The 110,662-nt window shown below is 65.3% G+C and carries 111 protein-coding genes, 1 other RNA gene and 3 pseudogenes (1 of these 115 running past the window's edge); 62 read left to right on the plus strand and 53 right to left on the minus strand.

What is annotated here, in order from left to right; genetic code table 11:
* Positions 1–95 precede the first annotated feature (95 nt).
* Complete coding sequence (locus BVG12_RS24535) at positions 96–1,616, plus strand: carbohydrate porin (protein ID WP_229503705.1); 1,521 nt, start codon at positions 96–98, stop codon at positions 1,614–1,616.
* Between the two features lie 112 nt (positions 1,617–1,728).
* Here the strand turns inward: BVG12_RS24535 and BVG12_RS24540 are convergent, their stop codons facing one another.
* Genes BVG12_RS24540 through BVG12_RS24550 form a run of 3 tightly spaced genes read right to left on the minus strand, consistent with a single transcriptional unit; the run spans position 1,729 to position 6,310 of the window.
* Positions 1,729–4,812 carry an efflux RND transporter permease subunit gene (locus BVG12_RS24540; RefSeq protein ID WP_075794670.1) on the minus strand — a complete coding sequence of 1,028 codons (3,084 nt, stop codon included), beginning with the start codon at positions 4,810–4,812 and terminating at the stop codon, positions 1,729–1,731.
* A gap of 17 nt (positions 4,813–4,829) precedes the next feature.
* The gene (locus BVG12_RS24545; protein ID WP_083685378.1) at positions 4,830–5,657 is read right to left on the minus strand and encodes an efflux RND transporter periplasmic adaptor subunit; all 828 of its coding nucleotides are present in this window, start codon (positions 5,655–5,657) and stop codon (positions 4,830–4,832) included.
* On the minus strand, positions 5,621–6,310 hold the full coding sequence (locus tag BVG12_RS24550) for an IS6 family transposase (RefSeq protein WP_075794672.1): 690 nt from the start codon (positions 6,308–6,310) through the stop codon (positions 5,621–5,623). Before BVG12_RS24550 ends, BVG12_RS24545 begins: the two co-directional genes overlap by 37 nt.
* Before the next feature lie 17 nt (positions 6,311–6,327).
* Between BVG12_RS24550 and BVG12_RS24555 the strand changes: the two genes are divergently transcribed.
* Together BVG12_RS24555 and BVG12_RS24560 are read left to right on the plus strand one after the other, a co-directional pair.
* Positions 6,328–6,594 carry a type III secretion system chaperone family protein gene (locus BVG12_RS24555; protein WP_229503706.1) on the plus strand — a complete coding sequence of 89 codons (267 nt, stop codon included), beginning with the start codon at positions 6,328–6,330 and terminating at the stop codon, positions 6,592–6,594.
* Positions 6,587–7,186: a nucleotidyl transferase AbiEii/AbiGii toxin family protein gene (locus tag BVG12_RS24560; RefSeq protein ID WP_229503707.1), complete on the plus strand. Its 600-nt coding sequence runs from the start codon at positions 6,587–6,589 to the stop codon at positions 7,184–7,186. The genes BVG12_RS24555 and BVG12_RS24560 overlap by 8 nt, the downstream gene beginning before the upstream one ends.
* Before the next feature lie 404 nt (positions 7,187–7,590).
* Here BVG12_RS24560 and BVG12_RS34250 read toward each other — a convergent pair whose 3' ends face one another.
* The 6 genes and pseudogenes from BVG12_RS34250 to BVG12_RS24580 all read right to left on the minus strand — a co-directional run bounded on the left by BVG12_RS34250 (position 7,591) and on the right by BVG12_RS24580 (position 12,534).
* Positions 7,591–8,250, minus strand: a complete 660-nt coding sequence (locus BVG12_RS34250; RefSeq protein WP_156895726.1) for a hypothetical protein — start codon at positions 8,248–8,250, stop codon at positions 7,591–7,593.
* 220 nt (positions 8,251–8,470) lie between these two features.
* Positions 8,471–8,644: pseudogene (locus BVG12_RS35685) on the minus strand (DNA translocase FtsK); the annotation flags it as partial.
* Positions 8,645–9,782: 1,138 nt separating this feature from the next.
* A complete protein-coding gene (locus BVG12_RS34255; protein ID WP_156895727.1) occupies positions 9,783–10,694 on the minus strand; it encodes a hypothetical protein in 912 nt (303 codons plus the stop codon).
* A 140-nt stretch (positions 10,695–10,834) separates the two neighbouring features.
* On the minus strand, positions 10,835–11,137 hold the full coding sequence (locus BVG12_RS24570; RefSeq protein ID WP_075794674.1) for a hypothetical protein: 303 nt from the start codon (positions 11,135–11,137) through the stop codon (positions 10,835–10,837).
* An 87-nt stretch (positions 11,138–11,224) separates the two neighbouring features.
* On the minus strand, positions 11,225–11,509 hold the full coding sequence (locus BVG12_RS24575; RefSeq protein WP_075796543.1) for a hypothetical protein: 285 nt from the start codon (positions 11,507–11,509) through the stop codon (positions 11,225–11,227).
* 236 nt (positions 11,510–11,745) lie between these two features.
* Positions 11,746–12,534, minus strand: a complete 789-nt coding sequence (locus BVG12_RS24580; protein ID WP_075794675.1) for a glutamate racemase — start codon at positions 12,532–12,534, stop codon at positions 11,746–11,748.
* 337 nt (positions 12,535–12,871) lie between these two features.
* On the opposite strand from BVG12_RS24580, the gene BVG12_RS24585 reads away from it, so the two are divergent.
* The gene (locus BVG12_RS24585; protein ID WP_179966240.1) at positions 12,872–13,156 is read left to right on the plus strand and encodes a hypothetical protein; all 285 of its coding nucleotides are present in this window, start codon (positions 12,872–12,874) and stop codon (positions 13,154–13,156) included.
* Positions 13,157–13,207: 51 nt separating this feature from the next.
* Here the strand turns inward: BVG12_RS24585 and BVG12_RS24590 are convergent, their stop codons facing one another.
* On the minus strand, positions 13,208–13,582 hold the full coding sequence (locus BVG12_RS24590; RefSeq protein ID WP_307189084.1) for a DeoR/GlpR family DNA-binding transcription regulator: 375 nt from the start codon (positions 13,580–13,582) through the stop codon (positions 13,208–13,210).
* An 84-nt stretch (positions 13,583–13,666) separates the two neighbouring features.
* Between BVG12_RS24590 and BVG12_RS34260 the strand changes: the two are divergent.
* Together BVG12_RS34260 and BVG12_RS24600 are read left to right on the plus strand one after the other, a co-directional pair.
* Positions 13,667–13,801 (plus strand): annotated as a pseudogene (locus BVG12_RS34260) (alkaline phosphatase family protein); the annotation flags it as partial.
* Positions 13,802–14,021: 220 nt separating this feature from the next.
* Entirely contained in the window at positions 14,022–14,429 is a 408-nt protein-coding gene (locus BVG12_RS24600; protein WP_156895728.1) for a DnaJ-like protein C-terminal domain-containing protein, read from the plus strand.
* Positions 14,430–14,466: 37 nt separating this feature from the next.
* Here the strand turns inward: BVG12_RS24600 and BVG12_RS24605 are convergent, their stop codons facing one another.
* From BVG12_RS24605 to BVG12_RS24630, 6 genes are all read right to left on the minus strand, one after another.
* A complete protein-coding gene (locus BVG12_RS24605; RefSeq protein ID WP_075794679.1) occupies positions 14,467–15,945 on the minus strand; it encodes an ATP-binding protein in 1,479 nt (492 codons plus the stop codon).
* A complete protein-coding gene (locus BVG12_RS24610) occupies positions 15,938–16,651 on the minus strand; it encodes a response regulator (protein WP_075794680.1) in 714 nt (237 codons plus the stop codon). The genes BVG12_RS24605 and BVG12_RS24610 overlap by 8 nt, the downstream gene beginning before the upstream one ends.
* A gap of 3 nt (positions 16,652–16,654) precedes the next feature.
* On the minus strand, positions 16,655–17,956 hold the full coding sequence (locus BVG12_RS24615; protein ID WP_083685385.1) for an ABC transporter substrate-binding protein: 1,302 nt from the start codon (positions 17,954–17,956) through the stop codon (positions 16,655–16,657).
* A gap of 56 nt (positions 17,957–18,012) precedes the next feature.
* The gene (gene gluP, locus BVG12_RS24620; protein ID WP_075794681.1) at positions 18,013–19,374 is read right to left on the minus strand and encodes a glucose/galactose MFS transporter; all 1,362 of its coding nucleotides are present in this window, start codon (positions 19,372–19,374) and stop codon (positions 18,013–18,015) included.
* A gap of 62 nt (positions 19,375–19,436) precedes the next feature.
* Complete coding sequence (locus tag BVG12_RS24625; protein ID WP_075794682.1) at positions 19,437–22,049, minus strand: TonB-dependent receptor; 2,613 nt, start codon at positions 22,047–22,049, stop codon at positions 19,437–19,439.
* Between the two features lie 97 nt (positions 22,050–22,146).
* Complete coding sequence (locus BVG12_RS24630; protein ID WP_075794683.1) at positions 22,147–23,406, minus strand: ABC transporter substrate-binding protein; 1,260 nt, start codon at positions 23,404–23,406, stop codon at positions 22,147–22,149.
* 572 nt (positions 23,407–23,978) lie between these two features.
* On the opposite strand from BVG12_RS24630, the pseudogene BVG12_RS35890 reads away from it, so the two are divergent.
* Positions 23,979–24,158, plus strand: a pseudogene (locus tag BVG12_RS35890) (EAL domain-containing protein); the annotation flags it as partial.
* A gap of 60 nt (positions 24,159–24,218) precedes the next feature.
* Here BVG12_RS35890 and BVG12_RS34600 read toward each other — a convergent pair.
* From BVG12_RS34600 to ubiA, 4 genes are all read right to left on the minus strand, one after another.
* Entirely contained in the window at positions 24,219–24,512 is a 294-nt protein-coding gene (locus BVG12_RS34600) for a hypothetical protein (protein ID WP_075794684.1), read from the minus strand.
* Positions 24,505–24,909 carry a phage holin family protein gene (locus tag BVG12_RS24645; protein WP_075794685.1) on the minus strand — a complete coding sequence of 135 codons (405 nt, stop codon included), beginning with the start codon at positions 24,907–24,909 and terminating at the stop codon, positions 24,505–24,507. Before BVG12_RS24645 ends, BVG12_RS34600 begins: the two co-directional genes overlap by 8 nt.
* Positions 24,909–25,229 (minus strand): ElaB/YgaM/YqjD family protein, encoded by a 321-nt coding sequence (locus tag BVG12_RS24650; RefSeq protein ID WP_075794686.1) that lies wholly within the window; start codon positions 25,227–25,229, stop codon positions 24,909–24,911. The genes BVG12_RS24645 and BVG12_RS24650 overlap by 1 nt, the downstream gene beginning before the upstream one ends.
* A gap of 161 nt (positions 25,230–25,390) precedes the next feature.
* Positions 25,391–26,245 (minus strand): 4-hydroxybenzoate octaprenyltransferase, encoded by an 855-nt coding sequence (gene ubiA / locus BVG12_RS24655; RefSeq protein WP_075794687.1) that lies wholly within the window; start codon positions 26,243–26,245, stop codon positions 25,391–25,393.
* A 166-nt stretch (positions 26,246–26,411) separates the two neighbouring features.
* Here ubiA and BVG12_RS24660 point away from each other — a divergent pair, with 166 nt between their 5' ends.
* Positions 26,412–26,924 (plus strand): hypothetical protein, encoded by a 513-nt coding sequence (locus tag BVG12_RS24660; RefSeq protein WP_075794688.1) that lies wholly within the window; start codon positions 26,412–26,414, stop codon positions 26,922–26,924.
* On the opposite strand, the gene BVG12_RS24665 is transcribed toward BVG12_RS24660, so the two are convergent.
* Positions 26,902–27,846: a hydrogen peroxide-inducible genes activator gene (locus BVG12_RS24665; RefSeq protein WP_075794689.1), complete on the minus strand. Its 945-nt coding sequence runs from the start codon at positions 27,844–27,846 to the stop codon at positions 26,902–26,904. The genes BVG12_RS24660 and BVG12_RS24665 overlap by 23 nt on opposite strands.
* A gap of 144 nt (positions 27,847–27,990) precedes the next feature.
* On the opposite strand from BVG12_RS24665, the gene BVG12_RS24670 reads away from it, so the two are divergent.
* Together BVG12_RS24670 and rfaE2 are read left to right on the plus strand one after the other, a co-directional pair.
* Positions 27,991–29,181, plus strand: coding sequence for a PilT/PilU family type 4a pilus ATPase (locus BVG12_RS24670; protein WP_075794690.1), 1,191 nt, complete (start codon positions 27,991–27,993; stop codon positions 29,179–29,181).
* 9 nt (positions 29,182–29,190) lie between these two features.
* Positions 29,191–29,670 (plus strand): D-glycero-beta-D-manno-heptose 1-phosphate adenylyltransferase, encoded by a 480-nt coding sequence (gene rfaE2 / locus BVG12_RS24675; RefSeq protein ID WP_075794691.1) that lies wholly within the window; start codon positions 29,191–29,193, stop codon positions 29,668–29,670.
* Positions 29,671–29,679: 9 nt separating this feature from the next.
* Here the strand turns inward: rfaE2 and trmL are convergent, their stop codons facing one another.
* Positions 29,680–30,150 carry a tRNA (uridine(34)/cytosine(34)/5-carboxymethylaminomethyluridine(34)-2'-O)-methyltransferase TrmL gene (trmL, locus tag BVG12_RS24680; protein WP_075794692.1) on the minus strand — a complete coding sequence of 157 codons (471 nt, stop codon included), beginning with the start codon at positions 30,148–30,150 and terminating at the stop codon, positions 29,680–29,682.
* Positions 30,151–30,222: 72 nt separating this feature from the next.
* Entirely contained in the window at positions 30,223–31,095 is an 873-nt protein-coding gene (locus tag BVG12_RS35295) for a ComF family protein (RefSeq protein ID WP_229503708.1), read from the minus strand.
* Positions 31,096–31,153: 58 nt separating this feature from the next.
* On the opposite strand from BVG12_RS35295, the gene BVG12_RS24690 reads away from it, so the two are divergent.
* From BVG12_RS24690 to BVG12_RS24715, 7 genes are all read left to right on the plus strand, one after another.
* Positions 31,154–32,065 (plus strand): methyltransferase domain-containing protein, encoded by a 912-nt coding sequence (locus BVG12_RS24690; RefSeq protein ID WP_229503709.1) that lies wholly within the window; start codon positions 31,154–31,156, stop codon positions 32,063–32,065.
* Positions 32,066–32,690: 625 nt separating this feature from the next.
* Positions 32,691–33,818 (plus strand): cytochrome c oxidase subunit II, encoded by a 1,128-nt coding sequence (coxB, locus tag BVG12_RS24695; protein WP_370662850.1) that lies wholly within the window; start codon positions 32,691–32,693, stop codon positions 33,816–33,818.
* Between the two features lie 94 nt (positions 33,819–33,912).
* Positions 33,913–35,508, plus strand: coding sequence for a cytochrome c oxidase subunit I (gene ctaD / locus BVG12_RS24700; protein WP_075794695.1), 1,596 nt, complete (start codon positions 33,913–33,915; stop codon positions 35,506–35,508).
* A gap of 7 nt (positions 35,509–35,515) precedes the next feature.
* The gene (locus BVG12_RS34865; RefSeq protein WP_218921029.1) at positions 35,516–35,635 is read left to right on the plus strand and encodes a cytochrome oxidase small assembly protein; all 120 of its coding nucleotides are present in this window, start codon (positions 35,516–35,518) and stop codon (positions 35,633–35,635) included.
* A 7-nt stretch (positions 35,636–35,642) separates the two neighbouring features.
* Positions 35,643–36,221, plus strand: coding sequence for a cytochrome c oxidase assembly protein (locus BVG12_RS24705; protein WP_075794696.1), 579 nt, complete (start codon positions 35,643–35,645; stop codon positions 36,219–36,221).
* A 2-nt stretch (positions 36,222–36,223) separates the two neighbouring features.
* On the plus strand, positions 36,224–36,442 hold the full coding sequence (locus BVG12_RS24710; protein WP_075794697.1) for a DUF2970 domain-containing protein: 219 nt from the start codon (positions 36,224–36,226) through the stop codon (positions 36,440–36,442).
* Between the two features lie 74 nt (positions 36,443–36,516).
* A complete protein-coding gene (locus BVG12_RS24715; protein WP_075794698.1) occupies positions 36,517–37,374 on the plus strand; it encodes a cytochrome c oxidase subunit 3 in 858 nt (285 codons plus the stop codon).
* Positions 37,375–37,550: 176 nt separating this feature from the next.
* Here the strand turns inward: BVG12_RS24715 and BVG12_RS24720 are convergent, their stop codons facing one another.
* On the minus strand, positions 37,551–37,751 hold the full coding sequence (locus BVG12_RS24720; RefSeq protein ID WP_075794699.1) for a twin transmembrane helix small protein: 201 nt from the start codon (positions 37,749–37,751) through the stop codon (positions 37,551–37,553).
* Positions 37,752–37,793: 42 nt separating this feature from the next.
* On the opposite strand from BVG12_RS24720, the gene BVG12_RS24725 reads away from it, so the two are divergent.
* From BVG12_RS24725 to BVG12_RS24750, 6 genes are read left to right on the plus strand one after another with little or no spacing between them, the layout of a single operon-like run.
* On the plus strand, positions 37,794–38,516 hold the full coding sequence (locus BVG12_RS24725; protein ID WP_075794700.1) for an SURF1 family protein: 723 nt from the start codon (positions 37,794–37,796) through the stop codon (positions 38,514–38,516).
* Positions 38,494–39,123 carry an SCO family protein gene (locus BVG12_RS24730; protein WP_370662813.1) on the plus strand — a complete coding sequence of 210 codons (630 nt, stop codon included), beginning with the start codon at positions 38,494–38,496 and terminating at the stop codon, positions 39,121–39,123. The genes BVG12_RS24725 and BVG12_RS24730 overlap by 23 nt, the downstream gene beginning before the upstream one ends.
* Positions 39,124–39,128: 5 nt before the next feature.
* Positions 39,129–40,289, plus strand: coding sequence for a COX15/CtaA family protein (locus tag BVG12_RS24735; RefSeq protein ID WP_075794701.1), 1,161 nt, complete (start codon positions 39,129–39,131; stop codon positions 40,287–40,289).
* Entirely contained in the window at positions 40,286–41,191 is a 906-nt protein-coding gene (cyoE, locus tag BVG12_RS24740) for a heme o synthase (RefSeq protein WP_075794702.1), read from the plus strand. The genes BVG12_RS24735 and cyoE overlap by 4 nt, the downstream gene beginning before the upstream one ends.
* A 2-nt stretch (positions 41,192–41,193) precedes the next feature.
* Complete coding sequence (locus BVG12_RS24745; protein ID WP_075796546.1) at positions 41,194–41,793, plus strand: SCO family protein; 600 nt, start codon at positions 41,194–41,196, stop codon at positions 41,791–41,793.
* Positions 41,793–42,863, plus strand: a complete 1,071-nt coding sequence (locus BVG12_RS24750) for an AI-2E family transporter (protein WP_075794703.1) — start codon at positions 41,793–41,795, stop codon at positions 42,861–42,863. Before BVG12_RS24745 ends, BVG12_RS24750 begins: the two co-directional genes overlap by 1 nt.
* Here the strand turns inward: BVG12_RS24750 and BVG12_RS24755 are convergent.
* The 7 genes from BVG12_RS24755 to BVG12_RS24785 all read right to left on the minus strand — a co-directional run bounded on the left by BVG12_RS24755 (position 42,860) and on the right by BVG12_RS24785 (position 49,506).
* Positions 42,860–44,416: a hypothetical protein gene (locus BVG12_RS24755; RefSeq protein ID WP_075794704.1), complete on the minus strand. Its 1,557-nt coding sequence runs from the start codon at positions 44,414–44,416 to the stop codon at positions 42,860–42,862. The genes BVG12_RS24750 and BVG12_RS24755 overlap by 4 nt on opposite strands.
* A complete protein-coding gene (locus tag BVG12_RS24760) occupies positions 44,413–45,279 on the minus strand; it encodes an ABC transporter ATP-binding protein (RefSeq protein ID WP_075794705.1) in 867 nt (288 codons plus the stop codon). Before BVG12_RS24760 ends, BVG12_RS24755 begins: the two co-directional genes overlap by 4 nt.
* Positions 45,280–45,327: 48 nt before the next feature.
* Positions 45,328–46,476, minus strand: a complete 1,149-nt coding sequence (locus tag BVG12_RS24765) for an acyltransferase family protein (protein WP_075794706.1) — start codon at positions 46,474–46,476, stop codon at positions 45,328–45,330.
* Positions 46,473–47,228, minus strand: a complete 756-nt coding sequence (locus BVG12_RS24770; protein ID WP_075794707.1) for a LytR/AlgR family response regulator transcription factor — start codon at positions 47,226–47,228, stop codon at positions 46,473–46,475. The genes BVG12_RS24765 and BVG12_RS24770 overlap by 4 nt, the downstream gene beginning before the upstream one ends.
* The gene (locus tag BVG12_RS24775; protein ID WP_229503710.1) at positions 47,225–48,250 is read right to left on the minus strand and encodes a sensor histidine kinase; all 1,026 of its coding nucleotides are present in this window, start codon (positions 48,248–48,250) and stop codon (positions 47,225–47,227) included. Before BVG12_RS24775 ends, BVG12_RS24770 begins: the two co-directional genes overlap by 4 nt.
* Positions 48,251–48,290: 40 nt before the next feature.
* On the minus strand, positions 48,291–48,767 hold the full coding sequence (locus BVG12_RS24780; protein ID WP_075794708.1) for a nuclear transport factor 2 family protein: 477 nt from the start codon (positions 48,765–48,767) through the stop codon (positions 48,291–48,293).
* A gap of 121 nt (positions 48,768–48,888) precedes the next feature.
* Positions 48,889–49,506, minus strand: a complete 618-nt coding sequence (locus tag BVG12_RS24785; protein ID WP_075794709.1) for a glutathione S-transferase family protein — start codon at positions 49,504–49,506, stop codon at positions 48,889–48,891.
* Positions 49,507–49,589: 83 nt separating this feature from the next.
* On the opposite strand from BVG12_RS24785, the gene BVG12_RS24790 reads away from it, so the two are divergent.
* A complete protein-coding gene (locus tag BVG12_RS24790; RefSeq protein ID WP_075794710.1) occupies positions 49,590–50,414 on the plus strand; it encodes a helix-turn-helix domain-containing protein in 825 nt (274 codons plus the stop codon).
* On the opposite strand, the gene BVG12_RS24795 is transcribed toward BVG12_RS24790, so the two are convergent.
* Together BVG12_RS24795 and BVG12_RS24800 are read right to left on the minus strand one after the other, a co-directional pair.
* Positions 50,411–51,757 (minus strand): hemolysin family protein, encoded by a 1,347-nt coding sequence (locus BVG12_RS24795; RefSeq protein WP_075794711.1) that lies wholly within the window; start codon positions 51,755–51,757, stop codon positions 50,411–50,413. The genes BVG12_RS24790 and BVG12_RS24795 overlap by 4 nt on opposite strands.
* A 48-nt stretch (positions 51,758–51,805) precedes the next feature.
* A complete protein-coding gene (locus tag BVG12_RS24800) occupies positions 51,806–52,717 on the minus strand; it encodes a LysR family transcriptional regulator (protein WP_075794712.1) in 912 nt (303 codons plus the stop codon).
* A gap of 120 nt (positions 52,718–52,837) precedes the next feature.
* Between BVG12_RS24800 and BVG12_RS24805 the strand changes: the two genes are divergently transcribed.
* From BVG12_RS24805 to BVG12_RS24820, 4 genes are all read left to right on the plus strand, one after another.
* Positions 52,838–53,905, plus strand: a complete 1,068-nt coding sequence (locus tag BVG12_RS24805) for a DUF475 domain-containing protein (RefSeq protein WP_075794713.1) — start codon at positions 52,838–52,840, stop codon at positions 53,903–53,905.
* A 38-nt stretch (positions 53,906–53,943) separates the two neighbouring features.
* The gene (locus BVG12_RS24810; RefSeq protein ID WP_075794714.1) at positions 53,944–54,519 is read left to right on the plus strand and encodes a TerD family protein; all 576 of its coding nucleotides are present in this window, start codon (positions 53,944–53,946) and stop codon (positions 54,517–54,519) included.
* A gap of 29 nt (positions 54,520–54,548) precedes the next feature.
* Positions 54,549–55,244 carry a TIGR00266 family protein gene (locus tag BVG12_RS24815; protein ID WP_075794715.1) on the plus strand — a complete coding sequence of 232 codons (696 nt, stop codon included), beginning with the start codon at positions 54,549–54,551 and terminating at the stop codon, positions 55,242–55,244.
* Between the two features lie 65 nt (positions 55,245–55,309).
* Complete coding sequence (locus BVG12_RS24820; RefSeq protein ID WP_075794716.1) at positions 55,310–55,891, plus strand: TerD family protein; 582 nt, start codon at positions 55,310–55,312, stop codon at positions 55,889–55,891.
* 236 nt (positions 55,892–56,127) lie between these two features.
* On the opposite strand, the gene ggt is transcribed toward BVG12_RS24820, so the two are convergent.
* The 3 genes from ggt to BVG12_RS24835 form a co-directional block, all read right to left on the minus strand.
* Positions 56,128–57,882, minus strand: coding sequence for a gamma-glutamyltransferase (gene ggt, locus BVG12_RS24825; RefSeq protein ID WP_075794717.1), 1,755 nt, complete (start codon positions 57,880–57,882; stop codon positions 56,128–56,130).
* A complete protein-coding gene (locus BVG12_RS24830; RefSeq protein WP_075794718.1) occupies positions 57,879–58,274 on the minus strand; it encodes a hypothetical protein in 396 nt (131 codons plus the stop codon). Before BVG12_RS24830 ends, ggt begins: the two co-directional genes overlap by 4 nt.
* A gap of 83 nt (positions 58,275–58,357) precedes the next feature.
* Positions 58,358–58,954, minus strand: a complete 597-nt coding sequence (locus BVG12_RS24835; RefSeq protein ID WP_075794719.1) for a glutathione S-transferase — start codon at positions 58,952–58,954, stop codon at positions 58,358–58,360.
* Between the two features lie 133 nt (positions 58,955–59,087).
* On the opposite strand from BVG12_RS24835, the gene BVG12_RS24840 reads away from it, so the two are divergent.
* The 3 genes from BVG12_RS24840 to BVG12_RS24850 are packed head-to-tail and all read left to right on the plus strand — an operon-like array spanning position 59,088 to position 61,786.
* Entirely contained in the window at positions 59,088–60,293 is a 1,206-nt protein-coding gene (locus tag BVG12_RS24840; protein WP_083685389.1) for an acyltransferase family protein, read from the plus strand.
* A gap of 48 nt (positions 60,294–60,341) precedes the next feature.
* The gene (locus BVG12_RS24845; RefSeq protein WP_075794720.1) at positions 60,342–61,226 is read left to right on the plus strand and encodes a dienelactone hydrolase family protein; all 885 of its coding nucleotides are present in this window, start codon (positions 60,342–60,344) and stop codon (positions 61,224–61,226) included.
* On the plus strand, positions 61,226–61,786 hold the full coding sequence (locus BVG12_RS24850; protein ID WP_218921030.1) for a nucleotidyltransferase family protein: 561 nt from the start codon (positions 61,226–61,228) through the stop codon (positions 61,784–61,786). Before BVG12_RS24845 ends, BVG12_RS24850 begins: the two co-directional genes overlap by 1 nt.
* A 56-nt stretch (positions 61,787–61,842) precedes the next feature.
* On the opposite strand, the gene rpoH is transcribed toward BVG12_RS24850, so the two are convergent.
* The 4 genes from rpoH to ftsY form a co-directional block, all read right to left on the minus strand.
* On the minus strand, positions 61,843–62,733 hold the full coding sequence (gene rpoH / locus BVG12_RS24855) for an RNA polymerase sigma factor RpoH (RefSeq protein WP_075794721.1): 891 nt from the start codon (positions 62,731–62,733) through the stop codon (positions 61,843–61,845).
* A gap of 446 nt (positions 62,734–63,179) precedes the next feature.
* Positions 63,180–64,100: a permease-like cell division protein FtsX gene (ftsX, locus tag BVG12_RS24860; RefSeq protein WP_075794722.1), complete on the minus strand. Its 921-nt coding sequence runs from the start codon at positions 64,098–64,100 to the stop codon at positions 63,180–63,182.
* A complete protein-coding gene (locus BVG12_RS24865; protein WP_075794723.1) occupies positions 64,097–64,762 on the minus strand; it encodes a cell division ATP-binding protein FtsE in 666 nt (221 codons plus the stop codon). Before BVG12_RS24865 ends, ftsX begins: the two co-directional genes overlap by 4 nt.
* Positions 64,763–64,770: 8 nt before the next feature.
* A complete protein-coding gene (gene ftsY, locus BVG12_RS24870; protein WP_075794724.1) occupies positions 64,771–65,916 on the minus strand; it encodes a signal recognition particle-docking protein FtsY in 1,146 nt (381 codons plus the stop codon).
* Between the two features lie 168 nt (positions 65,917–66,084).
* Between ftsY and BVG12_RS24875 the strand changes: the two genes are divergently transcribed.
* Positions 66,085–66,330, plus strand: coding sequence for a hypothetical protein (locus BVG12_RS24875; protein ID WP_156895730.1), 246 nt, complete (start codon positions 66,085–66,087; stop codon positions 66,328–66,330).
* A 62-nt stretch (positions 66,331–66,392) separates the two neighbouring features.
* Positions 66,393–67,094, plus strand: coding sequence for a YjjG family noncanonical pyrimidine nucleotidase (locus BVG12_RS24880; RefSeq protein WP_075794726.1), 702 nt, complete (start codon positions 66,393–66,395; stop codon positions 67,092–67,094).
* On the opposite strand, the gene BVG12_RS24885 is transcribed toward BVG12_RS24880, so the two are convergent.
* Positions 67,095–68,795 carry a thiamine pyrophosphate-binding protein gene (locus BVG12_RS24885; protein ID WP_075794727.1) on the minus strand — a complete coding sequence of 567 codons (1,701 nt, stop codon included), beginning with the start codon at positions 68,793–68,795 and terminating at the stop codon, positions 67,095–67,097.
* 123 nt (positions 68,796–68,918) lie between these two features.
* A complete protein-coding gene (locus tag BVG12_RS24890; protein WP_156895731.1) occupies positions 68,919–69,431 on the minus strand; it encodes a hypothetical protein in 513 nt (170 codons plus the stop codon).
* A 172-nt stretch (positions 69,432–69,603) separates the two neighbouring features.
* Between BVG12_RS24890 and rnpB the strand changes: the two genes are divergently transcribed.
* From rnpB to BVG12_RS24905, 3 genes are all read left to right on the plus strand, one after another.
* An RNA gene (gene rnpB / locus BVG12_RS24895) (RNase P RNA component class A) lies at positions 69,604–69,943 on the plus strand.
* Positions 69,944–69,973: 30 nt separating this feature from the next.
* Positions 69,974–71,467: a glycerol kinase GlpK gene (glpK, locus tag BVG12_RS24900; protein WP_075794729.1), complete on the plus strand. Its 1,494-nt coding sequence runs from the start codon at positions 69,974–69,976 to the stop codon at positions 71,465–71,467.
* 77 nt (positions 71,468–71,544) lie between these two features.
* Positions 71,545–72,048 (plus strand): hypothetical protein, encoded by a 504-nt coding sequence (locus BVG12_RS24905; protein WP_075794730.1) that lies wholly within the window; start codon positions 71,545–71,547, stop codon positions 72,046–72,048.
* A 10-nt stretch (positions 72,049–72,058) separates the two neighbouring features.
* Here BVG12_RS24905 and BVG12_RS24910 read toward each other — a convergent pair whose 3' ends face one another.
* Positions 72,059–72,604 carry a YcxB family protein gene (locus BVG12_RS24910; RefSeq protein ID WP_075794731.1) on the minus strand — a complete coding sequence of 182 codons (546 nt, stop codon included), beginning with the start codon at positions 72,602–72,604 and terminating at the stop codon, positions 72,059–72,061.
* A gap of 237 nt (positions 72,605–72,841) precedes the next feature.
* On the opposite strand from BVG12_RS24910, the gene BVG12_RS24915 reads away from it, so the two are divergent.
* The gene (locus BVG12_RS24915) at positions 72,842–73,231 is read left to right on the plus strand and encodes a hypothetical protein (protein ID WP_075794732.1); all 390 of its coding nucleotides are present in this window, start codon (positions 72,842–72,844) and stop codon (positions 73,229–73,231) included.
* A gap of 182 nt (positions 73,232–73,413) precedes the next feature.
* Entirely contained in the window at positions 73,414–75,117 is a 1,704-nt protein-coding gene (locus BVG12_RS35690; RefSeq protein WP_075794733.1) for a methyl-accepting chemotaxis protein, read from the plus strand.
* Positions 75,118–75,190: 73 nt separating this feature from the next.
* Here the strand turns inward: BVG12_RS35690 and BVG12_RS24925 are convergent, their stop codons facing one another.
* Positions 75,191–76,141, minus strand: a complete 951-nt coding sequence (locus BVG12_RS24925; RefSeq protein ID WP_075794734.1) for an AAA family ATPase — start codon at positions 76,139–76,141, stop codon at positions 75,191–75,193.
* A gap of 473 nt (positions 76,142–76,614) precedes the next feature.
* Here BVG12_RS24925 and mraZ point away from each other — a divergent pair, with 473 nt between their 5' ends.
* The 19 genes from mraZ to lpxC all read left to right on the plus strand — a co-directional run bounded on the left by mraZ (position 76,615) and on the right by lpxC (position 96,874).
* Positions 76,615–77,043: a division/cell wall cluster transcriptional repressor MraZ gene (gene mraZ, locus BVG12_RS24930; protein ID WP_036229930.1), complete on the plus strand. Its 429-nt coding sequence runs from the start codon at positions 76,615–76,617 to the stop codon at positions 77,041–77,043.
* A gap of 8 nt (positions 77,044–77,051) precedes the next feature.
* Positions 77,052–78,026, plus strand: coding sequence for a 16S rRNA (cytosine(1402)-N(4))-methyltransferase RsmH (rsmH, locus tag BVG12_RS24935; RefSeq protein ID WP_075794735.1), 975 nt, complete (start codon positions 77,052–77,054; stop codon positions 78,024–78,026).
* Entirely contained in the window at positions 78,023–78,295 is a 273-nt protein-coding gene (gene ftsL, locus BVG12_RS24940; RefSeq protein WP_075794736.1) for a cell division protein FtsL, read from the plus strand. Before rsmH ends, ftsL begins: the two co-directional genes overlap by 4 nt.
* Positions 78,292–80,061 (plus strand): peptidoglycan D,D-transpeptidase FtsI family protein, encoded by a 1,770-nt coding sequence (locus BVG12_RS24945; RefSeq protein WP_075794737.1) that lies wholly within the window; start codon positions 78,292–78,294, stop codon positions 80,059–80,061. The genes ftsL and BVG12_RS24945 overlap by 4 nt, the downstream gene beginning before the upstream one ends.
* The gene (locus tag BVG12_RS24950) at positions 80,061–81,593 is read left to right on the plus strand and encodes a UDP-N-acetylmuramoyl-L-alanyl-D-glutamate--2,6-diaminopimelate ligase (RefSeq protein WP_075794738.1); all 1,533 of its coding nucleotides are present in this window, start codon (positions 80,061–80,063) and stop codon (positions 81,591–81,593) included. Before BVG12_RS24945 ends, BVG12_RS24950 begins: the two co-directional genes overlap by 1 nt.
* Before the next feature lie 2 nt (positions 81,594–81,595).
* Positions 81,596–82,966: a UDP-N-acetylmuramoyl-tripeptide--D-alanyl-D-alanine ligase gene (locus BVG12_RS24955; protein ID WP_075796550.1), complete on the plus strand. Its 1,371-nt coding sequence runs from the start codon at positions 81,596–81,598 to the stop codon at positions 82,964–82,966.
* A gap of 4 nt (positions 82,967–82,970) precedes the next feature.
* Positions 82,971–84,140 (plus strand): phospho-N-acetylmuramoyl-pentapeptide-transferase, encoded by a 1,170-nt coding sequence (gene mraY / locus BVG12_RS24960; RefSeq protein WP_075794739.1) that lies wholly within the window; start codon positions 82,971–82,973, stop codon positions 84,138–84,140.
* A 1-nt stretch (position 84,141) separates the two neighbouring features.
* Entirely contained in the window at positions 84,142–85,650 is a 1,509-nt protein-coding gene (gene murD, locus BVG12_RS24965) for a UDP-N-acetylmuramoyl-L-alanine--D-glutamate ligase (protein WP_075794740.1), read from the plus strand.
* Positions 85,650–86,867 (plus strand): putative lipid II flippase FtsW, encoded by a 1,218-nt coding sequence (gene ftsW, locus BVG12_RS24970; RefSeq protein WP_075794741.1) that lies wholly within the window; start codon positions 85,650–85,652, stop codon positions 86,865–86,867. The genes murD and ftsW overlap by 1 nt, the downstream gene beginning before the upstream one ends.
* 11 nt (positions 86,868–86,878) lie before the next feature.
* Positions 86,879–87,946, plus strand: coding sequence for an undecaprenyldiphospho-muramoylpentapeptide beta-N-acetylglucosaminyltransferase (gene murG, locus BVG12_RS24975; RefSeq protein WP_075796551.1), 1,068 nt, complete (start codon positions 86,879–86,881; stop codon positions 87,944–87,946).
* The gene (gene murC, locus BVG12_RS24980; RefSeq protein WP_075794742.1) at positions 87,943–89,340 is read left to right on the plus strand and encodes a UDP-N-acetylmuramate--L-alanine ligase; all 1,398 of its coding nucleotides are present in this window, start codon (positions 87,943–87,945) and stop codon (positions 89,338–89,340) included. The genes murG and murC overlap by 4 nt, the downstream gene beginning before the upstream one ends.
* A gap of 2 nt (positions 89,341–89,342) precedes the next feature.
* Positions 89,343–90,311 (plus strand): D-alanine--D-alanine ligase, encoded by a 969-nt coding sequence (locus BVG12_RS24985; protein WP_075794743.1) that lies wholly within the window; start codon positions 89,343–89,345, stop codon positions 90,309–90,311.
* A 10-nt stretch (positions 90,312–90,321) separates the two neighbouring features.
* Positions 90,322–91,143, plus strand: coding sequence for a cell division protein FtsQ/DivIB (locus BVG12_RS24990; protein WP_075794744.1), 822 nt, complete (start codon positions 90,322–90,324; stop codon positions 91,141–91,143).
* A gap of 21 nt (positions 91,144–91,164) precedes the next feature.
* Entirely contained in the window at positions 91,165–92,397 is a 1,233-nt protein-coding gene (gene ftsA, locus BVG12_RS24995) for a cell division protein FtsA (protein ID WP_052233471.1), read from the plus strand.
* Between the two features lie 217 nt (positions 92,398–92,614).
* Positions 92,615–93,817 carry a cell division protein FtsZ gene (gene ftsZ, locus BVG12_RS25000; protein WP_075794745.1) on the plus strand — a complete coding sequence of 401 codons (1,203 nt, stop codon included), beginning with the start codon at positions 92,615–92,617 and terminating at the stop codon, positions 93,815–93,817.
* A 209-nt stretch (positions 93,818–94,026) separates the two neighbouring features.
* Entirely contained in the window at positions 94,027–94,530 is a 504-nt protein-coding gene (locus tag BVG12_RS25005; RefSeq protein ID WP_075794746.1) for a peroxiredoxin, read from the plus strand.
* A gap of 7 nt (positions 94,531–94,537) precedes the next feature.
* Positions 94,538–94,987, plus strand: a complete 450-nt coding sequence (locus tag BVG12_RS25010) for a GNAT family N-acetyltransferase (RefSeq protein ID WP_075794747.1) — start codon at positions 94,538–94,540, stop codon at positions 94,985–94,987.
* Between the two features lie 35 nt (positions 94,988–95,022).
* Positions 95,023–95,865 carry a DMT family transporter gene (locus BVG12_RS25015; protein ID WP_075796552.1) on the plus strand — a complete coding sequence of 281 codons (843 nt, stop codon included), beginning with the start codon at positions 95,023–95,025 and terminating at the stop codon, positions 95,863–95,865.
* Positions 95,866–95,938: 73 nt separating this feature from the next.
* Positions 95,939–96,874, plus strand: coding sequence for a UDP-3-O-acyl-N-acetylglucosamine deacetylase (gene lpxC / locus BVG12_RS25020; protein ID WP_075794748.1), 936 nt, complete (start codon positions 95,939–95,941; stop codon positions 96,872–96,874).
* Between the two features lie 169 nt (positions 96,875–97,043).
* Here lpxC and BVG12_RS25025 read toward each other — a convergent pair whose 3' ends face one another.
* Positions 97,044–97,538, minus strand: coding sequence for a DciA family protein (locus BVG12_RS25025; protein ID WP_075794749.1), 495 nt, complete (start codon positions 97,536–97,538; stop codon positions 97,044–97,046).
* Positions 97,539–97,784: 246 nt separating this feature from the next.
* Between BVG12_RS25025 and secA the strand changes: the two genes are divergently transcribed.
* The gene (gene secA / locus BVG12_RS25030; protein WP_075794750.1) at positions 97,785–100,568 is read left to right on the plus strand and encodes a preprotein translocase subunit SecA; all 2,784 of its coding nucleotides are present in this window, start codon (positions 97,785–97,787) and stop codon (positions 100,566–100,568) included.
* Positions 100,569–100,666: 98 nt separating this feature from the next.
* Here the strand turns inward: secA and BVG12_RS25035 are convergent, their stop codons facing one another.
* The gene (locus tag BVG12_RS25035) at positions 100,667–101,677 is read right to left on the minus strand and encodes a MerR family transcriptional regulator (RefSeq protein ID WP_075794751.1); all 1,011 of its coding nucleotides are present in this window, start codon (positions 101,675–101,677) and stop codon (positions 100,667–100,669) included.
* Between the two features lie 56 nt (positions 101,678–101,733).
* Entirely contained in the window at positions 101,734–102,795 is a 1,062-nt protein-coding gene (locus tag BVG12_RS25040) for an AI-2E family transporter (RefSeq protein ID WP_075794752.1), read from the minus strand.
* Positions 102,796–103,129: 334 nt separating this feature from the next.
* Here BVG12_RS25040 and argJ point away from each other — a divergent pair, with 334 nt between their 5' ends.
* The 3 genes from argJ to BVG12_RS25055 are packed head-to-tail and all read left to right on the plus strand — an operon-like array spanning position 103,130 to position 105,692.
* Positions 103,130–104,368 carry a bifunctional glutamate N-acetyltransferase/amino-acid acetyltransferase ArgJ gene (argJ, locus tag BVG12_RS25045; protein WP_075794753.1) on the plus strand — a complete coding sequence of 413 codons (1,239 nt, stop codon included), beginning with the start codon at positions 103,130–103,132 and terminating at the stop codon, positions 104,366–104,368.
* A gap of 6 nt (positions 104,369–104,374) precedes the next feature.
* Positions 104,375–105,280: an ATP-binding protein gene (locus BVG12_RS25050; RefSeq protein ID WP_075794754.1), complete on the plus strand. Its 906-nt coding sequence runs from the start codon at positions 104,375–104,377 to the stop codon at positions 105,278–105,280.
* Complete coding sequence (locus BVG12_RS25055; protein ID WP_075794755.1) at positions 105,273–105,692, plus strand: NUDIX domain-containing protein; 420 nt, start codon at positions 105,273–105,275, stop codon at positions 105,690–105,692. The genes BVG12_RS25050 and BVG12_RS25055 overlap by 8 nt, the downstream gene beginning before the upstream one ends.
* A 42-nt stretch (positions 105,693–105,734) precedes the next feature.
* Here the strand turns inward: BVG12_RS25055 and BVG12_RS25060 are convergent, their stop codons facing one another.
* From BVG12_RS25060 to BVG12_RS25080, 5 genes are read right to left on the minus strand one after another with little or no spacing between them, the layout of a single operon-like run.
* Positions 105,735–106,115, minus strand: coding sequence for a tautomerase family protein (locus BVG12_RS25060; protein ID WP_075794756.1), 381 nt, complete (start codon positions 106,113–106,115; stop codon positions 105,735–105,737).
* 20 nt (positions 106,116–106,135) lie between these two features.
* Complete coding sequence (yacG, locus tag BVG12_RS25065; protein ID WP_075794757.1) at positions 106,136–106,318, minus strand: DNA gyrase inhibitor YacG; 183 nt, start codon at positions 106,316–106,318, stop codon at positions 106,136–106,138.
* A gap of 22 nt (positions 106,319–106,340) precedes the next feature.
* Positions 106,341–107,096, minus strand: coding sequence for a cell division protein ZapD (gene zapD, locus BVG12_RS25070; protein ID WP_075794758.1), 756 nt, complete (start codon positions 107,094–107,096; stop codon positions 106,341–106,343).
* Between the two features lie 60 nt (positions 107,097–107,156).
* Entirely contained in the window at positions 107,157–107,837 is a 681-nt protein-coding gene (gene coaE, locus BVG12_RS25075; protein WP_075794759.1) for a dephospho-CoA kinase, read from the minus strand.
* 25 nt (positions 107,838–107,862) lie between these two features.
* The gene (locus tag BVG12_RS25080; protein WP_075794760.1) at positions 107,863–108,732 is read right to left on the minus strand and encodes a prepilin peptidase; all 870 of its coding nucleotides are present in this window, start codon (positions 108,730–108,732) and stop codon (positions 107,863–107,865) included.
* 192 nt (positions 108,733–108,924) lie between these two features.
* On the opposite strand from BVG12_RS25080, the gene BVG12_RS25085 reads away from it, so the two are divergent.
* Entirely contained in the window at positions 108,925–109,383 is a 459-nt protein-coding gene (locus BVG12_RS25085; protein WP_307189085.1) for a RidA family protein, read from the plus strand.
* Positions 109,384–109,399: 16 nt separating this feature from the next.
* On the opposite strand, the gene BVG12_RS25090 is transcribed toward BVG12_RS25085, so the two are convergent.
* A protein-coding gene (locus BVG12_RS25090; protein ID WP_075794761.1) for a putative bifunctional diguanylate cyclase/phosphodiesterase crosses the window boundary here: on the minus strand, positions 109,400–110,662 show its 3' portion. The gene runs 957 nt beyond the window's last position; only the last 1,263 of its 2,220 coding nucleotides appear in the window; the start codon falls outside the window, past its right edge — the gene reads right to left on this strand; it ends in the stop codon at positions 109,400–109,402.

Genomic DNA, 110,662 nt, shown 5'->3' on the forward strand with positions numbered 1-110,662 from the left:
AACGGTGGAACTGATGCGACGTCATTGGCGCGCTGGCAGGATGTGCAGTTGTCATTTTCCGATAGGAAGAAAAAGCCGCGGCTGCGGTTGCGTTCTTGAACAACATTGCGCCAAGGCGCAGCACGGCAGCAACTACAAATACTTATTTAGGAAACGCTTTGTTTTTACCGATCGCTTACGGACACCGGCGCACGCTGCGCCTCTGCGGCTTGCCCCGCCAGCTGCTATCTGGCAGAGTGCATCATCGCGTCGACACCGTTGTATGCGATTGGTCACGTCTGGTGGCCGGCACTTTTCTGTTTTTTGGGGCAGTTTGCGGGTCGAACACAGCTCGGGCGCAGGAGTCCGAGGCGGCAGCAGGCTCCGGCCCCGCGCCCTCCGTGGAGCAGTGGAGGCTCGACGGACAGTTCACGAACGTTGCGCAGCGTCATCAAAATTTTCGAGCGCTTTATTCAGGCACCAACAGCATGCGGCCGGACGAAGGCATTCGGGAGACAACGGACGCGACGCTGTTCGCCGGATTACGTTTGGGAAAAGCTACGGAACTTTGGGTCAATCCCGAAATCGACCAGGGATATGGCTTGAGTGACACGTTAGGCGCGGCTGGTTTTCCAAGCGGTGAAGCATACAAGATTGGCGCCCACAGGCCTTATATAAGGATCCAGAGGGCTTTCGTGCGCCACGTGTATGCAGTCGGCGGGCAACAACAAAAGATTGAGCCCGCGCCCAACCAATTGGGCGGAACGGCAACTTCGGACAACCTTACATTGACTGTCGGGAAGTTTTCCGTTGTCGACGTGTTTGATACCAACACGTATGCCCACGATCCACGCGCGGACTTCCTGAACTGGTCGGTCATCGACGCCGGTGCCTTCGATTATGCCGCGGACGCGTGGGGTTATACGTTCGGTGCCGCTGTCGAGTGGACCCACGATTGGTGGACCCTGCGCGGTGGCGCGTTTCAAATGTCCGAAGTGCCGAACGCAAAGATCGCGGGCCTTCACCCACGCCAACATATGTTTGTAACGGAATTTGAAGGCCGCTACACGTGGCGAAACCATCCCGGTAAGGCAAAGCTGCTGGTTTTTGCCAATCAAGCCGAGATGGCGAATTATGCCGACGCCGTGCGGTTGGCACATAATATTGGAGGGATACCGGACGTTTCACAGGTCCGGCATTATCAAAGTCGTGTCGGCGTCGTAGCAAATCTCGAGCAGGAATTGAGCCCGGACTTGGGCATGTTCGCGCGCGTGAGTGCAAACGATGGCAGCAAGGAGGCCTACGAATTTACAGAAATCAACCGGTCCTTTGCTGGCGGTCTGTCTCTGAAGGGGAAATCGTGGGGTAGAGGCGACGACAGCCTGGGTGTCGCGGCCGTCGTGAACGCGCTCTCTACGGACGCACGAGCTTATTTCGCCGCCGGAGGCATCGGCATTTTGATTGGGGACGGTGCGCTCAATTATGGACCCGAAAAAATACTGGAAAGCTATTATTCACTGCAAGTGGATAAGAATTTAGCGCTTACCATCAATTTTCAGCACCTGTGTAACCCTGCATATAATCGGGACCGCGGGCCGATCAATATCGGTGCGGTTCGTCTGCACATGCTGTTTTGATAGGATCTCAGCACCGGTTATTTGCACCAGAGCCCTTACTCGGACGGTTACGCATACTGGGCAAAGTCTGACATTTTAGCCGAGCTGCACGTTTGCACCAGAGCCCGCCGCGCTACGCTTCCGGCGCGGCCGCGTCCAGCGCGGCCTGCGGCGCCATGCTGGACGCAAGCGGCGCCATGCTGCGCCGCTTGCGCACCTGCCGCACCGTCCAGGCAATCAGGTCGTCGACGTAGGTGAACACGACCGGGATGATCAGGAGGCTTAGGAAGGTCGACGTGATCAGGCCCCCGATCACGGCGATCGCAAGCGGGCCGCGGAAGCTGGCGTCGGCCCCGAGTCCGAGGGCGTTCGGCAGCATGCCGGCGCCCATGGCGATCGTCGTCATGACGATCGGACGCGAACGCTTGCGGCACGCGTCGAGCAAGGCCTGGATGCGGCTCGTGCCGTGGTCGCGCCGCGCCACGATCGTGTACTCGACCAGCAGGATCGAGTTCTTGACCGCGATCCCCATCAGCATCAAGAGGCCGATCAGGGACGGCATCGAAAACGCATTGTGCGTCAGCAGCAGGGCGATGAAGGCGCCGCCGATCGACAGCGGCAGCGCGGCCAGGATCGTGACCGGGTGCATGAACCCGCGGAACAGCAACACCAGCACCATGTACACGCACAGCACGCCGGTCAGCATGGCGAGCGCGAAGCCCTGGAACAGCTCCTGCATGACCTCGGCATCGCCCAGCGAGCCGCGCTTGACGCTCGGCGGCAGGTTCTTCAGGCTGGCGAACCGGTTGATCTGCGCCTGCACCCGGCTCAATGGCTGGCCGTTCAGTTCCACGTGGATGATGACGCGGCGGCTGCGGTCGAGACGATCGATGCGGGCCGGCCCGCTGTCCAAGCGCAGCGTCGCCACGTTACCCAGCCGGACGTTGCCCTTGCGGCCTGGTACCGTCAACTGTTCGAGCGTGGCCAGGTCGGCGCGCGTCGCCTGCGGCAGCCGCACCCGAATCGGCAGCTGGCGGTCCGGCAAGTTCAGTTTGGGGAGCAGCTGCGCATAGTCGCCGTTGGTCGCGACGCGTAGCGTTTCGCCGATGGCCGCGGCGGTGACGCCCAGGTCGGCCGCCCTGGCGAAGTCTGGCGTGACGATGACTTCCGGACGTACCAGGCTGATGCTCGAGGTGATGTTGCCGAGGCCCGGGATCGTGCGGATGTCGCGCTGCACGGCTTGCGCCGCATCGGCCAGCGCCTGCGGGTCGTCGCTGAACAGCAGCAGCAGTAATTCCTCTCCGTTGCCGCCGCTGCCGACGGTGACCCGGGTACCGGGCAGGTGGCGCAGCGTGTCGCGGATGCCGCTTTCGATCCGGCCCTGGCTGCGGTCGCGCTGCGCGCGCGGCTTCAAGGTGACGGTCAGCGTCGCCATGCGCATGTCGTCCCCGCCGATGGCGCTGAACACCTGCAACACGTCCCGGTCCTGCCGCAGGAGCCGGCGGGCTTGTTCCGCGCTCGCGCGCGTTTCGTCGAGCGTGCTTCCCGGCGGCAGTTCGATCGTGACGCGCGTCTGGGCGCGGTCGGCGGCCGGGATGAAGCCGGACGGCAGCAGCGGCACCAGCGCCATCGACGCGCCGAAGAACACGAGCGCCACCACCGCCGTCTGCCAGCGGTGGTTCAGGCACCAGCTCACGAGCGCTAGGTAGCGCTTCATCGTCCGGCCGAGCGTCTCACCGTGTGCCAGGGGCTTGAGCAGGTAGGCGGCCATCAGCGGCGTGAGCAGCCGCGCGACCACCAGCGACATGGCGACGGCCACGGAGGCCGTCCAGCCGAACTGGCGGAAGAACTTGCCGACCACGCCGCTCATGAATGCCGTCGGCAGGAATACCGCGACCAGCGTGAGCGTCGTGGCGACCACAGCGAGTCCGATCTCGTCGGCCGCTTCCAGCGCTGCTTGGTACGGGGTCTTGCCCATCCTCAGGTGCCGCACGATGTTCTCGATCTCGACGATGGCGTCGTCGACCAGGATGCCGACCACCAGCGCAAGCGACAGCAGCGTGACCGTGTTGAGCGTGAAGCCGAACAGGACCATCGCGAAGAACGTCGGGATCAGCGACAGCGGCAGCGCCGCCGCCGAGATGAACGTGGCGCGCCAGTCGCGCAGGAACGCCCACACGACCAGCACGGCGAGTAGGGCGCCTTCGTACAACAGGCTCATCGAACCGGCATAGTTGTCCGCCACCGCATCGACGCCGTTGAAGGCTTCTTCGATGCGCACCTGCGGATTCTTGTTCTGCAGGTCGGCGACGGCCGCGCGCACGGCCTGCGCGACGGCGAGCTCGCCCGCACCCTTGCTGCGCGTGATCTCGAAGCCGACGACCGGGCGGCCGTCCAGCAGCGTGATGGCGGCGCGCTCGGCATGGGTGTCCTTGACGGTGGCCACGCGGTCGAGTCGGATGGTGGCACCGTCCGGAAGCGGAATCTCGAGCGCGGCAATGCGGGCCACGCTCCCCACGCTGCCGATGGTGCGCACCGACTGGCGCGTGCCGCCGACGTCGGCCCGTCCGCCCGACGCTTCCTGCTGCACCTGCTGCAGCAGGCGCGAGACCGCGGCAGCCGACACGTTCAGCGCCGCCATGCGCGTGGGGTCCAGTTCGACCAGGACTTCGTGCTCGACCCCGCCGATGCGCGCGAATTTGCCGACGCCTTTCACGGCCACCATAGCTTTCGAGACTGTATTGTCGACGAACCAGGACAGGTCTTCTTCGGCGGACTGCGCCGAGGCCACCGTGTAGGTCAGGATGGGCTGGCCCGCGGTGGTCTGCTTGCTGAACACCGGATCGCGTACCTCGGGCGGCAGGTCGCTGCGCACGCGGTTGAGCGCATCGCGCACTTCGTTCATCGCCTCCGCCATATCCTTCTCGATGCGGAACTCGATGTTGGTCTGGACCACGCCGTCGCTGATCGTCGTGTACGTGTGGCGGATGCCGCTGATCGCGGCGAGCGAGCCCTCGATCTTGCGCGCCACTTCCGTTTCCAGCTGCGGCGGCGAGGCGCCCGGCAGCGCTGTCGTCACGCCGATGGAGGGAGCCTCGATGTCGGGGGCGTCCTGCACCAGCAGCTCGCGAAAGCCGAGCAGCCCGGCCATCGTCAACAGGATGAACAGCAGGATCGCCGGTACCGGATGCTTGATCGAGAGTGCGGAAATGTTCATAACGTGGCCGTCCCGTTTCATTTGGCGGCCAGCGCGGCCGGTGCAGCGGCCACGTCAACCAGGTCGCCGTCGGCGAGGAAGCCGGCACCGCGGCCGACCAGCCGTGCCGAGTCCTGCAGGCCGCCCAGCACTTCGACACGCGTTCCCGCACGACGGCCGAGGTCCACGCGCGTCTGTCTGACCCGGTTGCCGGACGCGATCTGATAGACGTAGTCGTGGCCGTCGCGCGTCACGACGGCGCTTTCCGGCACGCTCAGCGCCGCAATGCGTCCCAGTTCGAATTCGCCGCTCACGAACATCCCGCCGTGCACCCGGTCCGTGGGCGGCAGATCGACGTAGACCAGGGCGTTGCGCGACACGACGTCCGCGAGCGGCGCGACGGTGCGCACGCGTCCTTCCACGACCTTGCCGTCGGTGCCCGCCACGCGCACCGTCTGGCCAGGCTTGATCCGCTGCAGGTCGCCCGATGGCACCTCGGCGCGCCATTCCAGCCGGCCCTTGCGGATCAGCCGGAACAGTTCCGAGCCCTGCTGCGCCACCGCGCCGACCGTGGCGCTCCTCGCCGAGACGATGCCGTCGTCGGGAGCGGCGATGCGCGTCTGGCGCAGCCGCAGGCGCTGCTGGGCGAGGCGCGCTTCGGCGGAACGCAGGCGCGCTTCGGCGCTGCGTTCCACGGTCAGGTATTGCGTCGTCTGCTGCTTGCTCAGCAAGCCGCTCGACCCCAGCGTGCGGGCGCGGTCGGCATTCGCCGGTTCTGTCGCGTTGTTGAACGCAAAGAGGATTGTTCCAGGCCGAGCATGACTTTGGCTTATGCAGGACGGACCAGTCCTGCCAGCGCATAAAATTGGTCAGCAACCGATGTGGCGACGCCATCGATCGCGAATTGTCCCTTGCGGATCATGTGCATGAGCTCGACGCCCGCGAGCACATTGGTGGCAGCGCAAAATGACTTGAAGCCCAGCATCGGCCTGGTCAAGCGTTTGATCGCACGATGGTCCTGTTCGACTATGTTGTTGAGGTACTTGACCTGACGTACAGTGATTGGCACCGCCGTGCCGCCATTGATTTCATCCATCGCTGCCTTGTTAGCGCCGCTTTTGTCCATCGCGATCTTGTTTGGCACGCCGTTCTCACGGATGGCTTTGGCGAAGAACCGCTTAGCGGCTGAGACGTCACGATGCGCCGTCAGGAGGAAGTCGACCGTCTTGCCTTCCTTGTCGACAGCACGGTAGAGATAGCACCAAGTCCCCTTGACCTTGATATAGGTCTTGTCCATCCGCCAGCTGGTGCCGATGTGGCGCTTGTGCTGGCGTGACAGCTTTTCGATCACTGGCAGGAAACGGATGGCCCAGCGATTGATCGTCGAATGATCCACCGACACGCCGCGCTCTCCCATCATTTCTTCGATGTGCCGGTAGCTCAGCGGGTAAGCCGCGTACCAGCGGATACAGACCAGGATGACGTCGACCGGAAAGCGCATTCCTTTGAAGCTGAGCATGTCAAATCACGGAGCGTATGGGCGCCACAGTCTACCCGATGAGCGCGGGCATGCCGTCAACGCGACAAAACCCGCCGCCCGCCACCCTCAAGATCGGACAGTATCCGCAGCTGTCCCTCATCGCCTGGAGCCGGCAACCGGGTGACGAAATCACGGCCGAGGAGGCGTTCGGGCTCTACGAGAGCAACTGGCGCTTCGTCGAGCAGGACCGTCTCGACCAGGATGAGCGTGAACTGATCGACTGTTTGACCGCAACCTACGGTAACGGGCTCATGAATGTATAAGCGCGAGCACCACAAGCGCATCCAGGCGTTGCTGGCTTCCCTCAATACCGATTTCCTCAAGCAGAACCAGTGCTTTTTCGGCGGCGGGACGGCGATCGTTCTCGCGCTGGACGAATATCGTGAATCGGTCGACATCGACTTCCTGTGCGCGTCCCAGGACGGCTACCGGGAGCTGCGCAACACGATCGACAACGGATCGCTCGGGGCGATCTTCGCCCGGCCCGTGGAGCTCGCGCGCGAGGTGCGTGCGGACCGCTACGGCATCCGTACCTTCCTGCGCGTCGACGACGTGCCGGTCAAATTCGAGATCGTCAGCGAAGGGCGTATCCAGATCGACGGCGCGGTCGACCCGGCCACGGGCGTGCCCACGCTGGCGCGAGCCGACATGTACGCCGAGAAGCTGCTCGCGAACGCCGACCGGTACCGCGACAAGGCCGTGGCCAGCCGCGACATCATCGACCTGGCCATGAGATCGGGCACTGGGGTCAGGTGCCGGAGGGGGCCTGGGAGAAGGTGCGCAAGGCTTATGGAACGTCGGCCGAGCGCGCTTACCAGGGCGCCATCGAAATGGTCAGCGATCGCGCGTACCTGAGCCAGTGCCTGGCCAAGATGCACATGGCGCCAGCCCTGGCCGACCAGATCCCTGCGGTGCTGCGTGGAGAGTCTTCATTTGCGCCGGCAGCGCGCTAGGACGGGGGCAGGGCGCCAGCCACGCTTGCGGCCGCCGTGCGCGACGTGTACGCCCGCGCGCTTTCGACGCCGCCAGCTGCAGAACCGGCCGACGAAGAGCGGCAACCGGACAGTGGCCCGAGGCCTCCCGGCAGCTGATCCCCCGCCCGTGTGTTGCGCTCAACCGGCCTTGCGCGGCTAGGCTGGAGCCTGTCTTTCGGCGTCCACTGCAGGCGCCGGATCGAAGTTCGGGTCACTCCTGACTGCAGATCCCGTTATACGTGAGGGCAGGCGCCCAGAGTGATGACAGGGGCATTTTCGCAAAGCCTATTTCCACCGTCGAGCATGTCGTCGCTCCCGGAAACGAGCGTCATGAATGTGAACTGCTTGATAAGATTCTTTTAACAATGGCAAAGCGGTCGAACGCCAGCTGAGCTGGCCGCACGATGATGAACCTACAGCAGCCTCCCACACCTGCAGGGTCTTGATTATTGACGACAACGCTGACGCGGCTACCGTACTCGCGATGTTCATCAATTTCCACGGGCATGAGTTCATTCTGGCGATTTTCTTGTATTGATCGGTCATTTTGACTCGTAGAGGAAGGTTGCTGGAGGGAAGGTAGCCGCGAACCGCTGACCTGTAGAGGCCGCGGAGGAGGTCAGCAGCCCGGCGCGTCGAAGTCGAACGCGTCGTCGATGATGTCGGCTTCTTCAGCCATTTGCGCTTCACGCGCGCGGGCGACGGCGGCAGTAGGGGCAACGGCGAGCGCGATGCCGGCGCCAGGGCTACTGCAGGTCGTGTTGGGGCAGCTCGTTGCGGCACCGGGGTACCTCGTCGCATCGCGCGTGGGGCCGAGGCGACGGACACTTTACCGGCCTTCCCGGCAAAGAAGGCTTGGGCTTGCTCGGCCAGCGGGGACATTGGCTTGGCCGGCGCCGCCTCGGCCGTATCGGGGCTGGCCGGATCGCGGACATTACCGAACATGTGGTTCTCCTCAAGTGTTGATGCTTCGCCAGGGCGGCGCGCGGTGTAGCGAGGAGTCTGACGGATGTGCCGCCACGTGGTTGCAAGCGCCTTCGCGATGGGCTTGCGCGGGGTGTTATCCCAGTATCTTCGCCCACCAGGGTCGCTTCTTCGGGGCCGGCCCATCATCGGAGAGTGTGGGGGCCGAGACTGGTGATGGCTCAACCACGATTTCCGAACTCATTATCCGTCGCGTGCCGTTCGATTGCATCGGAGACACAAATCCGGCCTTTTCCATTTGTTCCATAAGTCGAGCTGCCCGAGGATACTTTATCATCAGGTGTCTTTGCAGAAGCAAAATGCTGGGGTTTTGAGTTTTCAGAACAATCGCAACTGCTTGGTAGTACAAGGGGTCGTCCGACTTGAACTCAACGTTTCTTTTTTCCCGGATCCTTGAGCGTCTGATTTGATGTTTCGTCGCCCGCGCCCAACGCTGACGCCGCTCCACATCAAGGGCCTCATCCTAGCGTTAGTTGTAAACTCGACAATACTTATTGTAATGTCGAGTTATTGGCACGGCGTTGTGAGACATCGTCCAAACGCATTACAGGTATCACAAACCGTCATTGGACAGCTATTGTGCGTTGCAGCATAATGAAAATGTCTCCTCTATCTTCCTTCAAGAAGTTAGATTCAGCCCGCTTCCCAGCGGGCATTTTTTTTCTGTTCCGCTCCGGCTCGCAAAGCCGTGGTGTTCGGCAATCCCCGTCTAATCTGGCGCAGAGCTGTGCCGGGTCCGAGCTACCAAACGGAGGCCTGCTCTTGGCCCCGATGAACCCGGTTATTCGCGCTTCTCCAAGCCTCCTTCGTCGATCTCTCGGCAATTACCAACGACCCATCCGGTCCGCACGGCTCCTGTTTTTTCATTGGCCACTCCAAGGAGAGCCGGGAACACCAGCATCGTACCTGACCACTGCCCCTGAAGGGGGCGCTTTGCGCCAGGACCTGTGACGTGCCACGAAAAATCCGCCAGCTCGGATGACGATGCTGAGTGCGCACCGCACTGATCCGTATTCATTATCCGGATACCCACAATGTCCCAGGTTGCCTGAGCCCGAGCATCCGATGAGCCTCGGGTCGATCCCTCGGCAGCTCCCGTTACCTAACTAACGCCCTTCGTTACGCGGCATTCTTGTTGCAATTTGCAACTTTATGGCTACGCCACGGCGTGCCAGTGGACCGTTTCAGGCCCAAATACCCGTGCGTGAAACGCCCAAACCCGTCGGCAAATCTATTCAACTTAGCTTTCATCAAATGACTTTGTGAACGATTCTTTTACCAACTGTCGCTGTGTCTTTTTCATTTCCTCGCTCTTCTTTTGACCGTCCGCTGCTGGCCGAGCCCGGCTGTTCAACCCAGCATAGCATGTTGCCAAGCCGTAAAAGTCACGGACTGTCACCACCGGCCGGAACCGACCCGAACCAGACGTTGCCATTATTTCGTCGGCGATGTTCAGTATCGGTTACTCCGAAGAGCGTCTTATCACGCAGTCCTCACTGGGTCCTTGCTGCCTCGTCCTGCGCAGCGATTAGCAGCCGATGTGCAACGACGTCGAACACGACGCGACGGCCCGAAAAAAACGAGGCCCCTAACAGCCCGTCGAAAGGTGCACCGCCTAGTGATACAGGATGTGCGTGAAGCGCACCAAGTTGATGACCGCTGCTATCGCGCACGTCAGTTAGCAGGTCGGGGTCGCAGTTCTTAGCATCGACTCCTGTGTCACAACGACCGCTCGTGACACTTCGTAAAGTTTCGATTTTCACAATTGTGGAAGGAGTCCCAGTGTCGAGTACGAACTTCAACGGCTTGCCGGCAACGAAGAGTATGACGTATGGCCCCTCTTTACCGAACTCGAGGTGTAGGGCATGCCAATGAGCATCGCTTGGTTGCGGACCTTGGCCGGCTGGATAAATGGTCATTGTGGCGTGCGCGTAGTCAAGCATGATAGGTCGTTCCCCGAACGCTGCAAGACCGAATGCGCCTGATTTTCGAGCACGCGTCAGCGCGTCGTCCGCGTCGTCGGGAGTGCCTCCCCATTGGACGTGAACCCTTCCCTTGATTGGCGGAAGAATCGTGTTGCCGATTACTACATCCTTAGCCATCAACATGGGTACTTCGTAGACTTTACCGTGGATATCACGGAATTTTGCTGTTTCCGGAAGAAGAGTGACCGAGCCTGACCTTGCGATGGTTGATTCGGGGACCGAAATGCCTAACGGACCGCCCGAATCAAACATCATTTCCGTACGAACTGTACCGATGTTCACTGCGAAAAAAGGCAGGCCATTGATGAAGTGGATCGGTATGTTGTCCTGTTCCGCTGCGCCTGTCGGGAAAGCTAGCAGCGTCAGCGTAGCAAGCAAACCAAGTCGGGTTAACACGTTCGTTTTGTATTTGTGTTTCATTTCATTTGAACAATAGTGAAACGTTCGATTGTCCGTTGACCTGATCTCACGTTATCCCGCCGTGGCCGTCCGGTTATGCAGGCTGCTGTCTGTCGCGACAGGCCGGTCCCGACCCGAAGCGGACACTTCGCAAGTCGCGGTTACACATCTTCAAGATCGAACGACCAGGCGGGATAGGCGTCCCAAGAGGCGTAGTAACACACGAACTCGACCTTGGTCTCCCTCGAGCTGCGCTTTTTTCCGATCATTTCTAACAGCTCATTCACGCCGCTGGTCTCAAGGAAGTAAACGTAGCCCTCTGCCTTGACCTGCTCAGGAATGGAACGATCCTCTTCCGTTCGAATAATCACAGCCTCACTGGTTTGATGGAACGGCGCCCGCGCACAAATCACTGAGTCATCCGGCATCTGCACCGCAAGGAAGATAGCGTCGAAAAGTTGCATAGGGAAGAAATAAAGACCGATTCTTTCTGGGTATCAAAGTCTGCTCTTGGCCGGTCTCGGCCGTTCAGTGTACGGCAACTGTCGACCCTAAGCGGCCGTTAACGCCGCTTTCCAGTCCTGGAGTACAGCAACAACATGCAGCGTGGCGTCTGCGTTTTCACGAAGTCCCATCCGTTTGGTAACGACCTCGTTGAGGTAACCAGCAAGTCGCTTCGTGTTCGCATTTTCGTTCAGGAGCGCAACCACTTGGGGTACGTACGATTGATATTCTTCCCTCGCCAATGGTATGCCTGAGACGCCGATTGGATCCCAAAGGTAGTGCAGGACCTCATCAACTCGCCGGTACAATTCTTTCTCGTCCTGGGTGCTCATCTTTGGTCTCCAGAGAAATTCGCTCGACTGCAACGTCTGCTTCTGGCCGATCTCGGCCATTCAGCGCAGCACAGCAGCCGCCAATGCGAAAAGGCGCGAACCGTCACGACCGGCAGGATTTGCCCCGATCCGGCCACTCGGCCTTCCCCAAGCAGCCCGTCGGGACACCCCAAAGTCAGTCGGTCCGGGATGTGGCACGACGACGAGTAACGGGCGTTATCGATTGTCGTGCGCGCTCAATCTCTGAGACTTGCCCGGTGGGGTGTTCCCAGTGCTTGTAGCGCGTGATTGAATGCTTCCAGCGTCAGGTCCGGGGTTTCGGTTGCGATACAGCGGGTTAGCCCTCGTCCGTTCGAAGTAAACGGATCGAGCTCGCCCAACACCGTGTCTGCTGGATCGATAAACAAAACGTCCGGCGCAGCCGACATGAAGAAGGATTTCAGCCACGGCAAATGCGTAGAGGACATCGTCATGACATCAATGTCCGGGTGTGAACTGCGGAGATCAGCAATAAATCTTGTGACCAGATCTTGCGTCCGCTGTGGATCGTTAATGAACGTAAAGCTCTCGACGAGATCTACGAGTGCCGACGCGTTCACAAGGAACACTTGGCTGCCAGCTTCACGGTTTTGCTCTGCATACCTTTGCATAGCTTCACTGGTGACCATTGAGCGAACACCGAGAACGGCAATCTTCTTGGTGTTCGAGTGATTGACCGCTTCGCGTACGGGAGGAAAGATTCCAACCACCGGCATCGAAACTGCGGCTCTCAAGGGTTCGAGGACTACGACACTTGGCGCATTCGACGCGAGAACGACTGCAACGCATCCCTCTTTTTGTAGATATTGCGTCGCACTTTGCACGCACAACAAAAGTTCACTGTGCGTCTTCGTCCCATATGGGAAGCTCGCACGGTCGGCGAAGTAAAGAATATCTTGTCTCGGAAATCGCGCACGTACGCGCTCGACAATTGCATAGCTTCCGATTCCGGCATCAAAGATGCCGATTGGACGATGAAGTTCCATGTCTCGATCTGATCTGTAAGTCGACGCATTCTACGTGAGCCGGAGACCGGCGTCCCGGTTTTATAGCGTCCTCGGACGTTTCCTTTTCGCCGAACTCGGCCGTTCGGTCCGGCATCGCATCTTGCCAAATTGAAAGTGAAAGAACCATGAACCGTCGCGAGCGGCAGCGGTGGATCGATTGCGGATATCCAATAACGCGACCGGCTGGCCCCAGCTACACGCAAGTCTGGCCGGGAGCGCCGTCTGATCGCGTCGACTTTCTTCAATTATCCATTGCGTTCAGGCCTGGAAGACCCATCTAGGGGGCATCGAAACGTCCCAAGCCATGGAGGGAGCCTTGAAACGCATCTTTGCATTGTGGCGCGTGGTCGCCGGCCAGGATCTGCGCCTGCTGTGGTTCGCACTCCGGCATGAGGAACGCCCTGCCTGGCTGTTGCCCGGGCTGGCTGGCCTGGGGTTGTTAGCTGTCGAGCCGTTGAATTTCGCCGTGCCCGTGCTTGGGGCGGTCGATGAGTTCGTGCTCGTGCCGCTGGTCCTGCATGGCATGCTGAAAATGCTGCCGGCGCACGTCCTCGACGGTTTTGCGCAGGCCTGCGCCGGACGCCGGCGCCGCCGGGCATAGATACCATCGTGACCGGCAGCGTTTAGCCGACTTCTGCCTGTTCGTGAATCCCTACCCGGCCAGTGTCGGCACGATCCCGAGATCGCGATAAGGCCGCAGCAGTTCCTCGGCCGTCCGCTCCGGCACCACGATCCCGCTGATCGCGGCACGACCCACGATCCGATACGGCGACGCCGTCGCCAGCTTCTCCGACGAGGCGAGCACGACGGTCTCGGCCGCCGCATGACACAGCGCGCGCTTGATGCACGCTTTCTCGTAATCTCCGGTCGACAGCCCGCTGTCCGGATGCACGCTCGTCACGCCCATGAAATACGTGTCGGCGCGCACGCGTGCAATCGCTTCCAGCGTCGCCGCGCCCACGCCCACGGCCGAGTGCCGGAACAGGCGGCCGCCGAGCATGATGACCTCGCTGTCCGGATGGTCCATCAACTCCATCGCGTACAGCCCGCGCTCGATCTGCCGCACACGTGGCCGGACGCGCAGGCCGCCTGGGACGACGGCCGCCTGAAGAGCAAGGGCGGCCGGGTGAACGCGCAGGTGTTCGACCACACGTCGATCCTGCGCTTCCTCGAGCGCCGCTTCGGCGTGATGGAACCGAACATCAGCGCATGGCGTCGCGCCGTCCGCGGCGACCTGGCGGACGCAGACGTCGTCGACGATCCGCTGATCCGCTGCCTGTTCAGCGACAGCTCCGGCGCTTACCGGCGGGCGCAGTCGCGGCGCCTGCGCGGCCTTACAGACTGAAACGTCTCTTACAGCGGCCTCCACAGCTTTTCCTGATGGGCGCTGACACACTGTGGTCATGCGTACAGATCGCGCCGGCACGGCGCGATAGCATCGATCATTATTTGATCAGGAGAAAAAAATGAAAATCAACATACCTGGCATGCGTCTTGCCGCCATCCTCGTGTTGACCGCCGCGTCGGCATCCGCGTTCGCCCAGAGCGCCGAATACCGCCGTGGCTATGACGACGGCTACGCGGCCGGCCAGCGCGATGCGCGCGGCGACCGCGGTCCGCATCGTGGCTGGCCCCGCGTGTTCATCGAAGACGCGGAATACGGTTCGCACGGCGCGACGTGCGACGCGCGCCGGGCGGTGCGCGATGAAATGGAGCGTAATAACGGGAATGTGCGGGTCGGCAACCAGCTGTGCGGCGATCCGGCGCATGGCGAGCCCAAGCGGTTGCGGATCGTCTATCGTTGCGGCGACAGCGAGGCGGTGCGCGTGGTTGCGCGCGAGAACGAAACGTTGCGGTTGAGCTGCCGCGACTGATCGCACGCGGCGCGTATCGGGGACAACCGTCCTGCGGTCATGCCGGCAGATCCGCGTCGCCGGCCTGCCGTTCGTCCGGCAACAGGATCGTGGCGACCAGTCCACCCTCGGGATGGTTGTCCAGCACGAGCTGGCCCCGGTGCGCCTCGACGATGCTGCGCGCGATGCCCAGGCCCAGACCGAGTCCCGTGTCGTTGCGCGTGCGCCCGTGGGCGAGACGGACATACGGTTCGAACAGGCTCGCGATCGCATCCTGCGGCACGCCTGGGCCGTGGTCGCGCACGACGATCTCGACCCGGCCGTCGCGCCGGCGCACGGCGATGTCGGCGCGGCCGCCGTAGTACAGGGCGTTGTCGAGCAGGTTGCCGATCGCGCGCTTGAGGGCAAGCGGCTTGCCGTGCACGGTCACGCCGCTGTCCTCGAAGCCGACCGTGTGGCCGGCCAGGCACGCGCTCTTGACCAGCCGGCGCAGCAGCGGATCGAGCCGGATCGCGGTCGGATTCTCGTGGATGTCGCTGTCCTTCACGCATTGCAGCGCGCCCTTGACCATCATGTCCAGCTCGTCCAGGTCCTCCTCGAAGTCGTTGCGCAGCGCATCGTCGTCGAGCAGTTCGGCGCGCAGCTTCAGGCGCGTGATCGGCGTGCGCAGGTCGTGCGAGATCGAGACGAACAGCCGGTCGCGGTCGGCGATGTAGCGGGCGATCCGCTCGCGCATCGCGGCGAAGGCGCGCGCCGTGTTGACGAATTCGCGGCTGCCGGTTTCGGGCAGGGCGGGCGCCTGTTCTTCCTTGCCGAACGCCTCGGCGGCATCGGACAGCGCGGCGAGCGGCCGCGTGATCGAACGCACCACGACGATCGACAACAACAGCACGGCCAGCAGCGACAGGGCTTGCGGCACCAGCCGGTCCATCGACAGCGGATCGTAGCCGTTCAGGAAATACGGGTTCGGCATCAAGGTGGCCAGGTACAGCCAGTTGCCCGGCTCGAGCTGGGTCTGGATCACGAGGATGGGCGCGGGATCCGGCTTGAGCAGCAACACGTGGCGTATCCACGTGTCCGGCAGGTCGGCCAGGCGCAGGCCGTCGGGCGTGACGGCCAGCTGGTCCGGCCAGGCGAATGCGAGCCGGAACTTGCCTTCGCCCGGCAGGTCGGCGCGCAGCGTGGCGCCGAGCGTGGCCAGCACCTGGTCGGCGAGCGGGTTCAGCGCGATCGGCTGCACCGGCACCGCGGCGTGGTTGAGCGCCACATAGAAGCGTGTGCCGCCCATCTCGCGGAATTGCTGGATCAGGAGGCTGCGGTAGCGCGGCGGTAGGCTGCGGAAGAAGCGGATCGAACTGGCCGCTCCCTGGCCCACGTACTGCGCCGCGACCCGCGCGTCGGCCTCGGCGCGCGTGCGCAGCTGGGCGCCCCAGATCAGGCCGGTGGCGGCCTGGGTGAGCAGCAGGCCGGCCACCATCACCAGCGTCAGCCGGCCCGACAGCGATTGCGGCCAGAAGCGCCGGCGCCGCTCAGCCATGCGACACGCCGACTTCCGCCGCGAACACATAGCCGACGCCGCGCACGGTCTTGATCAGCATCGGCTGCTTGCCGTCGTCCTTCAGGCGCAGCCGCAGGCGGCTGATCTGCACGTCGAGCGAGCGGTCGAGCGGACCCGCGTCGCGCCCGCGGGTCTCTTCGCACAGCGCGCCGCGGTCGAGGATGTCGCCCGGGTGTTCGGCGAAGTATTTCAGGAGCTGGAAGTCCAGCCCCGTCAGCGGCACCAGCTGGCCGTCGCTGTCGGTCACGGTGCGTTCGACCGCGTCCAGCGTGAAGCCGTTGAAGCGGTAGTAGCGCGGCGCGGCATGGGTGTCGGCGCCGGTGCGGCGCAGGATGGCCTTGATGCGTGCCAGCAGCTCGCGCGGACTGTACGGCTTGGCGATGTAGTCGTCCGCGCCCAGCTCGAGGCCGACCACGCGGTCCGTCTCGTCCGAGCTGGCGGTCAGCATGATGATCGGGACGTTGGAGCGGCGCCGCACGATGCGGCACAGCGCGAAACCGTCCGTGTCCGGCAGCATGACGTCGAGGATGACGAGCGAGAGCTGGTCGGCGTAGGTGTTCAGCTCCGCCAGGAAGCTTTCGCCGTTGTGGGACAGCAGCACCTGATACTGGTTCCTTTCCAGGTAGGTCTTGAGCAGGGTGCGGGTCTTCTGGTCGTCATCGACGATGAGGATCTTGCGGGTCATGGCTTATCTGTGGAGTCGCGATGTGAAAGTCCGGAATACGGTGGCGAGGCGCTTCTGCACCTGCCCGGCGGGCACGGTGTCGTCGACGAAGTAGCGCCTGACTTCCGCGATGATGACGTCGCGGCTTTCGTCGCCCGTCGCCATGCGGTGCACGAGGCTCGGCACCTGCACTGCGGCGCCGCGCGCGAACGTGGTCCAGGAGGCGCGCGCGCAGCTGTCCATGCCGGTCGTGGCGGCGTCTCGCCGGACCGGCACCGAGCCCTTGGCGGCGTTGTACTGCTGCTGCGCCTGGGGCGTCATCACCATGCGCGCCAGCTTTTCCTGGGCGGCCGAGTGCGCGTAGTCGTTGGCGAACATGGCGAGCGTGTCGACGCTGTACAGGTGCAGCTGGCCGGTGCCGGCCATGGCCACGCAGGCGAAATCGTCGTCGACGTTGAAGCCCAGCGTATTCAGTTCGGCCTTCGCCCAGTCGCCCATCACCAGCATGGCGCCTTCGCCGTGCGCGAAGCGGCGGACGACGTCCGTCCACGGTTGTTCTTGCACCGGCGCCATCCACGACTTCATCTGGCGCAGGCGCACGAGCGCGGTGAACAGGCGCGGATCGGCCGCCGCCTCCGCGCTCTGGCGCACGAACAGGTCGCGATAGAAATCGGGGCCGCCGACCGAGAGCACGAGGTTCTCGAACAACGAAGCCACCTGCCACGGTTCGCTGCTCTGCACGAACGGAGCCACGCCGGCGGCGCGCAGCTTCGGCGCCAGCGCTTCCAGGCCGGCCCAGGTCGAGGGTGGCGCCAGTCCGAGGTGGGCGAACAGCTTGCGGTTGTACAGCACGGTGTTGATGCGGTGGATGCCGAGCGGCGCGGCGACCGTGTGCCCGCGTTCCCGCACCAGGTTCCAGACGGTCGGGAACATCACCTTGTCCCAGTTGCCCGCTGCGGCCGGGGCGTCGAGTTCCAGCAACAGGCCCAGTTCCGCCCATTCTCCGATCGCGACCCCGATGATCTGGGTGACGTCGGGCGCAGTGCCCGCGAGGACCCGGCTCTTGAGGACCTTGCCGGCCGCCAGCCCGGCGCCGCCGGGCACCGCGCCGTCGCTCCACACGATGCCTTCCCTGGCCAGGCGCGTGGCCAGCACCTCGACGGCATTGCGCTCGCTGGCCGAGGTCCACCAGTGCAGCACCTGGAGCGACTCCGGGCCCGGCGAGGCGTTGGCCGCGAGACTGCAGGCGAGCAGCGTCCAGGCCGGAACGCGCCGGCGCCACGTGCCGGACCAGCCGGTTGCCGCATGCCGCCAAACTCCTGCCATTGCGCCTCGTGTCGTCGAACGGTGATCGATTCATTATAGCGAAGAAAGACCGGCCTTCATCCGCACCGCGGGCCGCCCGTTGCGTCCCGGCGCCAGGCGCGCAAGGCGTGGCCCTTGAACGCGTAGAACAGGATCCAGACGTAGCAGGGGAGCAGCAGCCAGTAGCCGGCCTGGACGCCCGTGTGGTCGGACAGTGCGCCGTACAGGATCGGCAGCAGCGCCCCGCCGGCGATGCCCATGATGAGCAGGGCCGAGCCGCTGGCCGTGTACGGGCCGAGGCCGTCCAGGGCCAGCGGCCAGATCGCGGGCCAGACCAGGGCGTTGGCGAAGCCCAGCATGGCCAGGCACAGGACCGTGTCCGGCAGCTGCGGCAGCGCCGTCCAGCCGAGCAGGAGCCGGGACAGCGTCGTGTCGCTGGACGAGCCGAGCGTGACGCCCAGCGTCAGCAGCATGCCGGCGGCGGCCGAGAGCTGCAGCGCGCGCTTCTGCGACAGCCAGCGGGGGATGGCGACGACGCCGCACACGTAGCCCACCGCCATGAACGCCATCGTGAACGACGTCAGCGATGCGAAGCCGGGGACACCCAGGTGGCGGCCGTACAGGCCGATGGTGTCGCCGGCGATCACTTCCACGCCCACGTACGCGAACAGCGCCAGTGCGCCCAGCACGAGCTGGGGAAAGCGCAGTACGCCGAAGCGCGTCGGTTTGAGCGTGCCGGCGCCTTCCGGCGCGATCTCGCGCAGCGGCACCAGCGCCACCACCACGGTGACCGCGAGCAGGATGCCGGCCATCAGCGCATACGGCCGCACGAGGCGCTCGGCGAGCGCGGCGCGCAGCGCGGCGCGGCCCGCCTCGTCCAGCGCGAGGAAGCCCTGTTCCGAGTAGCCCTCCATCCCGGACAGCACGACGGAACTGAACAGGATCGGCACGAGCACGCCGGCCGTCTTGTTGAACAGGCCCATGATGCTGATCCGCATGGCGGCGCTGTCGCGCGCGCCGATGCAGACGATGTAGGGATTGACGGCCGTCTGCATCAGCGTCGTGCCGGTCGCCAGGGTGAACAGGGCCAGCAGGAACAGGGCGTACAGGCCGGACCGCGCGGCCGGGATGAACAGCAGCGCGCCCAGGCTCATGATGCCCAGGCCCAGCGCCATGCCGCGCCGGTAGCCGGTACGCGCCAGCACGGCCGCCGCCGGCAGCGCCATCACCGTGTAGGCGATGTAGAAGGCGAACGTGACCCACAGCGCCTGGAAGTTGTTGAGGTTGCAGACGATCTTGAGGAAGGGGATCAGCGAGCCGTTGATCCAGGTGGCGCAGCCGACGATGAAGAACAGCATGCCGATGAACAGCATCGCCAGCACGACCTGGAGCGTGGAGTCCGCCCGGGCCGGCGCGGGACGCGCATTGTCAGAAACCATAGTGATCCGAAGTGATGTAACGGTGGCGGCGCGGGCCGCTGCCCGCGCCGGGAGGGGACCGCTCAGAACTTGGCGCGCACGCCGAGACTGTAGCGCGAACCGTTTTCGTACACGCCGACCGGCAGGCCGTCCGTCGTGTTGGTGCGGATGACGGCGTTCGCGATGTTGACGGCGTTGGCGTACAGGCTCCACTGTGGCGTGATGTCCCAGCTCGCGCTGGCGTCCCACTGGCCGTATGCGCTCGTCACGTCCTGGCCACCCTCGTCCAGGCCACCGTACGATTTCGACCGGTAGTTATAAGTGATCCGCACCGAGAAGCCGTTGCGTTCGAAGTATGGGCCGACATTGAGCTGGTTGCGCGAATTGCCCACGACGTTGAGCTTGCGGCCGCCGGCCAGGGCACCGGTCTTCGCATCGGTGAACGTGTAGTTGACGATCGTGCCGAAGCCGTTGCCGAACGCCTGCTGCCACTGCAGTTCGAGGCCGTTCACGGTCTCGCCGTTGTCGGCGTTGTGCGGCCGGGTGACCGGGCGCATCACGCCGGCCACGTTTTCCATCGCCGTCGACGTGTAGATGAAGGTGTCGAGCTTCTTGCCGAACACGGTTCCCGAGATCATGGAGGCATCGGCGAAATACCATTCGGCGCCCAGTTCCCACTGGTCGGCATGGTAGGGCTTGAGCAGCGGGTTGCCGGCGGTGGCGGCGTTGGTCGTGCCGCTGACTTCCGTGCTGGCCGACAGGTCGCTGTAGGTGTTGCGCGCCATGACGCGCGCGATGGCGCCGCGCAGCAGCAGATTCTTGCGCAGCTCGTAGACCGCGTTCAGGCTCGGCAGCACGTCGGTATAGGTGCGGCCGATGCTGACCGGCGAGTAGACGCCGGTGCCGGCCAGGTCCTGGTTCGCCTCCGACGTCTGGCGCGTGCGCACCACGCGCACGCCGAAGTCGCCGCGCCACGGCCCGGTGGCATAGTTGGCCTTGACGTAGGCGGCCGAGATGCGTTCCTTGATGCGGTAGTACTCGCCCATCGCCTCAGCATACGTCATGCCCTTGTCGTACATGGCGAAGCCCTTGCTGGCGGCAAGGCCGTCGTCGACCCAGGCGAACTGCGTCAGCGAACCGGCGGTGGCGGCCCGCTGGCTGATCGGCGGCGACGCGCCGGTCGACAGGTCCGCCAGCGAGTACGATTGCCAGCCCGGGTGGCCCGGCCCGTCGGTGCCGATGATGCGGTGGTTGCGCACCTCGTTGTCGCGGAACTTGGCCCCCACCTTGACCGACTTGATGAAGCTGTTGTCGACGTCCATCTCGAGGTCGGCCTGGGCATAGCTTTCCTTGCCGTCCATGCGGCGGATCCAGTCGCGTGCGCTCTGCAGGGTGAGCTTGGTCGGGTCGAGCGGATTCATGTCGAGGTAGTGCACCTCGTACGTGTCCGGCGCGATGTTGATGGTGGCGCGCGTGTTCCCGGTGAACCAGAAGTTGCGGTCATGGTTGCTGCCGCCCGCTGCCGAGGTGGTGCCGGCTTGTCCATGCAGGCGCCAGGTATCGCCGTCCAGGTTGCCCTCCAGGTCGAGCACGCGCGACTTCACGAACGCGTCGCGGTAGATCGGCTCGAACGATACGCCCGTGGTCGGGCCGACGGTGCCGCCCACGACGGCCTTGGTGCCGTCGGACGTGGTGATGAAGCGCGGGTTGGTGATGTGGATGGTGTTGGTCGCATCCGCCAGGCCGCCGATCTGCCACAGGTAGTTCTGGTTGCTGTTGTCCATGTCCATGTACGAATGCAGGTAGTTCAGGGACACGTCGGAATTGGCGGTCGGGCGCAGTTGCAGGGTCAGGTTGCCGGTCTGGCGCTCGCGGTTCTGGCGGAAGATCGGTGTGCCGCCGCCCCAGGACGCGTAGGCGTTCGGCGTGACGGCGCCGTTCTGGTCGACGATGGTGTACTTGGTCGCGTCGGTGAAGTTTTCCAGGCCGTCGCGGCGCATCGTGCGCTTCTGCTGGCTGACGGCGATCAGCATGCCGGCCGTGCGTTCCGGGTTGCGCCAGTTGAACAGCCCGGAGAGCTGCGGGTCGGTCTTCTTCGGCAGCTTGCTGTAGGTGGCTTCGGCCGAGAACTGGCCCGTCACCGTTTCCTTGAACTGCAGCGGCTTGCGCGTCTTGACGATCACCAGGCCGCCGATGCTGCCTTCGTCGAGGTCGGACGAGGGGCTCTTGTAGACGTCCAGGCTGCCCACCAGTTCCGACGGCAGGATGTCGTAGTTGAAGCCGCGGCTCTGCGAATCGTTCTTCCACCAGTAGGCGGACGCCACCGATTGCCCGTTCAGTTGCGTCATGTTCAGGTTCTTGTCGGTGCCGCGCACGAAGATGTCGCGGCCCTCGCCCCAGGTGCGGTCGACCGAGATGCCGGGCAGGCGCTGCAGGGAGTCCGCTACGTTCTTGTCCGGGAACTTGCCCACGTCTTCCGCGCTCACGGTATCGACGATATTGGTCGCGTCGCGCTTCTCCAGGAGGTTGCGTTTCTGTGTGGCGCGCAGGCCGTGAACCTCGACCTGCTGCATGGAGTCGGCGGCGGGCGCGGCGGGCGCGTCGGCCTGGGCCCAGGCGCCCTGCCAGGCGACGGCTCCCAGTGCGAAGGTGATCAGCTGCGGCAGGCGTTTCTTGCGTGGCACGTTGTACGTCATCTCTGCTTCCTGTTCTTGTTGGTTATTGGACTGTCTCTAAAAAATCCCGGCGCGCACCGCACGCCGGGCCATCCACACATCTGAGGAGGGTGTGAAATCATCGGACCGGCGGCCGGTGCCACTGGTCCATGTTCTGCTGCAGGCGCTGCGCGGCCGTGCGCGCCGACATGTTGCCGTTCAGGACGGCGGCGTTGACGTCCCAGAGCACCTGCTCCAGCGGTACGGCGCCGCGGTTCAGGAACTGCGCATTCAGGCGGAAGCTCGTGCCGCACCGGTCGCGCCATCCCGCCATTTGCTTGGCCAGCGGATCGGTGATCGCGATCAGGTGGGTGGACAGCGAGAAGAAGCCGACGGCGCCGTTCGTGTACAGGTCGGCGAATTCCTGCGTGGCCATCCAGGCCAGCAGCTTCCAGCCGTCTTCCCGGTTGCGTGCATGGCGGTTCAGGCCGACGCCGATATCCATGTGGTCCGTCACCTGGCAGCGCTCGCCGGGATGGACGACGGGCGGCCGGAACACGCCCAGTTCCAGGCCGGGCACCTTGTTGAAATAGGCGATGTCCCAGGAACCGGCCGGATAGACGGCCGCCTGGCCATCGGCGAACTGGCGCCGGCTGTCGGCGTAGCCCTGGCCCGCGACCCCATGGCCGAGATAGGGCGCGAGACGGCTTTCGAACGCCAGGGCCGCCATGAAGCGGGCATCGGTGAAGCGGGCCTTCCCCGTCGCCAGCGCCCGGCGGCCGTCTTCGCCGCCCCACCAGGCAGGACCGACGTTGGTGAACAGCGTCTGCGTGGCTTCCCAGCGATCGGCCGTGCCGAGGGCGAGCGGCACGGTGCCCGTGCGGCGCACCGCCTCGAGGACGGCGATGAATTCCTCGGCCGTCTCCGGCACCTGCAGCCCGAGGCGCGCGAAGATCCGTTTGTTGTAGAAGAAGCCGTGCAGCACGGAGGCCACCGGCAGGCAGAATACATCGCGCCCATCGTCGGTCTGCCAGGCCAGGCGGGCACGCGCATTGAAATGTTCCATCCCGGGCAGGCCGTTCAGCCGCTCGAGGTAGCCTTTGCGGTACAAGGCCAGCGACACGTCGAACGGCCGGCACGCGACGACGTCACCTGCCGTCCCGGCGGCGAGGCGGTCGGCCAGGGCGGCATCGTACTGCGTCGGCGCCGTACCCGCGAACCGCACGCTGATACCGGGGTGCTTGCGCTCGAATGCCGGAATCAGCACCGATTCCCACAGGTCGCGGTCGTCCGTGCGCCAGCTCTCGAGCACGATCGTGCCGGCGTGCGCGGACAGCCACAGGGGCGCCAGTGCAAGCAGGAGAAAGCGTCGAAGGGCGCGCAGGCGCAGGCCGGACATGGGTTCCTCTCATCGGCATGAATACAGTGGACCCATGCTAGCAGCCGATGTTACGTAACACCATGGCGGAGAAGGCGCCTTCCGGGAATTGATAAGTAGTTGATTTTATTGAGGATAAAATCGAGCGAAATGCATGAGCCTTACTTATTGTTACGTTGGGCGCTTGTCCAAGAGCGGGACTGCGCTCCGCCCGCGGTGGCCTGTGCAAGCTTGCGCAAGATTCGCTTACAAAACTTTACAAAACTTCCTGCTTGCTTACCGACAGTCACCGGCCATGAACATCGACGGTGCAGGTCGGGCGTGTCGATTCGTCTTGCTTCGAACCATCAATGTACCAACCACGCGACGTTGTGGTGGCCGGGCGTGCCATAGATCGGTCTCCTTGTTCCGGATTTCATCCCGTCGTTGCGCGACTGCTGCATTCTTGACGATTCCGCACCCGACAAGTGTGCCATCCATGTGAAATCAAATGAACTACCCACAGCGCTGTCGCACGCATGGCTTATGTCGATGACGCCGGATGGACCGAGCAGGCCGAGCTTATCGTGCACATCATGATTGCGGAGACGCCAATGCCTACGTTTAGCGAGGCCGGGATCGCTCGGGGATTGCGTGACAAGGAGCTCATCCTCTATTACCGGCCCAAGGCATCGCTGATCACGAACCGTGTCGTTGGCGCCGAAGCGCCGGCGCGCGGGTGGCGTCGGGACGGCGGCATCGCGACGCCGGCGTCCTTTCTCCCGGCGATTCAGGACGCCAGGCTGCCGAGTGACTCCGGTTGGGTGTTCCGCCCGCATGACACGGGCGGGGGATCAGCGCCGCAGCTGCGCCAGGATGCCCAGCGCGCCCCGGGCCATCTTCCATGCGGACAGGGCCGACGTGGCGACGCCGGCCAGGCGCTTGCGGCGCATGAGGACGAGCCCCAGCGCGGCACCGGCCGCACCCAGCGCGAGCTTGCGGTTGGCCGCGACGTAGCCTGCCAGCGGCAGCCCGGCCATCACCTTGGACGGCCGCAGCGCGTTCAGTTCGAAGGCCAGGCCCACGCGCTGTTCGGCGCATTGTTCGATCAGCGCGGCGCGGCGCGCGGCGAGGTTGTCTTTATTCATCGCCCGCTCCCGCATGCTGCGCCGCGTGGTGGGCTACGCCCTGGCGCAGGTAATCGATGTCGTCGCGCAGCTCGGCCAGCGTGGCGGACAGCAGCGGCGCCTCCGCGTTCATGCTGGCACGCACCTTCAGCAAGATGATGCCGGCAACAAAGCCGAACAGCACGGCCATGCCGCCGACGGCTTGCAGGCGGTAGGTGTCCCAGAAGATGGCGATGACGAATAGCGCCGCCAGCAGCAGGGCGCCGGCCGCCAGGAACACGGCCAGCAGGGTCCACGCGAGGTGGCCCAGCAGGCGTCGTGCGTCTTCCTGGAATTCGACGGCGGCCAGCTCCAGGCGCGTGCTCGCCATGGCGACGAGAGTCGCCCCGATGCGGCCGGCCGTCGCGAAGAATGCCATTATTTACGGGCGATCAGCATGCCGATCACGACGCCGACTGCGGTGCCGAGGCCGACGGCCTTCCACGGGTTTTCCTTGACGTATTCGTCGGTGGCCTTGGCGGCGACCTTGGCCTTTTCGACGGCAACCTCTTCCAGGCGGATGATGTCTTCCTTGGCCTTGACGAGGGTGCGCTCGAACTTGGCCTTGGCGACCTTGAACTCTTCGCCCGTCAGGTGGCCGCTGTGGCGCAGCCACGCTTCCGCGTCCTGGATGACGGTCTTCAGGTCGGACAGCAACTGGTCGCGGGCGCCGGTCTGGGTCGGGATTTTTTCCATCATGTGAACCTCTCGTTATCGGTTAGGGACCTCGAAAGACCGTCGCGAACGGCAGCAGATTCGACCGCGAAGCGCTGCTGTACGAGGAGTACGGCGGGCATCGCAAGTCAAAGCCGCAACACGCAGCCGGTTTTTCGGCGTCCCTGGTTGTGTTACGGACAATATTATCCTAAAGCATAGTCTAGCGCGACACCAGCGAACACGGCCGCACCCAACCAGTTGTTATGGTTGAAGGCGGCGAAGCACTTCATGCGGTCGCGTCCGCGGATCAGCGTATAGTGGTAGACGGCCATCCCGGCCGCCACCGCGATACCCGCCACGAACCACCAGCGCAGGCCCAGCATCCAGCCGCAGGCGAGGTCGATGCCGAGCGCGGCCGCGTAGCACACCATGATGGCGAAGACGTCGTAGCGGCCGAACGTGATGGCGGACGTGCGGATGCCGATGATCAGGTCGTCGTCGCGGTCGACCATCGCATATTCCGTGTCGTACGCGACCGACCAGAACACGTTCGCGGCCAGCAGCCACCACGCCACGGCCGGCACGTGGTTCTGCACGGCGGCGAAGGCCATCGGGATGCCGAAGCCGAACGCGATGCCGAGATAGGCCTGCGGGATCGCGAAGAAGCGCTTGAAATACGGATAGCTGCCGGCCACGATCACGGCCACGACGGACAGTTCTTTCGTCAGCGTGTTCAAGGGCAGGATCAGCAGGAACGAGACGATCGCGAGCACGGCCGCCACCATCAGCGCTTCCCAGCCCTTGATGCGGCCGCTGGTCAGCGGGCGGTCGACCGTACGCTTGACGTGGCGGTCGAAGTCACGGTCGGCGTAATCGTTGATCGCGCAGCCGCTGGATCGCATCAGCGCGGTGCCGACGATGAAGATCACGAGATACAACGGATCGGGATGCCCGCCGGATGCCATCCACAAGGCCCACAGTGTCGGCCACAACAGCAGCAGGATGCCGATCGGCTTGTGAGCACGGACCAGGCGGAAATAGAGCGCCAGCTTGTTCATCATTCGTGTTGATTGAATATCTGCAAGGTCAGGATTGTAGCCTGTCGGGGCGCGCCCGGCGGTACGGCGTCGATCGCGGGAACCGATCGCGCGCACGTCGACGATGCACAAGGCATGCAATCTGCGCAGGATTTACGCTGCCGCTTTCGACTAAGGAGACATTCGTATGCGGTTCGCAACCATGGTGATGCTGGCCGGAATTGGGCTCGGCTGTTGTACGCTCGCGCACGCCGGCGGACAGGCGGAGCGGGGAGGCTGGACGGAAGCGCAGTCGCTGCGCGAACTGCCGGCCGGCATCCAGGCGCTGCTCGGCGTGGGACTCGGCGCGGACGGGATCGCCGACCGCGGCGAGGATTTCAACGAAGGCGACGTCCGCGCCGACAACATGCCGACGCGCCGCTTCGCGCTCGGCATCGTGAACGGCGACACCGCCATGGTGGCCGTGGAACAGGGCGGGCGCGCCTATGCGGTGAGCGCCGTGGAATTCAAGCAGGCCGGCTCGACGTGGGACGTGGTGCGCTGCGCGCCGATGAGCGAATTGCCGCGCCGCGGCGCGGAACTGGCCGACGCCTTCAGCGGGCGCCGTGCCGGTCCGTGCCGCGACCCGGGCAGTCGGACGGCGCAACCGGTCGTGCCGGCGGCCCTGCAGACGCGCGTCAGGCCGCGGCCTGGAGCGTGACCATCTCGACGCCGGGCAGGCCGCAATCGGCGACGGCCTTCACGACGGCATCGATGGCGGCGCGGCGCGTAAAACTCTTGCGCCACACGATCACGACGCGGCGCGACGGCGCCGGGTCCTGGAACGGGACGAAGGTCAGCATGCCGTTCGGGTCTTTCATGTCCGGCACGGACGCGCGTGGCAGCACGGTCAGGCCGATGCCGCTCGCCACCATGTGCCGGATCGTCTCCAGCGACGAGCCTTCGAACGTGCGCTGCATGCCGTTGCCCGGCGAGGACGAGAAGCGCGCCATCTCGGGGCACACTTCCAGCACCTGGTCGCGGAAGCAGTGGCCGGTGCCCAGCAACAACATCGTCTCGCTCTTGAGGTCTTCGGCCGAGATGTCCGCGCGCGTGGCCCACGGGTGGTTCTTCGGCATGGCGACGACGAACGGTTCGTCGTACAGCGGCTGCACGGCCATGCCGTGTTCCGGCAGCGGCAGGGCCATGATGGCGGCGTCCAGCTCGCCCTGGCGCAGCAGGTCGAGCAGTTTGACGGTGAAGTTTTCCTGCAGGATGAGCGGCATCTGCGGCACGTGCTCGATCAGGTTTTTCACGAGCGGCGGCAACAGGTACGGACCCACCGTGTAGATCACGCCCAGGCGCAGCGGACCGGCCAGCGGGTCCTTGTTCTGCTTGGCCAATTCCTTGATGGCGGCCGTCTGCTCGAGCACGCGCTCGGCCTGCGCGACGATCTGCGCCCCCAGCGGCGTGACGGACACTTCCGAGCCGCCCCGTTCGAACAGGGTCACGCCGAGTTCGTCCTCGAGTTTCTTGATGGCGACGGACAGCGTGGGCTGAGCGACGAAGCAGGCTTCGGCCGCATGCCCGAAATGCCGGGCGCGCGCGACGGCGACGATGTATTTCAGTTCGGTCAGTGTCATGGGTTCTAAGTATGTTCTTACCGGCCGTGTTCTGGAAGATACGTTTGCCTGCGTTTTAGGCAGTCTGGCACTATTTTACCGGTAAAGCCATGGATATAATGGCCGGGCTGGCGATGTTGCCATGCGTTAACAATGAGGCATCCCATGTCTTCGACATTCGGTCCGGCGGAAGCGCAGGCCTATATGCACAAGCTGCTCACGGTGATGAATCACCAGGGCGGCTCCGACCTGTTCATCTCGGCCGATTTCCCGCCCAGCATGAAGCACCAGGGCGCCATGAAACCCCTGAGCAACCAGCGCCTGACGGGCGAGGTCACGCGCGCGCTCGCCTTGTCGCTGATGAACGAGCGGCAGCGCGCCGAGTTCGAGGCCGAGATGGAGTGCAATTTCGCCATCTCCCTGCCGGGCGTGTGCCGTTTCCGCGTGAACGTATTCGTGCAGCAGCAGAGCGTCGGCATGGTCGTGCGTACGATCGCGTCGGAAATCCCGAACTTCGAAAAGCTCGACCTGCCCGAGGTCTTGAAAGATGTCGTGATGACGAAGCGGGGCCTCGTGCTCGTGGTCGGCGGCACGGGGTCCGGCAAGTCGACGACGCTCGCGGCGATGATCGATTACCGCAACAGCAATTCGGCCGGCCACATCATCACGGTCGAGGACCCGGTCGAATACGTCCACAAGAACAAAAGCTGCCTCATCACGCACCGCGAGGTCGGCGTCGACACGCTGTCGTGGCATAACGCGCTGAAGAACACACTGCGCCAGGCGCCGGATGTGATCCTGATCGGTGAGATCCGCGACACGGAAACGATGGAGCACGCGATCGCGTTCGCCGAAACGGGCCACCTGTGCCTGGGCACACTGCACGCGAACAATGCCAACCAGACAATGGACCGCATCATCAACTTCTTCCCGGAAGAGCGTAGAAACCAGCTCTTGATGGACCTGTCGTCGAACCTGCGCGCCATCGTGTCGCAGCGCCTGGTCCGCACGGAAGACGGCAAGGGCCGCAAGGCCGCCATCGAAATCCTGCTGAACACGCCGACCATCGGCGAGATGATCCTGAAAGGCAGCTTCCAGAGCATCAAGGAGATCATGCAGAAGTCGCGCGAGCTGGGCATGTGCACGTTCGACCAGGCGCTGTTCGAGCTCTACAACAAAGGCTTCATCAGCTACGACGAAGCCATCCGCAACGCCGATTCCGCGAACGGCCTGCGCCTGCAGATCAAGCTGTCGGGCGAAAGAAAGGCGCCGGGGGAGGGCGGCGGAGCCGCCAAGCCGGCCGAGCTGTCGATGCTGATGGACGAGCCGGAAGAGGAACCGCCGGCCGCGAGTTAGAATGCAGTCATGCCTACCTTCGAACAAAAACTCTGCACCCGCGCCACCCTGCCGCAACGCATCGCCGACCTGCCGAAACCGGTCGTGCTGACGAACGGCGTCTTCGACATCCTGCACCGCGGCCACGTCACTTATCTGGCCCAGGCCCGTGAACTGGGCGCGTCGCTCGTCGTCGCGGTCAACACGGACGCCTCGGTGAAACGCCTGGGCAAAGGCGACGACCGTCCGCTCAACACGCTGGCAGACCGCATGGCCGTGCTGGCCGCGCTGGAAGCCGTCAGCCTCGTCGTGGAATTCGACGAGGATACGGCGCTGGAAGTGGTCCAGGAAGCCCGTCCCGACATCTACGCGAAGGGCGGCGACTACGTCATGAGCGAGATTCCGGAAGGGAAGGCCGTGCTCGCCTACGGCGGCAAGGCCGTCGCGATCGATTTCGCGCACGACCGCTCGACGACCAAGCTCGTCGCCAGAATCCGCCAGTTCGGCTGAACCACCGGCTCAGCCGCCGCCCGCGTACCCGTTCTGGCGCCACGCCTCGTAGACGACGACGGCCACCGTGTTCGACAGGTTCAGGCTGCGGTTGCCCGGCATCATCGGCAGGCGGATGCGCTGGGCCGGCGGGAACGATTCGCGCAAGGCCGGGTCGAGGCCGCGCGATTCCGCGCCGAACACGAACACATCGCCCGGACGGAACGTGCTATCGGCGAACGGCGCGGAGCCGTGCGTCGTCATGGCGAACATGCGCGCGGTGTCCGGGTTGGCATCATGCAGGAAGGCGTCCCAGTTCTTGTGGACCTTCATCGTCGCGTAATCATGGTAGTCGAGGCCGGCGCGGCGCATCTTGGCGTCGTCCAGCGGAAAGCCGAGCGGCTCGATCAGGTGCAGCTGCGCCCCCGTGTTCGCGCACAGGCGGATGACGTTGCCCGTGTTGGGCGGGATCTCGGGTTCGACCAGTACGACGTGAAACAATTTACTCTCCTAAAATGTGTCGTTGCCTCCGTGCGGCAATGGCTCGCCGCGCAGGCGTGCATCCAAGTTGTACTACTTACCGGGGGGCGTGCGCGCGAACACGAAATTCGTCACCCGCGCCGCGCCGAACCGTTTGCATGTGGCGGCCAGTTCGCCCAGCGTGTGGCCGCTCGTCATGACGTCGTCGACGAGGCCGACGTGGCGTCCTGCGACGAGGTCCGGATCGGCCACGGTAAACGCGCCGCGCACATTGCTCGCCCGCACGCTCGGCGCCACGCCCGACTGGGCCTTTGTGTCGAGCGTGCGCAGCGCCAGCGCCGGATGACATGCTACCCCGAGCGCCGCCGCCAGTGGCCGTGCGATTTCCAGCGCCTGGTTGAAGCCGCGTTCGACCAGCCGCCCGTCACCCAGCGGCACGGGGCACAGCAGATCGGGCAGCGGCAGGCCGGCCCTGGCCAGCACGGCGTCGCGGATCTGGCGCGCGAACCAGGGCGCGAGCGCGAGGCGGCCGCCGAATTTTAATTGAAGGACGAGCTGGTCGAGCGGAATCGCGTAGTCGACGGCGGCCACGGTGGCGTCGAAGGCGGGTGGATTGCTCAGGCACGTGCCGCAGATCAACATCGCAGCATGTGCGTGATCCGCGCCCCTGTTCACGTCGCCCCCGCGCAGGCGGGGGGCCAAGTTCGTGCCGCCGGCGGCGCACGCAAGATTGGCGCGAGAGTGCCAGGGCGCACTTTCCCGCCTGCGCGGGAGCGACGGTGTTTCTGCAGGCAGCGGATTCGCGCACTGCCCGCAGCGCGTCGTCCGCCTCTGCGCATACGCCTCCCGGCAGCCCGCGCACACGACGTCATCGCAGCCGCTCCCGCACAGGGCGCAGCTGGACGGCATCAGCACGCCCAGCAGGGCGCGCGGCCAATGGCGCAGGGGGAAATAACGGGACGTCATCGCGATTCCTACCCATCATGTACACTCCCGCCATTATCCCATTCACCCGCAGTCGACCATGGTTTCACCCCAAGCCCCCTCCAAGATGAGCGCGCCGATCGATCCGGTCCGCGTGCGCCAGCTGTTTGCCGATCCCGCCCGGGTCGCGCCTTCCGATTTCCTGCGGCGCGAGATCGCCAACCGCATGTTCGACCGCCTCACGCTCGTCAAGACGGCGCCGCGCCAGGTGCTCGACGCCGGCTGCGGCACGGGCGTCGACATCGCCGAACTGCAGAAGCGCTATCCGGCCGCGCAAGTGCTGGGGCTGGATGCGGTGCCGGCCATGCTCGGGACGGCCGCGGCGGCCACGCACGCGCCCCGGTCGCTGCTCAGCCGTTTGCTCCCGGCCAAAGCCGGCATCGATCTCGTTTGCGCGGACTTCGGTAACCTGCCGTTCGGACCGAACTCGCTCGACCTGGTCTGGTCGAACCTGGCGTTGCACTGGCATCCCCAGCCCGACCGCGTGTTCGCCGAATGGCGCCGCGTGCTGCGCGTGGATGGCTTGCTGATGTTCTCGAACTTCGGTCCGGATACGTTCCGTGAACTGCGCACGGCATTCGCCGCGATGGACGAGACCCCGCACACGCTGCCCTTCGTCGACATGCACGACTTCGGCGACCAGCTCGTGGAAGCGGGGTTCACGACCCCCGTCATGGACATGGAACAAATCACGGTCACCTACGACAGCCCGGACAAATTGCTGGCCGACGTGCGCGCGTTCGGCGGCAATCCGCTGGCCACGCGGCGCCGCGGCCTCGTCGGCCGGGCGGCGTGGCAACGCATGCGCGACGCGCTGGAGGCGGGGCGCCGCGCGGATGGCAAGCTGGGGCTGACGTTCGAGGTCATCTACGGCCATGCGTTCCGCCCGGCACCGAAAACGACGGCCGCGGGGGAGGCGATCATCCGGTTCCAGCCACCCAAGCCGCGTTGAACGCCGCCGGGGCGTCGTACCGCACCCTGGCGTTCCGTATGCGGGGTGTATACGATCGCGGTAATTTTCCTTGAATAAAAATTACCTGTTTCAGTATAATCAAACACACTTTTTTCGACTGGATCAAAAAAGCGCTAAAAAATTAAGCATAAAGGCGTAGGGTCGAAGGGTAACTCGACAAACCGTCGCGAGCGGACGCAAGCCGGCTGAGAAGCGCAGCTGTACGAGAAGTACAGCGGCATCGCAGGCCGGCAGTGCAACACGCAACAGGTTTGTCGACGTGCCCGAAGGTTGGAGCATCACCCGGGGAGGTCGGACAGCGTATCCGGCATCCCCCGCAAGCAAGGTTTGAAGTCATCGTCCATCCAGGGTGCCAGACGGCGTCCGGGCGGGCGGTGTCGAGTCCCTGAGCGCCCGCCGGCGCGACGGGAAGTGGTTGCGTTTAGTTTAAAAAGGATTTCGGAACGGAAGTTGTCTTCCGTGGCCTCCTCCATGGTTACCCAGGAGGGTCGCTTCCGTTCAAGAAATTTCTCTTCTAAAGGTGGTTGGGGACAACATGACATATGCAAAACGATTCAAAGCGTTGATGCTCGGCCTCGCGGTAGCGGCGGCCAGCATCCCGGTAATGGCGGAGCCTGGGCCCGTCGTGACCGGACGCCCGCTGGAGCATCAGCTTAACCTGCAGGAGCCCGTCACGGGCATCGCGGCCTACATCTACAGCCTGCACAACTGGATGATGGTGGTCTGCCTGGTCATCTTCCTCGCCGTGTTCGGCGTCATGTTTTACTCGGTGTTCAAGCACCGCAAATCCCTCGGCCATAAACCGGCCACCTTCCACGAATCCACGACGGTCGAAATCGCCTGGACCATCGTACCGTTCCTGATCGTCATCGGCATGGCCCTGCCGGCCACGCACGCCGTCGTGCAGATGAAGGACACGTCGAATCCCGATCTGACCATCAAGGTCACCGGCATGCAGTGGAAATGGGGTTACGACTACCTGAAGGGCGAGGGCGAAGGCATCTCGTTCCTGTCGAACCTGGCCACGCCGCGCACGCAAGTGGGCGAGCCGGGCGTCGCGCCGACCGAGAAACGCACCGAGAACTACCTGCTCGAGGTCGACAATCCCGTCGTCGTCCCGGTCGGCAAGAAGGTCCGCCTCGTGCTGACCGCCAACGACGTGATCCACTCGTGGACCATTCCCGCCTTCGCCGTCAAGCAGGACGCCATTCCCGGCTTCGTGCGCGACACGTGGTTCAAGGCCGAGCAGATCGGCACCTACCGCGGCAACTGCGTCGAGCTGTGCGGCAAGGAACACGCCTTCATGCCGATCGTCGTGAAGGTCGTCTCGAACGAGGACTACACCGCGTGGGTCAACGGCGAGAAGAAACGCATGGCCGCGCTGGCCGACGACCCGAACAAGGTCTGGACCATCGACGAGCTCAAGACGAAGGGCGAAAAAGTCTATTCGTCCAACTGCGTGGCCTGCCACCAGGCCAACGGCCAGGGCGTGCCGAGCGCCTTCGCCCCGCTGGTCGGTTCGCCGGTCGTGCTGGGTCCCAAGGCCGAACAGATCGCCGTGCTGCTGAACGGTAAGCACAGCGGCAAGTATCCGTCGGCGATGCCGTCGTGGAAGCAACTGTCGGATTCCGAGATCGCTTCCGTCATCACCTATACCCGCAACAACTGGACCAACAAGGCGGACGAGAACATCGTCCAGCCGTCCGAGGTCCTGGCTGCGCGCGGCAAATAAGGCAGACAAGGCTCAACAAGCGTTTGGATTCAAGGGACCGGGCCGTCGCGCCACCGCTTTCGGCCCTTGTGTCCCGCACGATTAGGATACCGACATGACTTCCAGCACCATCGATCACACGCACGACCACGGCCACGACCATGCGCACGACCACCCGGTCGGCCTGCGCCGCTGGCTTTTCGCCACCAACCACAAGGACATCGGTACGCTGTACCTGTGGTTCGCCTTCACCATGCTGCTCTCGGGCGGCGTGCTGGCGCTGATGATCCGCACCGAGCTGTTCCAGCCCGGCCTGCAGTTCTTCCGCCCCGAATTCTTCAACCAGCTGACCACCATGCACGGCATCGTGATGGTGTTCGGCGCGATCATGCCGGCGTTCGTCGGCTTCGCCAACTGGATGATCCCGCTGCAGATCGGCGCATCCGACATGGCGTTCGCGCGCATGAACAACTTCTCGTTCTGGCTGCTGCCGCCGGCCGCCATCCTGCTCGCCACGTCGTTCTTCGTGCCGGGCGGCGCCACCGCGGCCGGCTGGACGCTGTACGCGCCGCTGTCGACGCAGATGGGCCCGGGCATGGACATGGCGATCTTTGCCCTGCACATCATGGGCGCGTCGTCGATCATGGGTTCCATTAACATCATCGTCACGATCCTGAACATGCGCGCGCCGGGTCTCACGCTGATGAAGATGCCGATGTTCTGCTGGACCTGGCTGATCACCGCCTACCTGCTGATCGCCGTGATGCCCGTGCTGGCCGGCGCCATCACCATGACCCTGACCGACCGCCACTTCGGCACGTCGTTCTTCAACGCCGCCGGCGGCGGCGACCCGGTCATGTACCAGCACATCTTCTGGTTCTTCGGCCACCCCGAGGTCTACATCATGATCCTGCCGGCATTCGGCATCGTCTCCCAGATCATCCCGGCCTTCGCCCGGAAGCCCTTGTTCGGCTACGCGTCGATGGTGTACGCGACCGCATCCATCGCGATCCTGTCGTTCATCGTCTGGGCCCACCACATGTTCACCACCGGCATGCCGGTGACGAGCCAGCTGTTCTTCATGTACGCCACCATGCTGATCGCGGTGCCGACCGGCGTCAAAGTGTTCAACTGGGTCGCGACGATGTGGCGCGGTTCGATGACGTTCGAGACCCCGATGCTGTTCGCCGTCGGCTTCATCTTCGTGTTCACGATGGGCGGCTTCACGGGCCTGATCCTGGCCGTGACCCCGATCGACATCCAGATGCAGGACACGTATTACGTCGTCGCCCACTTCCATTACGTGCTCGTGGCAGGCTCGCTGTTCGCCCTGTTCGCCGGCTTCTACTACTGGGCGCCGAAGTGGACGGGCCACATGTATCCGGAACTGCGCGGCAAGATCCACTTCTGGAATTCGCTGTTCTGGTTCAACGTCACGTTCTTCCCGATGCACTTCCTGGGCCTGGCCGGCATGCCGCGCCGCTACGCCGACTACGCCGTGCAGTTCACCGACTTCAACCAGCTCGTGTCGATCGGCGCGTTCGGCTTCGGCCTGTCGCAGGTGTACTTCCTGTTCTTCGTCGTGCTGCCGACCATCCGCGGCGGCAAGCAGGCGGAAGCGAAGCCGTGGGAAGGCGCGGAAGGCTTGGAGTGGACCGTGCCGAGCCCGGCGCCGTTCCACACCTTCGAACACCCGCCTGTGGTGAAGTGAGACTGCGATGAATGCCGACCGTTCGCAGCAGCAGAAGAAGGCCAACCTGCGCACGGCCCTGTGGCTGGCGGGGCTGGCGCTGTTCTTCTTCGTGATGCTGTTCGTCAAGCGCCTGTGGCTGAGCTGAGGACGCCATGCATGCGGAAACGAACGCGGGCCGCCACGAGGAAAGTGGCCGCCTGCGGCTGAATCGTACCGTCCTGACCAAGCTGGTGGTGGTGGCCTGCATCATGTTCGGCTTCGGCTACGCGCTGGTGCCGATCTACCGCCAGGTGTGCGAAGCGCTCGGCATCAACGTGCTCACGCAAAAGGACGGCACGGTGGCACCGCCGGCCAACACGCAGGTCGACAAGACGCGCACGATCACCGTCGTCCTGGACGGCAACGCCCAGGGCCCGTGGCGCTTCCGTCCGACGCAGCGCAGCATCGAGGTGCACCCGGGCGAGATGGCGACCGTCATCTACGAAGTCGTGAACACGCAGGCGCGGACCGTGAAGGCGCAGGCCATCCCGAGTTACGCGCCGCAGTCGGCGATGCCGTACTTTAAGAAGGTCGAGTGCTTCTGCTTCAAGGAGCAGGTCTTGACCCCGAACGAGGCCAGACAGATGCCGGTCGTGTTCTTCATCGACCCGAAACTGCCGCGCGAAGTGAAGGACATCACGCTGTCGTACACGTTCTTCGAAATCGGCGGCGCCGTGGCGGCGCAGAAGTGATCATGACCAACGACGAGCAGCCGCCCGTAAAAACCGCGACGTTCGGTGCCACGATGAAAGCCGTGTTCTGGTCGTTCTTCGGCGTGCGCAAGCGCCGCGACTACGAACACGACGCGACCAACCTGAATCCGGTCCACGTGATCGTGGGCGGGCTGATCGGGGTGGCGGTGTTCATCGGCATCCTGGTGGTCGTCGTGCGCATGGTCGTCGCAAACAGTTAAAACATATAAGCAACACGAAGCAGGGAAGCGCAGCACCCCGGAATTCGAAACAATGCTTGATTGAGGAGATATACATGAGTTCACCCCATACCGCGCCGTATTATTTTGTCCCCGGCCCCTCCAGGTGGCCGCTGGCAGCCGGCATCTCGATGCTGGTCACGATGGCCGGCGCTTCCGGCTGGGTCAACGGCACCGCCTGGGGACCCGGCGTCTGCACGGCCGGCATCGTCGCGATGCTGATCGTGCTGTACAACTGGTTTGGCGACGCCATCGGCGAGTCGGAATCGGGCAAGTACAACGAGCGCATCGACCTGTCCTACCGCTGGTCGATGAGCTGGTTCATCTTTTCCGAAGTGATGTTCTTCGGCGCGTTCTTCGGCGCGCTGTTCTACGCCCGCACGATCACGATGCCGTGGCTGTCCGACCTGGACCATAAAGTCATCTGGCCGGATTACTCGGGCCACTGGGGCAATATCGGCCCGGCCGGCACCGTCGAGCAATTCAGCACGATGGGCCCGTTCCCGATCCCGACCATCAACACGGCACTGCTGCTGACCTCGGGCGTGACCTTGACCATCGCCCACCACGCGCTGCGCGCCGGCCACCGCGCCCGCACCGCGCTGTTCCTGTTCGCGACGATCCTGCTGGGCGCCATCTTCATGGGCTTCCAGGCGTACGAATACCACCACGCGTACATCGAGCTGAACCTGAAGCTGACCTCGGGCATCTACGGCTCGACGTTCTTCATGCTCACGGGCTTCCACGGCTTCCACGTGACCATGGGCGCGATCATGCTGTCCGTCGTGCTGTACCGCGTGCTGCGCGGCCACTTCACCCCGGAACACCATTTCGCGTTCGAGGGTGCGGCGTGGTACTGGCACTTCGTCGACGTCGTGTGGCTGGGGCTGTACGTGGTCGTGTACTGGTTGTAAGGCAAGCAAGCCGCGACGATAAAACACCGTCGTTCCCGCGCAGGCGGGAACCCCTGCTGAATTCTCGAAGCCGGTCCGTTAAATGCACCGAGGTGCTTCCTACGTTCGGATTCCTGGAGCTCAGTATGGGTTCCCGCTTTCGCGGGAACGACGTTTTTGCGCGGACGACGTGCTTATCAGTGCAGCCCCTTCGGCTGAATCCACCCCATCTTGTACGAAAACAGCACGAGCAGGAACAGCGTGATCGACAGCCCGACCCGCATCGCCAGCGCCTGCACGGTACGGTTGCTGCGGCCCTTGTCGCGCATCAGGAAGAACAGGGCGGAGGCGAGGCTGCCGATGATGAGCACGAAGGCGATGGCGACGACGATTTTCATGGGCGGCCGGCGAGTTGGTTGTTAGGGTTATGCGAGTATTGTATGCGACTGCGCTTCCGATTTAGAACCATTCCTTTCCTGGCGACGCTCGTGCTCGTGGCGCTCGGGATTGCGCTCGGCAACTGGCAAGTGCGGCGCGCGGCGGAAAAGACGGCGCTGCAGGCCCGCCTCACGCAGCGCTCGGCGATGCCGCCCCTCGCGCTGGACGGGAAGCCGGTCGACCCAGCCGCCATCGAATATCGCCACGTCATTGTGACCGGGGAATTCGTCCCCAACTGGCCGCTGTTCCTCGACAACCGCCCGCACGAGGGCCGCACCGGATTCGTTTTGCTGATGCCGTTTAAAATAGCAGGATCCGACGCGGTCGTCCTCATCGCGCGCGGCTGGCTGTCGCGCGATCCGGCCGTGCACGACCGCGTGCCGCACGTGGCCACGCCGCCAGGGCGCACGACCGTCGAAGGCCGCGCCGTGCTGCATCCGGCGCGCGTGATGGAACTCGGCAAGGCGCCGCCGCCAGCGCCCGGCGCCATCGTGCAGAACGTCGACCCGGCCGGCTTCGCCCAGGCCAGCGGCCTGCGCGTGCTGCCCGTGCTGGTCGAGCAGACGAGCCCGGACGGCACTGAGCTCATCCGCACATGGCCCGCCCCGGCCATCGACGTCGACCGCCACAAGGGCTACGCGTTCCAGTGGTACGCGCTGGCGGCGATGGCCTTCCTATTTTTTGTGATAACAGGATTTCGAAGTGGAACCAAACAAGCCGGCTGACCCGGCAGTCAACCCGAACGGTGGCCGCAAGCGCAGCCGCCGCATGCTGTGGCTGGTGCTGGCCGTGTGCGCGGCGCCGATGCTCGCATCGTATTTCACCTATTACGTCATCAAGCCGCAGAAGCGCAACAACTATGGCACGCTGATCGACCAGCGCGCCCACCCGGTCCCGGCCATGGAGACGACCACGTTGGACGGCCGTCCGCAGGCGCTGGACCAGTTCAAGGGCAAGTGGGTGATGCTGATGACGGGACCGGGCGCGTGCCCGGATACGTGCCGGAAGCAGCTGTTCGCCATGCGCCAGCTGCGCCTGATGCAGGGCAAGGACGCCGACCGCATCGAACGCGTCTGGCTCATCACCGACAAGGAACCGCTCGACACCTTGATCATCCGCGAATACGACGGCACCCACATGCTGCGCGCCGACGCCGCGACGGTGGCGTCGTGGCTGCCGGCCGACGCGGGCACGACGCCGGCCGACCACATCTACCTGATCGACCCGCTGGGCCACCTGATGATGCGCTTCCCGAAGGATCCGCAGTTCCAGGAAGTGCGCAAGGTCTACAAGGACATCAACAAGCTGTTGAAGGCGTCGTCCGTCGGCTGAACACCATGGAAGTTTCCAATTTCGTATTGCTGGCCCTGACCGGCATCCTGGCGGCCAGCGTGCCGCTCGCGCTCGTGTGGACGGCGACCGGCACGAACAAATACCGCAAGCTGGCGTGGGTGATCGCGTTCTTCACGTTCGACCTGATCGTGTTCGGCGGTTTTACGCGCCTGACGGATTCCGGCCTCGGCTGCCCGGACTGGCCCGGCTGCTACGGCGAGGCGAATCCGTTCCTCGCGCACGAGCACATCGCCGCGGCCGAGGCGCTGATGCCCACCGGCCCCGTGACGAAAGTGAAAGCCTGGATCGAGATGATCCACCGCTTCCTCGCGATGGGCATCGGTTTCCTGATCATCGGCCTGATGGTCGCGTCGTGGCTGGAATGGCGCCGCGCGCGAGCGCGAGGGGTACGGCCCGCGCACGGTCCCGCGTTGCCGACCGTGCTGTTCTTGTGGGTATGCGTGCAGGGCGCGTTCGGCGCCTGGACCGTCACGATGAAACTGCAGCCGATCATCGTCACCTTGCACCTGCTGTTCGGCCTGACCCTGCTCGCGCTGGCCGTCTGGCTCGGTGGCCGCGAAGACACTCTGATGGCGCCGCCGCAGCCGGCCGCGCCCGTGACAGTATTGCGCCGCCTGCGTCCGCTGGCGTGGCTGGCGGGCGCCGTCCTGCTGCTGCAACTGGCGCTGGGCGGGTGGGTGAGTACCAATTACGCGACACTGGCGTGCAACGACTTCCCGCTCTGTCATGGACAAATTGTCCCAGAGATGGATTGGCAACATGGCTTCACGTTGTGGCGCGAGCTGGGCAAAACGGCCGCCGGCCACTATCTGCCGTTCTCCGCGCTGATGGCGATCCACTGGGTGCACCGCAACTTCGCGCTCGTGGTCGTCCTCGTGCTTGGCTACACGGCCTGGCGCGTGTGGCGTCTGCCGGGCCTGCACGGTACGGCGCGCAACCTCGCGCTGGTGCTGGCCGCCCAGACAACGACGGGCATCGCGACGGTCTTTTTGAACTTTCCGTTACCGATCGCCGTGCTCCACAATGCGGGGGCAGCGGGGCTCGTCGTTCTGGTGACCATGTTAAACTACAAGATACAGTATCAACTCGAGCTGGCGCTGCGCAGTCCACGACGTGAGGCCGCGACGTCCGCGAGCCATCCATGATTACGCAAACCGCCATTCACAAACCGCCCAGCCGGATCGCCCAGTACTGGGCGCTGACCAAGCCGCGCGTCACCCAGCTGGCCGTCTTCTGCGCCGTGATCGGCATGTTCCTCGCCACCGACGGCTTCCCCGGCTGGCACGTGCTCGTCTGGGGCACGGTCGGCATCTGGCTGCTGGCCGGCGCCGCCTTCGCCGTCAACTGCCTGATCGAGGCCGAAGTCGACGCCCGCATGGCCCGCACGGCGCGCCGCGCCACGGCGATGGGCGAGCTGTCGCCCACGCAGGTCCTGATTTTTTCCGCCATCATCGGCGGCGCCGGCATGGGCGTCCTGTACACGATGGTCAATCCGCTGACGATGTGGCTGACGTTCGTCACCTTCGTCGGCTATGCGCTGATCTACACGATCCTGCTCAAGCCGAACACGCCGCAGAACATCGTCATCGGCGGCCTCTCGGGCGCGATGCCGCCGGCGCTCGGCTGGGCCGCCGTCGCGGGCGAGGTGCCGATGCAGGCGTGGCTGCTCGTCTTGATCATCTTCGTCTGGACCCCGCCGCACTTCTGGGCGCTGGCGATGTACCGCCGCGACGACTACGTCCGCTCCGGCCTGCCGATGCTGCCCGTCACGCACGGCATGCAGTACACCGGCCAGCAGGTGTGGCTGTATTCCGTCGCGCTGGCCGCATGCACCTTGTTCCCGTACGCCGTCGGCATGAGCGGCGTCGTGTACCTGGCGGCGGCCATCGTGCTCAATGCGGTCTTCCTGCGCTACGGCTGGATGATCCACAAGCACTACAGCGACCAGGTCGCGCGCAAGGCCTTCGCCTGGTCCATCGTCTATCTGTCGCTGCTGTTCGCGGCGCTGCTCGTCGACCACTACGTGAAACAATACCTGCCTTTCTGATGATGAAAAAACTGCTGCCCGCTATCGTCGCCGCCTGCGCGCTGACCGTCTCCCTCGCCGCATGCGACAAGCTGCCGGGCAAGCAGCAGGTCTCCTTCCAGAACACCGACGTCACCGGCCTCGATTACGCGAAAGGCTTCGCGCTGACCGACCACACGGGCAAGCCGCGCACGCTGGCCGACTTCAAGGGCAAGGTCGTCGTCGTCTTTTTCGGCTACACGCAATGCCCGGACGTGTGCCCGACGACGATGGCGGAGATGGCGTCCGTGATGCAAAAACTGGGGCCGCTGGCCGACCAGGTGCAGGTCCTGTTCATCACCCTCGACCCCGAGCGCGACACCCAGCAGCTGCTGGCCAACTACGTGCCCGCGTTCGACAAGCGCTTCATCGGCCTGCGCGGCACGCCCGAGCAGACGGCGAAGGCGGCCAAGGAATTCAAGGTGTTCTACTCGAAGGTGCCGGGAACCAGCCCGGGCAGCTACACGATCGACCACACGGCCGGCAGCTACGTCTTCGACCGCGACGGCCGCCTGCGCCTGTTCATCCGCCACGGCCAGGGGCTTGACCCTATCGTGCACGATCTCCGTCAGCTATTATCCTGATGGACAAACGACCGGGACGAAACTACACGCGTGCCGGCGCGGTCATCCTTCTGACCATCGGCTGTCTCTACGTCCTGCAACCCTTCCTGGCCGCGATCCTGTTCGCGGCCGCCGTCGTCATCTCGTCCTGGCCGCTCTACCAGAAGCTCCTCCAACGCCTGCGCGGCCGGCGCACACCGGCCGCGCTGACGATGACGCTCTCCCTCACGCTGCTCGTGATCATCCCGCTGGCCCTCGTCGCGTATAACCTCGCGGACAATGTGGCGTCGTCGTTCGACCAGATCCGCGCCGCGCTGAACCAGGGCGAGTTGCTGCCGCCCGCGTGGGTCCGCGACATTCCGCTCGTCGGCGAGCAGCTCGACAACTACCTGCGCCAGCTCGTCGGCAGCCGCGAGCGCATGCTGGAACTCGCGCGGCGCATGGTCGAACCGGCGCGCCACGCGCTGCTCTCCGGCGCCATGATGCTGGGCGCCGGCGTCGCGCAGATGAGCCTCGCCGCGTTCGTCAGCTTCTTTTTCTACCGCGACGGCGTGGCGCTGATCGCCATCATCAAGGCCGCCATGCGCCGCATCATGGACGAGGAGGCGGAATCCGTCACGGAGATCGTCAGCCAGACCGTGCGCGGCGTGATGTACGGCCTGCTCGGCACCGCGCTGGCGCAGGCGCTCGTCGCCGCGCTCGGCTTCGCCATCGCGCGCGTGCCCGCGGTGCCGCTGCTGTCGGTGCTCGTGTTCGTGTCGTCCCTGATTCCCGTCGGGCCCCCGATCGTGTGGGGCGGGGCGGCGATCTGGCTGTTCGCGCAGGGCGAGACGGGATGGGGCGTCTTCATGCTCGTGTGGGGCTTCTTCCTGATCAGCGGCGTCGACAACGTCGTGCGCCCGATGCTGATCAGCCGCGGCTCCAGCCTGCCGTTCCTGCTGACGCTCCTCGGCGTGCTGGGCGGCGTGATCGCGTTCGGCTTCGTCGGCATGTTCATCGGGCCGACCCTGCTCGCGGTGGGGTACTCGCTGATGAGCGGGTGGACCCATACGCGCGATCCGATCGTGAAGCAGGACGGGGACCGGGTCTAGCGACCCTTCCACACGCGGCCGCCCAGCACCGCCAGCACGCCGAGTCCCGCCCACGCGAGACTGGACGCGGCCGTCGCATTGCCGTGAAAGCCGACGATGTCCGCCCACGCGCCGCGGCTCACGTTGACGCTCACGTACAGCGCGAACAGGAACAGCGCGAGGAAGGTGCGGGACGTCGAGGTCGTGCGGCCCAGCAGGCTCGCGAACGCGGCCAGCGCGAACACACCGCACAAGAGGGCGCAGGCGCGCAGCGGGGTCGCCACGGCCAGATGCAATGCGGCGACGCCCGTGAACATCAGCCCGAGCACGAGGCTGGCCAAGAACTGGCGCCAGTAGCGGCGAGTGGCGCCGCCCGGGACGGCCGCACCCATGCCCGCCAGCGCGGCGTCGCCGTCGCGAGTCGATACATCGCTCACCAGCACGCACCAGTACGCGACGCAGGCGAGCGTGAACGGCGCCAGCGCATCGGCGCCAAGGACGAGCGCGAGCACCTGGACCGCCAGCAGCAGGGCGAGCGCGCACGGCGATGCGGCCAGCGTGAGCGCGACGTCGGCCAGCGCCTGGCCCGCGATGCCTGGCACGCGCGCGGCCAGGCCGAACAGCGGAGCGATGAAGTGGGCCAGGGGACGCAGCCACCCGTCGACGACGGCCAGTGGCGAGCGCCGGGCGCGTGCTTTGCCGGGCTTGACGCGGTCGGGCGAAAAGCGGTGGAACAGCGGCAGCGCGAGCAGCAGCGGGATGAGCGCCAGCGCCGCCGTCAGGCAGCGCGCGGCGCCGAGCTGCCAGGTCCACGGCCACGTGGGCAGCACCGGCGGCGCCTTGTCGGCCTGGAAGTCTGCGATGCCGAGCATCAGGCTGTTGCTGATGTCGACGTGGGCCGCCAGGGCCGTGACGACGGCGCTCATGCCCGTGAAGTCGAGCGGAATGACTTGAGGCGTGCCGCCTTCCGTCACGGCGGGCAGCATGCCCATCTGCGCGACCCAGACGAAGAAGTACAGCAGGTCGCCCGCCTTGCCCATCAGCGGCGCCCACGCATCGAACAGGGTCGCGCAACTGGCCGTGAACAGGATCATCGGTCCGAGCACGAGCGCATAGGTCTGCACGTAGACGAGCGGTTCGATGGGACCGTCGCCGCGGACGGCGTGGCAGACGAGGACGGTCGCCATGAACACGCCGGCGAGGGCCGCCAGGTACAGCACGCCGCCGCACCAGCGCGCGACGACGAACAGGACGCCGCCGTGGCGGCTCGTGCCGATCACGGCCCCCGTACCGCTGCGCAGGTCTTCGGCCACGCGCCCGCGCAGCAGATAAAAGCCGGCCAGCGCGAACAGAAGCGTGGCCAGCGACGCGCTGCCCAGCGCCAGTGCGCTACTGGTGTACAGCACGCGCGCGCCGTGGACCACGATCAGCGCCCGCCCGTCGGCCGGGTCGGAGATCATCAGCCAGCTGAGCGCCACGACGGCGAACAGCGTGACGAGCGTGGACAGCCGCCGCAGGCGCACGCGGGTTTCCAGCAGCGCGAGCGTGCGCACGGTGTCGAAGGCGATATTCATGCCGCTTCCTTCACGGCGTAGCGCTGTGCCATTAGCGCGTCTTCCAGGCTCGGCTCGCACGGCTGCGCGCCCGTGCAGGGCGGCGTCGGATGCGCGATGCGCAGATTGACCCGCTCGCCCTGGCGCAAGGCCTGCAGCACGTGGGTCGTCGTCCGCAGGATCTCGTACTCGTCCGCGCCCACGCTGGCCGACCATACTTGGCCGCGCGCGCGGCCCAGGATCGCGTCCGGTGTGTCGCAGGCGACGAGTCGGCTGCTGCGCATGATCGCCAGTTGCCCGGCGATGCTTTCGACGTCGGACACGATGTGCGTGGAGATGATCACGAGTTTATTGAAACCCAGGTCGGCCAGCAGGTTGCGAAAGCGCAGGCGTTCTTCCGGATCGAGGCCGGCAGTCGATTCGTCGACGACGAGGATGTCCGGATCGTTCAGCAGCGCCTGCGCGATGCCGAGGCGGCGCAGCATGCCGCCCGAGAACGTGCTGGCCATACGGTGCGCCTGCTCGTGCAGGTTGACGAGTTCCAGCAGGCGGCGGATGCGGTTCGCATCGCGCACGCCTTTCAGCGCTGCGAAGTAGCGCATGAATTCGAGCGCCGTCACGTTGCGGTAGACGCCGAAGTCCTGCGGCAGATAGCCCAGCCGGTTGCGGATCGCGTCAGGCCTGGCGACGACGTCGGTGCCGTCGAACACGATGCGACCGCCGCTGGGTTTCGTGAGCGTGGCGATCATCTGCATCAGGGTCGTCTTGCCCGCGCCGTTGTGGCCGATCAGGCCGACGACGCCCGCATCGAGCCGCAGCGAGACGTCGTCGACGGCCGTGACGTTCTTGCCGAAGGTCTTGGTGACGTTGTGCAGTTCCAGCATGGCGGGCTTCCTGACAGTGGCAATGACGCTACTGTAGGCCCGTCCGGTCTACTTGGCGTCGGCCGTGCGATGGAATGCAGATTCGGTGGTATGAGTGGCGCCGTGAGTGCCGGTCCAGCGCGCCCGCAGGCGCATGAACGGCAGCTCGACGCAGCGGTACAGCAACCAGCCGCCCGCGATGCCCGCGGCCATGACGGCGACGACCGTGACCGGTGCGTCGACATCCACGTGCAGCCGCTCCAGCTGCGGGCGCAGCGCCATGAACACGGGCTTGTGCACGAGGTAGACGGCATACGACCACAGCGCGAGCTGCGGCGCGCCAGGGATGTCGAGGCGGTTCAGGATGCAGTGCGGCGCGAGGGCCGCGAGGGTCAGCAGGCCGAAGCCCAGCGCGGCCAGCGAGAAGCCGAATGTGGAGGTGACGAGCGTGGTCGGCCAGTCGAGGCGGATGCACGTGAGGACGCCGACGCTCATGGCGAGACCGGCGGCACACAGCGCGTTCGCGTGGCGCAGCAGCCGTGCGAATACCTGCGGATGGAAGTTGCGCAGCAGGGCGATGGCGACGCCGGGCAGCAGTTCGTCGGCGCGGCAGAAGCTCGAATAATAGACTTCGGCCATGAACGCATCGTGGCCGTGCAGCGCGAACGCCGCGGCGCGCGTGGCCATGCCCGCCGCGACGGCGCCGATAAGCAGCGCCCACGCCAGCCGGACAGGAAAGCCGATGCGGGCCAGCGCCAGCACGACGAGGGGCAGCAGCAGGTAGAACTGTTCCTCGATGCACAGCGACCAGGAATGCGTGAACGTCTGGCCGTACGCGAGGCCGAGGTTCTGCGTGAACGTGAGGAAGCGCCACGGCGCCGCCATGCTTGAGCCGCCGAGCGGCGGACCGGGGAACAACCAGTACACCGCGAGCACGACGTAGTAATTGGGCAGCGTGCGCAGCAGCCGGCGCACGAAGAACGCCTTCAGCGACAGGGCTTCGCCGCGCGCGGCGGGTGCCAGCAGCTGGTTGCCGATCAGGTAGCCGCTCAGCACGAAGAACAGGTCGACGCCGGCCCAGCCGACCTTGCCGACGACGCCGAACGTGGCCTGGCCGCTTACGAAGCCCGAGTAGTGGGTCATGAGGACGAGCACGATGGCGGCGGCGCGCAGCAGGTCGAGGCCGCGCAGGCGTGGAACGGAAGCGGATGCGTTCATGCGATGTTCGAAAGATGAGGTGGATGACTACGGCGGGCCAGCGCTTCCGTCAGCGCCGGCATGTAGGTGCGGCTCGCGCGCAGCAGCGTGCCGTCGCGCAGGCGCAGCAGGGCGTCGCGGTTGGTCAGCGCGCGCAGTTCGGCGATGACGTCCAGGCGGACGATGCTTGATCGGTGCACGCGCTGGAACCGGGCCGGATCGAGGCGCAGGGCCAGCGCCTGCAGGCGTTCGCGTACGAGCCAGGTCTTGCCGCCTGCGTGCAGGGTGGCGTAGTCGCCGTCGGCTTCGATGCGTTCCACGTCGGCCGCGTCGACGATGACCGTGCGCGTGCCGACGCGCACGGCGAAGCTGCGCGTCCACGCGGCGGGCGCGGCGCCGACGGGCCCGCGGTACGGCAAGGCCAGGCGCGCGCGGTCCAGCGCTTCGTCCAGGCGCTCGTCGTCGACGGGTTTCAACAGGTAGTCGAGGGCGGCCAGGTCGAACGCGCGCACGGCGAAATTGTCGTGGGCCGTGAGCAGGATCGTCATCGGCCGCTGCGCGCGGGGCAGGGCGGCGAGCAGATCGAGGCCGCTCTTGCCCGGCATCTCGACGTCGACGAAGACGAGGTCGGGGCGGACGGCCGGGAGTCCGGCGGCGGCCGTGTCGCCGTCGCCGAATTCCGCGACGACGTCCATGTCCGCGTGGCGCGCCAGCCGGACCTTCACGGCCAGCCGGGCCAGCGGTTCGTCGTCGACGATCGCCACGCGCATCATGCGGCCATCCGCAGCGGCAGCGTCAGGCTCACGTGGAAACGGCCGTCGTCGCGCCAGCCCGCGTCGACGCGCTGGGCGTCGCCGTACAGGTGGCGCAGGCGTCCGGCCACGTTGGCGAGGCCGATGCCGCCTTCCTGGACCGCCGGCCGGGCGCCGTCGTTGCGCACGTCGACGCGCAGGTCGCCGTCGGCACGCGCGACGCGGATGTCGATGCGGCCGGGCGCCGTCAGCGGCGCGATGCCGTGGCGGACCGCGTTCTCGACGAGTGGCTGCAGCATCAGGTAGGGAACGAACGCGTCGAGCAGCTCCGGCCCCGCGTTCATCGTCAGTTGCAGGCGCTCGCCCAGGCGCGCCTTTTCGATGTCGAGGTAGGCTTCCGTGAGTGCCAGTTCCTCGGCCAGCGTGTGTTCGTGGCGGCCGTCGTGCGCCAGCGTGGCGCGCAGAAAATCGGACACGCGGGCGAGCATGCGGTTGGCGTCGCGGTTGGCGCCGGCCGCGACGAGCGCCGAGACCGCGTTCAGCGTATTGAACAGGAAGTGCGGATTGACCTGCAGGCGCAGCGCGCGCAGCTCGGCGTCGCGCGCATCCGCGAGCGCCTGCGCGAGGCGCAGGCGGGTGCGCTGCAGCGACAGGTAGTACACGGCCACCGCGTGCATGGCGCAGAACGCGACCAGCGCGAGCCAGCAGCCGTCCAGGCCCCGCACCAGATCGCCCCAGTGGTAGCCCGTCTCCAGCCCGAGCGCGATGGCCAGCCGCTGGCCCAGCATCGCGTTCGCGACCGACATCGCATACGAGGCGCCCAGCAGGACGAGGGTCATCGTCCACCAGGCGCGGCCCTGGCGCCACAGGGCGCGCTGCAGCAGGACCAGCGGTACGGTCCAGGCGGCGCAGGCGACGAAGAACAGTGCCCGGAACGTGGCCGCATGGCCGTGGCCGATGGCCGGCAGGCCGAGGATGGTCATGCAGGCGAACACCGGCAGCGCGGCGAGGACGGGGACGAGCAGTGGGGTGTCTTCTTTCACGGCAGTAGCGGGCACGGAGAATCGGTCATTCTAGCCCGCGTCAGCGGTCGACGGAATACAGCATCGCCTGAATTTTCCAGCCGTCGTCGGCGCGCACGAGCTGCCACGTCTCGCTGCCGCGGTTCGTGACCTTGCCGTCGACGAGGAAGTCGAAGTCGAACCACACCGAGGCGACGGCGCCGTTGGTGTCGATCCGCACGTCGTAAAAGCGTTCCTCGATCGGCTTGGCGCTGTGCTGCACGAAGTCGGCGAACTTCTGCCACGTCGACGGCATCAGCTTTTTCGCGGCCGGATTGCGGGCCTTCGCGTCGGCGTATGCCGCGTCGTCGAGCACGGACAGCCAGCTGCCGCCGTCCTGCACGAACAGCGACCCGAGCGTCTTGCCGTCGCGGGCGACGATGGCGGACTGGAACTGGTGCACGACCTGCCGGATGGCGTCGGTGTCGGTGTCGGCGGCGGCGGCGTGGGCCGGTGCGGCGAGGCAGGCGGCAAGGATGATAGCCAGAAGAGTGCGCATGACGGTCTCCGAAGTGGAAAGACGCCACGATAGGATCGCCATGCGCGCGGGTCCAGCACGTTGCGCCGGACCGTGCACGCCCTGCTGCGAACCGGTGACGGCGCTCGCACGGGCGGTGTGATCAACCCTGCGCGGCCGCCAGCAGCGCATCCGCTTCCGCGGCCCGGCGCGCGGCCGGACGCGAACCGACGCGGTCGATGTACGCCATGACCTCGGGCAGTTCCGGCACGAGCTTGAACATCGTGATCCAGCCGAGGGCCGTACCCCACAGGATGTCGGCGGCGGAGAAGCGCTCGCCCAGCAGGTATGGGCCGGCGCGCAGCTGGGCCGTCAACGTGGCCAGCATGGTGTCGTAGTCGCCGTACGGGCACATGATCGGCGGCGCGGGCTCGCGCTTCATGGCCAGGTCGTTGATCGCCGGCTCGAACGACGAGCCGTAGAACGCCAGCCAGCGCAGGTATGGGCCGCGCAGCGGATCGCCGAGTGCCGGCGCGAGGCCCGCTTCCGGGAACAGGTCGGCCAGGTAGATGAAGACGGCAGGCTGCTCCGTGACGAGGGCGTCGCCATGGCGGATGGCGGGGACCTTGCCCATCGGGTTGATGGCCAGATAGTCCGGCGCGCGCTGCTCGTTTTTCTTTAGATTCAGCACGTGCAGTTCGTACGGCGCGCCGAGTTCTTCGAGCAGGACGCGGGCCGCGCCGGAGCGGGAGTTTGGAGCGTGGAACAAGGTCAGGTTCATGGGATCCTCGTGATGGCAAAGAGGTTCCAGTGTGGACGATGGATCGTTCACCGTCTTGGAAAAACGCGCGCTAAAATGGTCCGATGAACACGCCACCCACCGTCACGGACCGCGCCAAGGGCGTCGTCGCCCCGGCGCTCGCCGGCAAGATGTTCCGCCTCGGACGCTACCTGCCGCAGCCCGACCTGGCGCCTTTCCTCGACCATTACTGGGTCGTCGAATGGGACTTGCAGGGCCGGCCCCCGTACACGCAGCGCACCTTGCCTTATCCGTGCGTGCACGTCGTGTTCGACCGCGCCCGCACCGGCATCTGGGGGCTGACGACGGGCCCGTTCGATTACGAGTTGAAAGGGGCGGGCAAGGTATGCGGCCTGCGCTTCCGGCCCGGTGCCTTCCACGCCTTTCTCGGCCGGCCGCTGCACACGATCACGGACCAGGTGCTGCCGTTGTCCGCCGTCTTCCCGTGGGATGAGGCGGCGGCGCAGGACGCCGTGCTGGACACGCCGGATGACGCCGCGATGATCGAGGCGGCGGGCGCGCTGCTGCGCCCCCATCTGCCCGCGCCCGATACGCAGGTGGACCGGATCGCGGCCATCCTGCGGGCGGTGGAGTCGACGCCCGGCCTGACGCAGGTGGAGGCGCTGGCCGAGCAGGCGCGCATGAGCGTGCGCAGCCTGCAGCAGCTGTTCAGCGAGTATGTGGGCGTGAGCCCGAAATGGGTGATCCGGCGTTTCCGCCTGCACGAGGCGGCGGACCGCCTGGCGCAGGGTGACGACCTCGATTTGGCCGAGCTCGCGCAGAATCTCGGTTATTTCGACCAGGCCCACTTCACGTCGGATTTCCGCAGACTCGTGGGGAAGTCGCCGGGGCGGTATCGGGAGGAAGCGCGGCGGGCGGCGGCCACTTAATCGAGATCGTCCTCGTCGGCTCCACGCTCCAGCTGCGGAATCACTTTCACGAGCAGGATGCGCGGCCCGTTGGTCTTCTTGACGACGACGTCGAACTTCGGAAACTCGATGCGCTGCCCCTGCTTGGGAATGTCCCCCAACTTGGCCATCAGCAGGCCGCCGACGGATTCGACTTCGTCCAGGCCCATCTCTTCGTTGTTGATGTCGATGCCGAGCACGCGTTCGAGCGAGACGATCGGCAGGCTCGCCTTGCCGATGAACGTACCGTCGCCCTGCGGCAGCCAGTCGTTTTCGTTGAGGCGGAATTCGTCGCGGATCTCGCCGACGATGGCGCCCAAGAGGTTGTCTAGCGTGATGAAGCCGACAGGGCGCTTGCCCTTTTCGCCGATCAGCGCGAAGTGCGGGGCGCCGCCGCGGAAACGGCGGAACAGTTCGATCGCGGGCGTGCGCGCCGAGATCAGGTCGACGGGGCGCAGGTATTCCGTCAGGTCGTCGACGTGCTTGCCGGACTGCTCGGCGAAGAACAGATCCTTCAAGTGGATCACGCCCAGCACTTCCTCGCCGTCCTCGTCGAAATAGGGGTAGCGCGAGAAGCGGTTGCGGCGCATCGTGTCGAGGTTCTGTTCGAGCGTACGGCTCGCGTACAGCGCGCTCACCTCGTTAATGGGCCGCATCAGGTCGGACACCGTGTGCTGCGAAAACTCCAGCGACTGCGCGAGGATGTGACGCTCGTCGTGCGTGAAGCGCTCGCCCGGCGTGCCCGTGTTGGCGCGCAGGATGATCTTCAGTTCGTCGTTCGAATAATGCGTCTCGTGGCTGCCCACGCCGGACAGGCCCGCGATGCGCAGCACGAGATTCGCGCTTTCGTTCAGGAGCCAGATGGCCGGGTACATGGCCCAGTAAAAGCCGTACAGCGGCACGGCGCTCCACAGGCCCACCGCTTCCGGCACGCGGATCGCCAGCGACTTCGGCGCCAGCTCGCCCACGACGATGTGCAGGAACGAGATCACGCTGAACGCCACGACGAACGACACGCCGTGGATGATCTGGGGACTGGTCACGCCGACCAGCGCGAACACGGGTTCCAGCAGGTTGGCGAAGGCAGGCTCGCCGACCCAGCCCAGGCCCAGCGACGCGAGCGTGATGCCCAGCTGGCAGGCGGAAAGATAGGCGTCCAGCTGGCTGTGGACCTTGAACAGGATGCGTCCGCGCAGGCCGCCCGTCTTGGCGATGGCGCGTACACGGGTCTTGCGCAGGGTGACGATGCCGAATTCGGCCGCCACGAAAAAGCCGTTCAGGGCCACCAGCAGCAGGGCGAGAACGACGAGTAATACATTTTGCATAAACAGTATGTTCGATCTAAAGGCGGAAGCCGAGCTGCATTGTAACGGTCAGGCCGCCGCCGCGTTTTTTTGCGACGCCGCGAGGATGGCCTCGACCGCCGGATGCATGATCTTGCGGTCGCTCGAGATCATGTAGAACTGTTCGCGCACGCTCGGCACCGATCCCACGCGCACGGCCCCGAATTGCTCGGCCACGTCGTCCGCCAGCGCGGCCGGCGCGAAGAACAGGCCGAGGCCGCGCCGCCCGAACGTGTTGAGCAGGGCGTTGTCCTCGAACTCCCCGACCACGTCCGGCCGCACGTGGTGCTGCACGAACCATTCGTCGATCTTGCCGCGCAGGGCATTATTACGTGCCGGCAGCAGGAAGGGCGCGCCGTTCAGATTCTGCGGGAAGCCGTCGCCCGCGCCGCCGTAGCGCTGCGCGAGCACGGGCGTGCCCACGACCACCATCTCGCTGTCGAACAGCTGGTGGCTGAACACCTTCAATGTCGCGCCGGCGCGCACCTCGCGGTCCGTCAGCACGACGTCCAGCTTGTGCAGGGCGAGGTCGGCCAGCAGGGCCTCGAACTGGTCTTCGTAGCAGACGATGCGCACCGGCCGGTCCATGCGCGTGACCGCCTCCAGCATGCGGTACGCGGACAGCTTCGGCAGCGAGTCCGAGATGCCCACCGTGAGGCGGGTGCGGCCGCTGTCGAATTCATTCAACGCTTCCTGCATCTGCTCGCCCAGCAAAAAGATCTGGTCGGCATAGCCCAGCGCCAGCCGGCCCGCCTCCGTCAGCACGAGGCGCCGCCCCTGCTGCGCGAACAGCGTCTTGCCCAGCGATTGTTCGAGCAACGCGAGCTGCGAACTGACCGTCTGCACGGCGAGTCCGAGGCGCTCGGCGGCGCGTGTGATGCCGCCTTCGTTGGCCACGACCCAGAAGTAATACAGGTGCCGGAAGTTGATGTCGGTTTTCATTATCACGTGAATAACGCAGGTTTTTGCGAAGTAATTCTCAAGTTATCTTCGCTTTTTTGATTGGATCATCACCCCTACACTGCGCCTTGTCAACAACATACATCCCGGAAGGGGAGAAGAATGAAGCATTTCCGAGTGTCATTCATCGTCACGGCCTTGTGCCTGCTGGGCTCGGCCTGGTGGGGCTATGAACATGCCGGCGTGGCCGGCGCGCTGACCGCGATGGGCATCGCCGCGATCCTGGCGGTGATGGAAGTGTCGCTGTCGTTCGACAACGCGGTGGTCAACGCGTCCGTGCTGAAGACCTGGGATCCGTTCTGGAAAAAGCTGTTCCTGGGCGTGGGCATCATCATCGCCGTGTTCGGCATGCGCCTGTTGTTCCCGCTCGTGATCGTCGCGGTGGCGGCCGACCTGGGCCTGATGGACGTGTGGAACATGGCGCTGCAGGATCCGAAGCAGTACTCGATGCACCTGACGAACCACCACGCGGAAGTGGCGGCGTTCGGCGGCATGTTCCTGCTGCTGGTCTTCCTGAACTTCCTGTTCGATGAAGAGAAGGAGCATCACTGGCTCGGCCATCTCGAAGAGAAGCTCGGATCGCTCGGCAAGGTGTCGTCGATCTCCGTGATGATCGCGATCGGCGCGCTGATGGCCAGCCTGTCGCTGGTGCCGGAAGCGCAGAAGATGGTCGTGCTGATGTCGGGCCTGTGGGGCATCCTGATCTACGTCGGCGTGGACGTGCTGTCGAACATGCTCGAGAAGTCGGAAGAGGGCGGCGGCGACGTCGGCGAGATGGTCAAGCGCGGCGGCATCGGCGGATTCCTGTACCTGGAAGTGCTGGATGCGTCGTTCAGCTTCGACGGCGTGATCGGCGCCTTCGCGATCACCAACGACGTCGTGATCATCATGCTGGGCCTCGCCATCGGCGCGATGTTCGTGCGTTCGCTGACGGTGTATCTGGTGGAGAAGGGCACGCTCGACCAGTTCGTGTATCTGGAACACGGCGCCCACTACGCGATCGGCATCCTGGCCCTGATCATGCTGGCCAGTATGAAGTTCCACGTGCCGGAGCTCGTGACGGGTCTTGCGGGTGTCGCCTTCATCGGTGCCTCGGTGTGGTCGTCGATCCGGTATCGCAAGAAGCAGGAAGCGTTGGGTACGCATAAAGAGCAGTTGGTCGAGGCGTAATTGAAGACGTACTTTTAAAACTCTGAAGGAGAACCATCATGGCAATCAGCTTGCAAAAAGGCGGTAACGTCAATCTGTCGAAAGAAGCGCCGGGCCTGTCCAGCCTGAAACTGGGCCTCGGCTGGGACGTCCGTGCCACCGACGGCGCCGCGTTCGACCTGGACGGCGTCGCGTTCCTGCTGAACCAGTCGGGCAAGGTCCGCTCGGATGCCGACTTCATCTTCTACAACAACGCCAGGTCGGCCGACGGCTCGGTCGTGCACTCGGGCGACAACCGCACCGGTGCCGGCGAGGGCGACGATGAGACGATCAGCATCGATCTCTCCAAAGTGCCGGCCGATGTCGACCGCGTGGTGCTGGCCGTGACCATCCACGAAGGTGATGTCCGCCGCCAGAACTTCGGCCAGGTGAGCCGCGCGTTCATCCGCTGCGTGAATGCCGCGAACGACAGCGAGATCGCCCGCTACGACCTGTCCGAAGACGGTTCGACCGAATCGGCCATGATCTTTGGCGAGGTGTATCGTAACGGCGCGGACTGGAAGTTCCGCGCGGTGGGCCAGGGTTTCAACGGCGGCCTCGGCCCCCTTGCCAAGAACTATGGCGTGAACGTCTAACCCTCGCCGTCCTGAAAGGAAGCCAGCAAATGCCAGTGTTTACCGTGACCGGGGACGTCGACCCTTTTCTCCATGTGTCGCTCAAGCGCGGCGAGACCATCTACTGCGAATCGGATGCGATGGTCATGATGGAATCGACGCTCGACCTCAAGGGCAAGATGAAGGGGGGCCTGGGCAGCGCGCTGATGCGCACCTTCGCCAACGGCGAGTCGTTCTTCCAGCAGCACATCGAAGCGACGCGCGGCGACGGCGACTGCCTCTTGTCGCCCACGCTGCCCGGTGCCATGCAGGTGGTCGACTGCGGCCCGAACCAGTACATCATCAGCGACGGCGCGTTCGTCGCGGCCGCGTCAAGCGTCGATCTGCGCGTGCGCACCCAGAGCCTGGGCAACGCACTGTTCGCCCAGAGCGGCGGCTTTTTCGTGACCGAGACCTCGGGCAGCGGACAGGTCGTCGTGTCGGGATTCGGGTCGATGAGCGTGCTGGAGGTGGAACCGGGCAAGGACGCGATCATCGACAACTCGCACGTCGTCGCCTGGGACAGCACGCTGCACTACGAGGTCTCGATCACGATCGGCACCAGCGGCGGCTTCCTCGGTAACCTGATCAACAGCCAGACCAGCGGCGAGGGCATCGTCCTGCGCTTCTCCGGTCGCGGCAAGATTTATGTCTGTTCGCGCAACCGCGCCGCGTTCAAGGCGTGGATGCAGGCGCCCGGGCGCTGACACAACAATCGGGGCACCTCGAAAACCGTCGCGGTTTGCGAGGTCCCATGAAAGGAGTAATAAACATGGCAGTCAATCTGCAGAAGGGCCAGAAGATCTCGCTGGAGAAGGAAGCCGGCGGCGCCTTGTCCCGCGTGACGATGGGCCTCGGCTGGGACGTGGCGAAGTCCGGCGGATTCTTCGGCTTCGGCGCGAAGAGCCAAGCCGTCGACCTGGACGCGTCCGTCGTGATGTTCGACGATGCCAACCGCCCGGTGGACGTGGTCTGGTTCCGGCAACTGAAAAGCCGCGACGGCAGCATCACGCACACGGGCGACAACCGCACCGGCGCCGGCGATGGCGACGACGAGCAGATCGTCGTCGACCTGCGCACGGTCCCGGTCAACGTGAAATCGCTCGTCTTCACCGTCAACAGCTTCACGGGCCAGAATTTTTCGACGGTGCAGAACGCGTTCTGCCGCCTGTTCGACACCAACAGCGGCAAGGAGATCGCGCGCTACGACCTGTCCGTGCAAGGCTCGCACACGGCCCAGATCATGGCCAAGCTGTACCGCCATAACGGCGAGTGGAAGATGCACGCGATCGGCGAGAACGGCACCGGCCGCACCTTCGACGATCTCATGCCCCTGATCGTGTCGCACCTGTAATCGTTTTTTTGTCGTCCCCGCGGACCCGTCTCCGTCCGCGGATCCAACGTGGGCGGCTTGGCGCCCACGCCCTTTAACGGCCTCCTCGTGAGGCCGTCTTTTTTTGTAAATATCGCTTGACGGAGAACTACCTCGGCGCAGGTGTTACTAAATGAATCTGCGCCGTGCAATTGCGGCTCGACCGGCGCCGCATGCCGGCCGCGCCGCCGGCCTTCCCGGCGGGGCGGATGGCGCAGTCAGTGCCCGCGCTTTTGCACGAGCGCGGTGCCGATCCCGTGGCGGTGGCCTTCGCTGACGGCCGTCACGGTGCCGTCCGGATTGAACACGATGGCGTTGGCCGCGCCGATTTCTTCCGGCTTCGCTTCCCACTTGTGGCCGAATTTTTCCAGCGCCTCGGCCTGCGGCGTGCCGATAAAGCCCGGTTCGACCGACGTCTCCTTGCCGTTCCTCTGCGACAGGCGCGGCGCGTCGATGGCCTGGTCCATGGGCATGCCGAGGTCGATGTAGTTGACGATCGTCTGCAGCACCGTCGTGATGATCGTGGCGCCGCCCGGGCTGCCGATGGTGAAGGCGGGCTTGCCGTCCTTGAGGGCGATCGTCGGCGCCATGCTGCTGCGCGGGCGCTTGCCGGCTTCGGGGATGTTCGGTGCCGGACCGGTGAAGTCGAAGTCCGTCATCTCGTTATTCAGCAGGAAGCCGTACCCCGGCACGACGATGCCGCTGCCGCCCCACGATTCGATCGTGAACGTGTAGGCGACGACGTTGCCCCATTTGTCGGACACCGCCAGGTGCGTCGTGTGCGTGCCCTCGCGCATGATCATGTCCTGCTGCGGGCGTAGCGGGAAGCTCTTGTCGTTCTCGTACAGGAAGGCGTCGCCGGCCGGGACGATGCCGGCCGCGCGGTCCGGCCGGATCAGCGAGCGGCGCTGCGCTGCGAACTGTTTCGACAGCATGCCTTCGATGGGCGCGTCGACGTATTCCGGATCGGCCACATAGGCGTTGCGGTCGGCGAAGGCGAGGCGGCTCGCTTCCAGGTACAGGTGCTCGACGTTCGCGCGGGGCATGGATTTCAGGTCGAAGCCTTCGAGGATGTTCAGCGCCTCGGCCACCGTCACGCCGCCGCTGCTGGGCGGCGGCATGCCGTACACGTCGTAGCCGCGGTAGGTGGAGCGGATCGGCTGGCGGATGCGTGTCTCGTAGTTCGCGAGGTCCGCGAGGGTCATCGTGCCGGGCCGGACCTGGATGCCGGCCGCGACGGGCGGGCGGTTGACGGCATCGACGACGGCGCGTGCCAGCGGACCTTCGTAAAACGTTTTATACCCTTTCGCGGCGAGCTCGCGGTAGGCCTTGGCGAGGTCGGGATTCCGGACGATCGACCCGGTGGGCAGCGCCTTGCCGTTCTTGAGGTACAGCCGGCTCGTCGTGTCGAACATACCGAATTTTTTCTCGTTCTCGACGATCAATCCGTGCATGGTCTCGCTGACGGGGAAGCCTTTCGTCGCGACCTGGATCGCGGGCGCCAGCACCTGCTTGAACGACATCGTGCCGTAGCGTTCCAGCGCCTCGTGCCAGCCGCGCACGGTGCCCGGCACGCCGACGGACGCGCCGCTCGCGACGGCCGTGTCGAAATCGATCGGCTTGCCGTTGTCAAGGAAGACGCCGGGGCTGAACGAGGCGGGCGCGGTCTCGCGGTGGTCGATCGTGATCACGCGCTTGTCGCGGGCGAGGTACACGACCATGAAGCCGCCGCCGCCGATGCCGCAGCTGAACGGATCGGTGACGCCCAGCGTGGCCGCCGCGGCGACGGCCGCGTCGATGGCATTGCCGCCCTGGTTGAGGATCGCGAGCGCGGACGCCGACGCCTTTTCGCTGATCGTGGCGACGGCGCCGCCGGTGCCCGTGGCGACCGGGGTCTTGGCGAATGCGAGTGGCGGCGTCAGGACGATGGAGAGGATCAGCCCGCAGGTGAGGGCTTTGACGGAAGTGGTCATTTGGCGGTGATTTTGAGCGTGACGGGAATGATGTCGCCGGGCCGGAGCAGGCTGGCCGCGCGCGCGGGCGGGATCGCGGACGTGTCGAGGACGACGCGGGCGCCGTGCAGCGATGCCGGCGCGGCCGTCGGCTGGTCGGGGCCGAGCGTGAATTCTTCGACGCCGTCCGGGCCGTCGATGAGGAAGCGGAAGATCAGCCGTCCGGCCCAGACGCAGCGGGTGTTCGCGGGGCAGCGGCTGTCGCTGAAGCTGTCGTATGTGAGGACGAGGCCGCGCGCCAGGGCGACGCTCTGTTCGGGCCGGAGCGGATACACGGCGTCCTGCAGCGGCGCGGCGGCACAGCCGGCCAGGAGAGTCATCAACAACACGGCGGGCCGGCGCAGCAGCTTCATCGAGCGTCCTTTATTAGCATACCGCCAATCATAGCAAAATCGCCAGTCGAGGCCGGCGCGATTCGGCCTCGACCGGAGGATGATCAGGTGATCGGATAGCGGCGGAACACGGGCAGCGCTTCCGCGCGCGCGGCCCAGGCGGCCAGGCGCGGGAAATAGGCGCTCGAGACGATCTGCGGCACCATCAGCTGGACGAACGACCACGTGACGGCGGCCGTGATGGCGGCTTGGTCGAGGGCGTCGATGTCGAACCCATCCGCTTCTGCCTCCACCAGGCGGAGCGCGGCAAGCAGTTGCTGCTGCACGCGGTCGAGCCAGGGCTGGTGCTGTTTCTCCTGCGGGCGCAACGTGTATTCGTAGACGACCTGCGCCGTCTTTTCGCATGCGGCCAGGGCCGGGCCGATGACGCGCAGCGCCTGCGCGCGCGCGGCCGGGGCGGCGGGCAGCAGCGAACGGCCCGTCAGTGCCTCGGCATACTCGAGCATCAGCGTGGAATCGATCAGGAAGGAACCGTCGCCCAGCACGAGCGTCGGTGCCTTCACCGTCGGATTGATCGCGGCGAATTCGTCGAAGTTGCGGAACACGGACAGCGCCTTGTGTTCGAACGGAATGTCCTGCAGGTCGAACGAGATGGCGACGCGGCGGACGAAGGGCGAATCGAGCATGCCGATGAGTTGCATGGAATCTCCTGTGGTGGGCGGTGGTCTTTCATTTTATTGCCTTTGGGCTAACGCTGCTGATTATGCAATAGGACTTGACGCCGACCCCGTCGCCGGCGGATATTTGAAATCGTTTTCATGAGCGGAGGATACGATGGGCGAGCCGGTACGTTTCGATTCCAGCGTCGCGGCGGGCACGCCGCCGCAGGCTGCCGCCGCGCAGCCCGATGCGATCGCACGGACGCCGCGCGTGATCGCCATCGACCTGCTGCGCGGCCTCGCCGTGATGGGCATGATCATGGTCGCGTATGCGGGCGGCTGGGACCACCGCTTCGCGTTCCTGACGCATGCCGACTGGCGCGGCTTCGCCATCGCCGACATGATCTTCCCCGCCTTCCTGTTCTGCGCGGGCGCCGCGCTGCCGTACGCGCTGCGGCGGCGCGAGGGCCGGGGCAGGGCGGCCCTCGCCGGCCACGTGCTGCGCCGCGCCGCCGCGCTCATCGCATTGGGCGTCATGCTGAATCTGCTGCCGGGCTTCGACGTCGCGCACGTCCGCCTGCCGGGCATCCTGCAGCGCATCGGCCTGTGCTATGCCATCGTGGGCACGGGATGCGTGCTGGCGCTGCGGCGCGATGGCTTGCGTGTGTCCACGCTGGTGATCGCCATCGTCGTGCTGCTGGTGGGCTACGCGGACCTGCTGCTCGCGTGGGACGCGCCCGGCTGCGGCCACGCGTGCTTCGATTCCGCCAACTCGCTGCCGGCCGTCGTCGATCGCGCCGTCTTTGGCGTGGCGCACCTGTGGCCGTGGGGCCGGACGGGCGATATCGTCACGTACGATCCGGAAGGACTCGTGGCCACCCTGGGCGCGCTCGTCAACATGCTGTTCGGCGTGACGGCGTCCGTCCTCTTGACGCGGTCGCACCGGCGCGCCACCCTGGCGGCCCTCGCCATCGCCGGCATGGCCTGCCTGCTGGCCGGCTTCCTGCTCGATCCGCTCGTTCCCGTCGTCAAGAAGCTGTGGACGCCCAGCTTCGCCCTGCTGTCCGGCGGCTTCACGCTGCTGGTCTTGCTCGTCTTGATACGCCTCGTGCCGCCCGGCCGCGAGGCGCCCGCGTGGACGCATCCCATCCTTGCGTTCGGCACCAATGCGACGCTGGCCTTCGTCGGCATCACCCTGATCGATACGACGATGCAGCTGCCGCTGGGCGCGGGCAGCGGGCACGACCTGCTGGCAGGGTGGCTGGCGCGCGCGATTCCGGAAGCGCGGATCGCATCGGCCGCGTATTCGGCCGTGCTGCTGCTCGTGCTGGGGGCGGGGTTGTGGCAGCTGTACAAGCGGCGCATCGTCATCCGGATCTGAAAAACCGGCGTATGCTAGCGTTCATTTTCTACCGACCGGAGGCAGCAGATGACGCGATTGACCGCAGCGGATTTCGACCCCGACGTACTGAAACTGTTCGACGGCTATGTGCACGGCCGCGTGTCGCGCCGCGATTTCCTGTCGCGCGCGAGCCGCTATGCGGCGGGCGGCACGACGGCCGCCACGCTGCTGGCGCAGCTGTCGCCGTCGTTCGCGGCACCGCTCGTCGCCCCGCTGGACGCACGCCTCAAGACGAGTTATATCGACTTCCCGTCGCCGCAGGGCTACGGCAAGGTGCACGGCTACCTGGCCGAGCCCGCGCACGCGAAGGGGAAGCTGCCGGCGATCCTGGTCGTGCACGAAAACCGCGGCCTGAACCCGCACATCGAGGACATCGCGCGCCGTATCGCGCTCGAGGGGTATGCCGCGTTCGCGCCGGACGCGCTGTACCCGCTGGGCGGCTATCCGGGCGACGAGAACAAGGCGAGAGAACTGTTCCCCAAGCTGGACCAGGCGAAGACGCGCGCCGACTTCATCGCCGCCGCCCACGCGCTCGCGGAGCTGCCGCAGGGCACGGGCAAGGTCGGCGTGGTCGGCTTCTGCTACGGCGGCGGTATCGCCAACTACCTCGCGACGCAACTGCCGGACCTGGCCGCCGTGGTGCCGTTCTACGGTATGCAGCCGCCGGCCTCCGACGTCGCCCGCATCCGCGCGCCGCTGCTGATTCACGATGCCGGCAAGGACGAGCGCATCCTGGCCGGCTGGCCCGCCTACGAAGCCGCGCTGAAGGCGAACCACGTCGATTATCGGCACTTCGTCTATGCGGGCGTGGAACATGGTTTTAACAACGATACGACGCCCCGTTACGACGAGGCGGCCGCCAAGCTCGCGTGGGAACGGACGATGGCATTCTTCAAGGCGAAGCTGGGGTAGTGGAACGTGTGCTTGAACTGCAGGCGCTGATCGCATCCGACGACCGGCGCATGCGCGTGCTGCGCATCGTGCGCGACCTCGGCCTGCCCGATTGCTGGGTCGCCGCCGGGTTCGTGCGCAACCGTGTGTGGGACCACGCGCACCGGCGCGCGTCCTCGCCGCTGCCGCAGGATATCGATGTGATCTGGTTCGATCCGGCTGCGTGCGGTGCGGAGCGCGATGCCGCGCTGGAGACGGCGTTGCGGGACCGCGATGGCACGTCCGCATGGTCCGTCAAGAACCAGGCGCGCATGCATGCTCGTAACGGGGACCGGCCGTACCGCTCCGCCGTGGACGCGATGCGCCATTGGCCGGAGACGGCGACGGCCGTCGCCGTCCGGCTCGCCGCGCGGGGAGAGATCGAGGTCGCGGCGCCGTTGGGACTGGACGATCTTTTTGGGCTCATCGTCAGGCCCACCCGGCGTTTCCTCGGCGAGAAGCATGCCGTTTATCTGGACCGTATCCGCTCCAAGAACTGGGAACGCGACTGGCCCGGCCTAAAGATCGAGACGCAGGGCTGACCCCGGAAAAAACAAAGGCACCCGAAGGTGCCGTTGTCGTTGGCTGACAGGATGGCTTACACGTAAGCCGCCAGCGCGGTTTTCATCTTTTTCAGCGCGGCCGATTCGATCTGGCGGATGCGCTCGGCCGATACGCCGAATTCCTCGGCCAGCGTATGCAGCGTGGCGCCCGAGCCGTCGTCGTTGGCCAGCCAGCGCGCTTCCACGATGCGGCGCGAGCGCGGATCCAGTTTCGACAGGGCCGTCTCCAGGCCTTCCGACTGCAGGCGCACTTTCTCTTCGCCTTCCAGGACCTTGGTCGGTTCCTGCTGGTCGGACGACAGATAGGCGATCGGCGAGAACTTGTCGTCTTCGTCGTCGGTCGGCGCTTCCAGCGCGATGTCGCGGCCGGACAGGCGCGTTTCCATTTCGATCACTTCTTCGCGCTTCACGTCGAGCATCTTCGCCAGATCGTCGACTTGCTGCGGCGACATGGCGTCCAGGCCCTGCTTGTTGCTACGCAGATTGAAGAACAGCTTGCGCTGCGCCTTGGTCGTTGCAACCTTGACCAGACGCCAGTTCTTCAAGATGTATTCGTGCATCTCGGCCTTGATCCAGTGCATGGCGTAGGACACCAGGCGTACGCCCTGGTTCGGGTCGAAACGCTTGACTGCCTTCATCAGGCCGATATTGCCTTCCTGGATCAGGTCGGCGTGCGGCAGGCCATAGCCCAGGTAGCCGCGCGCGATCGATACGACCAGGCGCAAGTGCGACATCACCAGTTTCTGGGCGGCATCCAGGTCATTCTTTTCCTGCAGCCGCGTTGCCAGCGAAACTTCTTCCTCGTGGGTCAACATCGGCAGGCGGTTCACTGCCGAGATATAGGCGTCGATATTACCGAGATTGCCACTGAAGCCCAGCCCCAGAGCACGACTGCCGGCCGGGACCAATGCGGATTGTGCGGACATAGTCACTCCCTCTGATTTAAGCTGCTGCATCGTCTCGCCATCTCCAGAGCCCCGAAGGCGCCACTGGCTGGCTGTGTGTCGGGATGCTGACGGTGCTATCAAAACCATTTCCCGCGATAGTCTGACGTAATATTAGCACTCTCTTGAGGTGAGTGCTAGGCGCCACCATATCCCTGAAGACGGGTTTAAGTTTCGTTAAAGTATTGCCCGCAGGAATCAAAAAATAGGTTCGACTCAACTGTAGAGCAGGTACGGGTGGTTCACTTGACGCGTCTCAAACGTGACGTTCGTATCATGTGAGATTGGTAGAAGACAGGTTATGCGACCCGTGATGCGCCTTCTGTTTGTTGGCGCACGTTGCCATGTAGGTGGATGCCTTGCGTCCGCTGCCGGATTAGACTGGCCAGCAGCGGACGGGTTCACGGGTCGTTACAAAAATCGAAGGCTCAGTTCAGCCGCGCCAGATGCCTCTGCACCGACAACATGGCGCCGACCAGCCCGAGTCCGGCGCTGATCGCCAGCAAGGCGGCCATGCCCAGCGGCGGCAGCGGATTCAGCTGGAATTCCGACGCATACAGGCGCGCGAACTCGGCGATGGCCGTGTTCAGCGGACGCAGCGCCAGCGCGACGGCGCCCAGCGCCACGGCGCCCGCGCACAGGCCCAGCAGGGCACCCGTGTAGTAGAACGGGCGGTGGATGAAGTTGTCGGTCGCGCCCAGCAGTTTTGAGACGGCGATTTCTTCGCGCTGCGTTAGCACCTGCAGGCGGATCGTGTTGAACACGACGGCGATCACGACGACGCCCAGCGTGATCGCGAGCAGCAGCAGCGCCAGGCGCAGTACGCCCAGCAGGGCGGCCAGGCGCTTGACCCAGGCCGAGTCGACCTGCACGGAATCGACGCCCGGCAGGGCGCGCATCTGGTCGGCCAGGCCGTCCACGCGCGCGGCGTCGGCGCGGCTGGTGAAGCCTTCGAGCTTCATCACATAGCTGTCCGGCAACGGGTTGTCGCCCAGCGTTTCGATCACGTCGGTCAGCCCGCTCTTTTGCTTGAGACTGGCCAGCGCCTGTTCGCGCGGCACGAAGCTGACTTTCGCATGGGTGCCGCGCAGGATCCGTTGCAGCTGCGGGGCGAGCGCCTGCGCCTGGTCGCGCGGGGTGTCGGCCTTGACGAACAGGCTGATTTCCGGATCGACGGACAATTCTTCCGACAGGGGCCGGACATTGTCGAGCAGGGTGACGCCCGCGAACGGCAGGGCGAGCGCGACGGCGACGACGAGCACGTTGAACAGGAAGCTGCCCGGCGCCTTGCGCACGTGCGCCAGGGCGGCGCCGAGGGCGAAGCGGTGCTGGCGGAACCAGATGTTCATGCGGCACCTCCGGTCACCTGGCCGTGTTCGAGACGGATCACGCGCGCGGCGCTGTCCAGGATCTGGTCGTCGTGGGTCGAGATGACGCAGGTCACGCCCACGGAATGAAACGCGTGCAGCGCGTCGATGACCTTGTCGGCCGCGGCGCGGTCGAGGTTGGCCGTCGGTTCGTCGGCCAGGATGATCTGCGGGCGGTTGACGATGGCGCGGGCGATCGCCACGCGCTGCTGCTCGCCGCCGGACAATTCCATCGGCAGCGCCAGGGCGCGATCGAGCAGGCCGACCTTGTCCAGCGCCGCGCGGGCGCGTTGCTCGGCCTGCGCCTTCGTCGCGCCGGTGACGATCAGCGGCAGCATCACGTTGGCCAGGATGTGGCGGTCGTTCAGCAGGCGCTGGTTCTGGAAGATCAGGCCGAGGTTGCGGCGCAGGAAGGGGACGCCGGCCTTGCGGATGCGGCCGACGTCCTGCCCGTTCACGATCACCCGGCCGGACGTGGGACGCTCGATGGCGGCGACCATTTTCATCAGGGTCGACTTGCCGGCGCCGGACGGCCCGGCCAGATAGACCAGCTCGCCCTTGGCGATGTTCAGCGATACGCCGGACAGCGCGAACGTGTCGGCGGAATCCGAGTACTTCTTGGAGACGGACTGGAATTCGATCATCGTGCGTGTTATCCCAGCAGCGCCTCGGCGAATTCGTCGGCGCTGAAAGGTTGCAGGTCTTCCAGCTTTTCGCCCACGCCGATGAAGTACACCGGCACCGGACGGGTGCGTGCGATGGCGGCCAGGATGCCACCCTTGGCGGTGCCGTCCAGCTTCGTGATCACGAGACCGGTCAGCTGCAGCGCGTCGTCGAACGCCTTCACCTGCGCGAGCGCGTTCTGGCCCGTGTTGCCGTCGATGACGAGCAGGATTTCGTGCGGCGCGTCATCCATGCCCTTGCCGATCACGCGCTTGATCTTCTTGAGTTCTTCCATCAGGTGCAGCTGCGTCGGCAGGCGGCCGGCCGTGTCGACCATGACCACGTCCACGCCGCGCGCCTTGCCCGACTGGACGGCGTCGAACGCGACGGCGGCCGGGTCGCCGGACTGTTGCGAGATCACGGTGACGTTGTTTCTCTGGCCCCAGACCATCAATTGCTCGCGCGCGGCGGCGCGGAACGTGTCGCCGGCGGCCAGCAGCACGGATTGCTCGTGGTGCTGCATGTGCTTGGCCAGCTTGCCGATGGTGGTCGTCTTGCCGGCGCCGTTGACGCCCGCGATCATCATGACGAGCGGCTCATGGCGGCCCAGTTCGAGCGGCTTTTCCAGCGGACGCAGCAGGTCGACCAGCAGACTCTTCAACGCCACCTTGACGGCAGCGGCGTCCAGCAGCTTGTCTTCCTTGACCTTGCGCCGCAAGTTGTCCAGCAGGAACTGCGTCGCGTCCATGCCGGCGTCCGACATCAGCAGGGCGGATTCGAGTTCCTCGTACAGGTCTTCGTCGATGCGCGCGCCGACGAACAGCAGCGACAGATTGCTCGACGTCTTGGCGAGGCCGGCCTTCAGGCGCGACATCCAGGAGCGCTTCGCTTCCGCTTCGCTGACAGGGCGTTCGGCCGTTTCGGGGAACAGCTGGCCTTCGTAGCCGGCCGGGGCGGGCGCCTCGGCTGCGGGCGCCGCCGGCGCTTCCTCGTTGGCGCCGAACAGGCGGCGCAGGAAACCCGGCTGCTCGGCCGGCGCTTCAGGTTGCGCGTCGGCGACCGGTGCGGGTACCGCGGGTTCGACCGCAGCCGGCGTCTCGGCTTCAGGTTTTTTCTTTTTGAAGAAACTAAACATTGTGTATTCGGGAGGGCGGCGGTGTGCCGGAAAGGGTCGCGCGTATTCTACCAGAGCGGGCGCGGTTGCCTGGCGTGCGTCCGCTCTGCCATATTGTGGCTAGAATACAGCTCAACAATACCAATCCGAATCCTCGTGCTGGAAATTAGTGCCTAGCGGGTGTAAATTATGAACATCCATAAATACACGCGTCACCAAGGGATGATCGTGAACGTTTCCAGGTTTCTCAAGAGGCTCATCGCCGGCGATCATGTGGTGGGCAGCTCGGCAGCCTCGCTGCGCAATGTCGTCGTGTGGCTGTTCATCGCCCTCGTCGCCATGTTCCTCACCCATCCTTCCAGTCCGGCCAGCGCCTTCGACGCGCCCGTGCCGTGGCCGGCCGAACTCGGGCTCGACGGTAATTTCGGCATGTAATTGGCGTCACTGGTATCCTGTCATTCCGAAGGACATCGTTGCCGGTACAGCCGGCAAGCGCCATGAAACACCGCCTTTTTCTTTTCGACCTCGACGACACCCTGCTCGATTTCAAAGCCTCCGAACAACTGTCGTTCGACCGCACGATGCGTGCGCTGGGCCTGGACGCGCTCCCTGAGGGCTTGTTCGCCCGCTACCAGGCCATCAACATGGCACTCTGGAAAAGTTTCGAGACGGGCGCCGTCGCGAAGGATTTCCTGAAAGTGGAACGCTTCCGCAGGACGTTCCACGAAACCGGGCTCGACCTTGACCCGGACGCGGCCAGCCGCCTGTACCTCGAATCGTTGTCGGACACCGTCGTCCTCATCGACGGCGCGCGCGAATTGTGCGAGACGCTGGCCGCCATCGGCGAAGTGGGCATCATCACCAACGGCGTCGAGCACATCCAGCACCGCCGCATCGCCAGTTCGGGTCTGCGCGACCACGTGTCGTTCGTGGCCACGTCCGAAGCGTGCGGCCACGCCAAGCCGGACAACCGCTTCTTCGACTACACGGTCAAGATGGCGCGCGCGTTCGCGCATGCGGAGACGGTCATCGTCGGCGACCGGCTCGACGCCGACATCCTCGGCGCGAACCGGTTCGGCATCGAAAGCTGCTGGTTCAATCCCGGCCGCCTCGCCAACGACACGCAGGCGCTCCCCACGTTCGAAGTGGAGCGCCTGCACGACGTCGTCCCCGCCCTGCGCGGCCTCGTCGCTGCCTGATCAGCTGGCCTTGGCGGCCTGCGCGTTGCGGCGGATGGTGTCCAGCGTGGCGCCCGGCGTGATCAGGTTGCCGTCGTAGCGCAGCTCGATCAGCGCCGGCAGCTTATGCGTGCGCGTGAACTCGACGGCGCGCGCCAGGGCCGGGCCGAAATCGGCCGTCGTCTCGACCGCTTCGCCGTGGCCGCCGTAGGCCTTGGAAAGCTGTGCGAAATCCGGATTGTGCAGCTGCGTGCCCGACACGCGGCCCGGATACGTGCGCTCCTGGTGCATGCGGATGGTGCCGAACATGCCGTTGTTGAAGACCAGGAAGATGACGCCGGCGCCGTATTGCACGGCCGTCGCCAGCTCCTGGCCCGTCATCATGAATTCGCCGTCGCCGGCAAAGGTGACGACCGTGCGTTCCGGCCGCACGATCTTGGCCGCGACGCCGGCCGGCACCGCATACCCCATCGCGCCGCTCGTCGGTGCCAGCTGCGTGCGCATGGCACCGTAGCGCCAGAACCGGTGCGCCCACGTCGCGTAGTTGCCGGCGCCGTTCGTGATGATCGTGTCGCGCGGCAGGGCCGCCTGCAGGTCCTGCATCATCTGCCACAGGTCGAGCGGCGCGGTGCCGTCCTTGAAGATCGGCGGTTGTTCCTGCCACGCGCGCAGCTCGGCCTTCGCTTCTTCCACCGTGTGGCGCCACGCCGCCGCATCGACCGGTTCCATCGCCGCCAGCATGCTTGCGGCCTGCGGCGCGCCGCTCGCGATCATCAATTCGGCCTGGTACACGCTGCCCAGTTCTTCCGGATCCGGGTGGATGTGCACGAGGCGCTGGCGCGGCACGGGCGATTCCAGCAGCGAGTAGCCGCTCGTCGTCATCTCGCCCAGGCGCGGGCCGAACGCGATCAGGACGTCGGCCTCCTTCACGCGTGCAGCCAGCTTCGGATTGATGCCGATGCCGACGTCGCCCACATAGTGCGGATGTTCGTTGTCCAGCAGGTCCTGGAAGCGGAACGCGCAGGCGACGGGCAGGGCATTCGCCTCGGCGAATTTCCGTACGTCGGCGCACGCCTGGTCCGTCCACGTGCCGCCGCCCAGCAGCAGCAGCGGTTTTTTCGCTTGCGCCAGCATGGTCCGGAGCCGATCGATTTGTGAGGCCGACGGCGCACCCTGCGTGGGCTGGTAGCGGCGCGTGTCCGCCACTTCGGCGCGCGCCACGAGCATGTCTTCCGGCAGCGCGAGGACGACGGGCCCCGGACGGCCGCTCGTCGCGACCTGGAACGCGCGCGCCATGTATTCGGGGATGCGCTCGGCGCGGTCGATCTGCGCGACCCATTTGGCCATCTGGCCGTACATGCGGCGGTAGTCGATTTCCTGGAAGGCTTCGCGGTCCATGAAGTCCGTGCCGACCTGGCCGATGAACAGGATCATCGGCGTCGAATCCTGGTACGCCGTGTGCACGCCGATGGATGCGTTGGTGGCGCCCGGACCGCGGGTGACGAAGCAGATGCCGGGCTTGCCGGTCAGCTTGCCGTAGGCCTCGGCCATGAACGCCGCGCCGCCTTCCTGGCGGTTGATGACGAAGCGGATGTTCGAGTCGTGCAGCGCGTCGAGCACGTCGAGGTAGCTTTCGCCGGGCACGCCGAAGGCGGTGTCCACGCCGTGGACCTGGAGCGCATCGACCAGGATCTGGCCGCCGCTGCGGGAGGGGTGCGTCATGGTGAGGTCATCCTTATCACGATGGAATCCGGGCATTCTAGGGGAGTGCGGGCAGGCCGGCTTTTGAAATGGCGACATCAAATTTCAAAAACGCCGGCCTCGCGCATGGACCGATGGTGGCGGTTACTCTTCCTGCGGGATGATCGAGGCCGCGTAGCAGTCGAACGGCAGCGCCATCTTGCCTGTCCGTCCCTTGCTGTCGACGTATTGCAGCCGTGCCGAGCATTTGGTCGTATTGATGACGGTACCTGGGGGCTGTTTGGGAACGATGTCGGGATCGACCTTCACCGCCGCGTTCAGGTGCGATGGCGCGGACGCGACGAGGGCTGATTTGCCGTGTTCGACCATCTGGCCGCCGCTGGGCAGCTTGGCCTTGAAGACCATGCCGTCCAGTCCTTCGGACTGAATGCCGAGCGAGCGTACGACCACGTCGGTACCGCCTTCGTTCGCGACGTAGACAGAGAACGTGTCGGCCGTGCTTTGCACGATATACGCGGACACCTTGGTGTGGCCGGGCAGCCACCATGTGTTATACGCGTACAAGGCGGCAGCTCCGGCGAATGAAATCGCGGTGGTGAGCTCGGCGACGAAGGTTGCTACGGTGGCGGCGTGGCCGAGGGGGGAAGAAGATGTCATTTTTGCCTTTGTGTTGGTGGATGCGTTGTATGAGCAGTGCGCTCCGTCAGTGATAGGTATGCTGTTTATATCCGAAGTAAGGGACTGATATCTAAGGAAAATTTTCGTTAAGTCCAGCGCGCGCCCACGGATGGGTGTGACCGAGGCCCCTATCGGGTACAATGCTGCCGGTGAAGCAGGCCAGACAGCCGCTGGTCCACGCCGCAAGGTCGTGGGCGGGAGGAAGGTCCGGACTCCATAGAGCGGGGTGACGGTTAACGGCCGTCCGCCGAAAGCCTGGCGCAAGCCGGGTATAAGGCGAGGAATAGGGCCACAGAGACGAGCGTATTAAGTTACGGTGAAACGCGGTAACCTCCACCTGGAGCAATTCCAAATAGGCACGCGTTGAGGTTGCTCGCGGAGCGTGCGGGTAGGAAGCTTGAGCGCCGGAGTAATTCGGCGCCTAGAGGAATGGCTGTCATAGCGTCCGCAAGGGCGTTACACAGAATCCGGCCTATCGGCCTGCTTTACACAAAATTCACGGCCCGGGGAGCTCGACGACGATGCGTTACATCCTCGCCCTCGACCAGGGCACCACCAGTTCGCGCGCCATCCTGTTCGACCGCCAGGGCCAGGTCGTGCGCATCGCCCAGCAGGAATATCCCCAGCATTTTCCGCAGCCCGGCTGGGTCGAGCACGACCCGCTCGACATCTGGAGCAGCCAGCTCGCCTGCGCGCGCCAGGTCCTGCTGGAGGCCGGCGCCGACGCCGGCGAGGTGGCCGCCATCGGCATCACGAACCAGCGCGAGACGACGGTCGTGTGGGACCGCCGCACGGGAGAGCCGCTGTGCCACGCCATCGTCTGGCAGGACCGGCGCACGGCCGAGATCTGCGACGGGCTGCGCGCGGCCGGGAAGGCCAGCCTCATCGGGCGCAAGACGGGCCTCGAACTGGATGCCTATTTTTCCGCGACCAAGCTGCAATGGCTGCTCACGCACGTGCCGGGCGCACGTGCGCGCGCGGAGCGGGGAGAACTGGCGTTCGGCACCGTCGACAGCTGGCTCACGTATAAGCTGACGGGACGCCACGTCACGGACGCGAGCAACGCGGCGCGCACGATGCTCTTCAATATCAACAGCCTGCGCTGGGACCCGGAACTGTTGTCGCTGTTCGGCGTGCCGGCCTCGATGCTGCCGGAAGTCGTGCCCAGTTCCGGCATCGTCGCCGACACCGACGCCACCTGGTTCGGGCGCGCCATTCCCATCGCGGGCATCGCGGGCGACCAGCAGGCCGCCACGTTCGGCCAGGCCTGCCACCAGCGCGGCATGGTCAAGAATACGTACGGCACCGGCTGTTTCATGCTGATGCACGCGGGCAGCGTCCCGCCGCAGTCGCGCAACCGCCTGCTGGCCACCGTCGGCTGGACCATCGGGACGCACACCGATTACCTGCTCGAAGGCAGCGTGTTCATGGGCGGCGCCACCGTGCAGTGGCTGCGCGACGGCCTGGGCATCATCAAGCAATCGTCCGACGTCGAAGCGCTGGCCTTGTCGGTGCCGGACAGCGGCGGCGTGATGCTCGTGCCGGCGTTCGTCGGCCTCGGCGCGCCGCATTGGGATGCCTATGCGCGCGGCACCATCGTCGGCATGACGCGCGGGACGACGGCCGCCCACATCGCGCGCGCCGCCGTCGACGCCATCGCCTACCAGAGCGCGGAACTGCTCGCCGCCATGCAGAAGGACGCCGACTGCGCCGTGCATGAGGTGCGCGCCGACGGCGGCGCCGCGCGCAACGACTTGCTGATGCAATTCCAGGCCGACTTGCTGGGCGTGCCCGTCGTGCGTCCGCAGGTGACGGAGACGACGGCCCTCGGCGCCGCGTACCTGGCCGGCCTGGCCGTCGGCTTCTGGTCGTCGCGCGAGGAGATCGCCGCGCAGTGGCGCAGCGAGCGCCGGTTCGAGCCGCAACTGCCGGCCGCGCGCCGCGCGGAGATGATGGCGCGCTGGTCGCGCGCGGTCGCGCATGCGCGCGCGTGGGCCGCGCCGGACCATCGCTAAAGCCTCGCGTGCGGCCGCGCCTGGGCGGATCGGGCACAATCGTTCGACATCGTCGATTTGTTGCGACCGGAGGCGCCTTGAAATTCATGAAGGGTTTCTTTTCCACCGCGCACGCGCTGCTCGGGATTTTGTTCGTGCTCGTGTCCGTGCTGATCACGGTACTGGCCGTGCAGACCGGGTGGAAAGCCGTCGGCGCCGACCCCGACGAGAGCGCCGAGATGGCCATCGAGGCGATCGGCCTGCTGGCCATCGCCGTCGTCTCGCTGCAGATCGCCCAGACCATCACCGAGGAAGAAGTCGTGCGCGACGCCCACATCAGCGCGCCCACGCGCGTGCGCCGCTATCTGTCGCGTTTCATGGTCGTCGTCGTGGTCGCGCTGTCGATCGAAGGCCTGGTCGGGACGTTCAAGGCCTTGCACGAGGAACCGGAACTGCTGCCGCACGCGGCGTCCGTGCTGATCGCGGCCGGCGTGCTGCTGTCCGGCTGGGGCGTGTTCATCCGCCTGAACAAGGCGGCCGAGGAGCTCGAGCCCGAGGCAATGGCGGCGGCCAAGAGCGAGGATGCGAAGGTGGACGAGTGAGGCGCCATGCTCACGCGCTGCCGGCTTTCGATGCCAGGCGGCGGAACGCGGCTTCCTGCTCGCGGTTCAGGCACCGCAACGGAATCGGCATCGCCCCGCGGTCATACATCACCAGAAATCCGCGGCGGTAGCGTCGCACGCCTCGGATGTCCGCCCAGCTGCGCACCAGCGTGCCGGCACGCGTGCTGCGTTCGATGCCGTCGCCGTCGATGCGGAAGGCGCAGTGCGGCATGCGGCGCTTCTTGACGAGGAAGACCGGAATACCGATCAGCGTGATGCAGGCGCAGGCCAGCGGTATCGTGATCCGGCGCAGTCGCACCGGCGGCGATGCGCGGCGCAGCGTGAACGACAGATGGTCGCGCAGGAAGCCCAGGTATTCGGACAAGCTGTAGACCGCGTCGAAACGGATCGACTGCGCGGCGGGCGGCGCGGCGGCGGGTTTGTCCGGCACGTCGACCGTCAGCGTGTGGCTGTCCGGGCGCCGTTCTTCCTGCCGCAGCACGTGCATTGCGACTGCCTTGCGATGCAGCGGGCGCGGGTGGCCGGTACCGAACATGGGGACTCTCCAGCGTGAACTTTGTCGGCCATATGGATGCCGGGGCGTCTATTGCAATAGTGGCAAACACGTTATTTCAAGCATTGTGAAATTGTGAGAGCTTTTCGTTCACTTTGATCGATATACTGCCGGGTAAGGCCATTTCCTCTTAATCACCACGGGTATCCAGCGCGACGCCCTCCCTTTATGTTTGTCGGGCAAATCACCCTTCCTGAAAATGCCGATTTCGAATGCCTGTTGAACCAGGTATTGGCCTGGTGGCCGGACGAATTGATCGGCGACGACGGCGATGCCGGCGCCCGGCAATCGTCGGTCGTGCGCCTGTACGAAGCCAGTATCGCGCCGCGCGCGATCCAGTCGGCCAGCATGCTGCTGGTGCAGCTCGACTGGGTGTTGTTCGGGATCGTCGTCGATTTATCGCGCAAGGTATCCCGGGTGCGTATCAAGGATATCCGCCCGCAACTCATCAAGGATAAATTCCACGCCTTGCTGACGAATATCGCATTGCCCCAATTGCTCGGCGAAAAAGATTGGGACGGTTCGTTCGAACGCGACGAGCTCGTGAATTATCTGCGCGCCGAGGACATGGTGGCAGCCACTCAGTCAATATTTCGTTGTCGTGCATGAAATGAAGTCTTGCATTTCATGTAGAATTATTTCCGGATGACATCGATATCAGTCGAAGACACTAGTGAAAGCGTCATGGACTGAGGTCAAACAATGCCTTGATGCAATCACGTAAGCTGCTGGATGTTTTACCCTGCTGCGAAACATATTCATCAATCTCGGTCTCGGACAATGGAAACGGAATGAATATCAAAAACTGGAAAATCGGTACTCGACTGGGCGGGGCTTTTGCGCTGTTGCTCTTCCTGCTGACGGCATGTATTTGGTTCGGTATTGCCAGCTTGCGGCTATTGAATGACGGTACGACCAGAATCGTCGATGAGGATTATCCCAAGACGATATTGGCGTACGAAAGCCTTGATGTGGTGAACCGCAATGCCCGCGCCATGCGCAATATGCTCCTGTCGGATAATCCGGAAGACCTGGCGCGGGAACGGCAGACCGTGCTCCAGAACCGAAAGGAAAACTCCGCCAATCTCGACAAACTGGCGGTCCTGATCAAATCCGATGAGGGCAAGGTCAAGCTGAAAGCCGTGCAGGACGCCAGGGAGCTGTACCGTGCGGCGCAACAGACCTTTCTCGAAATGATGGATGCCGGCAAAAAACAGGAAGCCACAACCTTCCTGCTGACGCAGATCCGCAAGGACCAGCGCACCTATTTCGACGCCGTCCGGGAATTGATCAAGTTTCAGGACGAGCGCGTCATCGACAGCGGCCACCGTGCCGAGGAAACCTATCGGTCGACGGTCGCGTGGCTGACGGGCCTGGCGGCATTGGCGCTTGTGCTCGGTGTGGTCGTGGCCGTCTGGATCACGCGCTCGATCACGGGACCGCTCCGGCAGGCGGTGGATGTGGCGCGCACCGTGGCCACGGGCGACCTGACCGCCAGGATCGACGTGCATTCGGAGGATGAGACCGGCCAGCTGTTACAAGCGTTGCGCGACATGAACGAGGCGCTGGTCAGGATCGTCGGCGAAGTGCGCAGCGGCACCGACACCATCGCGGCCGCCTCGCAGCAGATCGCGACCGGCAACGCCGACCTGTCCTCGCGCACGGAGGAGCAGGCGTCCTCGCTGGAAGAAACGGCGTCGTCGATGGAAGAGTTGACGTCGACCGTGAGACAGAACGCGGACAATGCGCGCCAGGCGAACCGGTTCGCCGTGTCCGCATCGGAAGTGGCGGCGAAAGGCGGGACGGTGATGTCGGAAGTGGTCGACACCATGGGCGCGATCAACGAATCGGCGCGCAAGATCGTCGACATCATCGCCGTCATCGACGGCATCGCCTTCCAGACCAATATCCTGGCACTGAATGCGGCCGTCGAAGCGGCGCGCGCGGGCGAGCAGGGAAGGGGCTTTGCCGTCGTCGCGTCCGAAGTGCGCAGCCTGGCCCAGCGCAGCGCGGCTGCCGCGAAGGAAATCAAGGCGTTGATCGACAACTCCGTGGCAAAGGCGGACGCGGGCAGCAACCTCGTGAACCAGGCCGGCACGACGATGCGCGAAGTCGTCGAGAGCATCAAGCGGGTGACGGACATCATGGGCGAGATCAGCGCGGCCAGCCAGGAGCAGACCGAGGGCATCGGCCAGGTGCAGCTTGCGATTTCGCAGATGGACCAGACCACGCAGCAGAACGCCGCGCTGGTGGAAGAGGCGGCCGCCGCGTCCGAATCGCTGCGGGAGCAGGCGGCCAAGCTGTCGCAGACGGTGGCCGTGTTCCGGCTTGACGGTTCGCAGGCCCGGGTCGCTCGGGTAGCGCTACCCAGGACGAACGTCGCGCCGTTGAAAAAGAAGCCTGCGGCGGCGGCACCGGCATGGGCGCCGGCCGAGCCGTTGCGGGTCAAGCGTCTGGCGAGCGCCGGCAGCGGCGACGAGTGGGAAGAGTTCTGACCGGCTTTTCAAGCGGCCAGGCGTTCGCCGCTCGCCAGGATGTGATGGCGGCGCCGCGCCTGCGCTCGCTCGGCTAGAACCCGATGCGCCCCTTGCCCGGCGTCGGCTTGAGCCGGATATCGCCAGCCATCACGTGCGCGCGCCCGTCCGCGACCGCGTAGCCGAGCCCATCCAATAAGGTCTTGCGCAAATCGCGCGGCGAGACGCCCGCGAGCTTGTCCAGCACCACGTCGCCCAGCAAAGGATCGAACGCGGTCAGGTTCAGTTCGCGCAGCAGCCCGGCATACATGCGCTGGGCGATGCCGGCCGCCTGTTCGGGTGTCGGCGCCGGCACTTCGTAGACGGCCATCCGGTTCAGCAGCGGGTGCGGGATGCCTTCGGTGGAATTTGCCGTGAGCACCCAGAAGATCTGCGAGGCGTCGATGTCGACATCGATGAACTCGTCGCGGAAGGCGCTGGCCGTTTCCGGTTCCAGCAGTTGATAGAGTGCCGCGAGCGGGTCGGATTGCGAGGAGCCCGATGCCTTTTCCACCTCGTCCAGCACGATCACCGGATTCGCGAATTGCCCGCGCACGAGGCGTTCGGCCACCTTGCCGCACTTGGCGCCGCGCCAGCTGGCGGAGCTGCCCGTGATGACGAAACCGGCCGACAGGGCGTTCATGCTGATCAGTTCGCAGTCGGTCTGCATGACTTTGGCCAGGCGCTTGGCGAAATGGGTCTTGCCCACGCCCGGGCCGCCCAGCAGCAGGATCGGCATGACGTTGAAACCCTTGTCGCCGGCATGGGCCAGGCGCAGGTAGCGCGCCAGGTCGTCCAGCACTTCGTCGAAATTGGGACATTCGTCGAACAGCGGATCGAGCGCGTCGATGGAAGAGGGCGTGGTGACGAAACGTTCGGCACCGGTCTCGAGCATGCGTTCATAGAAGGCTTCGAGCTCGGGCGAACGTCCGCGGCTGCGGTCGAGCGCGCCCTGAACCTCGTTGAGGTCATACACAGCGCGGCTGCGGGCCAATGTGATGCTCATGGCGTTCTCCTGCACGGTAGTACGGACTCACTTATAATGCCGGCTCCCCGAAAACCGCCAAGTGAGCCGAAACGGCCGGGTGATCGCCTCGCCTTCATCCTAACCCGCCCGGCATTGCTTCGCAATTTCCTGTCGTGCTGGGCATGTTGCAATAAGGCAACTTACCGATAGTCAGCACATATCGTTCATCAAAGGTAAAACACATGTGTGCAGATGAGGTTGCACATGCATTCTTTTACCTAAGTGCCTAATTTTGCTCAACATTTTTACTTGAGCTTCCGTCAAGTAAGTTCGCTAAGTCATTGGTTTCATTGGCAATTTTCGCGTTTTTCAAACGTGAATTCGCTTGACCACAGACAACGCTTCCTCTAAAGTGGGAAACGGTGGCAAAAAGTGCAGTTTTGTGGGAGATCGGTGGGTCTCCCGGCGCCTAAAAATAATCAGACTGATAACTCTCCAAAACTAGGTACAACGTGTTTCAGGGCGCGTCAGCGATCAATCTCGATGCTAAAGGACGGATGTCAATACCGGCCAAGCATCGCGACGCCTTGATGCAGCAATGTGAAGGCCGTATGACGCTCACGAAGCACCCGCATGGTTGCCTGTTGTTCTTCCCGCGCCCGGTGTGGGAAGAACATCGCGAACAGATCGCCGCCTGGCCGATGTCGGCACGGGCGTGGCAACGCATTTTCCTGGGGAACGCCTGCGATGTCGAGATGGACGGCGCGGGTCGGGTGCTCATTTCGCCCGAGCTGCGCAATGCAGTTGGTTTGGAGAAGGAAGTGATGATGCTCGGGATGGGGACCCATTTCGAGATCTGGGACGCCGCCAAGCTGGCAGAAAACGAGGCCCAAGCCGTCGCGGGCGGCATGCCCGATGTCCTTTCCAACTTCTCCTTCTAAGGCGCCGCATGAATGTGACTCAGCCGGTGCCCGGTTTGCAGCATCGTACGGTGCTGTTGGATGAAGCAGTCGATGCCCTTGCCCTCGAAGGCGGGCGCGCTGCGGGTACGTATATAGATGGCACGTTCGGCCGCGGCGGTCATAGCCGGCTGATCCTGTCGAAACTGGCGCCCGAGGGGCGCCTGATCGGTTTCGACAAGGATCCCCAGGCGATCGCGACGGCCGGGCAGATGAACGATCCGCGCTTTTCGATCGTGCACGACAGCTTCGCGACGATGCGCGAAGCGTTGGGGGCACGGGGCGTGCACCAGGTCGACGGCATCCTGCTGGACCTGGGCATCTCCTCGCCCCAGGTGGACGACGCGAGCCGGGGCTTCAGCTTCCGCAACGACGGTCCTCTGGACATGCGGATGGATACGACACGGGGCATCTCCGCCGCCGCATGGCTGGCCGAGGTGCCGGAGAGACAACTGGAAAAGGTGATTCGCGATTATGGGGAAGAACGGTTTGCTTTTCAGATTGCAAAGGCGATTGTTGCTCGCCGGGCAGTCGAACCAATTTCAAGCACACGACAGCTTGCCGCAATCGTGGCAAACGCGGTCAAAACCCGGGAGAAAGGTAAGGATCCGGCAACCCGCACCTTTCAGGCTATCCGGATTTTCATCAATCAAGAGCTTGAGGACCTTGAAGCAGGTTTGAACGCGGCTTTTGAACTGCTGGCGCCCGGCGGGCGCCTGTCCGTGATCAGCTTCCATTCGCTGGAAGACCGCATGGTCAAGCAGTTCCTCGCGTCCAAAGCCAACGTCGAGCAGCCGGATCGCCGGCTGCCGATTCGTGCCGTCGATCTGCCCCAGCCCTTGATGAAGTTGATCAGCAAGACGAAACCCTCCGACGTGGAAGTCGAGGCCAATCCGCGCGCCCGTTCTGCGGTGCTGCGCGTGGCCGAGCGCCTGGGCGCGCGCGCCGCGGGGGATGCCGTATGAGCGGTAAGATCAACGTCGTGCTGACCACGCTGCTGGTTGGCTGCGCGCTGTCGGTCGTGAACGCGCGCTATCAGGCCCGCCACCTGTTCATCGACCAGGAAAGGCTGGTGCAGCAGCAGCGCCAGCTCGAGGTCGACTGGGCCCAGCTCCAGCTCGACCAGTCCACGCTCGGCAAGAACGAACGCATCGAACAGATCGCGCGCTCGGAGCTGAACATGGCGCCTTTGAGCCCGGCGCGTACCCAATACTTGACGGAAGGCGGCAAATGAAGGCCGGCACCAACGGATCCCGCGTCGCCGCCGCCAAGGGCGTGGCGTTTTCCAAGAGTCCCGTGCTGGCCGTGCGCCTGCCGGACTGGCGTTCGCGCGTCGTCCTGTTCGTGCTGTTCGCCGCCTTCCTCGCGCTGGCCGGGCGCGCGCTGTGGCTGCAGGGCGTCTCCAACCAGTTCCTGCAAAAGCAGGGCGCGAGCCGCTACGAGCGCACGCTCGAACTGCCGGCCACGCGCGGCAAGATCTTCGACCGCAACGGCATCGTGCTCGCGTCGTCGCTGCCCGTGAAGGCCGTGTGGGCGATCCCCGAGGACGTGCTGAATTCGCCGCGTCCCAAGCTGCGCGAACTGGCGCAGCTGCTCGACCTGCCGGAGGCCGAGCTGCTGAAGAAGCTCGATTCCGACCGCACCTTCGTCTACCTGAAGCGCCAGGTCGAGATGGACGTCATCGCCAAGATCGAAAAGCTCGGCATCGACGGCCTCGACACCCGCAAGGAATACAAGCGCTATTACCCGCAGGGCGAGGTGATGGCGCACATCGTCGGCTTCACGAACGTGGAAGACGTCGGCCAGGAAGGCATCGAACTCGCGCAGCAGAAGAACCTCGTCGGCCAGACCGGCAGCCGGCGCGTGATCAAGGACCGCCTGGGCCGCATCGTCGAGGACGTGGGCCTGTCGCGCGAACCGCACGACGGCAAGGATCTGACCCTGTCGGTCGACTCCAAGCTGCAGTACATCGCCTTCAACAGCGTCAAGGACGCCGTCGAGAAGTTCCACGCCAAGGCGGGCGCCGCCATCGTGCTGGACGTGCACACGGGCGAGGTGCTGGCGCTCACCAACTGGCCGACCTATAACCCGAACGACCGCTCGCACCTGACGGGCGAGCAGCTGCGCAACCGCGTCATCACCGACACGTTCGAACCGGGTTCGACGCTGAAACCGTTCACCGTCGCGCTGGCGCTGGACAGGGGCCTGATCAAGCCGACCACGCTGTTCGACACCGGCAACGGCCGCTACCAGACCGGCGGCCACACGATCCGCGACACGCACCCGCACGGCGTCATCGATGTCAGTACGATCATCCAGAAGTCGTCGAACATCGGTACGACCAAGATTTCGGAATTGTTGTCGGCCCAGGACATGTGGGAGATGTTCACCAAGGTCGGCTTCGGCCAGGCGCCGCGCTTCGGCTTCCCCGGCGCCACGGCCGGCCGTCTGCGTCCCTACAAATCCTGGCCGATCGTGGCCAAGGCCAACATGTCGTTCGGCCAGGGCATTTCGATGTCGCTGCTGCAGCTGGCGCGCGCCTGGATGATCTTCGCGCGCGACGGCGACATCATCCCGCTGTCGTTCCAGAAGGTCACCGAAAAGCCGGTCGGCCAGCAGATCATCTCGCCGAAAGTCGCGGCCCAGGTCCGCACGATGGTCGAATCGGTCGTGAGCCCGCAGGGCACGGCGCCGCAGGCGCAGGTCGCGGGTTACCGCATCGGCGGCAAGACCGGCACGGCGCAGAAAGTCATCAACGGCCGCTATTCGCAGACGCACTACGTCGGTTCCTTCGTCGGCATCGCGCCGATGAGCAATCCGCGCTTCGTCATCGCCGTGATGATCGACGATCCCTCCGGGCCGTTCCACACCGGCGGCGCGGTGGCGGCGCCGACGTTCGCGACACTCGCGGCGAATGCGATGCGGGCCGAGAACATACCGCCCGATTCATCGGTCACCGACATCATCATCCCGGAACATCCTCTCGAGGAGAGCAATTGATGGCCGAGACGCCGAACATCATCGATTGGATTCGGGCCGCCGCACCAGGCGGCCGTCTCGTTTCCGACTCGCGCCGCGTGCGCCACGGCGACGTGTTCTTCGCCTATCCGGGCGAAGCCGCCGACGGCCGCCGTTTCATTCCCTCCGCCGTCGAGAACGGTGCCGCCGCGGTCGTGTACGAAGGACGCGATTTCGCTTTCGACGGGTCGCTCGCCGTCCCGCACCTGGCCGTGCAGGACCTGAAGCAGAACGCCGGCCCGATCGCGCACGCCTACTACGGCGCGCCGGATGCCGGCATGTTCACCGTCGGCGTCACGGGCACGAACGGCAAGACGTCGTGCGCGCTGTGGACGGCGCAGGCGCTGGCCACGCTCGGCGAGACCAGTGCCGTCATCGGCACCCTGGGCGTGGGCTTCGTGCGCGGCCGCGCCGAGCCGGAATTCGACGCGACCGGCTACACGACGCCGGACGCCGTGCTGCTGGCGACGGAACTGGCCAGGCTGCGCGATGCGGGCGCGACGTCGCTCGCCATCGAAGTGTCGTCGATCGGCCTCGTGGAGAACCGCACGGCCGGCATGCACTTCGACGTGGCCGTCTTCACGAACCTCACGCGCGACCACCTCGACTATCACGGCGACATGTCCGCCTACGAGGCCGCCAAGCGCCGGCTGTTCGACTGGCCCGGCCTGAAAACCGCCGTCGTCAACCTGGACGACCAAGCGGGCGTGCGCATCGCGCAGCACCTGCGCGATGCGCGGCAGGACGTCGCCGTCATCGGCTACACGCTGCGCACCGTGCACGAACAACCGGTACTGGACGGCGTGGCCGTGCTGCGCGCTTCGAGCCTGCGCAGCCGTCCGAACGGCAGCGAATTCCATATCGAGTCGCCGTACGGCAGTGCCGTCGTGCGCACGCACATGGTGGGCCACTTCAACGCAAGCAATGCCCTCGCGGTGCTGGGCACGCTGCTGGCGAAGGGCGTGGCGTTGCGCGCCGCGCTCGACGCGATCGAGGCGCTCGTGCCGGCCCCGGGCCGCATGCAGCAGATCGGCGGCCAGGATGCGCCGATGGTCGTGATCGATTACGCCCACACGCCGGACGCGCTGGAAAAGACGCTGGAGGCGCTGCGCCAGGTCGCGCACGAGCGTGGCGGCCGGTTGTGGTGCGTGTTCGGCTGCGGCGGCGACCGCGATCCGGGCAAGCGTCCGCAGATGGGCCGTATCGCGCAGATGGCGGAGCACGTGCTCGTCACGAGCGACAACCCGCGCAGCGAGGATCCGCGCGCCATCATCGACCAGATCGTGGCCGGCATGGACCCGCGCCACCCGACGTCGACGTACCAGGCCATCGAGGACCGCGCCGCCGCGATCCTGTCGGCCGTGAAGCATGCCGCCAAGCCGGACGTGATCCTGCTGGCGGGGAAGGGCCACGAGCCGTACCAGGAAATCAAAGGCCGGAAGATGCCGTTTTCCGATGCCGACCACGCGGCGCTTGCCCTGACCGCGCGGCTGACGATGATGAGGACTGTTTGATGATTCGTGGTTCGCTGGAACAAATCGCAGCATCGATCGCCGGCGCGCACGTCACGCGCGACGCCTATTTCCAGGGCGTGTCGACCGACAGCCGGCAGGCGGTGCCGGGCTCGTTGTTCGTCGCCCTGCGCGGCGAGCGCTTCGATGCCCACGATTTCCTCGGCCAGCTGGCCGGCAATCCGGTGGCGGGTGTCGTCGTGGAGAAGCTGCCGGAGAATTATCCGCTGCCGGCCATCGTCGTGCCGGACACGCTGGTCGCGCTGGGCCGCATCGGTAACTTCTGGCGCCGCCGTTTCGCCATTCCCGTCATCGGCGTCACCGGCAGCAACGGCAAGACGACGGTCAAGGAAATGATCGCCGCGATCCTCGCGGCCGCATTCGGTGCGGACGCGCGCCTGGCCACGCAGGGTAACCTGAACAACGAGATCGGCGTGCCGCTGACCGTGACGCGCCTGACGGAGGCGCACCAGGCCGCCGTCGTGGAGCTGGGCATGAACCACCCCGGCGAGATCGCCCGCCTGGCCGCCATCGCCGAGCCGACCGTCGCCCTCGTCAACAACGCCCAGCGCGAGCACCAGGAATTCATGCACACCGTGGAAGCGGTGGCGCGCGAGAACGGCGCCGTGCTGCAGGCGCTGCCGCCGGATGGCGTGGCCGTGTTCCCGGGCGATGACGAGTACACGGACCTGTGGCGCGAACTGGCCGGAGCACACAAGGTCATCACTTTCGGCCTGAGCGACGCGTGCGACGTGCGTGCGGCATACACGACGACCGACTTCGGCAGCGAACTCGCGGTCGTCGCCGGTGTCGAACGTTTCACGGTCAATCTCGCCGCCGCCGGCGTCCACAACGTCCGCAACGCGCTGGCCGCCACCGCCTGCGCACTCGCGGCGGGCATCCCCGCCGACGCCATCGTGCGCGGCCTGGAAGCCTTCGCGCCCGTCAGCGGCCGCCTGCAGCGCAAGCAGGCTTTGAGCGGCGCCACCGTCATCGACGACAGCTACAACGCCAACCCCGATTCCGTGCGCGCCGCCATCGACGTGCTCGCGCAATATCCGTCGCCGCGCATCCTCGTGCTCGGTGACATGGGCGAGGTTGGCACGCAGGGACCTGAGTTTCACCAGGAAATCGGTGCGTATGCCGCAAGTCGCGGCATCGACACCGTGCTCGCGACCGGCGATCTGGCTCGCCACATGGTCGGATCGGGAGCGCAACACCACGAGCAGTTCGACGAATTATTGGCAGCACTGGATCAAAAACTGGGCAGCAAATCTGACGCAACTGTGTTGGTGAAGGGCTCGCGCTTCATGAAGATGGAACGCGTGGTCCAACACCTGACCGCATCAACCAACACTGGCAAGGAAGCCCACTAGACTTATGCTGCTTTGGCTCGCACAATATTTTCAGGACTACGTCGGTCCGCTGCGCGTTTTTAACTACATCACGTTCCGTGCCGTGTTCGCGACCATCACCGCCATCAGCATCGGCATGCTGTGCGGCCCGGCCGTGATCCGCAAGCTCACCGCGATGAAGGTCGGCCAGGCCGTGCGCACGTACGGTCCGCAGACCCACCTGTCCAAGCACGGCACCCCGACCATGGGCGGCGTGCTCGTGCTGATCGCCATCGGCGTGTCGACCCTGCTGTGGTGCGACCTGTCGAACCGCCTGATCTGGCCCGTGCTCGTCGTGACGCTCGGCTTCGGCGCCATCGGCTGGGTCGACGACTACCGCAAGGTCGTCTACAAGGACCCCGAGGGCATGCGCTCGGGTGAAAAATACTTCTGGATGTCGCTGATCGGCATCACCTCCTCGCTGTACCTCGCGTTCTCCGTGTCCGCCGCGACGCCGTGGGAAGTGTGGCAGCTGTTCTTCGCGTGGGTGCAGTCTGGCTTCTCGATGGACCTGCCGCCGAAGGCCGACCTGATCGTCCCGTTCTTCAAGACCATCAGCTATCCGCTGGGCGTGTGGGGCTTCATCGCATTGACGTATTGCGTGATCGTGGGCGCGTCGAACGCCGTCAACTTCACCGATGGCCTGGACGGCCTCGCCATCATGCCGACCGTGATGGTGGGCGGCGCGCTGGGCCTGTTCGCCTACCTGACCGGTAACGCGACGTATTCGAGATACCTGTTCATCCCGCACATCCCGGGCGCCGGCGAACTCTTGATCTTCTGCGGCGCGATGGCCGGCGCGGGCCTGGCCTTCCTCTGGTATAACGCGCACCCCGCGCAGATGTTCATGGGCGACGTGGGCGCGCTGGCGCTGGGCGGCGCGCTCGGCACCATCGCCGTCATCGTGCGCCAGGAGATCGTCCTGTTCATCATGGGCGGCGTGTTCGTCGCCGAGACGCTGTCCGTGATCATCCAGGTCAGCTGGTTCAAGTACACGAAGAAGAAGTACGGCCAGGGACGGCGCGTGTTCCTGATGGCGCCGCTGCACCACCATTTCGAACAGAAGGGCTGGAAAGAGACCAAGGTCGTCGTGCGTTTCTGGATCGTGACGATGATCCTGGTGTTGATCGGCATCTCTACCCTCAAACTGCGCTGATATGAACTACGACGGCAAAACCGCACTGGTACTGGGGCTCGGCGAATCGGGCCTGGCGATGGCGCTGTGGCTCGCACGGTGCGGCGCCCGCGTGCGCGTGGCCGACACCCGCGCCGAATCGAGCCAACCCGCTGCGCGCCTGGCTGCATTGCGCGCAAAGGTGCCGGATGCGGACTTCGTCGCCGGCCCGTTCGGCGCCGGCCTGCTGGACGGTGTCGACTTCGTCGCCGTCAGCCCCGGCCTCGCGCCGAACCGCGAACTGGCGGAGATCGCACCGGCAGCTGCCGAGCGCCACGTGCCGCTGTGGGGCGAGATCGAGCTGTTCGCGCAGGCCCTGGCCGCGCTCAAGGCGCAGCAGGGCTACGCCCCCAAAGTCATCGCCATCACGGGCACGAACGGCAAGACGACGGTCACGAGCCTCACCGGCCTGCTGTGCCGCCGCGCCGGCCTCACGACGAAGGTCGCCGGCAATATCAGCCCCGCGGCGCTGGACGTGCTGCGCGAAGTGATCAACGCCGACGAGCTGCCGCAGGCGTGGGTGCTGGAACTCTCCAGCTTCCAGCTGCACACGACGTACAGCCTGAATCCGGACGCGGCCACTGTCCTGAACATCACGCAGGACCACCTCGACTGGCACAGCAGCATGGCCGCCTATGCCGCGGACAAGGCCCGCATCTTCGGCGGCGGCACGGTGCGTGTGCTGAACCGCGACGACGCCGTCGTGATGGGCATGACGGCGCCGGGCGCCACCGTCACCACGTTCGGCACCGGCGAGCCGGATGCGCCGGGCAGCTTCGGCCTCGTGAACGAACGGGGCGTGCTGTGGCTGGCGAATGCGAATCCGGCCGAAGAACCCGAGAAAAAGAAAAAGAAGAACGAAGTCGCGGAGCCGGTCGAGATCACGATCAACCGCCTGATGCCGGCCGACGCGCTGCGCATCCGCGGCCTGCACAATGCCTCCAACGCGCTGGCCGCGCTGGCGCTGTGCCGCGCCGTGGGCCTGCCGCTCGCGCCGCTGCTGCACGGCCTGCGCGACTACCAGGGCGAGCCGCACCGCGTGGAACTCATCACCAGCATCGACAACGTCGAGTACTACGACGACTCGAAGGGCACCAACGTCGGCGCCACCGTCGCCGCGCTGGAAGGTCTCGGTAAAACGTTCGGCGAGACGGACCGCCAGATTCTCCTGATCGCCGGCGGCGACGGCAAAGGCCAGGATTTCAGTCCGCTCGCGGGCCCGTGCTCGCGCTACGTGCGCGCCGTGCTGCTGATCGGCCGCGACGGTCCCGCCATCCGTGCCGCGCTCGAACCCTCCGGCGTGCCGTGCTTCGACCTGCCCGGCCTGCCTGAAGCCGTGCGCCGCGCCAGCGGTCTCGCCAAATCCGGTGACGTCGTGCTGCTGTCGCCCGCGTGCGCGAGCCTCGACATGTTCACGAACTACGCGCACCGCGCCCAGGTCTTCGTCGACGCGGTGCGCGACATCGCGCTCGAGAAGGGACAGGAGCTCTGATGGCGTTCCAGATTCCCTTCAAGTTCGGCGGTTCATCGGGCGACGCGACGATCGCGACGCGCGCACGGCCGTCGCGCATGATGGAGTACGACCAACCGCTCGTCTGGGTCGTGATCCTGATGATGCTGTTCGGGATGGTGATGGTGTACTCGGCGTCCATCGCGCTGCCGGATTCGCCCAAGTTCGCCTACCTGGCCGGCAAGAACAACTACTTCCTGGTGCGCCAGGCCATGTTCATCTCGATCTCGATGGTGGCCGGCCTGTTCGTGTTCCGCATTTCCGTCGCGACGTGGCAGCGGTTCGCGCCGCTGATGTTCGTCGCCACGCTCGTGCTGCTGGCGCTCGTGCTGGTGCCGGGCGTGGGCACGTCCGTCAACGGTGCGCGCCGCTGGCTGTCGCTGAAGATCTTCAACCTGCAGCCGTCCGAGATCATGAAGGTGGTGTCCGTGCTGTACGCGGCCGACTTCACGGTGCGCAAGCAGCAGTTCATGCACAAGCTGACGAAGGGCTTCATGCCGATGGCCGCCGCGATGGGCCTGGTCGGTGCCCTGCTGATGCTGGAACCCGACCTCGGCGCGTTCGGTGTCGTCGTCTGCATCTCGATGGGCATCCTGTTCCTGGGCGGCTTCAACATGATCTGGTTCGGCGGCATCGGCGCCGTTCTCGTACTCGTGTTCTCGACCATCATCGCGCTGTCGCCGTTCCGCCGCGCGCGCATGTTCGCGTACATGAACCCGTGGGAAGAGGGCAATGCGCTGGACAAGGCGTACCAGCTGACGCACTCGCTGATCGCGTTCGGCCGCGGCGAGATCTTCGGCGTGGGCCTGGGCGGCAGCATCGAGAAGCTGCACTACCTGCCGGAAGCGCACACCGATTTCATCATGGCCGTCATCGGCGAAGAGCTGGGCCTGGCCGGCGTGCTCGTCGTGATCGGCCTGTTCTACTGGCTCGTCAAGCGCGCCTTCGACATCGGCCGCCAGGCCATCGCATTGGAACAGCACTTCGCCGGCCTCGCCGCGAAAGGCATCGGCATCTGGATCGGCGTGCAGGTGTTCATCAACATGGGCGTGAACCTGGGCCTGCTGCCCACCAAGGGCCTGACGTTGCCGCTGATGAGCTACGGCGGTTCCGGCGTGCTGTTCAACTGCGTGGGCCTCGCTATCCTGCTGCGCATCGATTACGAAAACCGCGTCCGCATGCGGGGAGGCCGGCAGTGACGAAGAAACTGATGATCATGGCGGCCGGCACCGGCGGCCACATCTTCCCCGGCATCGCCATCGCGCAATCGATGCGCGAGCGCGGCTGGGACGTGTCGTGGCTCGGCACCATGCACGGCATGGAGAAGGACATCGTGCCGAAGCACGGCATCCCGATGGACTTGATCGACTTCGCCGGCATGCGCGGCAAGGGGCTGGCGCACACCGTGTCCGGCGCGTTCAAGCTCGTCGCCAGCTTCGCCTCCTGCCGCAAGTACCTGGCACTGCGCAAGCCCGACGTCGTGCTGGGCATGGGCGGCTACGTGACGGTGCCGGGCGGGATGATGGCCCGTGCGCGTGGCGTGCCGCTGGCGCTCGTCAACGCGGATGCGGCGCTGCTCCTGTCGAACAAGACCTTGACCCCGATCGCGCAGCGCGTGCTGTTCGGCTTCCCGGCCGATTTCGGCAAGGCGGCAGGCAAGGCAGTCGTCACGGGCAACCCGGTGCGCAAGGAAATCCTGGAGATGCCGTCGCCCGGCCACCGCTTCGCCGGCCGCAGCGGCCCTCTGAATCTGCTCGTCGTGGGCGGCAGCCTGGGTGCGAAGGTGCTGAACGACAGCGTGCCGGCCGCGCTGGCGCTGATCCCGGCAGGCCTGCGTCCGACGGTCACGCACCAGTCGGGCAAGAAGAATATCGATGCGCTGCGCGCCGCGTACGCGCAGGCGGGAGTGCAGGCGAACGTGGTCGACTTCATCGACGACATGGCGGCGGAATACGCGAACGCGGACCTCGTGATCTGCCGCGCGGGCGCGATCACGATCTCGGAACTGACGGCGGCCGGCGTTGCGAGCGTGCTCGTGCCGTTCGTCGCCAGCACGACGAGCCACCAGCGCGACAACGCGATCTGGATGGCGGGGCAGAAGGCGGCCGTGCACCTGCCGCAGGGCGAATTGAATCCGGAGCGGCTGGCGAAGCTGCTGCAAACCACCACGCGCGACGACTGCCTGGCGATGGCCGAGGCGGCGCAAGCGGTGGGACGGCGCGATGCCAATGCGGCGATCGCGCGCGTACTTGAAGAACTGGCGAACGGCGGACAATGAAACACAAGATCAAACACATTCACTTCGTCGGCATCGGCGGCAGCGGCATGAGCGGCATCGCGGAAGTGCTGCTGAACCTCGGCTATAAGGTGTCGGGCTCGGACCTCGCGTCGAACGCGGCCAGCCAGCGCCTGAAGGAACTGGGCGCGGATGTGCGCATCGGCCACGCCGCGGACAACATCCGCGGCGCCGATGCCGTCGTGACCTCGACCGCCGTCAACGAAGCGAATCCCGAAGTCGTCGCCGCGCGCGCCGCCAAGGTGCCCATCGTCCCGCGCGCCATCATGCTGGGTGAGTTGATGCGCCTGAAGCGCGGCATCGCCATCGCCGGCACGCACGGCAAGACGACGACGACGAGCCTCGTTGCCTCCGTGCTCGCGCAGGGCGGGCTCGATCCGACGTTCGTGATCGGCGGACGCCTGAACAGCGCCGGCGCCAACGCCAAGCTGGGCAGCGGCGAATACATCGTGGCCGAGGCGGACGAGTCGGATGCGTCGTTCCTGAACCTGTCGCCGATGATCGAGGTGATCACCAACATCGACGCCGACCACATGGAGACGTACGAACACGACTTCGAAAAACTGAAGGGCGCGTTCGTCAACTTCACGCACCGCCTGCCGTTCTACGGCCGCGCGATGATGTGCATCGACGATGCGAACGTGCGCGCCATCCTGCCGCAGGTGACCAAGCCGGTCACCACCTACGGCTTTTCCGAGGACGCCGAAGTGCGCGCCCTGAACGCGCGCGCCGAGGGCATCCAGATGCACTTCACCGTGCGCCAGCAGGGCTATCCGGACACGGACTTCGTGCTGAACCAGCCGGGCATGCACAACGTGCTGAACGCGTGCTCGGCGATCGCCATCGCGCGCGAGATCGGCGTGGCGGACGAGGCGACGGCGCAGGGCCTGCGCGAATTCAACGGCGTGGGCCGGCGCTTCACGCGCTACGGCGAGATCGCACTGCCGCAGGGCGGCAGCTTCACCCTGGTCGACGACTACGGCCACCACCCGGTGGAAGCCCAGGTGACGCTGGCCGCCGCGCGCGCCGCGTATCCGGGCCGCCGCCTCGTGCTGGCGTTCCAGCCGCACCGCTACACGCGCACCCGCGACCTGTTCGAGGACTTCGTCAAGGTGCTGAGCGCGCCGGACGTGCTGCTGCTGGCGGAAGTGTATGCGGCCGGCGAATCTCCGATCGTGGCGGCGGACGGCCGCGCGCTCGCGCGTGCGCTGCGCGCGGGCGGCCAGATCGAACCGATTTTTGTGGAAGCGATCGCCGACATGCCGGCGACGATCCTGAAGGTGGCGCGCGACGGCGACGTCGTGCTCACCATGGGCGCCGGCTCCATCGGCGGCGTCCCCCATCAACTGACTTCGAATCAAAAGGTAGCATCGTGAGTATGACTGACACCGAAGCCAAGGCGCTCGGTAAAGTGGGCGTTCTGTTCGGCGGCCGGTCCGCCGAGCGCGAGATTTCGCTGATTTCCGGCAGCGGCGTGCTGCAGGCGTTGAAATCGAAAGGGATCGACGCCCACGCGTTCGACCCGGCCGAGCGCTCGCTGGCCGAACTGGCGGCAGAAAAATTCGACCGCGTGTTCATCGCGCTGCACGGCCGCTACGGTGAGGATGGCACGCTGCAGGGCGCGCTGGAACTGCTGGGCATTCCGTACACGGGCAGCGGCGTGATGGCGTCCTCCGTCGGTATGGACAAGATCACGACCAAGATCGTGTGGCTGGCGGCCGGCGTGCCGACGCCGAAATACCTCACCATCGGCGCCGATGCGGACGTCGACACGGACGGCATCGTCGCGGCGCTGGGCCTGCCGCTGATCGTCAAGCCGCCGCTGGAAGGTTCCACCATCGGCATCACCAAGGTGACCCGGGCGGAAGACCTGCAGGCCGCCGTCGACCTGGCGCGCCAGTACGACAAGGCGGTGCTGGTCGAGCAGTTCATCCAGGGCCGCGAATTCTCCGTGCCGGTGCTGGGCTCCGGCCCGACCGCGCGCGCGCTGCCGATCGTGGAGATCGTCGCGCCGGAAGGCAATTACGACTACCAGAACAAGTACTTCACGGACGACACGAAATATCACTGCCCGGCACCGCTCGACGCGGCGACGACGGCCGCGATCCAGGCCCACGTGGTGAACGCGTACCGCGCGCTCGGCTGCGAGGGCTGGAGCCGCATCGACGTGCTGCTGCGCGAGTCGGACAACCAGCCGTTCCTGCTGGAGGTGAACACGTCGCCCGGCATGACGACGCACTCGCTCGTGCCGATGGCGGCGCGCGCAGAGGGCACGAGTTACGAAGATCTGTGCGTGGATATCCTGCGCTCCGCCAGCCTGAAAGCTGGCCAAGTGAAGAAGGCATAAGGAAGCAAAGATGTGGCATGACGTGCGAGCTCTGAACGCAACCGCCAGCGCGCTCACCGCGCTGGTGGTGCTCGCCTGCGTGGCGTCGGGATTGTGGTGGCTGTCGCAGCGCCCGATGTTCACCTTGCGCGCGGTGCGTGTCGAGAGCATGTACGGGCTGGACCTGCAGCACGTGAACGAGCTGACGGTGCGTAACGGGGTGCTCGGCAAGATCAACGGTAATTTCTTCACGACCGACCTCGAACAGGTGCGCACCACCTTCGAGTCCGTGCCGTGGGTGCGCAAGGCCAGCGTGCGCCGCGAGTGGCCGAACCAGCTGATCGTGCAGGTGGAAGAGCACGAGGCGCTCGGCACCTGGGGCGAGGATGGCCGGCTGCTGTCGGTGAAGGGCGAAGTGTTCACGGCCAACCTGGCCGAGGCCGACGAGGACCACGAACTGCCTGCGTTCGGCGGTCCGCCCGGCAGCGAAAAGGAAGTGCTGGCGCGCTTCGCGGAACTGCGCGGCTGGTTCGCGCCGATCCGCTTGGTGCCGGAGTCGATCAGCCTGTCGAACCGTTACGCCTGGACGGTCAAGCTGAATAACGGGATGAGCGTGGAGCTGGGACGCGAGAAGGACAAGGACACGATGCACTCGCGCGTGCAGCGGCTGGTGAGCATTTACCCCCAGCTGGTGGCTAGATTGCAGGAAGGGCGCATCGATACGATCGACATGCGCTATCCGAACGGTCTGGCGTTGTCCTCGGCGGCCTTGAGCATTCCGGCGGATGCGACCAAGCCTGTGAAGGCGGCGGTGAAGAAGAAATCGAATACCAAAACAACAAAGCAGATCTAATTTAAGCAGGCGACAGCAAACATGACAAAAGACGCGAAGAACCTGATCGTCGGCCTGGACATCGGCACCTCGAAGGTGGTGGCGGTGGTGGCCGAAGTGATGGCCGATGGGCGCCATGAGGTGATCGGACTCGGCCAGCACGAGTCCAAGGGTTTGAAGAAGGGCGTTGTCGTCAACATCGAAGCGACCGTCGAATCCATCCAGCGCGCGCTCGAGGAAGCCGAGCTGATGGCCGACTGCAAGATCCGCAACGTGTATGCGGGGATCGCCGGCAGCCATATCCGTTCGTTCAATTCGAGCGGGATGGTCGCCATCAAGGACAAGGAAGTGACGGCCACGGACGTGGCGCGCGTGATCGAGACGGCGAAGGCCGTGAACATCCCGACCGACCAGCAGCTGCTGCACACGGTGCCGCAGGAATTCATCGTCGACAACCAGGAAGACGTGCGCGAGCCGATCGGCATGAGCGGCATCCGCCTCGAGGTGCGCGTGCACATCGTCACCGGTGCGGTGTCCGCGGTCCAGAATATTGTAAAGTGCGTGCGCCGCTGCGGCCTCGAGGTCTCGGACCTGATTCTGCAGCCGATGGCGTCGGCCGATTCGGTGCTGACGAACGACGAGAAGGAACTGGGCGTCGTCCTGATCGACATCGGCGGCGGCACCACCGACATCGCGGTCTTTTCCGACGGCGCGATCCGCCACACGGCCGTGATCCCCATCGCCGGCGACCAGATCACGAGCGACATCGCGATGGCGCTGCGCACGCCGACGGGAGAAGCGGAAGAGATCAAGATCCGCTACGGCGTGGCCAAGCAGGTGCTGGCCGATCCGGGCGAGACACTGGAAGTGCCGGGCCTCGGCGACCGCGGTCCGCGTTCGCTGTCGCGCCAGGCGCTGGCCGCCGTGATCGAGCCGCGCGTGGAAGAACTGTTCGCGATGGTGCACCAGGTCGTGCGCGAGTCCGGCTACGAGGGCGTGCTCTCGTCGGGCATCGTGCTGACCGGCGGCTCGTCGATCATGCCGGGCATGATCGAGATGGCGGAAGACATTTTCTTGAAGCCGGCGCGCCTCGGCACGCCGGAATACCGCGGCCAACTGGCGGACGTCGTGCGCAGCCCGCGCTACGCGACGGTCCTCGGTCTGCTGCTGGAAGCGAAAAAGCAGTACCTGCGTGGTCACATCGTCACGCGTCAGGATGGTTCGGTGAAGGCGGTGTGGCAGCGAATGAAAGAGTGGTTCCTCGGGAATTTCTGAGGCGACGAAGGACCGCAGCGCGCGTGGGCCAGGATATTAACAACGTAAACGCAACGCGTAGCGGGTTTTTCGGTGTTGAGGTAACAGCTAGTAACGGTTTTGCTTGGTAACGGACACGAAACATTTTTAAAATAGTGGCGCGTTTCCAATCTCGAGTCCTGGCGTCGTCTGCGAGGATTCGGGCTTGGAAACGGCTCATCGAGATTAGGAGTTCATCATGGAGTTCGATATGGTCGATAACGCAGCATTGGGCACGGTCATCAAGGTCGTCGGCGTTGGCGGCGCGGGTGGCAATGCGGTTCAGCATATGATCAACAAGGGTGTCGCGGGCGTCGAGTTCATCGCCGCCAACACGGACGCCCAGGCGCTGGCCGCATCCAGCGCCCACAACATCATCCAGATCGGCGAGTCCGGCCTGGGCGCCGGCATGCGTCCGGAAATCGGCCGCCAGCTGGCCGAGCAATCGCGCATGCGCATCGAAGACGCGCTGCGCGGCGCGCACATGGTCTTCATCGCCGCCGGCATGGGCGGCGGCACGGGCACGGGCGCCGCGCCGATCGTCGCGGAAGTCGCCAAGAGCCTGGGCGCGCTGACCGTGGCCGTCGTCTCGAAGCCGTTCTCGTACGAAGGCCAGAAGTGCATGGACGTCGCCGAAAACGGTTTGAACGAACTGACCAAGCACGTCGACTCGCTGATCGTCATCCTGAACGAAAAGCTGGAAGACATCTACGAAGACGAATCGATGCTGGACTGGATGAAGCATGCGGACGACGTGCTGAACAACGCCGTCGCCGGTATCGCCGAGATCATCAACGTCCCGGGCCACATCAACGTCGACTTCAACGACGTGAAGACCATCATGAGCGAGCAGGGCAAGGCCATGATGGGCACCGCGACCGCGTCGGGCGTGGACCGCGCGCGCATCGCCGCCGAACAGGCCGTCGCGTCGCCGCTGCTGGACGGCATCGACCTGTCGGGCGCGAAGGGCGTGCTGGTGAACGTCACCGCGTCGCGCGGCCTGAAAGGTAAGGAGATCAAGGAAGTCATGGCCGCCGTGCGCGCCTTCGCGGCACCGGACGCCGCGATCGCACAAGGCATCGCCTACGACGACGAGATGGGCGACGAACTGCGCGTGACCGTCGTCGCGACGGGCCTGGGCAAGAACAAGGCCAGCATCTCGTTGGTGCAGCCGCAGCAGGTTCTGCGCACCGGCACGTACGGCGCGCCGATGATGTCGGGCACGCCGGGCGTGACGGCCGGCGTGACGATGGGTTCGGCGACCGGCGCCGGCGCGATGGACGGCATGAAGCAGCCGGCCGTGTGGCGCCGCGAGCAGGCCTCCGAGCAGGTGCGCGCGATGCAGAACAACGGCGTCGAAACCTACGACATCCCGGCGTTCCTGCGCAAGCAAGCCGACTAAACGCAGACTCCCAAGCCGGCTGACCACCGGCGCTCCATGATGCGGGGCCAGGCTGTTCCAAGCAGCCTGGCCTTTCGTTTTTAGAACCGGGGTCAGAGCCCGATTTTTGGAAATGGATCGTGGGCAGTTGCCAAAATAAGGGCTCTGACCCCGGTTCGGGCTGGATCAGGCATACTTGCGGGTTCTGAAACTTTGAAAGGAATACCACCATGACCATCCAGATCGGCGACCGCCTGCCGGAAGGCTCTCTGCAAGAATTCATCGACGTCGAAACCGAAGGTTGCGCGCTCGGTCCGAACACGTTCAACGTGTCCGACCTCGTCAAAGGTAGGACCATCGCCATCTTCGGCCTGCCGGGCGCGTTCACCCCGACGTGCTCGGCCCAGCACCTGCCCGGCTACATCCAGCTGGCCGACCAGCTGAAAGCCAAGGGTGTCGACGAGATCTGGTGCATCTCCGTCAACGACGCGTTCGTGATGGGCGCGTGGGGCCGCGACCAGAAGGCTACCGGCATCGTGCGCATGATGGCCGACGGCAGCGCCACCTTCACCAAGGCACTGGGCCTGGAATTCGACCTCGTCGCCAAGGGCTTCGGTGTGCGTTCCAAGCGTTACTCGATGCTCGTGCAGGACGGCGTCGTCAAGCAGCTGAACATCGAGAACGGCGGCTTCGACGTGTCGTCGGCCGAGACGCTGCTGAAGCAACTGGGCTGATCGCTCCTTGATCATCAACACCGAGACGCCGGACCAGCCCGAGGTGCGCGACATGCTCGCGCGCCTCGACGCGTACTGCGCCGCGTTGTACCCGGCCGAGAGCAATCACCTGTTGGATGTGGCGTCGCTCATGCAGGGCGACGTGCTGTTCCTCGTCGCGCGCGACGTCGACGGCGCGGCGGTCGGTTGCGCGGCCCTCGTCAACCGGCAGACGTACGGCGAGGTGAAACGGATGTTCGTCGACGAGCGCAAACGCGGCCTGGGCACGGGCCGCAAGCTGCTCGAGCATCTCGTGATGTTCGCGCGGATGTCGGGCCTGTCCGTGCTGCGGCTGGAAACCGGCATCCACCAGCCGGAGGCGATCGGCCTGTACGAGCGCGCCGGTTTCGAGCGCCGCGCGCCGTTCGGCGATTACCAGGAAGACCCGCTGTCGCTGTTCATGGAGAAGCGGCTGTGAGCCGGCTCGCCGGGAATATGCGCAGCATCCGCGCGATGCTGGTCTGCGTCGCCATGTTCTCGATCATGGACATGACGATGAAGCTCCTGTCCGCGCATTTCCCGGCGATGCAGGTGGCGGCGATCCGCGCGCTGTCCGCGCTGCCGCTCGTCGGCGCGTATCTGTTCTGGCGCGGCGGCCAGCGTTCGCTGCTGCGCATCCGCTGGCCGCTGCACCTGCTGCGCGGGGCCATCGGCATCGCGATGCTGTCGCTGTTCACGTACGGCCTCAAGACGCTGTCGCTGGCCGAGGCGTATTCGATCTTCTTCGTCGGTCCGATCCTGATCACGGCGCTGTCCGTGTTCGTGCTGGGCGAGCGCGTGAACGGTGCGCGCTGGATCGCGATCGGCGTCGGCATGGCCGGCGTGCTCGTCGTGCTGCGGCCGACCGGCGCCGGCTTCTTCACCCTGGGCGGACTCGCCGTGCTGGCCGCGGCCGTGTGCTATGCCGTGTCGGCCGTCGCCGGCCGCGTGCTGGCGCGTACGGACCGGGGCGAGCACATGATGTTCTGGCTGATGGTCTTGATGGCCCTCGGCGCGACGCCGCTGGCCGCGCCCGCGTGGGTGCCCGTGCAGGCCGAGCACTGGCTGTTGATCTTGTCGCTGGCCGTCAGCGGTTTCTTCGGCCAGCTGGCGCTGACGGAAGCGTTCAGCCATGGCGAGGCGTCGGTCGTGGCACCGTTCGAGTACACGGCGCTGGCGTGGGGCGTGGCCATCGACTGGCTCATGTGGAAAACCTTGCCAGATGAATATACTTTGCTGGGTGCCGCCATCATCATTGGCAGTGGCCTGTACCTGATCCGCCACGAAACCGTGCACGCGGAGGCCGAGCATCCGTGAAAACGTGGTGTTCCTGCCACCTGGAGGCCGGCCCCTCCCGGCGTTGCCGGAAGCCCTACGATATAATCGAACGATGCTCAAACAACGAACCATCAAACAACTGGTGCGCACGACAGGTGTCGGCCTGCACTCCGGCACCAAGGTCGAGCTGACCCTGCGTCCGGCCGCCGCCGATACGGGCATCGTGTTCCGCCGCGTCGACCTCGACCCCATCGTCGAGTTCCCGTCGAATGCCGACATCGTGGGCGACACGCGCATGGCGTCGGTGCTCACGCAGGGCAATGCGCGCGTCTCGACCGTCGAGCACCTGATGTCGGCCTGCGCCGGTCTCGGCATCGACAATCTGTATGTCGACGTCACGGCCGAAGAGATTCCGATCATGGACGGTTCCGCGTCGTCGTTCGTGTTCCTGCTGCAGCAGGCGGGCGTGCAGGAGCAGGCCGCGCCCAAGAAATTCATCCGCGTGTTGGCCCCCGTGGAAGTCCGCCAGGGCAGCGGCGCCAACGAAAAATGGGCGCGCTTGAGCCCGTACGACGGCTTCAAGCTCGACTTCTTCATCGAATTCAACCACCCGGCCGTGGACGGCACGACGCAGCGCGCCGTCGTCGACTTCGGCAAGGTCTCGTACGTGCACGACGTGGCGCGTGCCCGCACGTTCGGCTTCATGCAGGACGTGGAAAGCCTGCGCGGCATGGGCCTGGCGCGCGGCGGCTCGCTGGAAAACGCGATCGTGATGGACGAGTACCGCATCCTGAACGCGGACGGCCTGCGCTACGAAGACGAATTCGTGCGCCACAAGATCCTCGATGCGATCGGCGACCTGTACCTCGTCGGCGCGCCGCTGCTGGCCAGCTACGAGGCGCACAAGTCGGGCCACGGCCTCAACAACCTGTTGCTGCGCGAATTGCTGGCGCATCCGGAAGCGTACGAGATCGTGTCTTTCGATGCGCAGGAGCGGGCGCCCGTGTCGTATGGGGCGCAGATGGAGCGGGAGTGGGCGCTGACGTAGGCTAGACGGCCCCACCCGGCGGCGTGATGCCCGGCGGCGTGACCGCCGTCTACGCGTTCATGCGGCGTTGGCGTGCCGTGGTTGAAAACCGGCGTCGTGCGATCGTTCGACGATTGACCGGTACGTATCACCGCGTGGACGGCAAGCCGGCTGCGCGCCCCGGTCCACCCTACTTGCGCCGCGCCGCCAGCCGTCTGATCGCCGCGATCAGCGCCGCATTCTGCTGGGTCTCCGGCAACGTTTCCCCCAACTGCTCGAACGCTTCCACCGCCGTCGGCGGCAGGGTCAAGGTCGACTGTTTCGGTTCCTCGCGCACGGGCACGTTCGGCCGCATCTGGATCTTGATGCGCACGTTGTCCACCTGCCATCCCTTTTTCTGCAAACCCGCCTGCAACTTGGGCAGCTGCTGCTTGAGCTTGGCTGCGACGGCCGAGGAGGGCACGGCGAGCGTCAGCGTAGCCTCCTGGAACGACAGCACGTCGCAGCCGGCGTACATCGGCGGCAGGATCGCCTTGACGTCGCGCTGCAGGTTGCCCACGCGCAGGGCGGTCGGCATGAGGGCGGCGAGACGGTCGTTGGAGCGCAGGAAGTCGGTCGCCACGAACGACGTCTTGCGGTCGCGGGTGCCGTAGATATGGAAGGGACGCTGATTCGGAGACTGCATATTTGGACCATACCACAGCCGCGCGCCACGCCGCGAACAATCGTGCGCGAAAAGTGCGATCGAATGCAATTTGATAACATTTTTCGGCTGGCCGCACTTGTGATCCGCCGGGCGAACCCCAAGTGTGGCCGCATCGCATGATAAAATCGGTGGCTTTTTGCCATTGGCGCTCTCGGGTGGATATCTTTTTGCTATCATCCTGGGCTCCTCGGACCCTTTTCGCGGCGTACTTTTGAAGAACACAGCATGTCATTCCTGACCAAGATTTTCGGCAGCCGTAACCAGCGTCTGCTCAAGCAATACCAAAAATCCGTGCGCGAGATCAACGCGCTCGAACCGCAGATGGAAGCGCTGTCGGACGCCGATCTCCAGGCAAAGACGAACGAATTCAAGCAACGCCTGGCCGGGGGCGCGACCCTGGACGACATCCTCGTGGAAGCCTTTGCCGTCTGCCGCGAGGCCGCGAAGCGCGTCTTGAAGATGCGCCACTTCGACGTGCAGCTGATCGGCGGCATGGTCCTCCACTACGGCAAGATCGCCGAGATGGGGACCGGTGAAGGCAAGACGCTGATGGCGACCTTGCCCGTCTACCTGAACGCACTGTCCGGCAAGGGCGTGCACGTCGTGACGGTCAACGATTACCTGGCCCAGCGCGACGCCGAGCAGATGGGCCGTTTGTACGGCTGGCTCGGTTTGACGACGGGCGTGAACCTGTCGCAGATGGATCACGACAGCAAGCAGAAAGCCTACGGTTCCGACATCACCTACGGCACCAATAACGAATACGGCTTCGACTACCTGCGCGACAACATGGTGTACGACGCGCGCGAGCGCGTGCAGCGCGGCCTGAACTTCGCCGTCGTCGACGAAGTGGACTCCATCCTGATCGACGAGGCGCGGACCCCGCTGATCATTTCCGGCCAGGCCGAGAACCACACGGAGCTGTACCACAAGATCAACGAAGTCCCGCCGCTGCTCACCTTGCAGATCGGCGAGGAGACCCCGGACGGCAAGGGCCAGATCGAAGTCCCGGGCGACTACACGAAGGACGAGAAGGCGCACACCGTGCTGCTGACCGAGGCCGGCCACGAGAAGGCCGAAGCCATCCTGACGAAGATGGGCCTGCTGCCGGAAGGCGCGTCGCTGTACGATGCCGCCAACATCACGCTGATCCACCACCTGTACGCCGCCCTGCGCGCGCACGTGCTGTACCACAAGGACCAGCACTACGTCGTGCAGAACAACGAGGTCGTGATCGTCGACGAATTCACCGGCCGCCTGATGACGGGCCGCCGCTGGTCCGACGGCCTGCACCAGGCCGTGGAAGCGAAAGAGGGCGTGCGCATCCAGAACGAGAACCAGACGCTGGCCTCGATCACCTTCCAGAACTACTTCCGCATGTACGCCAAGCTGTCCGGCATGACCGGTACGGCGGATACGGAAGCGTACGAATTCCAGGAGATCTACGGCCTGGAAACCGTCGTCGTCCCGCCGAACCGGCCGTCGCAGCGCAAGGACCGCCAGGACCAGGTCTACAAGACGGCGCAGGAAAAATACCAGGCCATGCTGAACGACATCCGCGACTGCTACGAGCGCGGCCAGCCGGTGCTGGTCGGCACGACGTCGATCGAGAACTCGGAACTGCTGTCCGGCATCCTGACCAAGGCGGGCCTGCCGCACAATGTGCTGAACGCGAAGCAGCACGCGCGCGAGGCCGAGATCATCGCGCAGGCCGGTCGTCCCAAGATGATCACCATCGCCACCAACATGGCGGGCCGCGGTACCGACATCGTCCTGGGCGGCAACGTCGAGAAGCAGATCCAGTTCATCGAGGCCGATCCGAACCTGACGCCGGAACAGAAGGCCGAGCAGTCGGCCAAGCTGCGCTCGGAATGGCAATCGCTGCACGACCACGTCGTCGCGCAGGGCGGCCTGCACATCATCGGCACCGAACGCCACGAGTCGCGCCGCGTCGACAACCAGCTGCGCGGCCGTTCGGGACGCCAGGGCGACCCGGGCTCCTCGCGCTTCTACCTGTCGCTGGACGACCCGTTGCTGCGCATCTTCGCGGGCGACCGCGTGCGCGCCGTGATGGACCGCCTCAAGATGCCGGAAGGCGAACCGATCGAAGCGGGCATGGTCACGCGTTCGATCGAAGGCGCCCAGCGCAAGGTCGAGGCCCGCAACTTCGACATCCGCAAGCAGCTGCTGGAATACGACGACGTCGCCAACGACCAGCGCAAGGTGATCTACACGCAGCGTAACGAGCTGCTGGAAGCGGCCGACATCTCCGAGCTGATCGCCAGCCTGCGTACCGGCGTGTTCACCGACGTCGTGCGCACCTACGTGCCGGCGGAGTCGGTGGAAGAGCAGTGGGACATTCCGACCCTCGAGCGCGTGCTGGCCGACGAGTGGTCGCTGTCCGTGCCGCTCACGAAGCTGCTGGAAGAAGAGCCGAACCTGAACGACGACGACATCCTGGAGCGCGTGCTGGCCGCTGCCGAGGCGTCGTACGAAGCGAAAGTCGGCATCGTCGGCAAGGAAGCGTTCGGCGGCTTCGAGCGCAACGTCATGCTGCAGAATATCGACACGCACTGGCGCGAGCACCTGGCCGCGCTGGATCACCTGCGCCAGGGCATCCACCTGCGCGGCTATGCGCAGAAGAACCCGAAGCAGGAGTACAAGCGCGAAGCGTTCGAGCTGTTCGGCGCCATGCTGGACCAGATCAAGAACGAAGTCATTCGCACCATCATGACCGTCCGCATCCAGACCCGCGAAGAAGTCGAGGCGGCGGAAGCGGCCATGCAGGCGGCTGCGGCGCACCTGGAGAACGTCAATTACCAGCACGCCGACTTCGATCCGACGGCCGCGCCGGAAGAATTGATGGCGCCCCTCGCGGCGACCCCGGGCACCACCGCGATGGCGGACGATCCGGCCACGACCTATATGGGCGTGAAGGTCGGCCGCAACGATCCGTGCCCATGCGGCAGCGGCAAGAAGTTCAAGGCGTGCCACGGCAAGCTGGCGTGATGCCGTAACCCCCAACAAAAAAGGCACCTGCAGGTGCCTTTTTTGTTGCCCAAAATTTTTTGCCAAAACCGGGGTCTGACCCCGGTCAGAGAACTGCGTCAGGCGGTCAGCGCCTTGCGCAGCCAGGCCAGCGTCGCATCGCCGATGCCGGGCCCCATGCGCAGCAGGGGTTCCGTCGCGGTGGCCTTGCGGAAGGCGTCGATATCGTGCTGGTCGGTGCCGACCATGGCATGGAACAGGTCCATCCATTGGCGTCCGAGGTCGCGCGCCCGCGGTCCGGAGCCTCCCGGATCGGCCTTGATCTCGGCCTGCACCTGCGCGATCAGGGCCGTCCACTCGTGGCCGCGCGCGGCGAAGTGGCGGCCCATGCGTTCGACGATTTCCGGCCGCATGTATTTCGCCCACGTGTCCAGCTTGAGCGCGCCGACGGCGGCCTTCACGTAGTCCAGCACGGGCTGCAGCATGCCGACGGCGTCCTTCTCGCGATCGGCCATCACGTTGAGCTTCGCCGCGAGCGCCGCGTCGCCGCCGGTGTCGCGGTCGAACGTCTGCAGCCAGCGCGTGGCGAAGGCCTTGGCGGCATCGGCATGCGGCGGGACCTGCGATTCGATCAGGCCGCGCGCCTGCTCGACCATGCCTTGCCACTGGGCCTTCGCGGCATCGTTGCGGACCATCGGCAGGCGGTCCAGTTCTTCCTTGGTGAAGTAGCGTTCGTACACGTTCGTCATGTCCATGGTGTTCTCCAGAGTGGTGAGCCACGTGGACAGGTCAGGCGCGCCGCCGCGCACGAGCTCTGCGCGTACCCGCAGCAGCTGGTCGCGCGCGCGCGAGGCTTGCGCCATGCGTGTTTCGAGCGCTTCCAGCTGGCGGTCGACGATCGCCAGCGGCGAGCCCGCCGGAATGTCCAGCGTGAGGCCGATGTCGGACAGGCTCAGACCGAACGCGCGCAGGGCCTGAATGCGGTGCAGGCGCGCCACGTCGTCGCGGTCGTAGAGCCGGTAGCCGGCATCGGAACGCGCCGAGGGACGGAGCAGGCCGATGCTGTCGTAGTGGTGCAGGGTGCGTACCGTCAGGTTGGCCAGGGCGGCCAGCTCTCCCACTTTCAGCATCGTTCGTCTCCGTTCTTCAGCGTGAGGACAGTTTCAGGCCTCACGTCGCGTGAGGGTCAAGCGGTATGCGCTTCGCGCAAGGCGCGCGCCTCGTGCCACAGGGTGACGAACAAGGTCATCACGACCGGACCGACGAACAGGCCGATCAGGCCCAGCGTCTCGACGCCGCCGAGGATGCCCAGCAGGACCGCGAGGAAGGGCAGCTGCGTCGCGTTGCCGATCATCGCGGGACGCACGAAGTGGTCGGCCACGAACAGGATCACGATGCCCAGGACGAGGATCGCGATCGCGGCGATCGTCGCGCCCTGGTAGGCCAGCAGGGCGGCGGCCGCGCCGAAGGCGAGCGGCGCGCCGAACGGGATGATGGCGAGGATGCCCGTGACCGCGGCCCACAGCACGGCCGATGGCACGCCCGCGAACTGGTAGCCGATGCCCAGCAGGACGCCTTCCGCGAGGCCGACGAGCACGAGGCCGTTGACGGTGGCGCGCACGGCGACGGGCACCTTCAGCGAGAACAGGGTCCAGCGCTCGGCGCCGATCATGTGCGCGCCGATGGCGTTCGTCTGGCGCTGCAGCGCGGCGCCGTCCTTGTAGAAGAAGAACAGGCAGAGGAACGCGAACAGCACGTCGATGAGACGGTGCATGACGCCGCTGCCCACCCGCTTGAGCACTTCGCTGGCGGTCTGCATGCGGCCGACGGAACCGTCCTGCAGCAGGTGTGCGAGGCCGTGCGGCTGGCCCAGCGTGGCGAGCCACCAGTTGTAGATGGCGTCGCCGGCGAACGGGATGCGGTGCAGCCATTCCGGTGCCGCGAGACCTTCCGTATTGGCGCCGGCGACCAGCTGGGCCAGCGCCGGCGCCTGGCGCGCGGCCTGCGTGACGCCCAGCGCGAGCGGGGTGATGAAGACGATGGCGGCGACGATGGTGACGAGGGCCGCCGCGAGGATGGTGCGCCCTTTCAACAGCGTGCGGGCGCGCACGTACAACGGCCAAGTGGCGATGCACAGGATGGCTGCCCACAGCAGCGGCAGGATGAAGCGCTGCGTCACGAACAGGGCGCACAGGACGATCGCCAGCGAAAAGCCGGCGCTCAGCACATCGCGTTGGTTGTCGGTCATTACTCCTCCTTAGATGGATCATCTTACCAAAGCGGCATCGCCGGGTAAGTAATGTTGCCGATTATTAATTGACCAACTTAAGCGTGTATTAACAGTCCGCCATCACTAACCACCGCGTCGCCCCCGCACCTACCACCGTCGTCCGGCAGTCACCACCGTCGCGCCCGCGCAGGCGGGCCCAATTTTGCATGCGCAGTGGCGGCGCATGGGAACTTGGATCCCACCCGCGCAGGGACGACGTTTCATGGCTGGCGGATGAACCGGGTGTCCGTGCGCATTCCCTACAGGCGGTACAATACCGGACCTTCTTTCCATCTTTTCATTAGAGAACGCCATGGCCGTCAATTCCCCCCTGCCCGTCGCCGCCGACCTGAAACCCGTCGCCGGCATCGAACTCGGTTACGCCGAAGCCGGCATCAAGAAGCCGAACCGCAAGGATGTGCTGGTGATGAAGCTCGCCGAAGGGGCGACCGTCGCCGGCGTGTTCACGAAGAACCGCTTCTGCGCGGCGCCGGTCCAGGTGAGCAAGGCGAATCTCGAGGCGGTGAAGGGTGGCGGCAAGCCGATCCGCGCGCTGGTCGTCAACACGGGCAACGCGAACGCGGGTACCGGTGAACCGGGCCTGCAGAACGCGCAGGCCACGTGCGCCGAAGTCGCGCGCCTGCTGGGCCTCGACGCGCAGCAGGTGCTGCCGTTCTCCACCGGCGTGATCCTCGAGCCGCTGCCGGTGCAAAAGATCGTCGCGGGCCTGCCGGCCGCCATCGCGAACCTGAAGGCCGACAACTGGTTCAACGCGGCCGAAGCCATCATGACGACGGACACCCAGCCGAAAGCGGCTTCCGTCACGACCACGATCGGCGGCCACGCCGTCACGATGACCGGCATCAGCAAGGGCGCCGGCATGATCAAGCCGAACATGGCGACGATGCTGGGCTACCTGGCGTTCGACGCGAAGGTCGCGCAGCCGGTGCTGGACGAACTCGTGAAGTACGCGGCCGACCGCTCGTTCAACAGCATCACCATCGACGGCGACACGTCGACCAACGATTCCTTCATCCTCGTCGCCACGGGCGCCGGTTCGCTCGTCGTCGATTCGACCGACAGCCAGGACTACATCGCGCTGCGCGACGCCGTCACCGGCATCTCGCGCCACCTGGCGCAGCAGATCATCCGCGACGGCGAAGGCGCCACCAAGTTCATCACCATCACGGTGGAGCAGGGCCGCGACATGGAAGAGTGCCGCAAGATCGCCTACGCCATCGCCCACTCGCCGCTCGTGAAGACCGCGTTCTTCGCCTCCGACCCGAACCTGGGCCGCATCCTGGCCGCGATCGGCTACGCGGGCGTGGACGACCTGGATACGTCGAAGCTGGACCTGTACCTCGACGACGTCCTCGTCGCCAAGGTCGGCGGCCGCAACCCCGAGTACAAGGAAGCGGACGGCCAGCGCGTGATGAAGAAGGCCGAGATCCTCGTGCGCGTCGTGCTCGCGCGCGGCGAGCAAGACGCGACCGTGTGGACCTGCGACCTGTCGCACGACTACGTTTCGATCAACGCCGACTATCGTTCGTAACGCCTCATGAATCAGCTGGAAAACTTCCTGCACCGCGCCGAGGCGTTGCTGGCGCGCGTGGAGGCCTTGCTGCCGCCCGCCGCGCCGCGCGATCCGGATTTCAGACACGGCTATGCCTACCGCTGGCGCAAGCGCCCGGGTGCGGGCAACGTCAAGTACCTGCAAGCGGTCACGCACGCGTCGCACATCCGCCTGGACGACTTGCAGCACATCGGTCCGCAGAAGGACCAGATCGAGCAGAACACGCGCCAGTTCGTGACGAAGCGCCCGGCCAACAACGTGCTGCTGACGGGCGCGCGCGGCACCGGTAAATCGTCGCTGATCAAGGCGTGCCTGAACCAGTTCGCGCCGCAGGGCCTGCGCCTGATCGAAGTGGACAAGGCCGACCTGGCCGACCTGCCCGACATCGTCGACCTCGTCGCGGGCCGGCCGGAGCGCTTCGTGATCTTTTGCGACGACCTCAGTTTCGAAGAGGGCGAAGCGGGCTACAAGGCGTTGAAGGTGGCCCTGGACGGCAGCATCGCGGCGCAGTCGGACAATGTGCTGATCTACGCGACGTCGAACCGCCGTCACCTGATGCCGGAAAAATTTTCCGACAACGACGGCTACAAGCACGTGGCCGACGACGACCTGCACCCGGCCGAGACGGTCGAGGAAAAGATCTCGCTGTCCGAACGCTTCGGCCTGTGGCTGTCGTTCTATCCGTTCAAGCAGGACGACTACCTGGACATCGTCGGTCACTGGCTGTCGAGTTTCGGCTGCACGCCGGAACAGATCGCGTCGGCACGCGGCGACGCGCTGCGCTGGGCGCTGGGCCGCGGCTCGCGCTCGGGCCGCGTGGCGTGGCAGTTCGCCAAGGACTACGCGGGCAAGCTGCCGCCCGCGCCGGTACAGGAACAGGTCGATGTCTGAAGCGGCGAAAAAACCGGTGGACGTCGCCGTGGGCGTGCTGATGCGCCCGAACGGCGACGTGCTGCTCGGCCAGCGCCCCGACGGCAAGCCGTATGCGGGTTATTGGGAATTCCCGGGCGGGAAAGTCGAGCCGGGCGAGGACATCTTCCATGCGCTGCAGCGCGAGTTCGTCGAAGAGCTGGGCGTGAAGGTGATCTCGGCCGAGCCGTGGTGCTGCGTCGAACACGTGTACGAGCATGCGCACGTGCGGCTGTACTTCTACATCAGCCGCGAGTGGGAAGGCGAGCCGCAAAGCCTGGAAGGGCAGGCGTTCGCGTGGCAGGGCGCGTATGCCGTCAGTCCGCTGCTGCCGGCGACCATTCCGTTGCTGGAGTGGCTGGATCAGGTGCGGTATGCGGGGAATCCATGCTGAGGTTCCGCATGGGTCCCCGCTTTCGCGGCGACGACGGCGGCATCACGTGTGCAGAATCCGCCCACCCGCAAACGACCAGTTCTCCCAGCCCGTCTCCTTGAAGACGACCATCACGTTCTCCGGATCGAAGCCGCCGGCCCGCAGGTGGTCCATCAGCTCGCCCAGCAGCTTCTTCTTGACCTTCACGCTGCGCCCGACGGACCACAGGATCTCGATCAGCACGAAGTCGTCCGTGCGCGTCGTCATGACGTCGGGGTAGTGGGTGTCGTAGCGGAAGTCGGACGCGTCGAGTTCCAGCACGCGCTGGAACTTGTCCATGTCGGGCACGCCGGTCGCGACGAGCGCGGCGTGGACGGCGGCGAAGACCTTGTCCTTGAACTCGGTGCTTTTCGGCTTGCGGACGGTGAGCGTGACAAACGGCATGCGGGTTCCTCCTTGTGCGCTTATTCCTTCGAGACGGAATCGTCGTCGGTGTCGCCCGGCGGCGCGCCGGGGATCGTGTACTTCTCTTCGGCCCAGGCACCCAGGTCGATTTGCTTGCAGCGTTCGGAACAGAATGGACGGTATTTGTTCTCCGGTGTCCATTCGACCTTCTTGCCGCAGGTGGGGCAGGATACGACGGTCATGATGTGCTTCTTAAAACGGTGATCAGAAATTGCAGAGGGTGAGCTCGAACGGGACGTCTTCTTCCAGCGGCTTCGGTTTCAAGTCGCCGCCCTGGGTCGTGAAGCGCACCCACAGCATGTATTTGTTGGCGGAGATCTCGGGGATGGCGCCGATGGCGTCGTCCAGCGACAGGCGCAGCATCTGGTAGACCTTCCCCTGCAGCATCTGCTGGTAGCTGCCGGCCGAGGCGATCATCTTGACGGGGCCGCCGGAATTGCGCAGCAGGCGCAGCACGAGGGCCAGCGCCTCGAACAGGGGCGCCAGCGGGGCGAACCAGTTCATGATGTCGGTATGGCGCTGTTCGGCCGGGCGCCGCTGCCACGCGTAGTAGGACGGCAGATCGAATTCGCAGGCGCCGCCCGGGATGATCGTGCGGCCGCGGATGCTCATCAGCCATTCGTTGTCGCGCACGTTCTGGCCCGTCTTGCCCTGGGCGTTGACGAGGGCGTTGCTGACGGTGTCGAGCTCGGCCAGCACGGCGTCGAGCATGTCCTTGGCGACGGCGGGATTGCTGCGGTAGCCCAGCAGGCTCTGCTTCTGGCGCTCCAGTTCCTGCAGCAGGTCGGACTTGAGGTCGGCGCGGCCCGCCACTTCCAGCATGTCGAAGATCGTCGCGAGCGCGACATGGTGCTGCAGAGGATGTTCCTGGGCTACAAAGAATTTGAACTTCTCGTACAGGTCCTCCAGCCGCAACAACGTGCGTATGCGCTCGTTGAATGGGTATTCGTAGACGATCAAAATGACATCCTTAGGAATGTAGGCTGGCAACCACGTGATTCTGAACCATGATGCACAAAATTACAAACGCTCGCTTGGGCGTCCTGCCAATCTTGCAGCTTCGTCAAGATAAAACCGGTGCAGGCGTTCCACTTGCGGCAACAAGGCGTCGATGCCGGCGTCGTTGAGGATCACGTCGTCCGCTTCGTCCAGCCGGCGCGCGCGCGTCACCTGGGCCGCCATGATGGCGCGCACCTGTTGTTCCGTCAGCCCGTTGCGTGCCATCACGCGGGCGACCTGCGTTTCTTCCGAGCAGTCGATGGCGAGCACGCGCGCCACGCGCTCGCGCCACGTGCCCGATTCGATCAGCAGGGGCACGGCGAAGATCGTGTACGGGCCGCCGGCAAGCAGCGCGGCGGCGGCCGTCGCTTCGCGGATGCGCGGGTGCAGGATGGCTTCCAGGCGCGCGCGCGCCTCCGGCTGGGAAAACACGAGGGCGCGCATCTTCGCGCGGTCGAGGGCGCCGTCCGGCGTGGCGTAATCGGCACCGAAGGCGTCGATCAGGGCGGGCATCGCGGCGCCGTGCGGCGCCGTGAGGCTGTGGGCGATCTGGTCGGTGTCGATGACGGCGGCGCCGCGCGCGGCGAACAGGTCGGCCACGGTCGATTTGCCGCAGCCGATGCCGCCGGTGAGGCCTACGGCAAAGCGCGACGCCGGGAGGGCGGATTGAACAGTTGAATCGGTCGGGCCTGGTGTCTGCATGCGTACCTCGGGCCCGGCCGGGAGGCTAGGCCAAGAAACCGTGAGCGTAGCGGGTAAGTGGTGTGCCGTACAAGAGTGCGATCATACCAGCCGCCGCGAGATAGGGTCCGAACGGGATCGGATTATTGCGGTCGCGCCGGGCGAACACGATCAGCGAGATGCCGACGATGGCACCCACGACGGACGACAGGATGATGATCGTCGGCAGCATCGCCCAGCCCATCCACGCGCCCAGCGCGGCGAGCAGCTTGAAGTCGCCGTAGCCCATGCCTTCCTTGCCCGTGACGAGCTTGAACAGCCAGTACACGGCCCACAGCGACACATAGCCGGCCATCGCGCCGATGACGGCGTCGCGCAGCGGCACGATGGTGCCGTCCAGGTTGATGAGCAGGCCCAGCCACAAGAGCGGATAGGTGAGGTCGTCGGGCAGCGTCTTCGTGTCGTAGTCGATCAGCGTCATCGAGATCAGGAAGTACGCGAACAGCAGGCTCGCCAGGCCCAGCCAGCCGCTGCCGAAATGCCAGATCAGCACGGCCGACAGCAGGCCCGTGACGGCTTCGACGATCGGATAGCGCGGCGAGATCGGTGCCTTGCACGCGCTGCATTTACCGCGCAAAAACAGCCAGCTGACGACGGGGATGTTTTCCAGCGCCGTGATGCGGTGGCCGCAGTGCGGGCAGGCGGAACGGGGGACCATCAGGTTGAAGCGGTCCTGGTGCGGCAATTCCTTGCCGGCTTCGTGCGCGATGTAGTTGTCGAGTTCGCGCTGCGCCATCACGGGCAGGCGGTACACGACCACGTTCAGGAAGCTGCCGATCAACAGGCCGAACAGAAAGGCGGCGAGCGTCGCGGCGAGGGTCGCCGGGGCGGCGAAGAGCAAAGTTTCCGGTGGCATGATGCTCCGATGGGTGGCTGATTCCGTGAATCAACTATTCTAGGGGTTTTCCCGCGCTTTGGGCAGCGTCGTGACGCGTCCCCGCCACGTGTGGCGTCCCTGGCCCTATCCGTTCTGTGGTTTGACGGTGTACATACGCCCGCTAGACTGGGCTGGCGCGGGGTGTCTGCGCCCAACCACGAAAGGGACAACATGAAAACCAAGAACTGCCTGGGCATGGCCCTGGTCGCATTGTTGCCGCTCGGCGCGGCCCAGGGCGCCGCGTCGGCGCCGATGAAGGAAGTTGTCGCGAGCAAGGACGCGCCGGCCGCGGTGGGGCCGTATTCGCAGGCGATACGGGCCGGCGGCATGGTGTTTCTGGCGGGGCAGATCCCCATCGATCCCAAGACGGGCCAGGCCAATCTGGGCAGCATCGAGGAACAGACGGCGCAGGTGTTCGAGAACCTGAAGGCGGTGCTGGCCGCCGGCGGGATGACGCTCGATAACGTCGTCTCGACGACCGTCTACGTGAAGGACCTGAACGACTTCGCGAAGCTCAACGCCGTCTACGGCACCTATTTCAAGGACAAGCCGCCGGCCCGCGCCACCGTGCAGGTCCAGCGCCTGCCCAAGGATGTGGCGGTGGAGATTTCGGCCATCGCCGTCCACTGAGGCGGCGCGCCACCCCTCACGCCGCCTGCGGCTGCGCGATCAGGTCGAACAGGCGCTCCAGCGGCACCGGCCGGCCCGGCAGCCAGCCCTGCACGAGGGGACAGCCGAACTGGCGCAGGTAGCCCAGCTGGGCGTCGGTCTCGACGCCTTCCGCGACCACGGTGAGCTTCATGTGCCGGCCGAGGTCGAGGATCGAGCGCACGATGGCGCAATCGTTCCGGTCGTACGGCACGCCGGCCATGAACAGGCGGTCGATCTTGAGGGAACCGATCGGCAGGTTCTTCAGCAGCGACAGCGACGAATAGCCCATGCCGAAATCGTCCAGGCCGATGCCGAAGCCGCGCCGGCGCAGTTCGCGCATGATGGCGATCGACTTGTCCGCATGCTTCATCACGACGCCCTCCGTCAGTTCGAGGCAGATGTGGCGCGGGTCGGCGCCCGTCGACGCCGCCATCGCCGTGAGCCGGTCGGGCAGTTCGGCGTTGATGAATTCGGGTGCCGCCATGTTGACGTGCACGCGCACGCCCGCAAGGCCCGCCGCGCCCAGGCGCGCGAGATCGCGGCATGCCTGCTGCACGACCCAGCGCCCGATGTCGACGATCAGGCGGCTCTGTTCCGCGAGCGGGATGAACACGTTCGGCGGCACGATCTCGCCGTTCGGCCGGCGCCAGCGGATCAGCGCTTCGACGGCCTCGATTTCCATGTCCGTGCTGGTGCGGATCGGCTGGTACTCGAGGAAGAATTCGCCGCGCCGGATCGCGGAATGCAAGTCGGTCAGCAGGCCGATGCGGTGGCCCGCGTCCGCCGGCGCACCGTCGCCGCTGAAGCGGCTGGCCAGGTTGCGGCCGTTGCGCTTGCTGGCATACATCGCGGCATCGGCCGCGTGCAGCAGTTCGCGCGTGCAGCCGCCGTGGTCGGGATACGTGCTGATGCCGATGCTGGCCGACACCGCGAGCCGGTGTTCGCCGTAGACGAAGCGGCGTCGCCCCGCATCCAGCACGGCTTCGGCCACGCGTTCCAGTTCATGCGGGGTGGCGCCGGGCGCCGACAGCAGCGCGAACTCGTCGCCGCCCAGGCGGCCGATGCGCCAGCCGGGCGGCGCCAGCGCGCGCAGCCGTCCCGCGAACGCCGTCAGCACGACGTTGCCGGCATCGTGGCCGAACGCGTCGTTGATGGGCTTGAACTGGTCGAGGTCGACGAACAGCACGCCGAACGTCTCCCCGGGCCGCGCGTCGCGGCACTGGCGGTCGAGCTGGTCGTAGAAATGGGCGCGGTTGGC

Origin of the sequence: Massilia putida (genome assembly GCF_001941825.1) — a bacterium.
Lineage (GTDB): Bacteria > Pseudomonadota > Gammaproteobacteria > Burkholderiales > Burkholderiaceae_D > Telluria > Telluria putida.

Bases quoted from the DNA above. Each gene is read 5' to 3' on its own strand.
- BVG12_RS24540 (WP_075794670.1), bottom strand. From the start codon at position 4,812: ATGAACATTTCCGCACTCTCGATCAAGCATCCGGTACCGGCGATCCTG.
- BVG12_RS24550 (WP_075794672.1), bottom strand. From the start codon at position 6,310: ATGCTCAGCTTCAAAGGAATGCGCTTTCCGGTCGACGTCATCCTGGTC.
- BVG12_RS24555 (WP_229503706.1), top strand. From the start codon at position 6,328: ATGGGCGCCACAGTCTACCCGATGAGCGCGGGCATGCCGTCAACGCGA.
- BVG12_RS24560 (WP_229503707.1), top strand. From the start codon at position 6,587: ATGTATAAGCGCGAGCACCACAAGCGCATCCAGGCGTTGCTGGCTTCC.
- BVG12_RS34250 (WP_156895726.1), bottom strand. From the start codon at position 8,250: ATGTTCGGTAATGTCCGCGATCCGGCCAGCCCCGATACGGCCGAGGCG.
- BVG12_RS34255 (WP_156895727.1), bottom strand. From the start codon at position 10,694: ATGAAACACAAATACAAAACGAACGTGTTAACCCGACTTGGTTTGCTT.
- BVG12_RS24570 (WP_075794674.1), bottom strand. From the start codon at position 11,137: ATGCAACTTTTCGACGCTATCTTCCTTGCGGTGCAGATGCCGGATGAC.
- BVG12_RS24575 (WP_075796543.1), bottom strand. From the start codon at position 11,509: ATGAGCACCCAGGACGAGAAAGAATTGTACCGGCGAGTTGATGAGGTC.
- BVG12_RS24580 (WP_075794675.1), bottom strand. From the start codon at position 12,534: ATGGAACTTCATCGTCCAATCGGCATCTTTGATGCCGGAATCGGAAGC.
- BVG12_RS24590 (WP_307189084.1), bottom strand. From the start codon at position 13,582: ATGGACCATCCGGACAGCGAGGTCATCATGCTCGGCGGCCGCCTGTTC.
- BVG12_RS24600 (WP_156895728.1), top strand. From the start codon at position 14,022: ATGAAAATCAACATACCTGGCATGCGTCTTGCCGCCATCCTCGTGTTG.
- BVG12_RS24605 (WP_075794679.1), bottom strand. From the start codon at position 15,945: ATGGCTGAGCGGCGCCGGCGCTTCTGGCCGCAATCGCTGTCGGGCCGG.
- BVG12_RS24610 (WP_075794680.1), bottom strand. From the start codon at position 16,651: ATGACCCGCAAGATCCTCATCGTCGATGACGACCAGAAGACCCGCACC.
- BVG12_RS24615 (WP_083685385.1), bottom strand. From the start codon at position 17,956: ATGGCAGGAGTTTGGCGGCATGCGGCAACCGGCTGGTCCGGCACGTGG.
- gluP (WP_075794681.1), bottom strand. From the start codon at position 19,374: ATGGTTTCTGACAATGCGCGTCCCGCGCCGGCCCGGGCGGACTCCACG.
- BVG12_RS24625 (WP_075794682.1), bottom strand. From the start codon at position 22,049: ATGACGTACAACGTGCCACGCAAGAAACGCCTGCCGCAGCTGATCACC.
- BVG12_RS24630 (WP_075794683.1), bottom strand. From the start codon at position 23,406: ATGTCCGGCCTGCGCCTGCGCGCCCTTCGACGCTTTCTCCTGCTTGCA.
- BVG12_RS34600 (WP_075794684.1), bottom strand. From the start codon at position 24,512: ATGAATAAAGACAACCTCGCCGCGCGCCGCGCCGCGCTGATCGAACAA.
- BVG12_RS24645 (WP_075794685.1), bottom strand. From the start codon at position 24,909: ATGGCATTCTTCGCGACGGCCGGCCGCATCGGGGCGACTCTCGTCGCC.
- BVG12_RS24650 (WP_075794686.1), bottom strand. From the start codon at position 25,229: ATGATGGAAAAAATCCCGACCCAGACCGGCGCCCGCGACCAGTTGCTG.
- ubiA (WP_075794687.1), bottom strand. From the start codon at position 26,245: ATGAACAAGCTGGCGCTCTATTTCCGCCTGGTCCGTGCTCACAAGCCG.
- BVG12_RS24660 (WP_075794688.1), top strand. From the start codon at position 26,412: ATGCGGTTCGCAACCATGGTGATGCTGGCCGGAATTGGGCTCGGCTGT.
- BVG12_RS24665 (WP_075794689.1), bottom strand. From the start codon at position 27,846: ATGACACTGACCGAACTGAAATACATCGTCGCCGTCGCGCGCGCCCGG.
- BVG12_RS24670 (WP_075794690.1), top strand. From the start codon at position 27,991: ATGTCTTCGACATTCGGTCCGGCGGAAGCGCAGGCCTATATGCACAAG.
- rfaE2 (WP_075794691.1), top strand. From the start codon at position 29,191: ATGCCTACCTTCGAACAAAAACTCTGCACCCGCGCCACCCTGCCGCAA.
- BVG12_RS35295 (WP_229503708.1), bottom strand. From the start codon at position 31,095: ATGACGTCCCGTTATTTCCCCCTGCGCCATTGGCCGCGCGCCCTGCTG.
- BVG12_RS24690 (WP_229503709.1), top strand. From the start codon at position 31,154: ATGGTTTCACCCCAAGCCCCCTCCAAGATGAGCGCGCCGATCGATCCG.
- coxB (WP_370662850.1), top strand. From the start codon at position 32,691: ATGGCGGAGCCTGGGCCCGTCGTGACCGGACGCCCGCTGGAGCATCAG.
- ctaD (WP_075794695.1), top strand. From the start codon at position 33,913: ATGACTTCCAGCACCATCGATCACACGCACGACCACGGCCACGACCAT.
- BVG12_RS34865 (WP_218921029.1), top strand. From the start codon at position 35,516: ATGAATGCCGACCGTTCGCAGCAGCAGAAGAAGGCCAACCTGCGCACG.
- BVG12_RS24705 (WP_075794696.1), top strand. From the start codon at position 35,643: ATGCATGCGGAAACGAACGCGGGCCGCCACGAGGAAAGTGGCCGCCTG.
- BVG12_RS24710 (WP_075794697.1), top strand. From the start codon at position 36,224: ATGACCAACGACGAGCAGCCGCCCGTAAAAACCGCGACGTTCGGTGCC.
- BVG12_RS24715 (WP_075794698.1), top strand. From the start codon at position 36,517: ATGAGTTCACCCCATACCGCGCCGTATTATTTTGTCCCCGGCCCCTCC.
- BVG12_RS24720 (WP_075794699.1), bottom strand. From the start codon at position 37,751: ATGAAAATCGTCGTCGCCATCGCCTTCGTGCTCATCATCGGCAGCCTC.
- BVG12_RS24725 (WP_075794700.1), top strand. From the start codon at position 37,794: ATGCGACTGCGCTTCCGATTTAGAACCATTCCTTTCCTGGCGACGCTC.
- BVG12_RS24735 (WP_075794701.1), top strand. From the start codon at position 39,129: ATGGAAGTTTCCAATTTCGTATTGCTGGCCCTGACCGGCATCCTGGCG.
- cyoE (WP_075794702.1), top strand. From the start codon at position 40,286: ATGATTACGCAAACCGCCATTCACAAACCGCCCAGCCGGATCGCCCAG.
- BVG12_RS24745 (WP_075796546.1), top strand. From the start codon at position 41,194: ATGAAAAAACTGCTGCCCGCTATCGTCGCCGCCTGCGCGCTGACCGTC.
- BVG12_RS24750 (WP_075794703.1), top strand. From the start codon at position 41,793: ATGGACAAACGACCGGGACGAAACTACACGCGTGCCGGCGCGGTCATC.
- BVG12_RS24755 (WP_075794704.1), bottom strand. From the start codon at position 44,416: ATGAATATCGCCTTCGACACCGTGCGCACGCTCGCGCTGCTGGAAACC.
- BVG12_RS24760 (WP_075794705.1), bottom strand. From the start codon at position 45,279: ATGCTGGAACTGCACAACGTCACCAAGACCTTCGGCAAGAACGTCACG.
- BVG12_RS24765 (WP_075794706.1), bottom strand. From the start codon at position 46,476: ATGAACGCATCCGCTTCCGTTCCACGCCTGCGCGGCCTCGACCTGCTG.
- BVG12_RS24770 (WP_075794707.1), bottom strand. From the start codon at position 47,228: ATGATGCGCGTGGCGATCGTCGACGACGAACCGCTGGCCCGGCTGGCC.
- BVG12_RS24780 (WP_075794708.1), bottom strand. From the start codon at position 48,767: ATGCGCACTCTTCTGGCTATCATCCTTGCCGCCTGCCTCGCCGCACCG.
- BVG12_RS24785 (WP_075794709.1), bottom strand. From the start codon at position 49,506: ATGAACCTGACCTTGTTCCACGCTCCAAACTCCCGCTCCGGCGCGGCC.
- BVG12_RS24790 (WP_075794710.1), top strand. From the start codon at position 49,590: ATGAACACGCCACCCACCGTCACGGACCGCGCCAAGGGCGTCGTCGCC.
- BVG12_RS24795 (WP_075794711.1), bottom strand. From the start codon at position 51,757: ATGCAAAATGTATTACTCGTCGTTCTCGCCCTGCTGCTGGTGGCCCTG.
- BVG12_RS24800 (WP_075794712.1), bottom strand. From the start codon at position 52,717: ATGAAAACCGACATCAACTTCCGGCACCTGTATTACTTCTGGGTCGTG.
- BVG12_RS24805 (WP_075794713.1), top strand. From the start codon at position 52,838: ATGAAGCATTTCCGAGTGTCATTCATCGTCACGGCCTTGTGCCTGCTG.
- BVG12_RS24810 (WP_075794714.1), top strand. From the start codon at position 53,944: ATGGCAATCAGCTTGCAAAAAGGCGGTAACGTCAATCTGTCGAAAGAA.
- BVG12_RS24815 (WP_075794715.1), top strand. From the start codon at position 54,549: ATGCCAGTGTTTACCGTGACCGGGGACGTCGACCCTTTTCTCCATGTG.
- BVG12_RS24820 (WP_075794716.1), top strand. From the start codon at position 55,310: ATGGCAGTCAATCTGCAGAAGGGCCAGAAGATCTCGCTGGAGAAGGAA.
- ggt (WP_075794717.1), bottom strand. From the start codon at position 57,882: ATGACCACTTCCGTCAAAGCCCTCACCTGCGGGCTGATCCTCTCCATC.
- BVG12_RS24830 (WP_075794718.1), bottom strand. From the start codon at position 58,274: ATGAAGCTGCTGCGCCGGCCCGCCGTGTTGTTGATGACTCTCCTGGCC.
- BVG12_RS24835 (WP_075794719.1), bottom strand. From the start codon at position 58,954: ATGCAACTCATCGGCATGCTCGATTCGCCCTTCGTCCGCCGCGTCGCC.
- BVG12_RS24840 (WP_083685389.1), top strand. From the start codon at position 59,088: ATGGGCGAGCCGGTACGTTTCGATTCCAGCGTCGCGGCGGGCACGCCG.
- BVG12_RS24845 (WP_075794720.1), top strand. From the start codon at position 60,342: ATGACGCGATTGACCGCAGCGGATTTCGACCCCGACGTACTGAAACTG.
- rpoH (WP_075794721.1), bottom strand. From the start codon at position 62,733: ATGTCCGCACAATCCGCATTGGTCCCGGCCGGCAGTCGTGCTCTGGGG.
- ftsX (WP_075794722.1), bottom strand. From the start codon at position 64,100: ATGAACATCTGGTTCCGCCAGCACCGCTTCGCCCTCGGCGCCGCCCTG.
- BVG12_RS24865 (WP_075794723.1), bottom strand. From the start codon at position 64,762: ATGATCGAATTCCAGTCCGTCTCCAAGAAGTACTCGGATTCCGCCGAC.
- ftsY (WP_075794724.1), bottom strand. From the start codon at position 65,916: ATGTTTAGTTTCTTCAAAAAGAAAAAACCTGAAGCCGAGACGCCGGCT.
- BVG12_RS24875 (WP_156895730.1), top strand. From the start codon at position 66,085: ATGAACATCCATAAATACACGCGTCACCAAGGGATGATCGTGAACGTT.
- BVG12_RS24880 (WP_075794726.1), top strand. From the start codon at position 66,393: ATGAAACACCGCCTTTTTCTTTTCGACCTCGACGACACCCTGCTCGAT.
- BVG12_RS24885 (WP_075794727.1), bottom strand. From the start codon at position 68,795: ATGACGCACCCCTCCCGCAGCGGCGGCCAGATCCTGGTCGATGCGCTC.
- BVG12_RS24890 (WP_156895731.1), bottom strand. From the start codon at position 69,431: ATGACATCTTCTTCCCCCCTCGGCCACGCCGCCACCGTAGCAACCTTC.
- glpK (WP_075794729.1), top strand. From the start codon at position 69,974: ATGCGTTACATCCTCGCCCTCGACCAGGGCACCACCAGTTCGCGCGCC.
- BVG12_RS24910 (WP_075794731.1), bottom strand. From the start codon at position 72,604: ATGTTCGGTACCGGCCACCCGCGCCCGCTGCATCGCAAGGCAGTCGCA.
- BVG12_RS35690 (WP_075794733.1), top strand. From the start codon at position 73,414: ATGAATATCAAAAACTGGAAAATCGGTACTCGACTGGGCGGGGCTTTT.
- BVG12_RS24925 (WP_075794734.1), bottom strand. From the start codon at position 76,141: ATGAGCATCACATTGGCCCGCAGCCGCGCTGTGTATGACCTCAACGAG.
- rsmH (WP_075794735.1), top strand. From the start codon at position 77,052: ATGAATGTGACTCAGCCGGTGCCCGGTTTGCAGCATCGTACGGTGCTG.
- ftsL (WP_075794736.1), top strand. From the start codon at position 78,023: ATGAGCGGTAAGATCAACGTCGTGCTGACCACGCTGCTGGTTGGCTGC.
- BVG12_RS24945 (WP_075794737.1), top strand. From the start codon at position 78,292: ATGAAGGCCGGCACCAACGGATCCCGCGTCGCCGCCGCCAAGGGCGTG.
- BVG12_RS24950 (WP_075794738.1), top strand. From the start codon at position 80,061: ATGGCCGAGACGCCGAACATCATCGATTGGATTCGGGCCGCCGCACCA.
- mraY (WP_075794739.1), top strand. From the start codon at position 82,971: ATGCTGCTTTGGCTCGCACAATATTTTCAGGACTACGTCGGTCCGCTG.
- murD (WP_075794740.1), top strand. From the start codon at position 84,142: ATGAACTACGACGGCAAAACCGCACTGGTACTGGGGCTCGGCGAATCG.
- ftsW (WP_075794741.1), top strand. From the start codon at position 85,650: ATGGCGTTCCAGATTCCCTTCAAGTTCGGCGGTTCATCGGGCGACGCG.
- murG (WP_075796551.1), top strand. From the start codon at position 86,879: ATGATCATGGCGGCCGGCACCGGCGGCCACATCTTCCCCGGCATCGCC.
- murC (WP_075794742.1), top strand. From the start codon at position 87,943: ATGAAACACAAGATCAAACACATTCACTTCGTCGGCATCGGCGGCAGC.
- BVG12_RS24985 (WP_075794743.1), top strand. From the start codon at position 89,343: ATGACTGACACCGAAGCCAAGGCGCTCGGTAAAGTGGGCGTTCTGTTC.
- BVG12_RS24990 (WP_075794744.1), top strand. From the start codon at position 90,322: ATGTGGCATGACGTGCGAGCTCTGAACGCAACCGCCAGCGCGCTCACC.
- ftsA (WP_052233471.1), top strand. From the start codon at position 91,165: ATGACAAAAGACGCGAAGAACCTGATCGTCGGCCTGGACATCGGCACC.
- ftsZ (WP_075794745.1), top strand. From the start codon at position 92,615: ATGGAGTTCGATATGGTCGATAACGCAGCATTGGGCACGGTCATCAAG.
- BVG12_RS25005 (WP_075794746.1), top strand. From the start codon at position 94,027: ATGACCATCCAGATCGGCGACCGCCTGCCGGAAGGCTCTCTGCAAGAA.
- BVG12_RS25015 (WP_075796552.1), top strand. From the start codon at position 95,023: ATGCTGGTCTGCGTCGCCATGTTCTCGATCATGGACATGACGATGAAG.
- lpxC (WP_075794748.1), top strand. From the start codon at position 95,939: ATGCTCAAACAACGAACCATCAAACAACTGGTGCGCACGACAGGTGTC.
- BVG12_RS25025 (WP_075794749.1), bottom strand. From the start codon at position 97,538: ATGCAGTCTCCGAATCAGCGTCCCTTCCATATCTACGGCACCCGCGAC.
- secA (WP_075794750.1), top strand. From the start codon at position 97,785: ATGTCATTCCTGACCAAGATTTTCGGCAGCCGTAACCAGCGTCTGCTC.
- BVG12_RS25035 (WP_075794751.1), bottom strand. From the start codon at position 101,677: ATGCTGAAAGTGGGAGAGCTGGCCGCCCTGGCCAACCTGACGGTACGC.
- BVG12_RS25040 (WP_075794752.1), bottom strand. From the start codon at position 102,795: ATGACCGACAACCAACGCGATGTGCTGAGCGCCGGCTTTTCGCTGGCG.
- argJ (WP_075794753.1), top strand. From the start codon at position 103,130: ATGGCCGTCAATTCCCCCCTGCCCGTCGCCGCCGACCTGAAACCCGTC.
- BVG12_RS25050 (WP_075794754.1), top strand. From the start codon at position 104,375: ATGAATCAGCTGGAAAACTTCCTGCACCGCGCCGAGGCGTTGCTGGCG.
- BVG12_RS25055 (WP_075794755.1), top strand. From the start codon at position 105,273: ATGTCTGAAGCGGCGAAAAAACCGGTGGACGTCGCCGTGGGCGTGCTG.
- BVG12_RS25060 (WP_075794756.1), bottom strand. From the start codon at position 106,115: ATGCCGTTTGTCACGCTCACCGTCCGCAAGCCGAAAAGCACCGAGTTC.
- yacG (WP_075794757.1), bottom strand. From the start codon at position 106,318: ATGACCGTCGTATCCTGCCCCACCTGCGGCAAGAAGGTCGAATGGACA.
- coaE (WP_075794759.1), bottom strand. From the start codon at position 107,837: ATGCAGACACCAGGCCCGACCGATTCAACTGTTCAATCCGCCCTCCCG.
- BVG12_RS25080 (WP_075794760.1), bottom strand. From the start codon at position 108,732: ATGCCACCGGAAACTTTGCTCTTCGCCGCCCCGGCGACCCTCGCCGCG.
- BVG12_RS25085 (WP_307189085.1), top strand. From the start codon at position 108,925: ATGAAAACCAAGAACTGCCTGGGCATGGCCCTGGTCGCATTGTTGCCG.